This is a genomic window from Pseudomonas sp. GW456-L12 (assembly GCF_059424045.1).
Genome location: NZ_JBWKZA010000017.1, coordinates 1 through 114,992 on the forward strand (window position 1 = coordinate 1; position 114,992 = coordinate 114,992).

The window sequence follows — 114,992 nt, forward strand, 5'->3', positions numbered from 1 at the left end:
GTGAAGGGCCATGCGCAGAGATAGGATTATGAATGGAACCCAAGCTTCTGATTTTCTGGGAAACGGGGGTTTGCGGGGATTTGACCGGAGGTATGTGGGATTGGACACATGAACATATCTGACATAACACATAATTTAACATAATATACATTATACGAATCATCATATACAGAGCTGGGGCTAGGGTTGGCCAAATTTTCAGCCTGGCAAAGCCTCCATTCTCGTAATCATGCACGGTGTGGCGTCGGTTACCGCTGCACACTTGAATGCCGTCCCCAGAAACAACGCCGTTGGCATCCCTCCGCCTCAAACCATGACGACAGCAATTGGCGCCACACCGATAGAAATCGCTAACTCTTGGGCAGCTCTCCCCCCAGAAAAATCCAGGCTTTACCAGCTTGTCAATAGTGTCGTTGAGCGACTGTGCGGGAAGCAGCGCGATGGTAGGCTTTCATGGCGCCACACTACGCGAGTGCCCGATCTGTTCAGATTATTGATAAAGGCAGGTCAGGCCGATGTATAAGCCGCATGTCAGATAACTGAAAGGATTCGAATCAGTTAAAAGTCCATAACTGCTCTGGCCGTATCCGCGACGCTCGCTTTCACCGCAACTGTCGCGAACGCTTCCGTGCATCCGACCACCATCAAGGCTCCCCAGACCGTCAATCAGGTGACAGCTTCTATTGACACTCCTTTCGGAACCCAGCAAAAAGCTGGCGAAATCCAGATGGCCAGCCTGGCCAGAAGTTGCTCTGATGAACGATATTCCTGATGGGAATACAGCGGTTGGGAAATCGTCGGCTGTCTCATAAGCGGCCAGCGGTAATTATTGACGGGCCTGGTGCGTGACTTGCGTGGTGAGCGCGCACCATAGCCTGTTGTAGGCTCTCCAAGATCAGTCAAAATTGAGTGGCCATCACAGTTGAATCTGGCCCAAAAGCTCCACACTCTTATCACTCTCTAGAGAGCCCTAGAATGACTCCTCAAACCCACTCCAGACTCCACCTCCACAAGCGGTCAAAATCAGCACAAGAGTGTCTGTAATTGCAGCCTTATCACCCGCACAAATATAGGAGGTGTAGCATTCGAAGAGTTGATTCAACAGACTGACGCATCGTTGATCCTGGTTGATGCCAACAACCATATGTTTACTATTACTGACCCACCCCTGAGCAACCAAGTTGAGGAGCGAAGACACATCGCCTACCATTGAGCACAAGATGATATGGGCCTTTAGTGACTCCGGTTCCTGGTGAAAGTCGATTAGTTTTGTAGTCAACGAAAACCTCAATTTTCGACTCAGCCGCTCCACACCCGGGGCACCACCAATATGATCTTCGAGAATACTATTGACGCGATGCCTGATAGAAAGCGACAGCTCCTCCCCCTTCAAAATCATGGTCTCAGAGAGAGCCCTTAAAATAGCTGCATATCGAGTTGTCTGGGCATTTTTCATGATCTGATCAAGAAAGGAAATCGATAGTACATTCAGCTCGACAGGTACCCCTTGGATCACTTCGAACTGGCGTCGCCAACGAATATGCTCATTGACGACAAAAGCATATACATCGACATCAGAATAATTGCGCGCACGATGATTGGCGTATGATCCACCTAAAAGAACTGACACGAAGCGCTCGTCATCAGTGACAAAAGAGAGCACATCCTTAATGGTTTCAAGCCGCAATATACCCCGAACCGCCTGGGGCCCAATACCAGCCATGGTTCGATCCAGAAAATCTTCGAAAGATAAACAGTTCATCAAAAAACCTCAATCAGGAACACTAAAGCAGCACCGCCATACTCAATGCGTCCACATACTCTCCATCTCGATAGGCGAATTTTTTGTGTATGCCTTCCTGCGTAAAACCATATTTTTTATAGAGTTCTATAGCAGGTTCGTTATCGATGAAAACGGTCAGCTCCAGTCGCGTTATGTTCATCCACTTTGAAGCAGTCGTAGTTAGCTCTTTTAATATTGCGCCCCCAATACTCTGACGATGATGGCTGTCGGCGACCCCCATCCAGAAATCAGCCACATGCTGCCTACGCCCTTGGAAGCGATAGAGCATCGCGCACCCTACGACCACACCATCCTGTTCAGCGACCAAGGACAACCCGGAAGAGGCTCGGTTCTCAACAACCCTCTTGACATCATTTGCTGATTGATATGGCATCCGAAGTGTCCAATAACGAAACAACGGTTGCTCGAATATCTCAGCCAAAGCGGGCCAATCGCTGTCAGCCATCGCTCGAACAATAAAACTCATGCTATAAGCTCCTCTTTCAGACCTAATCGACTGCTCCACAGTCGCGCGTATTCTCCCGCCTGGGCGAGTAACTCAATGTGAGTACCAACTTCGACCACTTGCCCACCAGACATGACAATTATCTGCTCTGCATCCACGACGGCCTCCAGCTTATGCGTAATTACGACTCTTGTAAGAGCGGCGAAATCGATCTTCAAGCGTGAGAAAAAAAGCCTCTCATTCACCGTATCCAGTGCAGATGTCGCCTCATCAAAGACCATAATTCTGGAGCTTCTAAGGTAGGCCCTGGCGATTGCAATTCGCTGCCTCTCTCCACCAGACAATTGGTGACCTCGTCCTCCGACATTCGACTCATCGCCTTGAGGAGGTCTCATCAGGAGCGCGGAGACATAAGCCGCCTCCATTGCTGAACGAACCTCTGACGCGGGTCTGTCAATATTACCCACCGACACATTGAAAAAAACACTTTCATCAAACAAGATAGTATTTTGAGGTACCCAAGTGATCACCCTCCTCAAAGACTCAGCTGAAAAATCCGAAATATTCAAACCGTTCATCAGAACTTTACCGCAGGAAGGTTCATAAAAACGCATCAATAGTCGTGAGATAGTTGTTTTTCCAGAGCCGCTCGCCCCCACGATTGCAGTGAGTGATCCCCCCCGAATTGTAAAGCTGACATCACTCAGAACTGGTTGATGGTTTGAGTGTGTAAAGGATACATTGCAGAACTCCAGAGAGGGTGGAGATAAATCCCGGAGCTCTATATCCGGCAAAGGCTGCGGTTCCCCTAGAGGCTTCAGGTACTTCAATACTCTTGAAAAAAGCACCTCACCTTGTTTTATCTCTTTATATGCAAGATTCAAGCTTTCCATGGGTTGAACAATCGAAGCCAAATAAAAGATCAATAAAACCAAATCTCCCGCTGTCACATCGCCGGTCTTCACTTGGGTAAAGGCAATGCCCAGCACGACCGATAGTGCTACTACAATCACAGAAACCTGAATCGCATTATAAAACAGACGTTCCCTTGAAAACACCGCCCATAACTTTTCCGCACCCGCCATTTGCTCATCAACACCTTTGATGACATCATTTTCTATACTGAAGGCTTTGACTGTTTCTATATTTAACAATGCATCAGTCATTTTGGATCCAGCACTGGTACGGTATTTCAATGCATCTCCCTGCAGAGCCTGCAATTTCTTTGTCGATCGAAAAAATAATATGGCGTATACCGTAAACGCTAAAAGCATAATTAAAAAATAAGCGAATCCATAAATCAGAAGAAATACGCTGAGCATCACCAAAAACTGAAATGCCACGGGTATAAGAATCATAGTATAGTTGCTAAGCATCATTCGAAAGCCGATCAACCCATTGGATAACTCTTCGTGAACCGGTCCCGCCTTGACCGAAGAGTAAGTATCCAACTTCGATCTCATAATAGCCCTCAGTACGTTATTAATGAGTGCTCGCTGAATGCCCTGCTCCACTCGAACATAGAGTGCGGCCTTGTACTCTTTGAGGATTTTCTCAATCCAAAGTACGCCAATGTAGGCACTTACTAGCACTGCGGCCGCCTGGTGGCTGCCATCACTTGTCGTATCACTCAAGTGATCAACTGAAAACTTGAGCAACAAAGGTCCGCACACTCCTAAGAGAGCCCCTATGGCTACCAACATCAGCAGGCAAAAAAAACCAGACTTCACAGTAGGTATAAGAAGCCTTTTAAGAATACCAAACACATGAGTGAACTCACGAACTATTGAGTTTTCGACGATACTCACCCTGGCACCTCAGCTCATCTGATCGAAAACAGACTGTCATAGTGAAGTTGACGAGCAACTTTATTACCATCTGCAGCAGCACCAATAGCCTGAAACAACTGACCCGTAGCGTCACCACAAACATATAAGCCTGGGCATGAAGTTCGGCCAAACCGATCCAGTTGAATATAGCCAGCCGGGTCCAACTCGCAGCCCAAGTCGCTCGCCAAGCTCAAGCGGGGAATAATCCCAGACCTTAGAAACATCACATCGACATGGCGCGCCTCACCCGCCACCAAAAAAACCGTAACCCCTCCTTGTGGCGCCGCAATCAACTGGGAGACACTCGAGGTTTCGATAACGACACCGGCCAGTTCCAAATGCGCCAGTTGTTGAACAGTGAGCACACTTTCCGCTGATTGATAGAGAATGACGTTCTTTGACCAAGACGTAGCTTTGATGGCGTCTTCATAACCCGCCTGCCCGCTTCCATAAACGGCGAGTATGCGCCCTTGATACTCATAGGCACCACAATATAAACAGTTAAATACGGAGCGCCCCCATAACTCCTCAAGGCCTGGTAATGCAGGCAACACATCTCGAACACCGGTAGCCAGAATCAAGTAACGGCTCTTTATTTGCATCCCTTCAGCAGTTACTAGAGAAAATAAATCTTCTTGAAGGACGACACTACTGATGGAGTTTCTCAAGATCGGTACATGGTATGAGTCCAACTCCCGTTCAAAATCACAAGCAGCCGCATGTGCACTTTTCCCATCTATCCCCAGATAGGAATACACGCCGTTCGAAAGTCTATTTCTTTGGTATCCAGCGTCCACCACCTTGACGGCCATCGCGCTTCTGCTCAGAGATAGCGCGGCAGAACAGCCCGCGAAGCCCCCCCCCACAACCACAACATCGAACATCTCACTCATTACCCACGCTCTCTGCACATTGGCCAATAGCCACAGCAATCGGATTACATTCCGCCATTTTACTTTCCACATACTGGGACGTTAAAACAACGCCGCGCCTCAAATGAGAAAGCAACTGATGATCTGTTAGTAGTAAATACAGGGTATTACTCAAGCAGGAGACGGAATCTATGACTAGACAATTTTCGTTATTTATCAAGGTATCCCTATAGTAGGGAAGGCTTAAAAAGTCCTTCGAGACAATAGGGATGACGGAGAAGCACATCATTTCTCGCGGTCGACGGGACAAGTGACTGTCTACTTGAAAAGATTCTTCAATGCAAATACCTACATCACATACATCCAGGACTTCATGTAAAAGTGCGACTGACAGTGGGGGAAGAAAAAAAATACGCGTCGCCGCACTCCGCAGTGTTCGAGTTAAGGTATAGATCCCCTTAAGCTCCTCAAGCTCCCCAGCTAATATCATGATCACGGAAAAATTAACTTCAGATGAAACCTTGTCAACCTCTTCAATGACCTCTTTAATTCTTTTAGACTGCGAAGCTTTCCCATACAAACAAACTACTTGCTTGTCGATAGACAAATCCAGTGCAGCTGGTGAATTGATTAAATCCCAATTAAACCACGGTGCCTCCTCGCTCACCAAGCTACGCAGTGAAATGACGAGCTGATCTAACGTCCTTCCGGGCACTGCATGATGTTTTAAAAATTGAGCCCCTCCCCCATAGTGCTTTATATTTTCGTGGTTCGTCCCAAAACTCATCAATCTTTCAGTAACTGCGCTATTGTTTGGCGCAATAATCGCGCTGGCGTTTTGCAGATCTCGGGCTACCATATGTTTCAGGCTCGAATGATTAGCCAGGCGATTTATATCGGATCCAGCATGCAATAAAACATAAGGTATGCCACTTACTGTAGAGATATAAGATGCCACAGCCCCATAAGGAAACAAATACCATCCTACGATCAGCGAATAGTCCCGATCCTGCAACAGCACCAGGGACTTACCTGCTAATCGCTCGAAAAACAAAGGAGAGTATGGAACATGAAAAAAACCCGTGAGAGGCTCAATATCGATAAAATTCAAGCCGGCGCGACCTTGGTCGTTTACCCCCACTTGCCGGTATCCAGCTGCCACCTCTTGCCTATTGGAGAGTAAGTCCACTTGATAACCGGCTGTTACCAACTCCAACGCGACTTCGTAAGTATTGATACTGACGCCACCTTGCACAGGAGGTGCCTTACCTATTACGAGTATCCTTTTCTGTGGCATATGCTTTCCTTCAAGAGCAACGTCGGCAGTCTGTATACCTGACGAGCTTGTGAATAATGCTCTCCTTCCAGACGCCACACTTGAACCGCTCGAAGTTATATTTTTCCGGAGCAACCTGAGCTAAAAACTCGATACAGATCGTCGACATCAAGGACGCCATCAAGACTGCTCCTGGGCCAAATGCTGCCCGAGGTGGAATCTCAGTTTCCAGGGTGGCAGTTACAAAGCCTTCATAGTCAGGTATATGAGCCCTGTTGAATCTGGCCTGACAGATATAGCAAGGTGACTTATAGGGAACGCTGATAGGCCCTACCCAATTCCCACCCATCGCTATATAAGGCACATCATTCACCAGCGATGCTTCCCCCACCCAGGTATGAAGTTGCAAACGAGGCTGGTCCCCACACAACACCACAAGATCGAAATCTTTCAGCTGCTCCAAGGCGCAATGAAGACTGTCAATATGAGACTCGATCACCGTGACATCTACCGATGGCTCATAGTCTTCCAGCGTTCTCTTCATGACGACTACTTTCGGCTTCCCTTGGTCAGAGTCCTTGTAGAGAATTTGCCTGGGCAGATTGTCTGCAGCCACGCAATCACCATCGATCAAGGTAAAGTTCAATACGCCTGATGATGCAAGGAGCTGTGTCAACATAGAGCCCAGGCCGCCCATCCCGATAACACAGACACGCGCCTGGCGCAGCCTCAGAAATATATCCACCCGGCTGCTATCGGCTTGTTCCAAAGAACAAAAATGCTCCAGCAACCATTTGTATCTGACCCTATCCCGCTCCGACAAAATCGACACATCGGTAGAATGAGTTACTTTAATGATTTTTTTTGTACAGAGTTTTTTCAACGCCTCGTGAAACGCACTCAACGCCTGCGCATTATTGTTAAACCCAGCTTCAGCATCGTGTAACTTGATGCCCCCTGCCATCACCCAAACAAGAATCTGATACTCCGCTTGGCCCGCCTCATCATCTATGACTTCATAGCTCCCGCCCGATGAGTGGTAGCAAAAAATCCTCCGGAGTGATGATTTTAAAATCCATCGGTCATTCTTTGAAATATTGAACAACCCCGTTTCGTCTTGATCATCATCTAAGCGGATATTCATGCTCTGGACTCCTTGTTCCGATTGGGAATATCCCTGTACCACCGTAGTATTGTCGCATGGCCCAAAACCCGGCCGACCTCCTCCATGCTTTGCCTCAACAACCCGAGGTTCCCCTTCATCTCCAACTTTAACTCTCTAGGTGTTTTGTTCCTTGTGGCCCGCTGCACGTTGACACCGGGCAAATGGCAAACAACACCACCGAGATACTTTTTACAGAAAAAAAGATAGTCACTGGTAAATAGCAAAAAACAGTGCCAATAACTGTCGATCAGACGCTGCTCTTCGAAGAGATATACCGTACTGGAATGTTCATCTAATCTGGAGCAAAGCCACAACCATTTTTTCAGGTCGACGAACAATTCTGCTGACTCAATGGCCGACAGCGATTCGACGGTCGCAAAATAATGGACAAGGCTAGGGTTTTCATATTCAAGCGCGGATTCCAGCGTATATACAATGCTCGTCATTTTCATGACACCCTCAGTGTCGGTCGCATTGACTTTAAGTTAGGCCACTGTGTCCAGCGGCCTGACTTTGTTAACTATTTACGTTTCGGTCTTCGCTGCAGCAACAAGCCGAAAGAGACAGATCAGATTCCCAACGTTCCTCTGTGGCCTTTAACAATCGTTCAATCAGCTCCTTCTGCATATCCTCCGCGTTAGGCATAGGGCTCACTTCTCGCTTCGAAAGCGAATACAATTGCGCAGCAGTGCTCATAAGAACTCCTCATAGATCATAAAGTTTATCGCCATCTGAATTTCAGATACGCGCTTTCCTTCAGCGAACAAGCAGACATAAGTGAAGACAACACCCCTATAAACGTCCTTATTTAACTCATCCCCTGTTAGAGCAATGACGTGCTGCTTAATCCTGACCAACCACTCAGGATCAAAATTGATCATCTAGTGACTTTGCAACGCTTTAATGACGCTTCAGAGAAGAGAAAATGACATGATTAATGCTGGCACAGTGGAATCTCTACGTATGCGTCCGGCCAAGTCATCTCCCCAAGGCCGCAAAGCCAAGACATGGTGTGCATGTGCACTTAAATTTAGGTGGACACCATTTCTAGCCTTTTAAGCGGGTCTTTCATGCAGCCACAACGCCGTTCCTACTCCAAATCCTTCAAAGCAGGAGTCATTCACAAGAGTGCTCCGAACCTGGCGCCTCGATTGCCTGCGTCGCGCTGAGCCACAATCTCAACGCGAATTGGCACTACACCGATAGAAATCGCTAACTCTTGGGCAGCTCTCCTCACAGAAAACCCAAGCATTTACCAGCTTGTCAATAGTGTCGTTGAGCGACTGTGCGGGAGGCAGCGCGATGGTAGGCTTTCATGGCGCCACACTACGCGAGTGCCCGATCTGTTCAGATTATTGATAAAGGCAGGTCAGGCCGATGTATAAGCCGCATGTCAGATAACTGAAAGGATTCGAACATGAAAAAGCCCATAACTTCTCTGGCCGTATCCGCGACGCTCGCTTTCACCGCAACTGTCGCGAACGCTTCCGTGCATCCGACCACCATCAAGCCCCCCCAGACCGTCAATCAGGTGACAGCTTCTATTGACACTCCTTTCGGAACCCATCAAAAAGCTGGCGAAATCCAGATGGCCAGCCTGGCCAGAAGTTGCTCCGATGAACGATATTCCTGGTGGGAATACAGCGGTTGGGAAATCGTCGGCTGTCTCATAAGCGGCCAGTGGTAATTATTGACGGGCCTGGTGCGTGACTGGCGTGGTGAGCGTGCACCAGAGCCTGTTGTAGGCTCCTCGATTTGCCGCGTAACTTGCTGACAACGGGCCTCAACAAAAGATGCGAAAGTCTGCATTTTCAACCTTGCTGTCCCAGCGATCATTGCCTTCTAAGTCCAGATGAATTCCTCTGGCGGTGGTTTATCGCCACAACACACATCAATAGAGTATCCAGACCGGGCATGCTTCCGACTCCGTCCTGGTTGATGGCGCGCCACATCCTGGCGCTGGCCCCCCTCCCCGATCCCGGATGTTGCCGGGTGTTTGGAGCTCTGCAATGAAAACTCGTACTTTCCTTGTCACCGGTGCCAGCAAAGGCAAACGTTGGCCTGGTCTGCTGGCAGTGATCAGCTCTGTAAATGACATCGCACGCGCTGCTGCTCATTCTCCAGCAAGGCCTGGGGCTTTTCGCAGCCAGCGGTGCACAGGCCGCAACGTTCGCGGAAGAAGCAGCCACTCGGTAGCCGACGGTTCCCTGGCAATTCGGTAGGCGCCGCAACGTGTTCGGCATGCAGCGGCACGCCTAGTCGTGGTACCGCCTCGAGCAACAAGCGGGTATAGGGATGGCGTGGCTGATCGAGAACCTGGGCTGCGCTGCCAAGTTCAACGATTTGCCCCAGGTACATCACCGCTACCCGGTTTGCCATATGACGGACTACTGAGACGTTGTGGGAAATCAGGATATAAGTCAGGTTGCGAGCGCTTTGTAACTCCACCAGAAGGTTAAGGATCTGTGCCTGAACCGAAATATCCAGCGCCGATGTCGGCTCGTCCAGGACAATAATATCCGGGTCTGATGAGAGGGCTCGGGCAATGGCAATCCGCTGTCGCTGACCACCGGAAAACTGGTGGGGAAAGCGGTCCAGGTATTCCGGGCGGATACCGACTTGGGCCGCGACCCGGGCCGCCACATCGCGCATCTGCGCACGGGAGGCGTGACCTCGGGCGTATAACGGCTCGGTGATGATTTTCCAGACAGGCAAGCGTGGATCAAGCGAAGACTGTGGGTCCTGGAAAACAATTTGAACGTTGCTGCTGCCCTCCCCGCCGCTGCGACTGGCCCAGTTCAGCTTGCCGCTGCTGGGCGGCACCAAGCCCATCAATAGCTGCGCCAATGTGCTTTTGCCACAGCCTGACTCGCCCACTATTCCGAGGGTTTCTCCCGCCCGTACCTGAAGGTCAATGCCGTTCAGAGCGTGGGCATATCCCCGCGGTCGACCGAGCCAATCATTACTGATGGGGAAACGGACGCGAACATCGTCAAGTTGGAGAATCGTGGGTGCCATTTGGGTGGTGGTATGAATAACGGCATTGTTCATCACGAAAGCTCCTTAACCGGTAACCAGCACGCACTTTTACGTTGGTCATTACCATTCATGCTGTTGAGGTTCGGGCGTTTGCTACAAACCGGCATGACGTAGGGGCAACGCTCCTGAAAGGTGCAGCCCACAGGCAAAGACGCCAGGTTTGGCACTTGACCGGGGATAGTCAGCAGCGGCTGGCCCGGCTCGACCATTTCCGGAAGGCCACTGAGCAACCCTTGCGTATAGGGATGTTGCGGGTTGCCCATCACTTCGACGGTACCGCCCTCTTCAACCACCGCGCCGGTATACATCACATACACCCGGTCGCAGAACTGCGAAACCAAGGCCATGTCATGGGTAATGAGCAGAATGGCGGTGCCCCGTTGCCGGGCTTTTTCCCTCAGCAGCAACAGCACCTGGCGTTGCACGGTAACGTCGAGGGCGGTGGTCGGCTCGTCGGCGATCAGCAGTTGCGGCTCACAGGAGAACGCCAGCGCGATCATCACCCGTTGCCGCATGCCTCCGGACAGCTCGAAAGGGTAACTCTCCAATACTTGCTCCGGGCTGGCGATGTGCATGTCACGCAACAATGCAATTGCCTTGAGACGGGCTTGGGCCGCGCTGATCTTTTGGTGGTGGATGATCACGTCGAGCATTTGCCGACCGATGCGCCGGGTCGGGTTCAGGGCCGTCATCGGCTCCTGGAAAATCATCGCGGCATCGCGCCCTCGCATCTGTAGCAGCTCCTTTTCAGGAGCCGCCAGCATGTCGCGACCGAGCATGCTCAAGCTGCCGGCGGTGATCCGATAACTGCGCTCTGGCAGCAATCGCATACTGAGCATCGCCGTGACCGACTTGCCCGACCCCGACTCGCCTACCACGCCGACGATTTCGCCGGGATTGACGTGCAACGACACGCCGTTCAGGGCCTTGACGTTATTTTTGTAAGCCGGGAATTCCAGGCTCAGGTTATCGATGGCCAGTACTGGACTCGAAGTGTGCATGGTCATTTCCCCTGTTGCCGTGGATCGAGCAGATCGCGCACGCCATCGCCCAGCAGGTTGAAGCCGGTGGCTGTGATCAGAATCGCCAGGCCCGGAAAGGTCGAGTACCACCAGTTATCCAGGATGTAGTTACGCCCGGTAGCGACCATCGCGCCCCACTCGGCCGTGGGCTGTTGTGCCCCCAGGCCGATAAAGCCCAAGGCCGAGGCCATGAGGATCGCACTGCCGATATCCAGGCTCAGTTGCACCAGCAATGGAGGCATCGCGTTGCGTGCGACGTGCCAGTGCACCACGTGCCAGTGTCCAGCCCCGAAGGTCTGGGCGGCCTTGACGTACCCCATCTGCCGGATGCTCAAGGCTTGGCCACGGGCCAGCCGCACGTAGGACGGAATTCGCACGAGGGTAATCGCCAGCATGGCGTTGAACAGGCTCGCGCCCAACGCCGCCGCCAGGGCCATAATCAGTACCAGCGACGGCACCGACAGCATGATGTCCATCAGGCGCATGATTAACGCGTCGAAACGACCACCGACCACTCCCGAAAAACATCCCAGCAACCCGCCAATGAAACAGGAGGCAAAAGCCACGAACAGGCCGACGCCCACCGACTGCTGGCTACCGAACAGCACGCGGCTGAACAGGTCGCGGCCGACTTCGTCGGTGCCGAACCAGTGGTCGCTGGACGGTGGCGCCAGGCGTTCGGCGAGGTTCAGTGCGTTGGGATCGTGGCTGGCGAGCCAAGGGGCGAAGATCATGCACAGCAACACGATAGAAGTGATCGTCAGGCCCGCCATGGTCAGCGGGCTTCGGCGGATCTGGTAGGCCAGGTAGGCGGTTTTTTCGCTCCAGCGCGGGCGGCGCGCTGCCGTCAGGGTTACAGACATTTCAGTTCACCTCGCCGATGCGTGGATCGATCACGCGGTACAAAAGATCGATGGCCATGTTCAACAGCACGTAGATGAACGAAACCAGAATGGCGAAGCCCATCACCGCGGGGAAGTCCAGCGATTGGATCGACTTGACGACATAGGCGCCCATGCCAGGCCAGGCAAATACTGTTTCGGTCAGCACTGCGCCATACAGCAAATCACCCAGGGTCAACCCGAGGACGGTCACCGAAGGAATCAGGGCGTTGGGCAGTGCGTGGCGCAGGATCACGGTCCATCGGGACAGGCCATAGGCGCGTGCGGTGCGGATATAGTCCTCACCCAGTTGATCAAGCATGGCTGAACGAATCTGTCGTGCGACGACACCCAAGGTCACGAACCCCAGCGTTGCAGCGGGAAGAATCAGGTGCTCCACAGCATCGAGAAACAGTCGGCCATCACCGGCGAGCAGCGAGTCGATCAGATAAAAACCGGTGATTGTCGGTGGCGGCGCCAGCCCTTCGGACAACCGGCCACCACCCGGTAGCCAGCCAAGGTGACCGTAGAACAGAACGATTGCACCAAGACCGAGCCAAAAGGCCGGCGTGGAAATTCCAGTGACCGCAAGGGTACGGGCGATCTGGTCAATGACCCGGTTGTGATAAACCGCTGACAGCACGCCAAGCGGGATGCCGACCAGAACCGCCAGTACCAGCGCTACCAGCGCCAGTTCCAGGGTTGCCGGGAAGAACGCTTGCAAGTCTTCCAGAACGGGACGACTGGTGCGTATCGAGGTGCCCAGGTCTCCGTGCAGCAGGTCCATCAGATAACGACCGTATTGTTGATACAGCGGCAGATCCAATCCCAGCTGATGACGGATGCCGGCCACCAAGGCATCGCTGGCACGGTCGCCAGCGATCAGTCGGGCAGGATCGCCCGGAATCAAGTGCGAAATTGCAAAGGTAATCAGCGAAACACCGAACACGACCAACAACAGGCCGAGCAGACGCTTGCGCAACAAAGTCAGGAAGGCCATTTGGCACCTCAGTAACACGAGCGACGAGAGTCAGAAGCCGCGCCAGCCGCGAACAGCTGGCGCGAGGAAGCGGGTTTACTTGCTCATACTGCCCAGGTTGAACACCTGTTCGAGCATGGGGTTGAACAAGTAGCCCTTGACCGAGTCACGCATCGGCAGCGTGTAGCTCTTCTGATAGAGGTAGGCGTAAACGCTGTCCTTGAGCACCACCTTCTGCGCGCTCTGGTACAGCTCGACGCGCTTGGCGGTATCGCTGGTAGCGGCTGCTTCGCGGATCAGTTTGTCGACTTCCGGGTTGCTGTAGAACGAGCGGTTGCCTTGCAGGCCTTGCATCTTGGAGTCGAACCAAAAGTTCATGAACATGTACGGGTCCGCGAAGTCCGGGCTCCAGGCCCCGGCAGCGATGTCGTAGTCCGCCTGGCCGACGCGCTCACGCAATGTCGCGTTGGCGAGTTTTTCCAGCTTGAGGTTGATGCCCAGTGGCGCCAATGCGGCTTGCAGAGTCAGGCCGATCGGTTCCCAGTTGGGATCCTTGTCCGAATACATGTAGCTGAGGTGGGTGATTTTCTGCGGTGCCTTGGCGAGGCTGTCCTTGGCGGCTGCCATGTCCTGCCTCATCGGCGACAGCGAGCTGTCATAAGCCCACATGCCGTCCGGGATCGGCCCGTTCATCAGCTTGGCTTTGTCCTTGAGGATGCCTTTGACTATGCCGTTGTAATCCACGGCTTCGGTTATCGCACGACGGGCATCGACGCTGGTCAGCGGACCCTTTTTGTTGTTCAGGTACAGGTAGGTCACCCGCAACGACGGGAAATCCTTGACCACGACGCCCGGCTTGCTGGCGAGAGCGCCAAGCTGGTCTTCGGGCATGTCTTCGATGATGTCCAGGTCACCGCGCTCCAACTGCAGGCGGCGCACGGAGGGCTCACCGATGATCTTGATGACCACGGTTTTCAGCGCTGGTTTGGGGCCGGCGAAATAGGTGTTTGGCTCCATGGTCAACGACTGGCCTTTTTGCCAGTTGCTCAGGCGGAAAGGACCGGAGCCCGCGGTGTGGCTCGACAGCCAGGCGTTTACGTCCGGACTCTTGTTGACCACATCGGGGTTGATGATCGAAGCACCGTTGTGGGCCAGGGTAAACAGGAACGGCGCGAAAGGTTTTTTCAGGGTGAAGCGGATGGTCTGCGGATCGACGACCGCCACCACCATGTCCTCCGGAAATGCGCCGGAAGGCCCTTGCTTGAGGGTCATCAAGCGATCAAAGGAAAACTTTACCGCTGTGGCATCTACCGGGGCACCGTCATCGAATTTATTGCCCGGTTTGATTTTGAACTCCCAGACCAGGCTGTCAGGGGAAACGGTCCAGCTCTCGGCCAGGTCGCCCTGCACTTCAGTGCTGCTTTTGTCGCCCTCGACCTTGTAGCCGACCAAGCGTTGATACGACGGATAGGTGATGGTCCAGTCGTTGTTATCAAAAGTCACGGCCGGGTCGAGGGTCTGCGGATCGGCGGGTTTGCCGATGACCAGCGTGTCTTGGGGTACAGCCGCCGCAGCAGCCTGCCAGGCACCGAGGCTCAATGCACTGCACAAAACGCTCAGCAGCAGATTGCCGGCGCCGGGAAAGGTTTTGCTGGTCACGGTGTTCATTGGGTTCATGCCGGTTTCCTTGATCATTCGATAGGGAAGTAGGTCAGGTTTTTTATAAAAGCTATAACCGGGCAGTTGCAGGTGAAACGTCAGTGATGCTGGTTTGTTGTTATCAGCCGCATTGAAAGTGGGCTGTGCAGTGTGCTTTTCGAAAACTCTGTGGTTTTTTCGGGGGGCGGTGTTGCGGTTCGATTGGCTTGTAAAACCCGTGGCTTACTCGTCCTCCAGCAATGGGTAATCGTCGGCGTTCGGTAGTTCGTAATGCCACCACTCGGTGGGAATTGCCTGGAAACCAGCATCCAGCATGATCCCCAGCAGCAGCAGACGATTGCGTTGCACGTCTGCTGGCAAGTCGGGGTAGAACTGATGGGACTTTTCTTCCATCGCGTCGAATGCGGTGCCCATGTCCAGTGGTTCACCATCGGCGCCCACCAAGGTCAGATCCACCGCCACCCCACGGCTATGATGGGAGCCCAAGTGCGGGTCACGCACGTAGTCGTTGTCTGGTAGCGCTTCCCACAACAGGTACTGGGCATAGGGTGGCCGGTAGGCGTCGTAAATGCGCAGGACAAACCCGGCCTGGCGCGCGAGCCGGCTAGCTTTTTCCAGGCAAGTCGCAGCCTGACGGTGCAACCTGCAACGAGCATTCGGATAGATCACTTTTCCAGCCAGATTTTCTGCGCCGGCGTAGATCAGGTCGATTTGCACCTGATAACGCTGGGCATCGATCTCTACAAGTGGGCTGTTGTTCACGCAAACACTCCAGTTGGGATTCGGTGGGGCGATGGGATCAGCTTTCGAACTGACCGAAAGCTTTTTGCAATTGACGGTTCTTGGCCAAGCGCTCATCGAGGCGATCGCCGTATTTCTCCGCGACGGCCGACACGATGAGATTTAACAGGCAGGCCAAGGGTGCAAGGGAGTCCCAGAACTGCCCGACATCGGTTTTCAGTTGCAAGAGGTCAAGCGGGTAATCCCTGGCCCAAGGGCACTGCAGGTCTGTGATCAGGGCCAGTGACAGGTCGTTGTCTACCGCCGCGTCGCAGAAGGTCTGGGTCACGCTGGAATAAGCACGGAAGTCCGAAATGATTGCGTAGGGATTGGCGAAGCCGGAGTTCAGGGTTTCTGCGTAGATTCCTGACAGGCCATCGACGTAGTAGACCTTGGGCCGAATGTATTCAAGGTGGCTATGAAACGCTGTGAGAATCCCGCGAGTGGACTGGATTCCGAGGATGAATACGGCATCAGCTTCGTAGATGCGCTGCACGATATCGGCAAAGGCACTGCTGCGCGCTAGACCGTACACGTGCCGGATGGCCTCGATTTCGCGACTCATGGAACGATCGAGAGCGTCTTCCTGATTGCTTTCGGCACGAAAGGCACCGATGCGGTCGGTAATCAGCCACGAGGTGGGCGTTTCACCGCGCAGGCTCTGTTTGACTTCATCAATGTTCTGGTAGCCAAGGGAGCGAAAAAAGCGCCCCACGGAAATCCCTGTGGTGGAGGTCCGCTGCGCGATGCTATCGGCCGACTCGAACGGAAGCTGTTCCGGGTTACCCAACAGATAGCTGGCGATGCGCTTGCCGGTAGGGGTCAGGCTGGAGAACTCTTGCTCCAGCAACTGTAGGAAGCTGTTCTTTTCCGTAGGCATGTCAGAGCCCCTGAGCACAGATTGTTATTAATTTGTCATTAATTTAGGTGATGTTAAAAACATAACATGCGTTTTCGAGACAACACAATGCCTTTTTTCAGCAGGCACCCTAGGGCGCTATCAGGCAAGTGGATCTGCGCCGTTTCGGCTCACGTCAAAGGGTGAGTCGGCGACCCGGAGCCAGATCGGGGGGGCTTCTTGCGATTAGTGGGCGTTCAGCCGGACAGCTGCCTTGCATGAGTCCAGAAACGCTGGTGCTCCTCTGGAAGCACGAGCGAGACGCCCGTGTCGGCGTTCGTGACCTCGAGGTCTTCAAGGTCTTCGAGGCAGGTTTGAATGGAGGGAGTCCACCGCCATCAGCAGCTTGTTGAGCTAAGGCGATGCCGTTGAAGCTACTGCGCTGTACGCCTAGTACGCGGCACCGCTGGTTACGCGGAACTGATCCAAGTGCGCTTGCATGAATGCGGACTTCGCCCTCACCCCTTGGCAAAAGTACGCGGCGGCCTTTTTTAGGCTGCTGGCCGAGGCCCACCTGCACATCAAGGCACTGAAGGTGGGCTTTGGGTAACTGCAGGCCAAGCGTGAGGCGGTCGCCAGGATGGTCAAGTAGTCTACCGACAGAGCTCTTTGTATTGATTCACGTTGGAAACTGCAGAGTTTAGTGCTGTTGTTTTGTATTGATAGTAGCGGATTGCATCTGCCTGAGCGGGTCCAACATTACCGAAATATTCTTCCCAAGCGTTACTCTTAGTTAGCAAGTCAGAGAGCATGGTGCTTAGGTCATTTGCCGTCCAAACTGTCTTGTAGCCTTTAATCTCGCCAGGGGCTGGATTGATATGCTTGACATACTTATCCACCGAGTACCCATACTCGTCGCCCTTTTTATGCTCGTAGGCCATAAAGACCGTATACACTGTCCCGACTGACTGCTTGTACCAAGGGATAACGACAAAGTGATGAACCGCTGATCCCGTAATAAGAAAGTGCCAAACAGCTGTCTGTGAGTGATCGCCACGAAATAAAAGTGCCTGTTCGATTTGGTACTTCATGCTCGCATTGTTTTCGATGACATCATTTCCAACATCATCTTGCACCTTCCCGTAAACAGCACAGCTCATTTGAGCTGGCACACCAGGACAATTCTTCAGTTCCATGAGTGTTGTGTTGTTGTTTATAGCCCTAATCAGATCTTCCCCTGTCATGTCTCTTGGCTCCTGCCCAGATATTTAACACGTATTTGGAAATAATTAAGCTCACTGTCCTTGGTGAGGATAGCTTCGATCCACCCTTTATCAAATTCATCCAGTGGGTGAACAAAGATGTCAATGGTGATCGGTGCCATGTCATTTTTCTAAAACTAAACGTTCTTAAGAGCCACAATAAAAAAGGTGTCGACCTGCAGTTGATGCGCACCTTGGCAGGCGGAGACTGGCAACCCAAGGCGGTGCTGCACCCCCTCCCCTTGGCGCTGAGTCAGCCTATCGGCAGGCGCTTATTACGCCGACCTTCGCCGCGACCCACACTGGGCTGCTATCTGCGGCATCGGTGCTGGCGTTGCCCTATGGCCGGGTCATGATCGAAACCTCGAGAGGACGGCGGTGGCGTCCTCTCTTCTAGCGGGTTCGCCTGCTACATCAGTTCCGCTGTTTCAGCTTGCCTCTGCTTGACAGGAGTGATCTTGAACCAGATGGAGTACATCGCCGGCAGGAACACCAGCGTCATGATGGTGCCGACAAATGTACCGCCGATCAGTGTGTAGGCCAGGGTCCCCCAGAAGACGGAGTGCGTCAGGGGGATGAACGCCAGGATGGCTGCCAACGCTGTCAGCAATACCGGGCGGGCACGCTGTACCGTGGCTTCGATCACTGCGTGGAGCGGATCCAGTCCTTCTTGTGCGTTGTGATGGATTTGCCCGATCAGAATCAGCGTATTACGCATTAGGATGCCCGAAAGTGCGATCAGGCCGACCAGGGCGTTGATTCCGAATGGTTGCTGGAAGATCAGCAACGTCGGCACCACGCCAATCAATCCCAGCGGCGCGGTGAGAAACACCATGATCATCGCCGAGACCGAGCGTACCTGCAGGATGATGATCAGCAGCGTGACGGCAATCATGATCGGGAGCAGCGGCAAGATCGCCTGGCCGGCCTTGCCCGACTCCTCGATGGCCCCCGCCTGCTCGATACGATACCCGGCAGGCAAGGTGTCGATGACCGGCTGCAGCTCCTTCATGATCGCGCTCGAGACGTCCGGTGGCTGCAAGCCTTCGGCAATGTCGCCGCGCACGGTAATAGTCGGGGTGCGGTCACGACGCCGAAGGATCGGATCCTCCATGCGCACATCCACCTCTCCAACCTGGGACAGGGGGATACGCTGGCCCGCCGCTCCCACCAATGTGAAGCCTTCAATCCGGGCGGGGTCGAGCCGGATGTCACCCGCGGCGCGCCCCATCACCTGCACTGAACGAATATCTTCACGAACCGCCGTGATCGGTACCCCGGCCAGCAGGAACTGCAACTGCTGGGCGACTGCGTTGGATGTCAGGCCAACCGCCTGCAAACGACCCTGATCCAGGCTGAAATGCAGCGTTGGCGTCAGTGGTCCCCAGTCGCGGTTGACCGTCCTCATCATCGGGCTCGCTTGCATGACCTCTTGTACCCGGCCGGCAATCTCGCGCAGCGTCATCGGGTCAAGCCCCATTACCCTGTAGGCGACGGGGAATGGCGAATAGGGACCAAACACCAGTTGCGTAACCCTGACCCGCGCTTGCGGGGCAAGCCCTTCGGCAATGGCCTCGCGCAGACGGAACTTGAGGGCCTCGCGCGCCTCCTGGCTGTCCGTCAATACCACGATCTTGGCGAACGAGGGATCGGGGAGCTCCGGCGCCATCGCCAGGTAGAAGCGCGGCGCGCCTTGCCCGATATAGGCCGTGACAATTTTTGCTTCATCCTGTTTGTGCAGCCAGGCCTCGACCTTTGCGGCAGTGGCACTGGTCTGCTCGATGGAGGTTCCATAGGGCATTTGCACTTCGACCAGCACCTCGGGACGGTCCGAGGTGGGGAAGAATTGCTTCTTGACCAGGCTCATGCCGAGAATCGCCACGACAAACGCCGCGATAACCGTGCCGGCCACTAGCCATTTGTGGGCGATGACCCGCGTCAGAATCCGGCGAAAGCGATTGTAATTAGGGGTGTCGTAGATGGCCGCATGACCACCTTCGACCGGCTTGATGTCCGGCAACATTTTCACCCCCAGATAGGGGGTAAAGGCCACCGCGACCACCCAGGAGGCGATCAGGGCAATGCCCACGATCCAGAACATGTTGCTGGTGTACTCGCCGGCGGTGGATTGGGCGAAGCCGTTGGGCAAAAAGCCGATGGCGGTCACCAGCGTACCGGAGAGCATTGGCGCGGCCGTATGACTCCAGGCGTACGCGGAGGCTTTGATACGATCATAGCCCTCCTCCATTTTCACCACCATCATCTCGATGGCAATGATGGCGTCGTCCACCAGCAGGCCAAGCGCCAGAATCAGCGACCCGAGGGTAATACGGTCAAAGTTCTTGCCCGTGGCCGCCATCACCACAAACACCACGGCCAGCGTCAGCGGCACAGCCGCCGCCACCACAATTCCTACATGCCAGCCCATGCTGAGAAAGCAGACAAGCATCACAACCAACAGGGCGACGAAGAACTTGACCATGAACTCGTCGACGGCCGAACTGATGTTCACAGACTGATCGGTGACCTTGCTCAGCGTCATGCCCAGCGGCATGCCTTCATTGATTTTGCTCGTCTCGGAGTCCAGCGCCTTGCCCAGGTCCAGGCCGTTCCAGCCGTCTCGCATCACGATTCCCAACAACAGAGCCTCTTCCCCGTTATTGCGCACAAGGAAGGTTGCTGGATCTTCATAGCCCCGTTCGACAGTTGCCACGTCAGAGAGCTTGAGCGTGCGCCCCTGGACCACAATCGGAGTGTCACGAATCTTCTGCACCTTATCGAAGGCACCGTCGAGACGAAGGAAGACTTGCGGCCCGTCGGTTTCAATCGAGCCGGCAGGCGTGAGCGCGTTCTGATTGTTCAGCGCGGCAAAAATATCCTGGGCAGAGACGCCCAGCGTGGCCAGCCGATCATGGGAGAAGGAGACAAAGATGCGTTCGGCCTGCTCGCCGATGATGTTGACCTTCTTCACGCCTGGCACGTGCAGCAGGCGCTGGCGTAACGACTCCGCATCACGCACCAACAGCCGCTGCGGCTCGCCTTTGGCTTTCAAGGCGAAAAGCGCAAATGTCACATCTGAGAACTCGTCGTTGACCATCGGGCCAATGACCCCCGCCGGTAGCTTGATGGCCTCGTCGTCGAGCTTTTTACGCGCCTGATAGAACTCTTCCTGCACTTGCGAGGGCGGCGTGCTGTCAAGCAACGACACCATCGTGAACGCGAGACCTGGACGCGTGTAGGTTTCCGTGCGGTCGTACCATTTCAGTTCCTGCAGGCGTTTTTCCAGGGGCTCTGCAACCTGGTCCTGCATCTCCTGCGCCGTGGCGCCCGGCCATGCGGTAATGACCGTCAGCTGCTTCACCGTAAACGGCGGATCTTCCGCCCGCCCCAGCTTGAAGAACGCCAGGGTGCCAGCAACGGCGATCAGGAAGATCAGGAATACCGTGATCGAACGTTCGCGAACGGCGATCGCCGAGAGATTGAAGCGCCCCTGGCTCATGGATGGCTCCCGGCAACGTTGACGTCACCCTGTTGAGCCAGTCTCACCTCCTCCCCCTCGCGCAGTAGATGCGCGCCCAAGGCCACAATCCGCTCGCCGGCCTTGAGATCGCCGGCAACTTGCGCTGCGTCGTCGCTCAAGCCCAGGACCCGGACAGGTCGCCAGGCCACCTTCGCCGGTGTGCCAGCAATGACCCACACGCCAGTGCCTTGGCCCGGGTCATGAATGGCAGCGATCGGCACTTGCAGCACCTGTCCATTGGCGCTGCCCTCGGCGATCCGCAGGGTAACGGTCGAACCTAACGGCGCATTGGCCAGCGCGCCCTCAAGCACATACCGCGCCTCGAAGGTACGAGTCATCCGGTCGGCCGAGTCAGAAAGCAACCTCAGCTTCGCCGTAACAGCCTCCGTGGTGTTGCCATACAGCGTCGCCTGCGCGGTGGATCCCGCTGCCGGACGTAGCGTCTCGGGCAGGTGCACGATGGCTTCGCGCTGCCCTGCCCGCGCCAGTCGAACCACGGGCTGCCCCGGGCTGACGACTTGCCCGGGCTCGGCCAGCGTCTCCACCACCACGCCATCGGAATCGGCAAACAGCACCGCATAACCAGAAGCATTGCGGGCTACGTCAGCCTGCGCTTCGGCGGCGCTGAGCTGCGCCTTTGCGGTATCGGCTGCGGCTTTGACCTGGTCATAGGCCGATGCAGAAATAGCCCCCGCGGCGACCAGGTCGCGATAGCGCGCCTCGTCATCGGCGGTCTGCTTGGCTCGGGCCCGAGCGGCGATGACCGCCTCTTGCTGCGCTCGCGCCTGCAGTCCCAGGTCGATTGGGTCGAGACGCATGAGCGGCTGACCCCGCTTGACGGTCTGGCCCGTGTCGACCAAGCGCTCAAGTATCTTGCCCGAGACCCGAAAACCCAGGTCGCCCTGGACGCGGGCCGCCACGACGCCAGTGAAAGAGCGTGAAGCACCGGACGCCCCCTGCACCGCAGAGGACCTCACCAGAGGGGCCTGCGTGCGTGGATCTTCAACGGTGGATGAGTCGCCACACGCCGTCAGGACTAGAGGCAACAGGCAAGCGGCAATGGGGACAGATCGGAGCCGGCGCATAGGTTCCCTTACTTGAACAATAGGACATGCAACACATTCTCAGTATAGTGACCATATCTGTCAACGGTCACAATCTGTGACGTATCAAGATTCTCCAGGCTCATGGGAAATGCGCTGTATTCATTGAGCAAACTTTATAAGCTGGTCAAATTGCGCTGATTGACAGGCCGTGACCATAACGTAACATGGTCACAAACATCCTCGATTTAAGGAGCCTCAATGCCTCCCCTCCGCCCCACTGCTCTTTGGGTGAGCGCCAGCTTGATGGCAGGCTGCGCGGTCGGTCCGGACTATCAACGTTCGCACGCCCCGCTGCTGGATCGTTACCTGGGTCAATCTGCCGTCGAGCAGAGGCCTGTGGCGAGGCCGGCCAGTCTTGTGGCCTGGTGGGAAGGTTTTGGTGATCCCGTGCTGACCGACTTCGTCTCCAAGGCGCTTGAACAGAACCTGGATCTGGCGCAGGCATCGGCGCGAGTCACGCAGGCTCGGGCAGGATTGGGTGCCGCAAATGCCGCCTTGCTGCCCTCGGGGAACATCAGTGGCCAGGCCGCGCGTTCCTACCAATCGATCGAGACCCCGCTCGGCCAGGTGTTGAACTCAACGCCTGGTTATGATCGGTATGGAAACTCCTACGAGGTTAACCTCGGTGCGGGCTGGGAGGTCGATGTCTTTGGCGGCCTGCGACGCGGACGCGAAGCCGCACTCGCCGAGTACCAGGCGTCCGAGGCGGGCGCCGCCGCCACACGACTGGCCGTCGCCGCGCAGACCGCCGATATCTACATCACCCTCCGCGGATTGCAGGCCCGGCTGGACATTGCCAACCGCCAAGTCAAAACGCAGCAGGAGCTGCTAGAGAAAGTGCGCTTGCTTTACGGCAAGGGCCTCGCTGCCAACTATCAGGTTCAGCAGACCGAGGGTGCGCTATCGCAGGTCCAGGCGACAGTGCCGGTCCTGCAGACCGGCCTGGATGCTGCCATGAATGCACTGGATGTCATGCTCGGTACACCGCCCGGCACTCATCGCGCGCAACTGGCCAATGCAGGGAGCATTCCTCTTGCACCGCAGATAAAGGCCATGGGAACGCCGGCCGATCTGCTACGCCGCAGGCCCGATCTCATCGTCGCCGAGCGCCAGCTTGCGGCTTCCAACGCGCGCATCGGGGTGGCGATTGCCGAGTACTACCCGAAATTCTCCCTCAGCGCATTGCTGGGTAGTGCCACGGTGGTATCCGGCGGCAATCTTTTCACCGGCGGCGCCAATCAGTCGGCGGGCGTGTTGGGGCTGCGCTGGAGACTGTTCGACTTTGGCCGCATAAACGCTCAAATCGAGCAAGCCAAGGGGCAGGAAGCCGAAGCACTGGCCGCTTACCGTCAGTCCGTACTGCGCGCCACCGAAGATGTCGAGAATGCCTTTTCCGCCCTGGTGAATCGGGAAGTCCAGGCAACCACCCTGAGCGAAGGCGAAACCTCCCTGACGCAGGCTCGCCAATCGTCGTTCATGGCCTACCAGAAAGGTACGGCCAGCCTGATCGATGTCCTGCACGCCGACGAAACGATGCTGCAGGCTTCCGATGCCCGAGCGCAGGCGCGAACGGAATCGGCACGGGCGGCGGTTGCGGCATTCAAGGCCCTCGGTGGTGGCTGGCAACCTCCTGACACCCGGTCCGTGGCGACTCGATGACTTGACCAGGCGACGCGGCGCTTTATGGCACACGCGACTACCCGTTCGAGAGGGGGGCTATGAAAGCGAGCGAGAATTCCTGGGTGCTCATCACCGGAACCTCAAGCGGATTTGGCGAGGAGTTTGCCCCACGCCACGCCGATTTCATCAGGAGCTCATGTCGCGCGTCATGGGCGTGTGAGTGGCGACGAAGCAGCTTCCCCGAGGGAAATATGCTTTAGCCGGGAGGTAACCTGCACTCCCGGCCGGCCCCTTATCGTAGAGCGACGCCCTATCTTAGAAACGATAGCTAACGGAAGTGCCGAGCCCGCTCGCGCTGTTCTTGTACTTGGCACTGTATGCGCCCCGGGTCGCGGAGGTACCGTTGACCTGCACGCTCTCCTCCCACAGATAGGAATAAGCGACATCGATCGTGACATTGTCCGCCGGAGTCCAGCCAGCCCCGAAGCTGATAACCGTCCGGTCGCCCGTTGGAATACGGGGCCCGCGATGGGTGTTGTTGGCGGGCGACTGGTCGATTGACAAGCCGGCACGAAGTACCCAGTGATCATTCAGTTTGTACGCCGTACCGATAGCGTGGGCCCACGTATCGTGCCAGTCCTGTTCTTCGGTAACCGTGCCCAGCGATCCGCTCAATAAAGGAGGCAAGCCCGTGTTCTCGATGGTTAACTCCTTGAAACGACTCCAGCGGGTCCAGGTGCTCCCCAGGTAGAGCGTCCAGTCATTACTGAGCTGATGAGTTACCGAGAAGTCCACCGACTCCGGCGTATCCACATCCAGCGAAGCGTCATAGCTGCGGCCGCTAACCCCCAACACGCTAAAGATGCCGTCGGTGACCTTGGTCTTGGCATCCAGGTGGTAACTGACCTTGGAATGGTAGGTCAATCCGAGGCGAGTTCGATCGGTAGCCTGTACCAGAATGCCGGCGTTGAAACCCAGGGCCGTATCGTCGCCGGTGCTTTTGAGTTTCCCGTCGTTGCGACCAGGGCTGAGCGGATTGGGCACCATCCCGGACAACTCACCGCTGATACGGTTGATGGTGGGACCGAAGCCGATCGAAACCTTGTCGTTAAAGGCATAGCTGATGGTGGGCTGGAAGGTAAATGTCGTGACCTCGCTTTTGTTAGCGTAGTAACGCCCCGCAAAGCCGCTGCCATAATCGGTTATCAGGCCGAAAGGCACATAAAACCCGACACCGAATGCCCAGTGCTCATCAATGGGTTTGACGTAGTAGCCCATAGGTACCGTAGTCGTGGGCACCATGTCGCCATCTTCCTGGCCTGCGAATGTACTGCGGGTCTGGCTGATGTCGGACTTCGCGAAAAGCGTCGCCGCCCCTACGCTGACTTGTTCTCTTTTCAAGCGTGACATGCCCGCCGGATTACCGAAGACCGTGCTCGCATCTTCAGCGGAGGAGGAACGACCGGCAAATCCAGAGCCCATCCCGCTGATGCTCTGTTCATTGAGAGCGAAGCCGCTCGCAGACACGTAAGAAGACGCAAGCGCAACAGCGAGCCCAAGCGGGCTCATGAGCAATATTTTTTTCATTATTAGAACTCTAGGGTTATCACCGAGATAAAACAGCAGAAGCAACGGACGCATACTTATCCATGTGACTATTTCAGTCAATAGTCACATTACAGCTAAATAAATGCCCTTCGACGGTTGGAGGAAGGGCAAAGTGAAAAGCCGATTGAGCGATACCTCGCCCAGAGCAGCAGGCGTTCGAGCGTTAGCCGAAGATCAAGGCATGAGGCTGCGCAAGATGAGATTGGAGGTGAGCGTGGGCGCCTCTTCGACAAAATCGAGGTTGTACTGCAGCAGCAGAGGATTGACGAATGGCCGCAGAGCAAGATGTATCGCGTCTACTGTCTCGTCCAGGGGAGTCTTGCGTTCAAACTCACCGACCTCTCGCCCTTCACGCACAATCTGCAAGATGAATTGCTTGATCTGTGCGTCATAGACTTGCGAACTGGACCAGCGCTCCGACACAGAAAACGCTGCGATGTCATAGAGTTTCCGATCGTTGAAGAACAGGTTCACACCTGTGGCGATCACCGTTTTGACCAGGCGTCGAAAGCGCTCCGTTGCCGAAAGGGTCTCTCCATTGATGGCCTGTTCAACAGCCGCAACGATTTCTGCCAGGCAATTTGTGCAGATGGCTTCACCGATCGCCTGCTTGGAATCAAAAAACTTGTAGATATAGGCTTTGGAAAAACCAATGGCTTTAGCCAGGTCGGAGACCGTGGTTTTGCCATAGCCGTACTGACTGAAGTGCTCGTTGGCCGCCGCGACAATCTGGTTTCGAATGTCGTGATCGGCTGGGCCACGGGCGCTGGGCGGAGATATCGATGGCTGATTCATGGGAACAGCTTACTCACCCTGTAGTGGACTGACAACTCGTGACCGATAAGATATCCAGTCACAAAACGATCGTTCCGAACGCCTTTCCAGGGCAACTGGAAAAACTCCGGCCGAACCTGCTCTCAATACCGTCCTCATAAAGCGAAGCCGGTATTCACCGGCCTCGTCGTCAGTCATGTTTGACCAGATTGAGCGCCGGTAAAGGCCCTCCGGGAAATTGCGCGAGCTGCCCTTGTTGCAAGTCGCCCAAGTCGATGCCATGGAACCCCAGTTGCTGGATCAGCTCGCTGACCTGCTGCTTGGCGTGCGCCTGCTCTCCAGAGACAAACAACACTCGCTTGCCCCCTTCGGCGTTCGGGTTGGCCAGCAGATTCGACGATAGATGGTTGAAGGCCTTGACCACGCGGGCGCCGGGCAGCATTTGCGCCACGACCTGGGTGGAAGGTTGGCCTCCCAGGTCAAAGGGCTTGAACAGCGGCGCTTCAATCGGGTTGTTGGTATCCACCACAATCCTTCCTTCCCAGGGGCCCAGCCCGGCCAGTGCCGATGGAATCTTCGACCAGTTCACCGCCAGGAACACCAGGTCTGCGGTAGCCGCTTGCTCGGCGGTAACGGCTTGAGCCTTGGGCCCCAGTTCGGCGATCAGCGACGTGAGGCTGTCAGGGCCACGGCTGTTGGCGATGCTCACGTCCAGGCCGGCCTTCGTCAGTAACCTGGCGATCGCACTGCCTAGGGCGCCTGCTCCAATGATGCTGATACTCATGCTCATGTCTGGCTCCTCAGGCGGTGAAGCCGCCGTCGATCATCAATTCGGCACCGGTGACGAAACTGGCTTCGGGGCTGGCCAGATAGGCCACTGCGCTGGCGATGTCCTGGCCTTCCCCGTAGCGTCCCACAGCGATATTGGGACGCACGAAGTCCGCCACCGGACCCTCGGCGGGGTTCATGTCGCTGTCGGTCGGCCCGGGGTGGACGGTATTCACGGTGATGCCGCGGGGTCCCAGGTCTCGCACCAGGCCTCGGCTGAAGCCCGCCACGGCGCCCTTGGTCAGGGTGTAGGCGGAGGCGGTGGCGAAAGCCGCGTATTGCACCATGGAGCTGCCGATATGAATGATTCGCCCCCCCTGCCCCATGTGCTTGAGCACCTCCTGGGTGGCCACGAAAACACCGGTGACATTCACCGCGAGGATGCGCTGGAAGTCCTCGAAAGCGATGTCTTGCGGAGCACCGAGCACACTGATGCCGGCGTTGTTGACCAGGATATCGACCTTGCCGAATAACATGGCGACTTGCTGGACCGCGGCGCGGACAGCCTCGGGATCTCCAGCGTCGGCGGCCAGCGAAATAGCTCGACCGCCGGCAGCGGTGATCGCCTCGACCAGGGCCGCGGCACGATCAGGCGAGGCGTTGTAGGTAATGGCGACAGCAGCGCCGTCCGCGGCCAGGCGTTGGGCAATGGCCGCTCCGATACTGCGCGAGCCGCCGGTGACGATGGCGATCTTGCCAAAGAGAGGAAGCGTGACAGCGTTCATGGTGTGAGCCTCTAGTGGTGGTTGGTGAGGCTATGAAACGCTTTTCTTTTTCCATCAAGTAGTAGGGAGTGACTAGAATCACTTTCAACGTTTGCTTGAAGGTATCGATCATGGAAACCCTGGCCAATCTGCAATCTTTCGTTCGCAGCGCGGAGGCAGGCAGTTTCTCTGCCGCCGCGCGGCGCCTGGGTATCACGCCGGCCGCGGTGAGCAGGAATGTCGCCCAACTGGAAGCCAACCTGGGGGTACGCCTGTTTCAACGCAGTACTCGCCGACTGGCCTTGACCGAGGCTGGGGAGCGTTTTCTGGCTAACGTCAAGGGTGGGCTGGAGACTGTCCAGGCGGCGATTGCCGACGTAACCAGCAATGCCGGAGAGCCGGCTGGAGTGCTGCGTATTTCCGCGGCGCCCGCTTTTGGCCGCGACTACCTGCTGCCGTTGATGCCGCAGTTCATGAAGCGATATCCAGCGGTGGTTCCCGAGTGGCATTTCGACAATCGCCAGGTGGAGCTGATCGCCGATGGATTTGACGTCGCCATCGGCGGCGGCATCGAGCTTTCGCCCGGGGTGATCGCCCGGGATCTGTCACCGGCGCATTTGGTGCTCGTGGCATCGCCGGACTGTCTGTCCAGGCACCCTCTTGTACGTCGTCCCGAACAGTTGAATGACCTTGAGCACCTGGCCATGCGCTCGCTACAAAGCGGCAAGGTCCGCGGCTGGACACTGCAAGGCCCCAAGGAACAGCGTGCAGCACTGGAGTTGCGCCCGCGGTTGCTGGTCAACGACCCACAAGCACTTTGCCAGAGCGCGCTCATGGGACTGGGCGTGGCGCTATTGACGATTCCCGACGTGCTTGACCATCTGCAAAGTGGCGCCCTTGAACGGGTACTGCCGGACTGGTATGTCGACGCGGGCCCCATCTCGCTGTACTTCGCCGGGCAGAAACTGCTGCCGGCCAAGACGCGGGTCTTCGTGGACCTGCTGGTGAGTCATGCCCGCGAGCAGCAATGGGCGAAACGCTTTGATGCGCGAGGCTAAAGTTGCCCCACAGGTTGGCTAAAAGCAGCCATGCCCTCCTCCCCTTCACCAGCAGCGCGGATTTGTGGGGGTCACGACGAGGTTTCCCGGGGCGAGGAATGGCTGGCCGGCCGCGCGGCCGGTGTCCGGGACAGCAAGACAATGCCTACGGCGATCATCACGCCACCCAGCATTTCGTGGGTGGAAAGCATGTCGCCGCTGATGGCGAAGGTGATCAGCGCGGCAAAGAAAGGGCACAGAAACAGGAAGCCGCTGGTGCGCACGGCGCCGCCCGTATGCAGGGCCGCGAACCACAATCCCATGGCCCCCGTCGAAGCGGGAATGGCCAGCCACAGGAACGCCCCCATCGTTTGGGCCGGCAGGCTGAACGATTCGCCACGCCAGGCGGCCAGCAACGCGAGCGCGACCGCCCCAATGAGCATCTGCCAGAACGCCAGCGTCCAGGTATCGACGGCCAAGCGAAAGCGCTTGCTGGCCAGCGTGGCGAGAGCCCAGCAGGTCGAGCCCGCCATGACCAGCGCTTCCGCGGGGCCGATCGCGCCGGTCATCACCGACTGCACACCGATGCAGACCACCACCCCGGCAAAGGCCAGCAGCAAGCCCAGCCAGGCCAGGGGGCGTACCCGCTCCTTGAGCAGGATGCCGGCCAGCAGCGCCACCACCAGCGGATTGCTGGCCATCAGGATTGCCGCCTTGGATGCGCTGGTCTGCGTCAGGCCCATGGTCAGGAACGCCATGACACCGGTCGTCTGCAACAGGCCGATGATGGTCAGTCGCAGCCAGGGCATGGCCTTGACCGGAACCGCTGTGCCGGCAGCGACCCGAGCACGGTGGCGCAGCCACAACCAGGGCAGCAGCGAGAGAGCCGCCACGAAAAACCGCAGCGCCGCCAGCCACAGCGGCGGCAATTCACTCAGGACAATCTTGCTGGCGACGAAGGACGAGCCTTGCAGAAAGGTGGAGCTGAGGATCAGCAGGAGAAAGCGCCGTTGTGCTGCATGCGAGTCCATGGAAACCCTATCAATCGTGGCGGCGGACAGTCGGCCGCCGAATCACTTGATAGTGTGTTGCCCCTCCTCTCGTCACGCTTCGCGCAGAAAGACAACCTCTACGTCAAACAGGACAAGCGCACGCCCGATCAACTACGCAAAGTAGCGGCTGGGCGATGCTCCAAGCAGCCGCTTGAACATGGCCGAGAACGCGCCCGGCGTGTCGTAGCCCATTTCCAGCGCCACAGTCGTCACAGGCTCGCCCGCGGCCAAGCGCGGCAACGCCGCCATCACGCGGGCCTGCTGTCGCCACACTTGAAACGGCACCCCGAGTTCGGCAGTGAACAGCCGCGACAGCGTGCGCGCTGTCGCGCCATGCTGGCCGGCCCAGTCGTTCAGCGTGCGATTATCCTGTGGGTTGGCCAGGATCGCTTCGCAGGTGGCCACCAAGCGCTTGTCGCGGCCCGTGGGCAAATGCAGCCCTTGTTCCGGCGACCAGGCAATCTCTTCGAGGATCAGGCTCAGGATGCGGCCATCCCGGCTGTCCTCTGGATAATCAAGGGCAATCGTCGCCGCACGCAGGATGAGTTCGCGCAGCAGGTTCGAAACCCGTACCGCGCCGGGGTGCAGGGGGGCATCAGTGGGATAGCGATCCTGGCGAACATAGGCTGTGCGCAATGCCACCGGGCTGCCTCGGGTCTGCATGGCATGGGAGATTCCCGCGGGCATCCACAAGGCGCGTTGCGGCGGCACCAGCCACAGGCCCGTGCCCGTCCGGATCTCCATGACGCCGGAAACCGCGTAGATGAGCTGCCCGCAGGAATGGGCATGCGGCGCCACGGCATATGCGGCCGGATAGTCCTTCGCCATGACCACGATGGGGCGGTCTACATTTTCATAGTCGCGCCTATCTACACTTCTAGCCAAAACAGAAACTCGCAGGTTGCAATCGTTCAAGGCTACAGGCTAACCCCTTAAAGCGTCTTCATTCGGCTTGCTTCTCAGCCAAACATTCGCGTTCGGTGACCCGATATCTCGATGACGGCGCTGTGCCCTTCGATAAACCTCAATATTGATAGCAGGTTCAAGGGCTCTGGCCGCTCGTAGCCAATAGCCAACGCCTTACATCTCACACAGCCAAATGCGGACATACTTTTCACTGCTGCCTGATAGCTTAAGGCCATCCAGCGGCATGCCCTATAGGCACAGCTGCTGCAGACAAGACACGGAGGTCTGGCGGTCATCATTCATCGAAGGCTGTTTCCATCAGGGACAAGGATCTGAAGCCGGCGACTACCTCATCCTCCATGACCAGCGGTTCGCGCCCGCCACTTGATGGCTTGCAGTGCGCGACTTGTGCAGTACGTGCCGGTGTTCTCCCCAATACCCTGTTTCACGATGAGCAGGCGTTTGGGAAACCCACTCGGCACAATGGATTCCGGAAACCATTCAATAAACGGGGCGGACTCCGAAAAGCCAGACGAGTAGGAACTTATATATGGAGATATATCGTATGTCGGCTCAAGAGAACTTTGTTGGCGGATGGACTCCTTACCACGAACTGACTCCAAAGGATCGGGAAGTATTCAAAGAGGCCCTGGCCGGGTTCGTGGGTGTGCACTACACCCCTGAAAAAGTTTCGACCCAAGTCGTCAACGGCACGAACTATCGCTATCTGTCGAAAGCAACGGTGCCTGGCTCGTCGGACAGCTGGCAGGCCGTAGTGGAAATCTACGCGCCTATTAAAGGCAAGCCGCACATCACCCAGATCCACCGGATCTAAGCAGGGATCAAACCCGTCGGGTCGCGCACAGGTTGCGCGGCCCGATGGTTCATCGCGACGCTCTCCTTCCAAGCCCTCCCCCGAGCCGTAGCCAGCCCATAAACCCCGCCTTGTCTGTCACTCGTTGCAGTTGCTCGACGCCTCCCAGCCCGCGTTATTGCGCATTCCTCTGGAATACTTGCCTGATCCTCTGAGCTTGCCGGGTATCGGATAGGAAACCCTTGGCCCCTGGGCTAGAGTCCGATCACTAGGAGCCAGCCGCCATGACCCAAGCCCGCGCCGGCCAGGCATCGCCCCTGGCACATACCCTCGACACCTCCTCGCATTTTTTCTCGCTGGACCTTCCGGCCCACTCCGACGTGCTCGCGGCCAGCCCGGCGCACGGGGCAGCGGATTGGCGTATCCGCCCCTTTACCCGCGTTTCTTGAGCAAGGACACGCCTCGTGGCGCCTCCTGAAGAAAAAACAACGACACACCAACCGATGATCAGCAGGTGAGCCATGGAACTACGAATCAACCAGAAGACCTATCAGGTCGATGCCGACGCCGACACGCCGTTGCTGTGGGTGATCCGCGATGACCTGGGCCTGACCGGCACCAAGTACGGCTGCGGCCTGGCCCAGTGCGGCGCTTGTTCGGTGCTGGTGGACGGCAATGTGGTGCGCGCCTGCGTCACCCCGGTGGCGGGTGTGGTCGGCCGCGAGGTCACCACCATCGAGGCGATCGAGGCGGACGCAGTCGGCAAGCGCGTGGTCGCCGCCTGGGTCGAGCACCAGGTGGCCCAGTGCGGTTACTGCCAGTCCGGGCAGGTCATGGCGGCCACCGCGCTGCTCAAGCACAGCCCCGCGCCCAGCGATGAGCAGATCGAGGCGGCGATGGTCAACCTGTGCCGCTGCGGCACCTACAACGCCATCCATGCCGCCGTGCATGACCTGGCCGCCCAGCCTGCCAAGAAGGAAAGCGCCTGATGAACAAGCCCATCGATTTTGCTGAAGACCTCCTGGATCTGCCGCTGGACGAACCGGTCAACCTGTCCCGCCGGCGCTTTCTGACCGGCACCGCCGTGGGCGCGCTGGTGCTCGGTTTCGGCCTGCCGCTGGGTTCGGCCCGGGTCCTGGCCGCCACGGCGAACACCGCGGAACGCGGGACCCAGGTGCCGGCGTTCCTGGAGATTCGCCCGGATGGCAGCGTGCGCTTGCTCAGCCCCTTCATGGAAGGCGGACAAGGCACCCACACCGCCATGGCGCAGATCGTCGGTGAAGAGCTGGACGCCGACCCCGCCACCTTCGTGGTCGAGGCCGCACCGCCCGGCGAAGCCTACGTGGTGATGGAAAACGGCATGCGCATCACCGGCGGCAGCATGTCGGTGCGCATGAGCTACCCGACCATGCGCCGCCTGGGCGCCCTGGCGCGGGCCATGCTGCTGCAGGCCGGTGCCGAGCAACTGGGCGTACCGCTGGCCGAGCTGTCCACCGAGCCTGGCCGGGTGCTGCATGCCGCTTCCGGCCGCTCCCTGGGTTACGGTGAATTGGCCGGTCGCGCCCTGGACATGCCGGTGCCCGATCCGGCCAGCATCACCCTGCGCGACCCGAGCCAGTTCCGTTGGATCGGCAAGCCGGTGCGGCGCGTCGATGCCTACGAGAAATCCACCGGCAAGGCGCTGTACAGCATCGACCTGAAGGTCGACGGCATGCTCCACGCCGCCGTGCAGCATGCGCCGCGCCTGGGCATGACGGTGGGCAGCCTGCGCAACGAGGCCCAGGTCAAGGCCATGAAAGGCGTGCACTCCGTTCACCAGTTGCCCGGCGCGGTGGCGGTGGTCGCCGAACGCTGGTGGCACGCCAAGCGCGCGGCGGAAGCCATCCAGGTCGACTGGCAGGAAGCGTCCGCCGATTCGAAGGTACGGCCAATGCCCGCTGACTTTTCCAGCGATGCGTTCCGCGATTTTCTCGCCGCCCAGCAAGGCCCGGCCCGCGACGACGAAAACGAAGGCGACGTGGCCGCCGCCCTGGCCAGTGCCAAGACCCGGGTCGAGGCCACCTACCACAACCAGTACCTCAACCACGCCCAGCTGGAGCCCCCTTCGGCCCTGGCGCGCTTCAATCCCGACGGTTCGCTGGAGGTCTGGCTGCCCAACCAGGCGCCGGACATGTTCCGCGCCGACATCGCCAAGCGCACCGGTCTCGACCCCTCGCGGATCACCCTGCACTCGCCGTTGCTGGGTGGCTTTTTCGGCCGGCATTTCCTCTATGACTCGGCCTGTCCCTACCCGCAGGCCATCGCCCTGGCCAAGGCCGTCGGCCGCCCGGTCAAGCTGATCTGGAGCCGCGAGGAAGAGTTCCTGCGTGACGTGCTGCGTCCGGTCGCCGTGGTCAAGTTCCAGGCCGCGCTGGATGCCCAAGGGCTGCCGGTGGCGATCGAAGCGGTGAGCGCCACCGAAGGCCCCACCGAGGCCATCGCCGGCAAACAGGGCGAGAAACTCGACCCTTCGGCCCTTGAAGGTCTGTCGGGCAAGCCCTACACCATTGCCAACAAGCGCATCGCGCAGATCTACGTCAAGGGGCCGGCCATGCTCGGCTACTGGCGCTCGGTGGGCAATTCGCTCAACGACTTCTTCTACGAGGCCTTCCTCGACGAACTGGCGGACAAAGGCGGCCGCGACCCGTACGAGCTACGCCAGCACCTGCTGCGCGACAACCCGCGCCTGACCACCTTGCTGCAGGCGGTGGGCGAACTGTCCGGCGGCTGGAAGCGCGGCCCGTTCACCGCCGAGGACGGCACTCGCCGCGCCCGCGGCGTGGCCATGGCCTCGCCGTTCGGCTCGCACACGGCGGCGATCGCCGAGGTGTCGATCGAAAATGGCCAGGTCAAGGTCCACGACATCTGGCAGGCCATCGACCCGGGCAGCATCGTCAACCCGGCGATCGTCGAGGCCCAGGTCAATGGTGCCGTGGCCCTGGGGTTGTCCCAGACGTTGGTGGAAGAAGCGGTCTACGTGGACGGCAAGCCCCGGGCGCGCAACTACGACCTGTACCCGATCCTGCCGCCTTCACGCATGGCGCGGGTGCATGTACGGATTGTCGAGAGTGGCGAAAAGATGGGCGGCGTCGGCGAGCCACCGCTGCCCGCGGTGGCGCCGGCGGTGGCCAACGCGGTGGCGCGGCTGACCGGCCAGCGCATCCGTAGCCTGCCATTGAGCCGATACACCTTCAGCTGACCGACAAGGACTGCCCATGAATAACCGCCGATTCGCAAGAACCGCAGGCTGGCTGGCCTTGCCGTGCCTGGTCGCGGCAGGCCTGCTGGCCTGGTATGTCACCCGCGAGCCCGCCTCGCCCTTCGAGCAGGAACAGGCCGCGGCGACCCGCTTCGACCCCGCCTTGGTGAGCCGCGGCGAGTACGTCGCCCGGGTCAGCGATTGCGTGGCCTGCCACAGCCTGCCGGGCAAGGCGCCCTTCGCCGGCGGCCTGGAAATGGCCACGCCGCTGGGCGCCATTCACGCCACCAACGTCACCCCCGACCGGGACACCGGCATCGGTGCCTACAGCCTGGCCGACTTCGACCGCGCCGTGCGCCATGGCGTCGCCCCGGGCGGCCGGCGGCTCTACCCGGCGATGCCCTACCCGTCCTACGTCAAGCTCAGCGACGATGACATGCGCGCGCTGTACGCGTTCTTCATGAAAGGCGTGCAACCGGTCAGCCAGCCCAACGTCCCCAGCGCTATCCCCTGGCCGCTGAACATGCGCTGGCCCATCGCGCTGTGGAACGGCCTGTTCGCCCCGAGCACGCCCTACGCCGCCAAGCCTGCGCAGGATGCGTTGTGGAACCGCGGCGCCTACATCGTCCAGGGGCCGGGCCACTGCGGCAGCTGCCACACCCCGCGCGGCCTGGCGTTCAACGAGCAGGCCCTGGACGAGTCCGGCGCACCGTTCCTCGCTGGCGCCCTGCTCGACGGCTGGTACGCGCCGAGCCTGCGCCAGGACTCCAACACCGGCCTGGGCCGCTGGAGCGAGCCGCAGATCGTGCAGTTCCTCAAGACCGGGCGTAACCAGCACGCGGTGGTCTACGGCTCGATGACCGAGGCGTTCAACAACTCCACCCAGTTCATGGCCGACGAGGACCTGGCCGCGATCGCCCGCTACCTAAAGTCGCTGCCCGGCGATCCGCAGCGCGACGGCGCGCCCTGGCAGTACCAGGCCGTGTCCGCCGCCGCCCGCCTGGACAGCCCCGGAGCCCATACCTACGTGACCCGCTGCGCCTCCTGCCACGGCCTGGACGGCCAGGGCCAGGCCGAGTGGATGCCGCCTTTGGCGGGCGCCACTTCGGCACTGGCCAAGGAAAACGCGTCGGCGATCAACATCACCCTCAACGGCTCGCAGCGCGTGGTCGCCGCCGGCGTGCCGGATGCCTACCGCATGCCGGCCTTTCGCGAGCAATTGTCGGACCGGGAAATCGCCGAGGTCCTGAGCTTCGTGCGCGGCACCTGGGGCAATTCGGGTGGCGCAGTCGACGCGCAAGCGGTCGGCAAGCTGCGCGGGCATACCGACCCGGCCAGCAGCAGCCCGATCATCCTGCACATGCGCTGAAAGCAAGGAGCGAGGTGCTGGCGATCCCCCTGGCCAGGAGCGGATCCGCCAGCAGCCCCCTCCCATGAACAACCGAGGTCCCCATGGAAAGCATCGATCTACTGGTCCTGAGCACCGCCCATGACTGGCTCCAGGCCGGTCACCGCGTGCTGCTCGCCACCGTGGCCCGCACCTGGGGCTCCTCGCCCCGCCCCGTGGGCTCGATGATGGCCCTGCGCGGCGATGGTCGGGTGGTCGGCAGCGTGTCGGGAGGTTGCATCGAGGACGACCTGATCCACCGCTACACCAGCGCCTACGATGGCAGCGGCTTGCCGGACGGGCCGCCGCAGGTGGTGCGCTACGGCATCAGCGCCGACGAAGCGCACCGCTTTGGCCTGCCCTGTGGCGGCACCCTGGAACTGATCCTCGAATTCACCCCATCGAGGGATGCCCTCGAACAGCTGCTGGCCCAACTCAACACCGGCAAGCTGGTGCGCCGCAGCCTGGACCTGGGCAGCGGCCAGGTGTCCCTGACCATCAGCGCTACCCCGGAGCAGTTCATCTTCGATGGCCGGCAGATGGTCAACACCCTGGGCCCCGGCTACCGCCTGCTGCTGATCGGGGCCGGCGCGCTGGCCGAATACCTGGCGACCATGGCGCTGTTCAACGGCTTCCGAGTCGCGGTCTGCGACCCCCGCCCCGAATACATCGGCGGCTGGAGCGTGGCGGGCGTGGAACAATTGGTTGGCATGCCGGACGACATCGTCCGCGAATTCGCCCCGGACCTGCGCACCTGCATCGTCGCCGTCAGCCACGACCCCAAGCTCGACGACCTGGCCCTGCTCGAGGCCCTGCACAGCCCGGCCTTCTACATCGGCGCCATCGGTTCGCGGCGCAACAGCCAGCTACGCCGCGAACGCCTGATCGAACACTTCGGCGAAACCGAAGCCTCGCTCCAGCGCCTGCACGGCCCCATTGGTATCTACATCGGCAGCAAGACCCCCGCCGAGATCGCCGTGAGCGTCATGGCCGAGATCCTCGCCGCCAAGAACGGCGTCGCCCTGCCCCTCACCCTTGACGTTTCGAACGCCAAGCAAGCCCGCGAGCAAGAGGCGCCCGTGGCCTGATCGAGACCATCGTTCTCGAAATCCCAGGCGGACTGCCTAGGGTCCAGGTGTTCTGCTGGGGGTATCCAGATGGTCATTTCCCGGCCCCGGAGCTGGCTTGACCAGCATCAGGCTGCAGGGGGCACGGCGCAGCAGGCGCTCGGCGGTACTGCCGACGAACATCTCGACGCCGTGGCGGCAGGCCGTGCCCAGCACAACCATGTCGAAGGCGTTCCTGCGGGCGAAATGCTCGATCGCCAGATGGGGAATGCCGGCCAGCAAATGTCGGCGGCTCTCCTCGACTCCATAACGCTCGGCGAGCAGATCGAAGGCCTCTTGCTGGGCGTCGTTGACCGCATCCCGCAAGCTGGCATCCAGGCTCGAGGTCGGCACACTTGTCAGCGCGTCGCCCACCACCGACCAGTTGCTGACATTGAGCAGGTGCAAGGTCGCGCCGCAGGACGTTGCCAGCGTCGAGGCCAGGTCGAGAATCCGTTCGTTGAGCCCATGGGTCAGGGCCTCCAGGTGGGACAGGTCGACGGCGGCGAGGATCTTCAGCGGCTTGGGGTTTTCCGCGCGGCAGACCAGGTGCAAGGGGGCGGGACAGTCGCGCAGCAGCAGCCAGTCCAGAGGCCGATGGAAGACCCGGTCGAGTGCCGGCACCCGTTGCACATCCTTGATCACCAGGTCCGGGTGGAAGTCGCTCACGTACTCAAGCACGTGGGCCGGGCTCAACCTGGCCCAGACCACTTCAGTGGTCACCCGCAAGCCCTCGCTGCGTTGAAAGCGCGCCTGCTGTTCAAGCCAGTGGCGGTGCACCTGCAGGTAACCTTCCCGGGCCTGGCTCATGGCGTCGTGGTCGAACAGGCCGGCCACCGCCAGCGCGTTGACATGATCGAAAGCGACAATGTGCAACATCGCACCGGTTGCGCTGGCCAGCGCCTGCGCCCGGTCGAACGCGGGGGTGCGGGTCATCTCGATTGGGGCAATGAGCAATAAACGCTGGATTCTCAACATCGCACACCTCGTCCTGGTAACGCTTCACCTGCCTTACCGCAAGCCCGGCTTCCTGCCGGAGCCTTGGTACCCTTGCCGATGGGTCATCGGCGATGCGCGGCGCCCGATCTCGGCCAGGGCCGCGCCCTTCTGCCCCTGCTCTGCCCGCAGCCCGCTCCGGTGCCCTCCCCTAGACCGCCAGAACGCTGCAAGGCGCCTGATACAGAATATGTTCGATCGTGCTGCCCACCAGCTTGGCCAGCCCGCGGGACTGGTTCCTGCCCATCACGATCACATCCACATCCTGCGCGTGGGCAAACTCGCTCAGCACCGAGACGGGTGGGCCCTTGATGAAGTGTCGACAGTCGGCAGGCACGCCGAAGCGCTCGGCAAGTCCAAGGAAGGATTGTTCCAGATCCTCGCGCAGCTTGCGGGTAAGGTCCGCCAGGGTCAGGCCGACGCCGCTCATATTTTCCAGAAAGGCCGCGGAGATATCACAGGCGGACAGCAGGTGCAGCTCGGCATCGCACTGCAAGGCGAGACTGGAAGCCTCATGGATGATCCGCTCATTGAGTTCGTTGTCCGCAGGCTTGGTGTCCGACACTTCGACCGCGGCCACGACTTTGCGCGGCAAGAGGCTGCCATTCCCGCCAGTCAGGTACACCGGTTTCGGGCAATGGCGCAGCAAGTGCCAGTCCAGGGGGGTGAAGAGCGCGCGCCTGAGCCGCGGCTCATGCTCTATCTGCTTGATCAACAGGTCGGGCTGCATTTCCACGACATGGTCGAGGATGCCTTGCTGCATGTCATCGACCCATGCCACCTCCATCGTCACGGCCAGCACCTGGCCGTGCAGGTCTTCTACCTGGGCCTTGAGCCAGTCGCGATGGTCCTGCAAGTAGCTTTCCCGGGCCTGTTGGCGATCGCCCTCTTCGAGCAACCACAGAATATCCAGCGACCTCATCAAGGCCGCGATATGCAGGCTCGCGCCGCTGGCCCGGGCCAGGGCCGCGGCGTGATCTATGGCATGGGAATGGCGTTGAGCCGGGTTGATGATCAGCAACAACCGTTGGTACTGGCTCATGATCGACCTCCAGACAGGTGGGCTTCGATGCCAGGTGCCCGTTGATGAAGGCAGCCGTTGCGCCCTCGCGGGATCGGCATCAGTGTCGACCCAGACTCCTCCCTGCGCGCCTCCAGGGTTCTGATCTATGTCAGATCCCCGCGCGAGGCGCCGAAAAGTCGCCCCTGCGCAGATAAACCTGAGGACCCGCCCTGGCGCGTCCTGCCTGAGCTCGATGAGGGGGCAGGTGTTTTTCCCATTCGTCGCCTGCTTTTCGCCAGCAGCCGAGCGGCCCGCCCTGGCAAGGCACAGGAACTATGCTTCACCCACTAAATAGAGGGCTTACTGGCATGCCCGATACCCGAGTGTCGCCAAACCACTATCTCAAGGCTGCATGCGCCAACTGCAGTGTCCTGGAGTTGTGCCTGCCGCTTGGCCTGAGCGGGCCGGAGATCGAGCGTCTGGACACTCTGATCGTGCAACGCTTCAAGGTAAAAAAAGGCGCGGCCCTCTACCGTACAGGCGATCCTTTGCGCTCGCTGTATGCGGTTCGCATAGGCTCGTTCAAGACCAGCATGGTTTCAATCGACGGTCGAGAACAGGTCACCGGCTTTCAGATATCGGGTGAGATGCTTGGTCTGGATGCCATCAGTGCCGACGAACACGCCTGCAGCGCGTTCGCCCTCGAGGACAGCGAAGTCTGTCCCATCCACTTCGCTCAACTGGAGAAACTCGCCCAGGACTTGCCATCCTTGCAACACAGCCTGAACAAACTCCTGAGCCGAGAAATCGTCCGCGATCACAGCATGTTGATGCTGATGGGCAATATGAACTCCGACGAACGCCTGGCGGCCTTCCTGCTGAACCTGTCGCAACGCCTGAGCCTGCGAGGCTACTCGTCCAGGGACTTCATCCTGAAGATGCGCCGCGAGGAGATCGGCTCCTACCTGGGGCTGAGGCTGGAAACCATTTGCCGGGGCATCGCGCACCTGCGGGACCAGGGGCTGGTGGAAATTTCCGGGCGGGAAGTCAAGGTCCTGAACCTGGAGGGGCTCAAGCAATTGGTCGCAGGTTGCCACCGCTCGGCCCTGCGCTGACCCTGCACGCCCGGAGAATCGTCATGCGCGCCATGGTCCTGCATACCCCCGGCGAACCGCTGCGACAGGAACAACGTCCGGTCCCGACACCCGGCCCCCGGCAACTGCTGATCAAAGTCCTGGCCTGCGGCGTCTGCCGCACCGACCTGCATCTGGTCGATGGCGAGTTGCCCCAGGCGCTGCTGCCACGGGTGCCCGGCCACGAAATCGTTGGCCAGGTGACCGCGGTGGGCGCCGACGTCGCGCCCGACTGGATCGGCCAGCGAGTGGGCGTCCCGTGGCTCGGCTGGACATGCGGCGAATGCGCGTTCTGCCGCACCGGCCGGGAAAACCTGTGCGACCAGGCGCAATTTACCGGCTGTCACCTGGACGGCGGCTACGCCGACTACACGGTCGCCGACGCCCGTTTCTGCCTGCCGATTCCCGAAGCGCTCTCGGCCACCCAGGCCGCGCCGTTGCTGTGTGCCGGGCTGATCGGTTTTCGGGCGCTGCGGATGGCCGGGAATGTGCGCCACCTGGGCCTCTACGGTTTCGGAGCGGCAGCGCACCTGGCCATCCAGGTGGCGCTGGGCCGGGGGCAGCAGGTGTATGCCTTCACCCGGCCCGGTGACCGCGCGGGCCAGGACTATGCCCGGTCGCTGGGGGCCAGTTGGGCCGGTCCCTCGGATCAAGCGCCGCCGCACCCGCTCGATGCCAGCCTGATCTTCGCCCCCGTCGGCCCGCTGGTGCCGGCGGCGCTGGCCGTCACGGTCAAGGGCGGCTGCGTGATTTGCGCCGGCATCCACATGAGCGACATCCCGGCATTCCCTTACCGACTGCTCTGGGGCGAACGCAGCGTGCGCTCGGTGGCCAACCTGACCCGTGAAGACGGCAGCGCGTTTTTCGCAGAATTGCAGCACACCCCTGTCCACTGCGACGTCACCTGCTTCGCCCTGGAGGATGCCAATCAGGCCCTGGAGCGCCTGCGGGCCGGTCAGTTCAACGGGGCGATCGTACTCACTCCGTGACGCCCGGGCCGTTCACCTGACCGCCAGAATACTGCCCGGCACCGAGTACAGCGCCCGTTCGGTCGTGCTGCCGATCAAGCGGTCGATTCCCACCCGATGCACAGTCCCCATCACCACCACATCGGCCAGGTACTGCTCGACGAAGTCGCCGATCGCGGGCACCGGCGGGCCCGGGACAAAGTGCCGGCGTTCCGGCGCGATGGCATAACGCTCCGCCAGGGTGACGAACGCCAGATGCAAGGACTCACGCAGCTCCTCGACAACGTCCATGCCCCAGCCACCGCTGACCAGCGGTGCATCGCCATTGAAGGCCGGCGACAGGTCATAGGCGTACAGCAGGTGCAGTGGCGCATCGCATTGCAGGGCCAGGACGTTGGCCGTCTGGATGATGGTGTCGTTCAGGCCGCTGATCTGGGTCGGTGGATCGAATGGGTCCACCGCCGCCACGACCCGGTGCGGCAAGCCGTAACGGGCCTGATTGACCAGATGCACGGGGATCGGGCACTCACGCAGCAGATGGCAATCCAGGGGCGTGATGAACACCCGCTTGAGCAGCGGCTCCAGGCTGACGTCCTTGATCAGCAGGTCCGGACCGAGCTCCTCGACCGTCTTCAGGATGTCCAGCAGCGGATGGGTGGTGAACAACACGTCGACCGTCGCCTCCAGCCCCAGGTCGCCGAGCCGCTGGGTCTCTTCGGCCACCCACCGGCGATGGCGACGCAGATAACGCTGATAGCCCGCCTCGTCGACTCTCTCTTCCCACAGATGCACCACCGGCGCCGGCTCGGCGAAGCCGCGTACATGCAGCGCCGCCCCGCTGGCCTTGGCCAGCGCGACAGCCCGCAGCGAGGCTGGCGACTGATGCAGGGTTGGATCGGCGATCAGCAGCAAACGTTGGTAATGCCCCATCACACACCTCGCTCAGGCACCGGTCGAACAGGCCGGCATATGCCAAGAGTGCGCCTTGTCCGCCGGCAAGCGCCTTGATGTACATCAGATCCCACTCGATGAGCGACGCCTGTCGCCGGTGTCTGATCCAGATCAGATCCGACTGTCATCAGCGGGGTAAAACGAAGCGAACCGCGTGTGCCCTGCCGCGCGGCCCCTTTCGGCCGTATGGAGAACCCCATCATGCTCACTGTCAAAAACCACAACGAACGGGCCGCCGCCGTCTACGCCGCGGTCCCCGGAGAACACTGGATCGAAACGCTGAAGGACGGCCATCATGTGCTGATCCGGCCACTGGCGGAAAAGGACCGCGAGCGGGAGTACGCCTTTATCAGGCGCCTGTCTCCCGAATCCAGGCACATGCGTTTCCTCGCCCAGATCAATGACCCCAGTGGCGCCCTGCTCGATCAGTTGATGCATACCGATGGCAAGCAGCACATAGCCTACGTCGCACTGGCTCACGAGAATGGACAACTGATCGAGATCGGTATCAGCCGCTACGCCGCCACGGGCGAGCACGAATGCGAATGCGCGGTAACCGTCGCCGACGAATGGACGCACCTGGGCCTGGGAACCTTATTGATGGAGCATCTGATCGAGGCTGCCCGCAAGAACGGCTTTCGCCAGATGTATTCGATCGACGCCGCCAGCAATGCGCCCATGCGCGACCTGGCCAAGGCCCTGGGTTTCGAACGGAGTCACGATCCCGACGACAGCCGCCAGGTCATCCATCGCCTCCACCTGTAAACCAGCGCCCCGTGGCGTACCGGCCAGCGGGCCGCCACGGGCGATTCAATCCTCAATCAAAGCGTCTTGTCCGGTTTTATCGCCAGTACGCTGCACGGAGCCCGGTGCAAAAGCTGCTCGGCGGTGCTGCCCAAGAGTTTTTTCAGTCCCTTGTGCTGCACGGTTCCCATGACAATGACGTCAGTCCGGTGGGCAGTCGCAAAGTCACAGATACACGACAGCGGCGTACCCTCGATGAAATGGCGACGCTCTGGAGGCACGCCATGGCGTTCGGCCAGCGCCGCGAATGCCTCGAATTGCGCCTCGCCCAACACTTCGTAGATCCCGACATTCAGCGGCAGCACGCCAACCCCCATGTCCTGGGCATATACCGTGGCCCAGTCATACACATGCACCAGCTCGAGTGCCGCGGCACACTGCCCGGCCAGCTTTACCGCGGCGTCGATAATCTGGTCGTTGAACACCCTGTCCTGCTCATCGCTGCGTAGCACATCGACGATGGCCAGCACGTTGCGTGGCCGTGGGTTGAGGGCATTGGTCACCAGGTGCACCGGTACCGGACAGTCCCGTAGCAACTGCCAATCCAGGGGAGTGAAGAACACGCGCTTCAAGGCAGGCTCTTCTTCGGCATCCTTGACGATCAGGGCCAGGGGCATCTCATTGACGAAGTGCAGGATTTCTTCGAACGGATGCTGCACCCAGAGCACTTCGCGGGTGACCTCGACCCCCTGTTCGCTCATCGAGCGAGCCTGCTCGTCAAGCCATTGCCGATGGCTTTGCAGATACCCGTCCCGGGCCTGGACGATCTGTTCGGGCGCGAACAGGCCGGCCACCGCCAGCGCCTGCAAATAATCGAACGCCACGATATGCAAGGGTAACTGCATCGCCCGGGCCAGCGCCGCAGCGCGGTCGAATGCCGGTGTGCGGTTCATGGCGGGAGGGGCAATGAGCAGTAAACGCTGGGTCTGCGACATAAGGCACCTCGGCACGCGGCCATCTCAGGACACGGAATGGAATTGCAGATTGAGCGTTCCCGGGCCGGGTGACTTGATCTTTGTCAGCTACCCGAAGCGACAGGTTTCAGTACAGCCAGATGCCGGCCCACATCGCCAGCGTCAGCAACACCTGGCCGGGAATGACATAGGCGGCGAAGCGGCGCCCGCCACTGACCCAGGCCACCAGGCATTTGCTCAGGGAATTGCTGCTGACCGCAATCAGCACGGGCGCGGCGATGGCCTGGAAGGGCAACTGGCCGGATTTGGCCAGGGAGGCTATCGACGCCGTCGAGGAATGGGCGTCGGCGAAGCCGCTAAGGGTTGCGGTCACCATCACCCCGACTTCACCAAAGTGACTCAACATCACCGACGACAGGAAGGTGATACCCGTCATGGCCAGCGTGACGAGCAAGGCCAGCTTGAGGTTGAACGCGCCGCCGACCTTGATCGGCTGGTGGGCGCCCTGGGCCGGCGTGGGGAACATCAGGCACAGGCCATACAATGCCGTGGCGGCAGCGCCGGCGAACAGCGGCCCCCACATAGGGTGCAGCAGACCGGTATCGACCGCGCCCAGGATCAGGCCCACCTGGGTCAGCGTGGCCAGGTTGGAGAACAATGCCGCCGCGCCCAGGGCCTTGATGTTGTCCGGCTCTCTGGCAGCGATATGCCCCATGGCGGCGATGGTCACCGTGCTGGAGGCGAACCCCGAAGCGATGGCACTGATCGCATAACCGTAACGAGTGCCCAGCGTGCGAACGGCGATATGCCCTACCGCACCCACGGCCATCAGCAACACGGTCAGGGTGCAGATGGTGCGCAAATTGATGGAGGCATAAGGCCCGATGTAACGATCCGGCGCCAGCGGCAGCACGACCAGTGCCGCGATCAGCAGTACCAGCCCGTCGCGCATTTCCGCTTCGCTCAATTGACTGCGGGCGAAGTGATGCAACTTTTGTCGATACGTCAGCAGCCCCGCCATGACCACGCCAATGGCAATCGCCAATTCCGGCGCCGTACCGCACATAGCCCCCAGCGCCAGCACCGTAAGCAACGCCACTTCGCTGGTCACGCCCGGGTCGCTGCCCAGGCTTCGCCAATACGCCACGGTAATCAGCAAGGCCAGGCAGATAGCCATGATCCCCAGCAACAGGGCACCACCGACCTGCATCGCCACATACCCCAGCAGCGCGGTAATGGCGAACGTGCGCAACCCCGCACAGGCACGGCTGTCTCCTCGCCCCTTGTGCCGCTCACGCTCCAGACCGATGAGCAAGCCGATTCCCAGCGCAGCTGCCGCGCCTTCCAGGCCAAGGGTCGCGCTCACAGAGCCTCCCTGCGGACGAACCTTGCCGCCCTGGCCACGAGGGTCACTTCAGCAGGCCAGGGCAAGCCCCCTTCCTGGTAGCCGGAGCGGATCGGTCGCCGGCTGTCCGAGGGGCGGCCTCCGTCTGGCCAGGGCTGGTCGGCCAGGGGTGCGGCGCATCGATGCGCGCCCGGAGTTGACCGACGAAAGCCGTCGCGGCTTCCAGGCTGCTGAAGCCCACTGTCAGGGCATCCATGTGCACGAGCCAGCCGTGGCCTGTCGGTTTCGCTGTGATGTCGATGATCATCGATCGCCTCCGCTCAAGCACCCGCGTCGCCCGGCCGGGCATCACGGGGTAATCGCCACCTTCATGACCCCGTCCCGCTGGTGAGCGAACAACTCATAGGCGGCTTCGATATCGTCGAGTTTGAAACGGTGGGTCACCAGGGGCGACAGATCGACCCCGCCGCTTTGCACCACCGCCATCAAGCGGCGCATGCGTTCTTTGCCGCCGGGGCACAGGGTGCTGACGATGCTGTAGTCGCCCAGCCCGGCGGCGAAGGCGTCGAGGGGAATGTGCAGGTCGCTGGAATAGACACCGAGGCTGGACAACCGCCCGCCTGGCCGCAAGACGCGCAAGGCGGACTCGAAGGTGCCCTGGGTGCCCAGCGCTTCGATGGCCACGTCGACGCCACGGCCATCGGTCAGCGCCATGATCTGCTCGACCACGTTACCGTCCTTGAAGTTGACCACATGGGTGGCTCCCAGGCGTTTGGCGACCGTCATGCGCTCGGCCACGGCATCCACTCCGATGATCTGGCTGGCCCCCTTGAGCCGCGCACCGGCTACCGCGCAGAGGCCGATCGGCCCCAGGGCGAATACCGCGACGGTATCGCCGATACTGACCTCGCCACGCTCTGCCCCGGAAAACCCGGTGGACATGATATCGGGGCACATCAGCACCTGTTCGTCGCTGAGGCCGTCGGGGATCGGGCACAGATTGGCCAGGGCATCCGGCACCAGTACGTACTCGGCCTGGCAACCATCGATGCTGTTGCCGAACTTCCAGCCGCCGATGGCGCGAAAGCCATGGCGGGTGTCCGGGCCGTCCTGGGAAGCGCAACCGCACAAGCAGGCATAACTTTGCCCGCTGGGCGTGATGGCCCCGGCAATCACCCGCTGCCCCTCGACAAAACCGCGCACCTGCGAACCCAGCCGCTCGATGATTCCCACCGGTTCATGACCGATGGTCAGGCCCTTGGCCACCGGGTACTCGCCCCGCAGGATGTGCACATCGGTGCCGCAGATCGTCGTCGTGGTGATACGCACCAGGGCATCCAGTGGCCCCACTTCGGGGATCGGCTTTTCATCGAGCACGATCCGGTTCTTTTCCACGAAAATTGCCGCTTTCATGGTGGCCATGACGATCCTCCAACCTTGAGCCCGAGCTTGAGTCCAGCAAGACTTTCAGGCTGCGCCGGGAGCGAGGGCCTGGGCTTGATCATGATCAATAATTCATCAATGGGCCCCTCGCGACTGACCACACGTCAGCTGGCCCGCTCCACTGCCGGACGGGTTGATACAGATCAAGCGCGCACCGCCGGCCGCAGGCAGGATCGCAGAGGGTTTCACGGCCAAAGACGCGTTGCCGTCAATTACCCCTGGGAGAGTCGTCATGTCCGAGCAATCACGTTTCATGCTGGTCGCCTCGCCGCTGATGGAGAACAGCCCCGCCTTCGATCGGGCCGCCGCCCTGGCCAGGGCCGAAGACGCAGCCCTGCACATCGTCGCCTTCGACTACCTGGAAGGCCTGGCCACGGCCAGCCTGGTCAACGAACAGGCCCTGGAGCAAATGCGCCTGGGTTATGTCGAACGCCATCGCCAGTGGCTCGAAGAACAGGCCCGCCCGCTGCGCAAACTGGGAGTCACCGTTACCACTGAAGTGATATGGGTCGAAAGCCCGCTGCAGGAAATCCTGACGCACCTCAAAGAACAGCCCATGGCCCTGCTGATCAAGGTCCTGGAGCATCAATCGCGGCTGTCGAGGGTGTTCTTCACGCCCCTGGATATCCACTTGCTGCGCGAGTGCCCGGTGCCCCTGCATTTCGTCAGCCACCTACAGCATGCATTGCCGCGCAAGATCGTCGCGGCGGTCGACCCGTTCCATCGCGATGACCAGTACCAGGACTTCAACGACCGGATACTGCATGAGGCGAGCAAACTGGCCAGCGCCTGCAACGCCGAGCTCGACGTGGTCTATGCCCATGACCTGTCCTCTATCGGCGCGGACGAATTCAACTTCGACCAGAGTTCGACGTTTTTCTCGACAAGCAAGGCCAAGACCCTGTTCGACGCACAGGCCGCGGCCTTCGGCGAACTGGCCGAACGCAATGGCATTGCGCCGGAACGCCAGCACATGATCATGGGCAGCCCGGCCAAGGTCCTTGCCAGTTACGTCGCAGCCTATGACATCGACGTGATTGTCATGGGCAGGGTTGGCCATCGCGGCGGCTTGGGGCGCCTGATCGGCAGCACGGCAGAGCAGTTGCTGTACCAGCTGCCTTGCAGCGCATGGGTGGTTTCACCCCAGGTGCTGATGGCTGAATAACGCCCTTTTTCAGGAGGCTTGCCCGCGCGCCAGGCCGGCCACCTCGCGGCTTTACCGGTCAGCCAGCGGGGCGCGCCAGTTGCGTGAGGTAGGCGCAGAACATGTCTGCCATCGCGTCAGCGTAGGTCTTGATCTCTGCGGCGGTGCGCGGGCTTTCTGAAAAGTCCTTGCCCACGCTACTGAGGGTGGTGGTGATCAAGTCGGCGGCCAGGGCGCGGGTGGCCTGCGGCGCCTCGGGCAGCGCCTCCTCCATGAAAGCCTGGAAGATCCGCTCTCCTTGCGCCTTCACGGCCTGCGCTTCGGGGGCGTCGCGGTACAGCGGCGCTGCGTCGTTGAGCGCCACACGCATCCTGGCTTCCTCGCATTCGGACTGGATAAACACCCGGACCAGCACCCGCAGCCGCTCCAGCGGGGCTTTGCCACCCTCTTCGAGGATGCCGCGCAGCATCTGCGTGGTCTGTTGCCACTCATCGCTTTGCAGGCGGAACAGGATCGCCGCCTTGTTCGGGAAATATTGATACAGCGAACCGATGCTGACGCCGGCCTTCTCGGCCACCCGCGCGGTGGTGAAACGCTGCGCGCCCTCCTTGGCCAAAACCTGAGTAGCGGCTTCCAGGATCGCCGCCACCAGCTCCGTCGAGCGTGCCTGTTTAGGCGCTTTGCGCGAGGAAACCTGCGGGGTCCGGCGGTTGCTCATGATGGCCCGACAGGGCCGCAGCCAATGCGAATAGCGCAGGGGGTCACTTGCTCATATCCTCTGAATGCGACGAATTGATCGCATTTTAGCCACGCGCCGCAAGGCGTCAACTTCGGACGGGATGCCCCCATGACCAGCACATTGACCACCTCCCCACTCGCGCCCCTGCTCGATCGCCTGTTCGAGCAGGCCAATACGGCGACCAACCCGGCCGTCGCCGGCATCTCCCGCGAGGAACGCGAACGCCTGATGCACAGCAAGACCGAATACCTGGATTTCTATGGCCGCCTGAAAGACCTCTGGCTGCCCGTTTCCCGCGAGACCGGCGGGCTGCTGTACATGCTGGCGCGCAGCACCCGGGCCCGGCACATCGTCGAGTTCGGCACCTCGTTCGGCATCTCGACCCTGCACCTGGCGGCGGCCATCCGCGACAACGGCGGCGGCCGCCTGATCGGCAGCGAGTTCGAGGCGTCCAAGGTGCAACGGGCGCGCCAGCACCTGCTCGAAGGCGGCCTGGCCGACCTGGTGGAAATCCGCGAGGGCGACGCGCTAAAGACCCTGGCGGTCGACCTCCCCGAGTCCATCGACCTGCTACTGCTCGACGGCGCCAAGGCGTTGTATGCCGATATCCTGGCCCTGGTCGAAAGCCGCCTGCGGCCGGGCGCGCTGATCGTCGCCGACAACACGGACTACTGCCCGGACTACCTGGCCCGGGTCCGTTCGCCCGCCAGTGGCTACCTGTCCGTGCCCTTCGGCGGCGACGTGGAACTGTCGATGCGGTTCGCCTGAGTCCTCCCTGGAAGACAAGGCCCCGGTCAAGATCGGGACCTGATCACCCGCGACTTTGCCACTGAGTCGCGCCACTGCCGCTTAGCGATCCTCGCGCCCTTCCCCCTCCAGCGGATGCTGCGCGAGGTAGCTGTCGACGGCATCGCCGATGGTCGGGAAGAACGCCGCTTCGCCGAAGCGTGCGAACAGCCCGAACCGCTTCAGCTTGTCCTTGACCGGGTCTTTCATCTGGGCCACGCACAGCTTGATGCCGGCCTGGTGCAGGGTGTCGTCCAGTTCCGCCAGCATGTCGGCGGACGTCACGTCGACGCTGGTGACCGGTTCCGCTGCCACTACCAGCCAGCGCACCGGCGTTGGCGAGGCCGCCACGGCGTCCAGCACTCGGTCATGGAACAGCTCGGCATTGGCGAAGAACAACGGGGCGTCCCAGCGAAACAGCACCACGCCGGGGATCAGGCGCGCGTCGGGATAACGCGTGATGTCGTGATAACCCTTGACCCCTTCCGCCCGCCCCAGGACCGCCGAGTAAGGGCGCCAGCCATCCCACAGGAACTCGATGACGGCGATCACGATGGCCAGGCCGATGCCCTCGATCGCGCCCAGCACCGCCACGCCGACGGTGCAGACGATGGACAGCCAGCACTCCCATTGCTGGATACGATAAATCCGCCGCAGGTCGCTGACTTCGATCAGGCCGATGGCCGATGCGATCACCACCGCGGCCAGGGCGCTGGTGGGCAGACTCTCCAGCAGGTTCGGGGCCAGCACCAGCAGCAAGGCCACGGCCAGGGCGCCTATGACTCCGCTCAGCTGGGTCCTGGCGCCGGCGGCCTCGGCCACGGGGGTGCGCGACGAGCTGCTGCTGATGGCAAAACCCTGGAAAAATCCGGCCGCCAGGTTGGCCACGCCAAGCCCGACCATCTCCTGGTTCGGGTCGACGTAGGTGCGGGTCCGCGCTGCGTAGACACGGGACAGCACGCTGGTATCGGCGAACGAAACCAGGGCCACCGCACAGCCGCCGATCAGCACCGGGCCGATATCGGCGCGGCTGATCCAGGGGATGGCGAACGCCGGCAGGCCTTGTGGCAGAGAACCCAGGACCGACACGCCGGCTGTTGCCGCAAGGTCCAGCACAGCGACAGCGACGGTCGCCGCGGTGACGGCGATCAGAATGCCCGGCACCCGCTGGCTGTTCTTGAACAGCAGGATCACCGCCAGGGTCGCCGCGCCGACCATGAAGGCGATCCAGTTGGTCTTGCCCTCCAGCACCGCTGTGGCAATGGCCCACAGGTTGCTCAGCGGCCCGTTGGCCTCGACCGAGAAACCGAAGAGCTTCGGCAGCTGGCTGATCAAGACCGTCAGCGCGATGCCGTTCATGTAGCCGTAGCGAATCGGCTTGGAAAGCAGCTCGGTGACAAACCCCAGGCGCGCGATGCCGGCCAGGATGCACACCACCCCGGCCACGATCGCCATCATCCCCGCCAGGGCGACCGCGCGCTGCGGGTCACCGCCGGACAGTGGCAGGACCACGGCGAGGATCACCGCGGCCAGCGAGGAATCCGGCCCCAGTACCAGGATCCGGCTGGGGCCGAACAGCGCATAGGCGAGCAACGGCACGATGGTCGCGTAGAGGCCATAGATGCCGGGCAGCCCCGACGCCACCGCGTAGGCGATGCCGACAGGCACCAGCACCGTGGTCAGCACCAGCCCGGCCACGAAATCGTGACGCAACCAGGCCACGCGGTATTCGCGCAGCATGCGCAGCCCCGGCAGCCAGCGGCTCCAGCGATGCTGTTCGTCGCCGGCGTCCCGGCGGGCAATCCGGCCAGGTTCCGGGACGGGCGGAGAAGACCCCGAATGGTTCATCGGACACTGGCCTTGGCGGGTAGATGGGCTTATGCCTGGTGCTCAGAACTTCTGCGGAACCCGTCGCAACGGATGGTCCGATTCCCGATAGCCGCCCGGCTTCTGGCGTTTGGGCAACACCACTTTCTCCCGTGGTACTTCCTTGTAGGGAATGCGGCTGAGCAGGTCGCTGATGATATTGAGACGCGCGCGGCGCTTGTCGTTGGAGTCGGCCACCAGCCAGGGCCCATGTTCGGTGTCGGTGGCCTTGAACATCGCGTCGCGGGCACGGGAATAGTCATACCAGCGGCTGTATGACTTGACGTCCATCGGCGTCAGCTTCCAGATTTTGCGCCCGTCCTTGATCCGTGCTTCGAGGCGGCGGGTCTGTTCTTCCTGGCTGACTTCCAGCCAGTACTTGAGCAGGATCACGCCCGAATCGACGATCGCCCGCTCCACCAGCGGCACCGCCTTGAGGAAGCCGTCCGCCTGCTCTTCGCTGCAAAAGCCCATCACCCGCTCGACACCCGCGCGGTTGTACCAACTGCGGTCGAAGATCACCACTTCGCCCGCCGCCGGCAGGTGCGGCAGGTAGCGCTGCAGGTACATCTGGCTTTTCTCGCGATCGGTCGGTGCCGGTAGCGCCACCACCCGGAACACCCGCGGGCTCAGGCGCTCGGTCAGGGCCTTGATGGTCCCGCCCTTGCCGGCGCCGTCGCGCCCCTCGAAGACGATGCAGATCTTGATGCCTTTTTCGCGCACCCACTCCTGCAGCTTGACCAGCTCCACATGCAAGCGGCGCAACTGGTCCTCGTAGTCTTTTTTGCTCAGTTTTGCGGGTTCAGCGGGAGCGCCCTTGGCGGCGCCCTTTTTGTTTTTTGCCATGACCGGAACCTCATGCTCGCTTTCATCGATCGCGTGAGTCTAGTCGAGGATCCGGCCTCCACAGGGCGGCCCGGGCCGGCCGGGAACGCGGCGAGGACAAGCGCCCGCGCCCCTTGGCTCAAAACACCGCGATATGAGCATCCGTGCGCGGTTCGGTGCCGCCGCACAGCACGCCGGTTTGCGGGTCGCGCAGGATGATCTGCCCGCGCCCGTAGCTGGTCAGGTCGCAGGCCACCTGTACCTCGTGCCCGCGACGCGCCAGGGCGGCGGTCATGTCCCGCGAGGCGTTCTGTTCGATCCCCACTTGCAGCCCGCCCAGCCATTGCCAGCGCGGCGCATCCAGGGCCGCCTGCGGGTTGAGGCCGAAATCCACCAGGTTCATGACCATCTGCACATGCCCCTGGGGCTGCATGTAACCACCCATCACGCCAAACGGCCCCATGGGCACGCCGCCCTTGCTGAGGAAACCCGGGATGATGGTGTGGAAGGTCTTCTTGCCGGGCGCCAGGCAGTTGGCATGGACGGGGTCGAGGCTGAATTCTTCGCCACGGTTCTGCAGGGCGATGCCGCTGTCGGGCAGCACCACGCCCGAGCCAAAGCCGTGGTAGTTGCTCTGGATGAACGACACCATGTTGCCCTCGGCATCGGCGGTGGCCAGGTAGACCGTGCCGCTGGCGTGCGGGTCGCCCGGCTGCGGGGCCTGCGCCTGTTCGCCGATCTGCGCCCGGCGCTGGGCCGCATAACGGTCGCTGAGCAGGTCCTCCACCGCGACCCGCATATGCGCGGGGTCGGTGATGTAGTGCAGGCCGTCGCTGTAGGCCAGCTTCATCGCCTCGAGCTGGCGGTGCCAGGTCTGCTGGCTGTCGCGATGATCGAAGTCGAAGCCTTCGAGAATCTTCAGGGTCATCAATACCACCAGCCCCTGGCCGCTCGGCGGAATCTCCCAGACGTCCACGCCGCGATAGTTGACCTTGATCGGCTCGACCCACTGGGCGCGGTAGTCCTTGAGGTCGCTGGCACGCAGATAACCGCCGGTAGCCCGCGAATGCTGGTCCAGGCGTTGCGCCAGGGCCCCCCGATAGAAGCTCTCGCAGCCGGTGGCGGCCAGTTCCGCCAGGGTCCGGGCTTGCGCCGGGTTGCGAAACATTTCCCCGGCCCGCGGTGCCCGGCCATCGATCAGATAGGTGTCGAACCAACTGTCGAGCACGGCGTTGCGGCTCGGGGTGAAGTTTTCCAGCGCGCTTTGCCATTGCAGGGCAACCACCGGCGACACCGGGAAACCGTCGCGCGCCAGGCTGATGGCGGGTTGCAACAGGTCGGCGAATGGCAGGCGGCCGAAACGCCTGGAAAGCTCGGCCCAGGCCGAGGGGCAACCGGGCACCGTCACGGGCGTCCAGCCGTGCAAGGGCATCTGTTCATGGCCAGCGGCTTTCACCGCCTCGATGCTCAGGGCCTGGGGCGCCACACCGTTGGCGTTCAGGCCGTGCAGTTTGTCCTGGGTCCAGACCAGGGCAAAGGCGTCGCCACCGATGCCGCATCCCGTGGGCTCGACCACGGTCAAGGCCGCCGCCGTGGCGATCGCGGCGTCGATGGCGTTGCCTCCGCGACGCATGATTTCAATGCCGGCCTCGGCGGCCAAGGGCTGGGACGCGGCGACCATGCCGCGCTTGGCGAACACGCTTTGCCGCTGGGAGGCGTAGGGATACTCGTGGGCAGAAAATTCGAACATGGCAGGTCTCACACACATATTGAGGGTTCGGGCTCACAACACCCGGCTGAGAAAGGCCCGGGTCCGGGCGTGGCGTGGCTGGCTGAAAATCTGCTCGGGCGGCCCCTGTTCGATCAGCTCACCTTGATCGAGCACCACCACCCGGTCGGCGACCTCGCGGGCAAAGCCCATTTCGTGGGTGACCACCACCATGGTCATGCCCTCCTCCGCCAGCTCCTTCATCACTTGCAGCACTTCGCCCACCGTCTCCGGGTCGAGGGCGCTGGTCGGTTCGTCGAACAGCATCGCCTGGGGCTTCATCGCCAGCGCCCGGGCGATGGCCACCCGCTGTTGCTGGCCGCCGGACAACATTGAAGGATAGTGCCCCGCCTTCTCCGACAGCCCCACGCGCTTGAGCAGCGCCCGCGCCTGCTCCTCGGCCGCGGCGCGCGACACGCCCAGGACGTGGATTGGCGCTTCGATGATGTTTTCCAGGGCGGTCATGTGCGGGAACAGGTTGAAGCGCTGGAACACCATGCCGATGTCCCGGCGCTGGCGGGCGATGTTGCGTTCCGAATCGCGCACCAGGCTGCCGTCGGCCCGCGTGCGGTAGCCCATGGGCTGCCCGGCGACGCGGATCTGCCCGGCCTGGATGTCCTCCAGCAGATTGATGCAGCGGATAAAGGTGGTCTTGCCCGAGCCGGAGGCGCCGATCAGCACCACCACTTCGCCGCGCCGGACCTGCAGGGAGATGCCCTTGAGGATCTCCAGGTCGCCGAAGGACTTGTGAATATCCAGGGCTTCGATGACCAGTTCTTCATTCATGTGCGGCATGTTCAGCGCCCCCTCAGCAGTTTCAGGGTGTGACGCCCGAACAGGCGGCTGGCCGCCGGCGCCGGGCGGTCGGACTGGCCGAAGCGGTTCTCCAGCCAACGCTGGAAAAAGCCCCAGAGCGTGGTCAACGCCAGGAAGTAGATGGCGACCACCAGGTACAGCTCGAACACCCGGAAGGTCGCCGAAGTGACCATCTGTGTGCTGAGCAGCAACTCCTGCACGCCGATGACGCTGACCAGCGTGGTGTTCTTCAGCATCACGTTGAACTCGTTGCCCAGCGGCGGGACGATCACCCGGAACGCCTGGGGCAGCACGATGCGCCGCATCAGTTTGGGGAAGGTCATGCCCAGGGAGCGACCGGCTTCGTACTGTCCTTTATCGACCGCACCGATGCCGGCGCGGATGATCTCGGCCATGTACGCGCCTTCGTTGAGGCCCAGGGCGATGATCGCCGCCTGGATATTGCCCGGCACCACCAACCAGCCCAGGTCCAGGTCCTCGAAGCGGAAAATCCCCCCGGCCGCCAGCGCGGTATACAGGAACACGATCTGCACCAGCAGCGGCGTGCCGCGCATCAGCCACACATAGAAGCGCACCGGGTACTGCAACAGCGGGTTGCGCGACAGCTTCATCAGCGCCGCCAGCAACCCCAGTACACAGCCCAGGAGCATGGCCGATACGCTGATCAGACAGGTCAGCCCGAGCCCCGTCAGGTAGACATCGCTGGGCAGCAACAGGTACTGCCAGAACACGTCCCAATTGAAGTTCATCGAGCTCGCCCTCAGTCCAGTTTGTCGCTGCCGACGTGCCATTTATCCAGCAGCGCGGCGTAGCTGCCGTCGGTGCGCATGTCCTGCAAAACCTGGCTCAGCGCCGCGCTCAGTTGCGGGTCCTGCTTGCGCACGCCGAAGCCGGTGAGGATCCGGTTGAACGCCGGCACCGCCGACTGGAACAGGTCCGGGGCCAGCTGCTGATAGTGCCCGGCGGACTCCACCGTGGTACCGAAGGCGTCCACCTGGTTGATGCGCAGCGCCTGGAAGGCATCGGCGTCGACGTTGTACACCACCAGTTTCATCGGCGGCTTGCCGGCCGCCACCAGCTTGTCGTTCTCGGCGCCGAGCAGGAGGCGGATGGTCGAACCGTTACTGACCGCCACCTTGAGCCCGGACAGGTCCTCGAGGCTGTTCACCGCTTTCGGGTTGCCCTTGGGCACCACGATGGACTGGCTGGAGTACATGAAATTGACGATGTCGATCACTTCCCGGCGCTCGGGTTTGTCGAACAGCTGGTCGACGATCATGTCGCATTGCTGCGCCAGCAGCGCCGGGATCAGCCCGGCGAAAGGCGAGATGCGCCACTCAACTTGTTTGCCGCCCAGGCGCTGGGCAATCGCCTCGCCCATGTCCACCTGCAACCCCACCGGTTTCTGCTGCGTGTCGAACGACACCAGCGGCGGCGAATCCATGCCCGAGCAGTAGACGATCTTCTCGCTCTTGCTCAAGCGCTCCGGCAACTCGGGGGCGGCTTGCGCCCATAGGGAACAACATAGACTCAAGGTAAAAACGGCAGCTGACGCGCAAGGCTTGTGCATGGCATTACTCCAGTCATGTCGGGTAGCAAGGGCGGCTGACGCTCACGACAAGCGTGAAGCGCCTGGCGAAACGTGCGTGGTTACTGATGGGCCTCCAGGAACTGGATCAGCCGCGGGATGGTGCCTTCGATGTGCTCGCACACCACCTGCGCCGCCTTGTCCGGGTCACCGGAGCGCAGCGCGGCAATGATCGAGGCGTGTTCGTCACGGGCGCTGCGGGGCTTGTCGGCGTGTTGCAGCCACAGGCGCATATGCGGCTCGATCACCGAATACAGCGCCGAGATCTGCCGCATCAGCCGCGGGCGTTCGCTCAGGCTGCACAGGTATTCATGGAAGGCGCGATGGCGGCTGACCCACTCGGCGCCGTCTTCGCGGTAGTCGTCCATCTCATCGAGCAAGCGCTCCAGATGGCTGAAGTGCCGCTCGGTGATCTTGCCCGCCGCCACCCGGATCGCCAGGCCTTCGAGGGCACTGCGCATTTCGAAGACCTCGCGCATTTCGTCGATGTTCAGGCCACGCACGATGGCCCCGCGATTCGGTCGCAGGGTCACCAGGCCATCGGCGTCCAGGCGCCGGAAGGCTTCGCGTACCGGCATGCGGCTCATGTTGATTTCGCTGGCGATGTCCTCGGCGATCAACCGCTCCCCGGTACGAAAGCGCCCTTTGCAGATCGCTTCCAACAGAAAGTTGTAGGCCTCCTCCTCCGCGGTCACGGGCTGGCGCTCGGTATAGGCTGGGGCAAATTTCATCGGGGCACCTTTTGTATTTTTGTATCCAATTATCCATATAGCCAAAACAGCACATTGCGTGCCAAGGCTCCGCTGCGTCTTACAGGTGCTTGATTCAGTTGGATTTTGCTTATTCAGAATGGCTGGCGAAGACTATTACTGATCAGCATAGCGAGTGAAAATGCCCCAGGACGGGGCTCATGGCGCGCAAAAAATGCGCTCTCGGTAACAGTTGCTCGGGGCTCGTCACTTTCCTCAGACCCCATAAAAGACGGGCGCCTGTCAGGGCGCCCGGGTTATTGGCCTATGGCCGCCCTGCTCTCGCCGCCGCTCAGCCAGACGCCTTGCTCGCCGCCAGATAGGGCGCCAGGCGGCGCGCCATTTCTTCGCCGAGGGCCTGCAGGCCGCTCATGGGACGGACCATCACCTCGAACTCGACGATCTTGCCGGCTTCGTCGAAGCGGATCAGGTCGATGCCCTTGATCTGCCGCTCGCCAACCCGCGCGCTGAACTCCAGCACCACGCTCAGGCCATCGGCGGTGACCAGTTGACGGTGATAGGCGAAGTCGCTGAACACCTTGAACACGGTATTGAGGATGGTCGAGACCACCGGCGCACCCGGATAAGGCGTATGGGCCATGGGCGAACGGAATACCACATTCGAATCCAGCAGGTCAGGCAAGGCGCCCAGGTCACCCTGGGCCAGCATGGCGTGCCAGCGTTGCAGGGAGGCGGCAGCCTGGGGATGCAGTTTCAGATCGGACATGGTGTTCTCCTGTCGCTTGCAAGGGGTGGACCGAGGAGCTGTCGTTCGACGGCGATTGACCGAGCCACCATAAGCGCCGGGCGCCGCGCGCAACAATGATCGCAAGTGACACTTGACTGATCGCAATGAGCAATCGGCGTGACGGTTTTCTTCAGGGCTGGCAGAGCCGTTCGAACAATTTGGCGTGCCGCGGGAAGCGTTCGCTGAGCTGGCGCTTGCAACCCAGCTGCATGTCCGCGTAGTCGAACCCTGGGCACACCGCCTCGCTGATCAGGCCGTAGCCCGCCGCGCCGGGCAGCAGCCGCGAGGCCTTCCATACACCGCCGGGAACGTGAAGCTGCAAGCACTGGCCGGCCAGCACATCGCTGCCCATCACTCGGGTTTCCAGGCGGCCATCCGGGAACACCAGGCAGTATTCGAGGGCATCGCCGAGGTGGAAGTAATGCAGGATGTCGGACTGGTTAAGATGAAAGTGACCGATGGGCGAATCCCCGGTCAGCAGGTAATAGATGGAGGTCATCAAGTACCGCTGCCCGCCCGCGCTGGCGAGCATCGGCCGCTGGTCCGTCTGGAAGGTCCGGCGGTAGTAACCGCCTTCCGTGTGCGGTTCCAGGTTGAGGGCGGTCAGCAGTTGTCGGGCGCTGCAAGCAGGCGTGGGCGGGAGCGGGTCAGTCATGTCGGGGTCACAGGTCAGGGAGTTGCTCCCAGCGTAGCAGCGCCTCGCCCTGGCGCTGGCCCGACCTGGCGCATGAATGGCAGGTCGGGCCCTGGTCACTTACGCTCGCCGTGAGCCGGCTACCTTGCCGAGCGGCGCAGGCTTGCGCGACACGTCCTTGCTCCGGCGCAGGTAGCGCACGACCCAGACCAGCAGCATGCCAAGGCTCAACAGCAGCGGAACCGCGGCGATATTGAGCATCTTCAAGGTCCTTCCAAGCTCATCGATATCGGCGTTCAGCTGGTATTGCACCTCGCGCAGTTCCTTGCGAATGCGGGTTTTCTCCTGCATGAACTGGCGCACCGTTGCCTGCTGCTCGGCGCTGAGGGTCTCGCCCTTGTCCGGCGAGCCCTGCAACTGCTGCAGCTTGCCTTCGGTTTCCTCGAGACTTTCCTCGAGGGCGAAGCGTTTGGCGCGGAAGCTGGCTTCGGCCTGGCGGCGCAATTGCTCCACCACCACGAACGGACGACTGTAGGGGCCGCGCGAGCGCAGGCTGTTCAGGGCGTCCGAACCGGCGAGGTTGTCCAGGGTATTGAGCACGAAGGAGGCGTTGTCGGCCCATGGCCGTGCTGCCGGGCGCCCGTTGACGTCCTGCATTTCCAGCCACATGCGGTCGCTCAACAGGTCCGTATCGGCCACCACCACCAGGTTGACCTGCTGCGCCTCCTTGAGGCCGTCCTTGCGACCCTCGATGCCGTCGGCAAAGGCCGTGCGTACCGGGCCTTGCACCCGGGCGGCGATCACGTAACGCTGGCTGGGCTGTTCCTGGTCGCGCAACATCTGTTTGCGGTCGGCAGGCTTGTCAAAACGGTCCGCCTCGAAGGCCTTGGCCGAGTCGGAGCTGTACATCAGCGGTGTGAAGTGCGTGCTGGCTCCGGCCACCGGTTCGAGGATGCCGGCGGTGGTCAGGGCAATGAACTCCAGCCCGGCGGTACTCGGGTCCTGCTGGCTCAAGGCAGCTTGCGGCACACCCAGGGTGAACGGCCGCGGCAGCGGACGCCCGTCCTCCTCGGAACTCTCCAGCAAGGCATAGAGGTTGTCCCCCACGACCTTGCCCGACTGCATATGGATGCCCCAGGCCTTGAACAGCGGCTCGAGATTGGAGGACTTGTCCTTGCTCTGGATGCCAAAGTACTCCTCACCGGAGTCCTGCTCGCTGTAGGGGTCGACGAAGGCCAGCAGCTTGCCGCCGCGCAACACGAACTGGTCGATGGCGTACAGGGTCGGCTGCGAGAGTTTTTTCGGGTGCAGCAACATCAAGATGTCGACGTCTTTCGGGATGTCCTGGGTATCGGGCTTGAGCTGTTGCAGATCGAACTCCCGACGCAGCTCCTGGAGCAGCATCCACGGCTCGGTCTTGCTCTGCGTGCGGATATCGAAGCCACCGTTGGCCGGCAGGCTGCTCAAAAGGCCCAGGGTCGGGCGCTTGGGGTTGGCCAGGGTCTGCAGCAAGCGGCTGATGTCGTACTCGAGAAACTCTTCCTGGTCCGGCGCGAAAAACTCGATCGCCTGGGCGTTGTTTTGCTCATCGGTACCGGCCAGGCCGAAGTACACGGGCGCCCCGCCCTGCCCCAACGGCACGGCCTGCAGGCCGAACTCGCTGGCCTTGTCCTCTTCCGCGGAAAACGGCAGCGGATCGATGACGTGCAGGCGGATCTTGCCGTCGGCCTCGCGCTCGTAGACTTTGAGCAGTTCCTGGACGCGCTGGGCATAGCCGCGCATCGGCACCAGTTCCTTCGAGCCGCTGTCGGAAAAGTAGAAATACAGGTCGAGCGGTTGTTTCAGCTCCGCGAGAATCTGCCGGGTGCCGGCGCTGATGGAGTAGAGCTTGTTCTGGGTCAGGTCGAGCCGGACACCGGTGAGCAGCAGCCCGGTCGCCAGGTTGAAGGCCAGGAACAGCAAGGCAATCAGCAACAGGCCGGAAGTGGAATACAGCATGCGTTTCATCGAATCGTCCTCACTCGGCTTTCTTCAGGTTGACCGTCACCACCGTGGCCATCAGCCAGGCGACGATCACGCTGAGGAAATACAGCGGATCGCGCAGGTCGATCAGCCCTTTGCTGATCGCGCCGAAATGCGTCAGCAGGCTCAGCGAGGCCAGCAAGTCCAACAGCCATTGCGGCGCCCACGGGTTGAGTGCATCCAGCACCAGGGAGAAGCCGCAGGCAACGAACAGGAAACACACCATGAAGGCGAGGATCAGGGCGATCACCTGGCTCTTGGCCATGGCCGACATGCAGGAGCCGATCGCCAGGTAGGTGCCGGCGAGCAGCCAACTGCCCAGATAGCCGGTCAGTATCACGCCGTTGTCCGGGTTCCCCAGGTAATTCACGGTGAGCACCATGGGCAGGGTCAGCAACAGGGTGATGCCGGCGACGGCCCAGGCGGCGAGGAATTTGCCGACCACCGCTTCGAAACAGCTCACCGGCAGGGTCATCAGCAATTCGATGCTGCCGGACTTGCGCTCCTCCGACCACAGGCGCATGGCCAGGGCTGGCAGCAGGAACAGATAGAGCCAGGGATGGACGTCGAAGAACGGCGCCAGATCCGCCTGGTTGCGCTCGTAGAAACTGCCCAGGTAGAAGGTGAAGACGCCCGAGAGCACCAGGAAGATCTCGATGAACACGAAGGCCAGCGGCGTGGCGAAATAACTGCCCAGCTCACGTTTGAAAATCACCGGTAACTGTCTCATGCCGACTCTCCCCGGGTCAGGGTCTGGAAGACCTCGTCAAGACGGCCCTGCTCCAGTTCCAGGCGCTTCATCTTCCAGCCACGCGCGGTCACCAGCGCGTTGACCTGAGGGAAAATCACCTCGCCGGGCCGCGCCAACAGCGTCAGGCTGCCTTCGGCCGGGTTCTCCTCGACGCCCGCCACGCCCGGCAATACCACCAGGGCCAGCAGGTCCAGCGGCTCGTCGGCCTGCAAGGTCACCGCCTGGCGATAGCGCGAACTGCGCTCCAGCTCATACGGAGTGCTGTCGGCCAGCAAGCGGCCATTACTGATGATCAGGGCACGGTTACAGACGGCCGAGACTTCTTCGAGGATGTGGGTCGAGATGATCACGATCTTGTCCTGGCCCAAGTCCTGGATCAGTTGGCGAACCAGTTGCTTCTGGTTCGGGTCGAGGCCGTCGGTGGGTTCGTCGAGGATCAGCACCCGCGGATCGTGGAGGATCGCCTGGCCCAGGCCGACCCGGCGGGTGAAGCCCTTGGACAGGGTCTCGATGGTCTGCCGGCGGACGTCGCCGAGCTCCAGCAGGTCGATCACCCGGTCCACCCGCTCACGCTTCTGCGCACCGCGATAGCCGCGAACACTGGCAATGAACTCAAGAAAGCCCTGTACCGCCATGTCGCTGTAGCTGGGCGCGCCTTCCGGCAGGTAGCCCATCTGCTGCTGGGCATGACGGGTCTGGGTGCGGATGTCGAACCCCAGGATGCTCGCGGTGCCAGAGGTCGGCGCCAGAAAGCCGGTGAGCATTTTCATCGTGGTGGATTTGCCTGCACCGTTTGGCCCAAGAATCCCCAGAACTTCTCCCGGGCCGATATGACAGGACAGATCGTCGACCGCGACCTGCCCGGAAAAAGACTTGGTTAGTTTGGATATTTCGATCATGGCTTCCAGGTTCAGCAAGAAAAGTCTGAGGTGAACAGCTAAAAGCCATTCATATTCAGCAGGGGGTTGAGATTGGATAGTTGCAACAGGATCAACAGCTGTGTTGTGCCGGAATGGGCGCAATACAATACACGCTGGTATTTTTAATGAGGGTATAAATCCATGTGAATAAGACCATTCAATAGAATTATAAGATTTATCCTATGCAATCGGAGTATTGCTCTTAACGCCAGCCGACATTATTTCCTAGTATCCTAGCGCTCATGTTTTTTACTTGAGTTTACTGGGTGACATATGCTCTTACGCACTATCTTCATTGAAAACAAAGAGCAGCAAATGCTGACAGCGGCTTTGCTCTGCAGTTTTTCTGTTCCAGAAGCAGGTCGAAACTTTCTCGCCTATAGCCTGAACGAAAGCCTTGATGACGATAATCTGCGCGTCTATATCGCCTTGTTATTCAACGAAGGGGGCAATTACTGCCTGGGCGCCCTGGACTCGGACGAGGACGGGCAGCTGGCGATTCGCGTGTTCAGCCAGATCCTGCGCGAGGCAGCCACCGGCGAACACCGTGAAAGCGATGTGCCCTACCATCTGCTGGACCTGAACAAACAACAGTTACCCCCCGCCGCCGCGGCGGACCATCGCCTGTTGAGCACCAAGAAAGAGTGGATCGCCAAGCTGCTGAGCTTTCAGAATTCGGCTCAATTCGGCCCGGCGGCCGAGCATTTGCCCACAGCCATCGATGACCAGCAACTCGACGCCGCCCTGGCGCAGCTCGACGAACAGGCAAACGACAGCGCCGAGCAAGAACACCACGAATCCACCGCGGCTGCGGGCAGCTGCGCAACGCAAAGCCCCCAGCCAGATGCGCCCGAAGCCGAAATTCGCTACTCCGATGCCGGCCCCCTGCCAATACCGGACGAACAGCAACCCCCAGCCGAACCCCAGGATGAAGCCTGGCCTTTCCCGGGCGCCGACCCCGAGCACTTCCTGCAGGATGTCGAGGCGAGCCTGATGGAGTTTTCCAGCATCGCCAATCGGCTCAAGCAACAGAAACTGCAAAGCCAGGCGCAACAGCAGACCCTGGACTCCAGAGAGTCCCAACTGCAGGAGAAAGAGCGCGCGTTCGAACAGAAGGAAGAGCAGTTACAGCAACTGCAACGGCAACTTGATGAAGATCGGCAATCCGACAGCACGGTGCGGGCGCAACAAGAAGCGCGTCAGTGCGAACTGGATAAACGCGAAGAAGCATTGCAGCAAAAAACCAGGGAGCTGGCGGAGCAATTCAAGAAGCTCAACCATGCCAAGGACAACTTCAACAACACCCTTAGAAGCCTCAACGAGGTCATTCGGCTCAACGAGGATGCACTATCCGAATAAGCTTTTCTTGCTCGCCGGACAGACTCTAATTACTACCAGGCTCGGTAAACCTGAAGCGGCTAATTATAAATTGCCAGACTCTGCCAAAGGGGCGTTATTCAGATAGCGGTCTTTGACTTTCTCGATATAACCATCACGGCGCATGGTCTCTATGGCTTTCGCAACATGAGTCACGACCTCGGCGTCGCACACTTTGGAACAGGCGAGGTAAAGCTCATGACTCACCATGGGGGGGCTCATCAACAGCGGCCGGCTGGAGACGTGCTTCCAGATATACCGACTTTCCTGAACCCCGTTGAACCAGGCATCCACCCTGCCCTTCAACAACAATTGCGCGGGGTTCTCGCCGATCTTGATCGCATAGATCTGCTCCGGGGCGAAGCCTTTGCTGCGCAGGATTTCTTCCTGGGCACTGCCCAGCCCCACGGCGATGGCCTTGAAACGCTGCCGGGCCTCTTCGAAGCTCGTCACTTTATGCTCGAGGCTGAAAAACGCCCGATCCATCGGCATGATCGGGGCAATCCAGGTGTAGCGATCTTCCCGATCGGGTGTGCGGCTGAGCGGCGCGATCAGGACGTTGTCCTTTTCAAGGGCGTATTTCTGCGCCCGCGCCCACGGCAGGGTTCTGGGTTCGCTGGCATATCCACTGTTGTTCAGCGCCCGCAGAACAATGTCGCCGACGATGCCGTGACGATCGCCCTGATTGACCATGGTCAGGGGCGGCGCGTCCGGGATCAGAAACTCGAGGGCTTCGTGCGCCTCGAGCACAGGAACCGTTCCCAGGAATAGCGGCAGTAACAACAGGCTGAAAAGAAAAACGCCTTTGGCGGGTGTTCTGTCAATCACACAACGAGCCTCTTGTTGGCTTCTATTCGTTATTGAATGGCCGGTGGTTATTCAGCGGTGAATGAGAGCAGTGTTATTGCCAGCGCCTTCCCTCTCCCGGATTCCGCCGACAATAGCGCCGGTTTTTTCCACATTGTTTGACTTCAGGCAAACGATCGAGCGCCGCTACAAACCCGACGGAGTATACGACGGGAACGCCATGGCCCTATCAAAGGTCGTATCGGTCGCCGATGGTCGAGCGCCCCGAAGGTGTCAAGGCAGCAAGATAGAGCGTCCACGGATCGGTGGCGTGCAAACGGAAGCTCCTTGGTTCAGGTGGTGCTTGAAAAACAGTGGTATCTGCAAAGGCAAAAAACCTCTCTCGGTCAAGCGACTTTTATCCATGTTATCCGCGAAAAAGAACACCTTGGGGATGCTGTAACAGGGGGTTTCCCGATCAACTAGTGGCGAAGTCTGAACACTGGCTGTCTAGGTGAAAGATAAACGCTCCGTTGGCCTTTTTTTCATGTTCGTTTCACATTTTTCCGCTTAACCTGAATCCATTCATAGACGCAGGGAATCAGTCAGGTCATCTAATTGAAACAAAAGCTAACACACTGATCTGGCTTTACTTTTACCCTGCATGGTCTTTACTGCAATCAAGCATGGACGACCACACCGACCTCACTTATGGACGCGCTTCAATGACCGAACCAAAAACGCCTTTTTTGAATAATCCCAGATGTGGCACAGGCGCTTTTTCTCCTTTCGATTGCTGAAATCCTTTTCCCCCGAGGTCTCAATGAACCAGGCATTCCTTCCTTTCTCGCGCCCGAGTATTGGCGATGAAGAGATCGCTGCGGTCGAGCAGGTTTTACGCTCTGGCTGGATCACCACCGGACCGAAAAACCAGGAGCTCGAGCAGCAATTCGCCGCGCGGGTCGGCTGCAAGCACGCGGTGGCGCTGTCATCGGCCACCGGCGGCATGCACATTACCCTGCTGGCGCTGGGCATCGGCCCGGGCGACGAGGTGGTCACCCCCTCGCAGACCTGGGTTTCCACGGCCAACATGATCTGCCTGCTGGGGGCGACGCCGGTCTTCGTCGATGTCGATCCGCACACCCTGATGACCGATGCCGCCACGATTGAAGCGGCGATCACACCGCGAACCAAAGCAATCATCCCGGTGCATTACGCCGGTGCCGCCTTCGACCTCGACCCGCTGTACGCCCTGGCCGACAAACACGGCATCGCGGTGATCGAAGACGCCGCCCACGCCGCCGGCACCACCTATCGCGATCGGCCCGTCGGCGCCCGGGGCACGGCGATCTTTTCCTTCCATGCGATCAAGAACATGACCTGCGCCGAAGGCGCGATGTTCGTCAGCGACGACGAGGCCCTGGCCAACCGGGTGCGCATGCTCAAGTTCCACGGCCTGGGCGTCGACGCCTATGACCGCCTGACCCACGGGCGCAAGCCCCAGGCCGAGGTGATCGAGCCCGGCTTCAAATACAACCTGGCGGATATCAATGCCGCCATCGCCCTGGTGCAGTTGCAACGCCTGGACGCGATCAATCGTCAGCGCGAGGTCCTGGCCAAGGCCTACCTGGAGCAACTGCGCGACCTGCCGGTGCAACCGCTGCACCTGCCGCAGTATCCGCAGCAACATGCCTGGCACCTGTTCATCCTGCGCATCGACGCCGAGCGTTGCGGCATCGATCGCGACGGCTTCATGAAGGCCCTGCAGGAGCAAAATATCGGCAGCGGCATCCACTTCGTCGCCACTCACCTGCACAGCTATTACCGCCAGCGCTTCCCGGATGTGCATTTGCCCAACACCGAATGGAACTCGGCACGCCTGTGCTCGATTCCGCTGTTCCCCGACATGACCCTCGACGATGTCGAGCGGGTCGTCGGCGCCATCAAAACCTGTCTGGACTGAAACCTTGAAACCTTATCCAATCCAGTTCGTGTCGATCGTCATTCCGGTCTACAACGAAGAAGAAAGCCTGCCCGAACTGCTGCGGCGCACTGAAGCGGCCTGCCGCCAGCTCAAGCACGATTTCGAGATCGTCCTGGTGGACGATGGCAGCCGCGACGAATCGGCACAGATCCTCGAGGAAGCGGCCGGCCGCGAAGGCAGCCCGGTGGTGGCGGTGATCCTCAACCGCAACTACGGCCAGCACGCGGCGATCATGGCCGGTTTCGAGCAGTGCCGTGGCGACGTGGTCATCACCCTAGACGCCGACCTGCAGAACCCACCGGAAGAAATCCCGCGCCTGGTGGCCCAGGCCGAGCTGGGCTACGACGTGGTCGGCACGGTGCGCAACAACCGCCAGGACTCCGCCTGGCGCCGCTGGCCATCGAAGCTGATCAACCTCGCCGTGCAACGCTCCACTGGCGTGGCCATGAACGACTACGGCTGCATGCTGCGCGCCTACCGCCGCAGCGTGGTCGACGCCATGCTCGCCTGCCGCGAACGCAGCACCTTCATCCCGATCCTGGCCAACAGCTTCGCCCGCCACACCACCGAAGTGCTGGTGAACCACGCCGAGCGTGAACACGGCGACTCCAAGTACAGCCCGATGCGCCTGATCAACCTGATGTTCGACCTGATCACCTGCATGACCACCACGCCGCTGCGCCTGTTGAGCATCATCGGTTTCAGCATGGCCGGCCTCGGCGTGCTGTTCGCCCTGCTGCTGATCTTCCTGCGCCTGGTGTTCGGTTCCGAATGGGCCGGCGACGGTATGTTCGTGCTGTTCGCCATCCTGTTCGTGTTCACCGGTGGCCAGTTCATCGGCATGGGCCTGTTGGGCGAATACCTGGGCCGCATGTACAGCGATGTGCGTGCCCGTCCACGCTTCTTCATTGAAAAAGTTCTGCGCAGCCAGCCTGCCGCCCCTGCTCCCGCTGTCACGGTCGACGGTCTAACTTCCACTCTCTCCGATCAGGTTTCGCCATGAGTCATAAAGCTGTTGTCTTCGCCTACCACGATATCGGCTGCGCGGGCATCGAAGCCCTGCTCAACGCGGGTTATGAAATCGGCGCGGTCTTCACCCATGCCGACGATCCGAAGGAAAACACCTTCTACGGCTCCGTGGCCCAACTGTGCTCGCTCAAGGGCATCCCGGTGCATGCCCCGGACGACGCCAACCACCCGCTGTGGGTCGAGCGCATCGCCAAACTCAACCCCGACTACATCTTCTCCTTCTACTATCGCAACCTGTTGAGCGAAGCGCTGTTGGCCACCGCCAGCAAGGGCGCCTTCAACCTGCACGGTTCGCTGCTGCCGAGCTACCGTGGCCGCGCGCCGGCCAACTGGGTGCTGGTCAACGGCGAAAGCGAAACCGGCGTAACCCTGCACCGCATGGTCAAGCGTCCAGATGCCGGGGCGATCGTTGCCCAGCAGCGGGTGGCCATCGAGCGCAGCGATACCGCGCTGAGCCTGCACGGCAAGCTGCGCGATGCCGCCGCCAGCCTGCTGCGCGACACCCTGCCCGCCCTGGCGCAAGGCAAGGTCAGCGAAACCGCCCAGGACGAATCCAAGGCCAGCTACTTCGGTCGCCGTACCGCGGCTGATGGCAAGCTGCTGTGGAGCCAGCCGGCCGAGCAACTGTTCAACCTGGTGCGGGCCGTGACCAAGCCTTACCCGGGCGCGTTCTGCGCCGTGGGCGAGCACAAGCTGATCGTCTGGAGCGCCGAGGTCATCAAGGGCAACGAAGGCCAGGCCCCGGGGCGGGTGATCAGCGTCGACCCGCTGCGCATCGCCTGCGGCCAGGACTCGCTGCTGATCAACGCCGGCCAGCGCAACGACAACGGCCTGTACCTCAGCGGCCCGCAACTGGCCAACGAGCTGGGCCTAGTGGATGGCTCGCTGCTGCGCGGCGCCGAATCCGGTCGTGCCCCGCGGCGCACCCGGGTGCTGATCCTCGGCGTCAACGGTTTCATCGGCAATCACCTGTCCGAGCGCCTGCTGCGTGACGACAAGTACGAGGTCTACGGCCTGGATATCGGCTGCGACGCCATCGAGCGCCTGCGCAACCATCCGCATTTCCACTTCGTCGAAGGCGACATCAGCATTCACTCCGAGTGGATCGAGTACCACATCAAGAAGTGCGACGTGGTCCTGCCGCTGGTAGCAATCGCCACCCCGATCGAATACACCCGCAACCCGCTGCGTGTGTTCGAACTGGACTTCGAAGAGAACCTCAAGCTGGTCCGCTACTGCGTCAAATACAACAAGCGCGTGATCTTCCCGTCGACCTCCGAGGTCTACGGCATGTGCCAGGACCGGAACTTCGACGAAGACACTTCCAATCTGATCGTCGGCCCGATCAACAAGCAGCGCTGGATCTACTCGGTGTCCAAGCAACTGCTGGACCGGGTGATCTGGGCCTACGGCAGCAAAGGCCTGAACTTCACCCTGTTCCGTCCGTTCAACTGGATGGGCCCGCGCCTGGATCGCCTGGATTCGGCGCGCATCGGCAGCTCCCGGGCCATCACCCAGCTGATCCTCAATCTGGTGGAAGGCACGCCGATCCGCCTGTTCGACGGTGGCGAGCAGAAGCGTTGCTTCACCGACATCGCCGACGGCATCGAAGCCCTGGCGCGCATCGTCGACAACGAGAATGACGCGTGCAACGGTCAGATCATCAACATCGGCAACCCGGACAACGAAGCCAGCATCCGCCAGTTGGGCGAAGAGCTGCTGCGTCAGTTCGAGGCCCATCCGCTGCGTGGCAACTTCCCGCCGTTCGCCGGTTTCCGCGAGGTCGAGAGCAAGTCCTTCTACGGTGCCGGTTACCAGGACGTGGAACACCGCAAGCCGAGCATCGCCAACGCCAAGCGCCTGCTGAACTGGGAGCCGACCGTCGAGATGAAGGAAACCATCGGCAACACGCTGGACTTCTTCCTGCGCGAAGCCATGCTCGAAATCGCGGAGCACTCTAAAGAAGAAGCATGTTGATGCAGGCAGGTCTGCGAATCGATGTCGACACCTATCGCGGCACCCGTGAGGGGGTGCCGCGGTTGCTGGAACTGCTCGACGAGGCCGGGATCAAGGCCACCTTCTTCTTCAGCGTCGGCCCGGACAACATGGGGCGCCACCTGTGGCGCCTGATCCGTCCGCAATTTTTGTGGAAGATGCTGCGCTCCAACGCCGCCGGTCTGTATGGCTGGGACATCCTGCTGGCCGGCACCGCCTGGCCGGGCAAGCCCATTGGCCGCGACCTTGGGCACCTGATGCGCCAGGCCCGGGACGCCGGCCATGAAGTCGGCCTGCACGCCTGGGATCACCACGGCTGGCAGGCCAATGCCGGGCGCTGGGACCCGGCGCAGTTGATCGAGCAGATCCGCCAGGGCGTCGACACCCTCAATGACATTCTCGGCCAGCGCGTCGACTGCTCGGCCGCCGCCGGCTGGCGCGCCGACGAGCGTGTGATCGAGGCCAAACAGGGCTTCGGCTTTCGCTACAACAGCGATTGCCGCGGCACGTCGATCTTCCAGCCCCGGCTGGCGGATGGCGGCGTGGGCGCCCCGCAGATTCCGGTCGATCTGCCGACCTTCGACGAAGTGGTCGGGCCCGCCGTCGCGGCCCACGACTTCAACACATTCATCCTGGACCGGTTCAGCCCTGACAGGCTCAACGTCTACACCATTCACGCCGAGGTCGAAGGGATTCTGATGGCCAACGATTTTCGTCAACTGCTGGCGCAAGCCCGCCAGCGCGACATTCATTTCACTACCCTGGGCAACCTGCTGCCCGCCTCCTTGCAGAGCCTGCCCCAGGGGCAGGTCATTCGTGGCGCCCTCGAGGGTCGCGAAGGCTGGCTGGGGGTGCAAGGCGCATGACCAGACGCTGGGCCCTGCCTCTTCTATTGATTGCCTTCGGCCTGTTCTACCTGCTGCCGATGGCCACCCACGGTTTGTGGATTCCCGATGAAACCCGCTATGCGCAGATCAGCCAGGAAATGCTCCTGACCGGCCACTGGGCATCGCCGCATTTCATGGGCATCCGTTATTTCGAGAAACCGGCCGCCGGCTACTGGATGATCGCCCTCAGCCAGGCGCTGTTCGGCCAGAACCTGTTCGGCGTGCGGGTCGCTTCGGCCCTGAGCATGGGCCTGAGCGTGCTGCTGGCCTATTTGATGGCCAGGCGGCTGTGGAACGACCCGCGCAAGAGCCTGGTCTGCGCCCTGCTGTACATGAGTTTCTGCGTGGTGGTCGGCGCCGGCGGTTATGCCAACCTCGACCCGCAGTTCACCTTCTGGGTCAACCTGAGCCTGGTGGCCCTGTGGTTCGCCCTGGACAACCAGACGCTACGCAACCGCCTGCTGGCCTGGGCCGGCCTGGGCTTCGCCTGTGGCATGGGCTTCATGACCAAGGGTTTCCTCGCCTGGCTGCTGCCGGTGCTGATCGCCCTGCCCTACATGTTCTGGCAAAAACGCCTGCGCGAACTGTTCACCTACGGCGGCGTCGCGGTGCTGGTGGCAATTGTCGTGAGCCTGCCGTGGGCCCTGGCGGTACATGCCCAGGAAGCGGATTACTGGCGGTTCTTCTTCTGGCATGAACACATCCGCCGCTTTGCCGGTGACGATGCCCAGCACGCCTCGCCATGGTGGTACTACCTGCCGTTGCTGGTGGCGTTCAGCATGCCCTGGGTCCTGGTGCTGCCCGGTGCCTTGAAGCAGGCCTGGCAGACACGGCGCCAGGCGAGCATCGGTTTCCTGCTGCTGTGGCTGATCCTGCCGCTGGCGTTCTTCAGCCTGAGCAAGGGCAAGTTGCCGGCCTATATCCTGCCGTGCCTGCTGCCGCTGGCCTTGCTGATGGGCAACAGCCTGAGCGACCGGCTGCACGCCGGGCAAACCCGGATCATCCGCCTCAACGCTGTGCTCAACCTGGTGCTGGGCCTGTTACTGCTGTTGGCGCTGGTGTACTTCCAGCTGAAGAAGCCGCTGTATAGCAACGAGCCCGGGCATCTGGTGCTGGTGTTCCTGGCCCTGCTTGGCTGGAACATGAGCAACCTGCTGCCGGCCTTCCGTCCGTTGCAACTGTGGGCCGCGCCGGCGCTCGGCAGCTGGCTGTTCATCGCCCTGCTGCCGGCCGGCCTGCCGAACTCGGTGGTCTACAACAAGATGCCGGATCAATTCATCATCGATCACGCCGAGGAACTCGCGAAGAGCCACACCCTGGTGAGCAACGACCTGGGCGCCGCCTCGGCCCTGGCCTGGCGCCTCAAGCGCCCGGATATCGCCTTGTACAACACGACAGGCGAAGTGAAATATGGCCTGGCCTATCCTGACACTCAGCATCGTTATATCGACCTGCGCAAGGTCGGCGAATGGATGCCCGAGGCCCGCAAGCAAGGCCAGGTGGGCGTGGTGATGCGGGTCAATGGCGACGAGCACTACGAAATCGATCTGTTGCCGCAGGATTTCAAACGTTATGACCAGGGCAATCTCGTGATCCTGATCTTCCCTCAGAGCCAGCCATGAGCCTGTTGCTGCTGCTCGCCGCCTGCCTGCTGACCTGCCTGGGCCAGATCGCGCAGAAGTTCGCCGTGGAAAGCTGGCGTGGCCAGCCTTCGGGCGCGCTCGCCAAACTGCGCTCGCCCTGGCTGTGGCTGGCCCTGGCCAGCCTCGGCCTGGGCCTGCTGGTATGGCTGCTGGTGCTGCAGCGGGTCGAGGTTGGCATCGCCTACCCGATGCTCAGCCTGAACTTCGTGCTGATCACCCTGATCGCCCGCTTCGTCTTCCATGAAGCCATCGACCGCCGCCACTGGCTGGGCGTGGCGCTGGTGCTGGCTGGCGTGTTGCTGTTGAGTCGCCACGCATGAACCGGGCTCTGGGCTTCACCTTCGCCATGGGCAGCGTGCTGCTGGTCAGCGCCGCGCAACTGGGCATGCGCTGGAGCATGACCCGCCTGCCGGTACCCGCGGACTGGCTGGCGGCACTGTCCGGCGGCCAGGTCGACCTGCTGGCGCTGGGCGTGGTGCTGGCGGCGATCCTCGCCTATGTCCTGTCGATGCTCTGCTGGCTGCTGGCCCTGCGCGACCTGCCGTTGGGCCGGGCCTATTCCCTGCTCAGCGTCAGCTATGCCCTGGTCTACCTGCTGGCCGCCAGCCTGCCACTGTTCAACGAACCGTTCAGTCTCTCGAAAACCCTGGGGGTGGCGCTGGTCATCCTCGGCGTCATTACCATCAACTCACGACCTGCTCCCGCGACAAGTCCCAGGAATACCCCATGAAAATCAGCGTATTTGGAAGTGGTTACGTCGGCCTCGTGCAGGCCGCCGTGCTGGCCGAAGTCGGCCACGATGTCATCTGCATGGACATTGACGAACACAAGGTCCAGCAGCTGCAACAGGGGCACGTCAGTATCTTCGAACCCGGGCTGTCGAGCCTGGTGCGCGACAATCTGGAAAGCCGGCGCCTGAGTTTCACCAGCGACGAAAAGCTCGCGGTGCAACATGGCCAGGTGCTGTTTATCGCGGTCGGCACGCCGTCCAGCGAGGACGGCTCGGCCGACCTGCGCTACGTACTGTCGGTGGGCGACGCCGTGGCCCGGCACCGCGAGCAGCCGGTGATCCTGGTGGAGAAATCCACGGTGCCGGTAGGCACCGGCGACACCTTGAAAGCGCACATCGAAAAGGCCCTGGACGGGCGCGCCCTGCAGTTCGATATCGTCTCCAACCCGGAATTCCTCAAGGAAGGCTCGGCGGTGTCCGACTGCCGCCGGCCGGACCGGATCATCGTCGGTTGCGAGCGCGAAGAAGTCCGCGATGTGATGCGCGACCTGTACGCACCGTTCAACCGCAACCATGACCGCATCATGTTCATGGACCTGCGCAGCGCCGAGCTGACCAAGTACGCCGCCAACTGCATGCTGGCGACCAAGATCAGCTTCATCAACCAGATCGCCGAGCTGGCCGAACACCTGGGAGCCGACATCGAGTCGGTGCGCCTGGGGATCGGCGCCGACTCGCGCATCGGCTATCACTTCATCTACCCGGGCTGCGGTTATGGCGGCTCGTGTTTCCCCAAGGACATGCGCGCGCTGATCCACAGCGCCGAGCAGGCCCATTGCTCCAGCGACCTTTTGCAAGCGGTGGAAGCCATCAACGAACGGCAGAAACACAAGCTGTTCGAGCGCATCAACGCCTTCTACAAGGGCGACCTGAAAGGCAAGACCTTCGCCCTCTGGGGCCTGGCCTTCAAGCCCAACACCGACGACATGCGCGATGCCCCCAGCCGGGTGCTGCTCGAATCATTGTGGGCCGCCGGCGCCAACGTGCGCGCCTTCGACCCGGAAGCCATGCAGGAAACCCAGCGCCTGTACCCCGACGAACCGAAGCTGATGCTGATGGGCACCCCGGAATCGGTGCTCAACGACGCCGACGCGCTGATCATCTGCACCGAGTGGCAGCAGTTCAAGGCGCCGGATTTCCAGCTGCTGCAACAGCGCCTCAAGGCCCCGGTGATCTTCGACGGGCGCAATCTGTACGACGCCGAGCGCCTGGCCCGCAACGGCTTCACCTACTTCCCGATCGGCCGCGGCGAGTCGCGCCAGCTGCCGATTCCTCATCGGCAATGGGCCGGCATACCGGTTGAAGCCTGAGTGATCCCGCGCGCCGTCCCCGCCCAGACACTGCACAGGCAAGCGTTGGGGCTGGGGCTGCTGGCCCTGCTGCTGTTCTGTGCCGGGGTCTACCAGCAGGCGGTGACCGGTTTCGACTCCAGGTTCGTCCTGTTCGCCAAGGAAATGCTGCGCCATGGGCCGGGGTTCTTCCCCACCACCTATGGCCAGCCCTATGCCGACTACAGCAGCGCCTCGACGCTGCTGATCTATCTGTTCTCGCTGCCGTTCGGCCGGGTCGTCAGCCTGAGCGCCTGGCTGCCCACGGCCCTGGCTTCGGCGACCATAGTCAGCCTGATCTATCGACTGCTGGCGCCCTACTCACGAACCTGGGCCCTGCTCAGTGTCGCCCTGCTCCTGCTCAGCAATACCTTTATCTGCGAAACCCGCGCCGTGTCCCTGGACCAGATACTCGCCGCCCTGGCGTTGGCGGTGTTCTACCTGGGGTATGCCCACGATCACTTCGCCGCGCCGCGCCGCCTGTGGCTGATCCTCGCATTGCTGGTCGCAGGGTTCGCCATTCGCGGACCGATCGGCCTGGTGATTCCCTGCGGCATGCTGTGCAGCTATTACCTGCTCGAAGGCCAGTGGCGACGCATGCTGGTGTTCGGTGGCAGCGCCCTGCTGCTGTTGCTGGCATGCGTGGTGCTATTGCTGTGGCTGGCCCGACTGAGCGGCGGCCCGGCCTTCATGCAGGAGGTGATCCGCATGCAGTTCACCGGGCGCCTGGACGGCAGCGAAGGCAGCAGCGGCCCGCTCTATTACTTCAGCAGTTCCCTGGGCAACTACGCCCTGGCCTACCCGCTGGCAATCCTGACCTGGATCGGCGTGCTCCTGGCGCCGCGTGGCGAGCCGGATCCGGCGCTGAAACTGCTGCGCCTGTGCACCGCCGCGGGGCTGCTGGTGATGATCGGCCTGTCGATTCCCCAGGCCAAGAAAGCCCGTTACCTGCTGCCGATGCTGCCCATGGCGGCGATTGTCGCGGCCTACCCGTTCCAGGCGCGCCAGGGGCGCTTCCTGGCCTGGCTGCAAACCGCGATCCAGGGGCTATGGCTGTTGCTGCCGGGGCTGTTGATCGTCGGGTTGCTGGTGCTGCAACGCAAGTTTCCCGAGCAACTGACGGATCTGACCGCAATGCTAGCGCTCCTCGGGCTGCTGCAAGGGGCCGCGCTGCTGATGCTGGCCCAGCCGCGCTGGCGGGCCGTCGGCCTGGCCTATACCGCGGTGCTGGCGGTGTGGACCACCTATATCGGGGTGTTCGAGCCGGTCGAACGCCAGCTGTACGACACCCGCGACTTCAGCCTCGCGGCGCAACGGTTGATCCAGAGCGACCCGGCACCGCTGGTGTTGCATGCCATGGGCAAGGACGCCAAGGCGATCAAGTTCATGGTCCACCTCGACCAGGACCTGCAGCCGCTGTTCACCGAGCGCCCCGAGGCCCTTGCCGCCATCCCGGGCCCGGCCTGGGTGCTGATGGATCGAGGCGAGCTGGCGACGCTGAAAGCCACGCCGTTGGCGCGACTGACCCCGGTGCTCGGCGGGCGTTTCGACAACAACGACTACGTTATGCTGCACCTGCCCGCCACCACCCAACCCTGAACGGTTGCCTGGCCGCGCCCTGGCTCCTTACACTCGCGCCCCATGACTCTGCAAATCCGCCTGGCCACAGAGGCCGATGCCACCCTGCTCCCCGCCATCGAACGCAGCGCCGCCGCGCTGTTTCGCCGCGACCCCGAACTGGCCTGGCTGGCCGACGCCGAGGTGCCCGACGCCGCTCAGCACCGCACGCATATCCGCCAGCAGCGGGTGTGGGTGGCGGTGCTCGAGCAAGAGGTCTGCGCCTTCCTCGACGCCGAAGCCTGCGCCGACGCGCTGCATATCTGGGAGATCTCGGTCGCCAGCGCCGCCCAAGGACGCGGCATCGGCCGCCGCCTGCTGCAGACGGTGGGCGAACAGGCCCGTCAGCAGGGGTTTACCGCCCTGACCCTGAGCACCTTCCGCCAGTTGCCATGGAACGAACCCTTCTACCAGCGCTGTGGCTTCGTCACCCTGGAAGCCGAGCAATTGGGGCCGCGCCTGCGGCAGGTGCTGGTCGAGGAAGCTCGCCATGGCCTGCCGGCGGCCCGGCGCTGCGCCATGCGCCTGACACTGCCTGCCCACCCCATGCAACTGTAGGAGCGAAGCTTGCTCGCGATGACGGCCTGCCAGGCAAAATCGATGGTGCATGTGCCGGCCTTATCGCGAGCAAGCTTCGCTCCTACCGGGGGTGTTCGGAGGGTGTCAGGCATCTAAGGCGCGCCGCGACGGTTATTTAAAATGACGCGTGGGTGGGCCGCAAACGGCATGTTTTGTACTCACCGGTTACTTCGTACGGATAACCCTGCGGGAATCCAAAGAACTGTAACCATGGGATGAAAGTGCCATGACGCCGGCTATACCCGCCATGTCTGCGGCGTGCTCCGCCTTATGGAATAGCGCACTTTGAACCGCACTTTTCATTTGCACTTTTGAGCCGCACTTTTACCCCGTACTTTTCACCAGCAGCCAGGCACAGACAACGAGTACAGGCAGAACCTGGAACGTCACCCGGGCCAGGCTCAGCCATTGCTCTTGAGGTCCACCCCCAGCGCCTGGGCGAAGGCCTTGACCAAAGGACTGCGCACCGTGTTGTGACGCAGGATCAGGCTGAAGGGCGTGCTGTAGTGCACCAGCTCCGGAAGCAGTGCGCGCATTTCGCCGCGTTCCACCAGCGCCGCGGCATAGTGCCGGGGCAGGAAACCGAGGAAACGCCCGGTCTTGATCAGTATCGCCACCGCTTCGACCTGGGACGCCGCCGCCGAAAAGCTGTCGTACAGGGCAAACTGCCCCTTGGCCTGATGGATCGCATAGCGATGGTTGATGAACTCGTACTGCTTGAGGGTCTCGGCGTCGATCGCGTTGTCCGCCACGTCAAACAACGGGTGTCCCACGGCGCAATAAGCCGCGGACTCTTCGTCATATAACTTGAAGTAGTCGAACTCTTCGCGCTTTTGATAGACCGGCACAATTCCAGCAACTAAGCGCCCCTCCACCACACCCCGTTCAACTTCATCCAGTTGTGATGCGTAGAGCCTGAACCTTACTTTCGGCGACTCCATATTCATTCGTCGCAGGGCAGCAACTAACGGCGAACTAATATCGGTGATCGTATTATCAATGACCCCCACACCCAAATCGCCGATTATTTCATTCTGCGCGCAACTAAGCCGGTCGCGAAAGTTGTCCACCGAGGCAAACAGGTCAATCGACGCCTGATACACCAGGCTGCCTTCCTCGGTCAGGCAAAACCCCTCCCGGCCCCGGGTGCACAGGCGCATGCCGATGCGGATCTCCAGGTCGGAGATCTGCTTGCTGATGGCCGCCAGGCCCACGTTCAGCTCGTTTTGCGCGGCGCTGAAGCCTCCCGCCTCGACCACCGCCTTGAATACCTTGAGCAGTTTGAAGTCCAGTCCGCTGAGTGCCAGCGGTGCTCTGTGGGCGGTTTTAATCGCTGGGTTTCCAGAATTGGAAAGTGGGGTTTCCATAATGCTTATTGACCTCGGACGGCATATTCAACAGGCTTTGCTGCACAACAAAAACACAGCCGACAAATAATAATGAACACAGAAAACAAGGCTTGGCAACCACCAAAAGTTTCCCTGGATCAGCCACAACTCGCTGATTCAACACCCCTAAAAACTGACACTTCGATCAGTTCTCTCCACTTGCTACTGCCCTCTTGAAACCTGCCTGACCCGAAGATTCTTCGACGCCCTTTCAGTGGCTGTTGGAGAAGTCCGTGGTCGGCCGTACCGAATTCAATTCGCGTTATCGACGAGGAAAAAAACAATGAACCAGCCTACCGATCGCCTCTGGGGCGCCCGTTTCAAAAGCGGCCCGTCCGCGGCCCTGGCCGCCCTGTCGCGCTGCCCCGAGCGTTACTTTCGCCTGACCCCTTACGACCTCGCCGGCTCCAAGGCCCATGCCCGGGAACTGCAACGCGCCGGCCTGCTGGACGAGCCGGAAACCCGCACCATGCTCGAGGCCCTGGAGCGCATCGGCGAAGACTTCCGCGCCGGCCGGGTGAGCCCGACCCTGGACGACGAAGACGTGCACACTTTCATCGAACGCCTGCTCACCGAGCGTCTCGGCGCCCTCGGCGGCAAGCTGCGCGCCGGCCGTTCGCGCAACGACCAGACCGCCAACGACCTGCGCCTGTTCCTGCGCGACCATGTCCGCAGCCTGGCGGTGCAGGTGCTGGACCTGCAGCAAGCGCTGGTGGAACAGGCCGAACAGCATGTGGACAGCATCTGCCCGGGCTTCACCCACCTGCAGCAGGCCCAGCCGATCGTCTTCGCCCACCACCTGCTGGCCCACGCCCAATCGATGCTGCGTGACGTGCAACGGCTGGTGGACTGGGATGCCCGCACCGCCCTGTCGCCACTGGGCGCGGCGGCCATGGCCGGCTCGGCCATCGCCCGCCAGCCGCAGCAGTCGGCCAGGGAAATGGGCTACGCCGGCGTCTGCGAGAACTCCATCGACGCGGTGGCCAGCCGTGACCACGTGGCCGAGTTCCTGTTCGTCGCCAGCATGCTCGGGATCAACATCTCGCGCCTGGCCGAAGAGTTCTGCCTGTGGTCGTCGCGGCAGTTCCGCTGGGTGGCCCTGGACGATGCCTACGCCACCGGCAGCTCGATCATGCCGCAGAAGAAAAACCCCGATATCGCCGAACTGGCGCGGGGCAAGGCCGGTCGGCTGATCGGCAACCTCACCGGGCTGCTGTCGACCCTCAAGTCGTTGCCGCTGTCCTACAACCGCGACCTGAGCGAAGACAAGAACGGCGTGCTCGACAGCGTCGACACCCTGCTGCTGGTGCTGCCGGCCATGGCCGGGATGGTCGCGACCATGACCGTCAACGTCGAGGAACTGCGGCGCCAGGCGCCACTGGGTTTCACCCTGGCCACCGAGGTCGCCGACTGGCTGGCGGTGCGCGGGGTGCCGTTCAAGGAAGCCCACGAAATCACCGGCGCGCTGGTCCAGGCCTGCGAGAAACACGACCTCGAACTCTGGGAAGCCTCCCCGGCGCTGCTGGCCGAGATCGATGCGCGCCTGACCCCGGAGGTGCGCGACAGCCTGACCCTGGAAGCCGCCATCGCCGCCCGCAGCGGTTGGGGCGGCACCGCGCCGGAGCAGGTGCGCGCACAGATCGCCCGGCTGAAAACCGCCCTGGCGGCGCAGCGGCAATGGGCCGCGCAGTACGACGGTTTCCGTCTCTGAAACCTTGAACGCAGTCCCACGGGGGCGAGCCGGCATCGATGCCGCCCGCCAGATCGCCCCGCGGGGATGACGACCGACAGACCGCAGGCACCGTCCGCCTGCGTTGGGAGAAACAGCATGAGCCAGACCCAGGCAGAGCGCCTCCTCGCCGAGCGCAAACAAGCCGAAAACCAGTTCGACATCACCCAGTACGAGCATGTGCCGCGGCGCTACTACGGGCGGATCTTCTTCGCCACGGTGATTGTCATCGCCCTTGTCGGCCTGGCGCGGGCCTTCGCCGAAGGCAAGATCGAATGGTCGTACATTGGCCAGTTCCTCACGTCCCAGGCGATCCTGTTCGGCCTGCTCAACACCCTGGTCATGGCGATCCTGGCCATGGCCCTGGGCATCGTGTTCGGGGTCATCACCGCGATCATGCGCATGTCGGCCAACCCGATCCTGCGCTATGTGGCCGTGACCTACACCTGGCTGTTCCGCGGTACGCCGCTGATCCTGCAGCTGCTGTTGTGGTTCAACCTGGCGCTGATCTTCCCCACCATCGGCATTCCCGGGCTGTTCGAGCTGGACACCGTGAGCCTGATGACGCCGTTCGTGGCCGCCCTGCTCGGCCTGAGCATCAACCAGGGCGCTTACACCGCCGAAGTGGTGCGCGCCGGCCTGCTGTCGGTGGACACCGGCCAGTACGAAGCAGCCAAGTCGATCGGCATGCCGCGCCTGCAGGCCCTGCGCCGGATCATCCTGCCCCAGGCCATGCGCATCATCATCCCGCCGGTGGGCAACGAGTTCATCGGCATGGTCAAGATGACCTCCCTGGCCAGCGTGATCCAGTACTCGGAACTGCTCTACAACGCCCAGAACATCTACTACGCCAACGCCCGGGTGATGGAGCTGCTGATCGTCGCCGGCATCTGGTACCTGGCCGCCGTCACCGTCCTGTCCTTCGGCCAAAGCCGCCTGGAACGCCGTTTCGCCCGTGGCGCCGGCAAGCGCTCGTAAGCAGCCCTGGAGAATCCGATCATGAGAAACATCGTCAAGGCTGTGGGCCTGAACAAGTACTACGACAACTACCACGCCCTCAAGGACGTCAACATCGAGGTCGAGCAAGGCGAAGTGCTGTGCATCATCGGCCCGTCCGGCTCGGGCAAGAGCACCCTGCTGCGCTGCGTCAACCAGCTGGAGAAGATCGACAAGGGCGGCCTGTGGGTCGACGGCGAGCTAGTGGGCTACCGCATCGTCGGCAACAAGCTGCACGAGCTCAACGAATCGCAGATCGCCCGCCAGCGCCTGGCCACCGGCATGGTGTTCCAGCGCTTCAACCTGTTCCCGCACATGACCGTGCTGCAAAACATCGTCGAAGGCCCGTGCCAGGTGCTCAAGCGCTCGCCCAAGGAATCCCACGAGGAAGCCCTGGAACTGCTGGCCCGGGTGGGCCTGGCCGACAAGCGCAACAGCTACCCGATCGAGCTGTCCGGCGGCCAGCAGCAGCGGGTGGCGATCGCCCGCGCCCTGGCCATGCGGCCCAAGCTGATGCTGTTCGATGAACCCACTTCGGCACTCGACCCGGAACTGGTCGGTGAGGTGCTGTCGGTGATGCGCGACCTGGCGCAGACCGGCATGACCATGATCGTCGTCACCCATGAACTGGGCTTCGCCCGGGAGGTTTCCAACCGCATGGTGTTCATGGACGGCGGACAGATCGTGGAGGCTGGAAGCCCCGAAGAAATACTAATAAGCCCACAAAACCCGCGCACCCAAAGCTTCATTTCTGCCGTTCGAACCTAGGCCTGAGCTCGCAAGCCAAGCACAGCCTCACAACATTCATAAGAGAACGACCATGAAGAACTTCGTCATTCCAGCAGTACTCGCAAGCCTGATGGCCAGCAGCTTCACCTTCGCCGCCGAGCTGCCCGCCAGCATCAAGGCCAAGGGCGAGATCGTCGTCGCGATCATGCCCAACTACCCGCCGATGGACTTCAAGGACCCGGCCACCAACCAGCTCACCGGCCTGGACTACGACCTGGGCAACGCCCTGGCCGAGCGCCTGGGGGTGAAGATCGCCTGGCAGGAAACCGGCTTCGAGCAAATGATCAACGCCCTGACCACCGACCGCGTGGATGCGGTGCTGTCGGGCATGACCGACACCGCCGAACGGCAGAAGAGCGTGACCTTCGTCGACTACTTCACCAGCGGGCCGCAGTTCTACACCCTGCAGAAAAACACCGCGATCAACGAACCCACCGACCTGTGCGGGAAGAAGGTCGGCACCAGCCGTCGCACCACCTTCCCGGCGGAAATCGCTGCCTGGAGCAAGGCCAACTGCGAAGCCCACGGCAAGCCGGCGGTGGTGGTGATCGGCACCGAAGGCTCGGCCGACGCCCGCGCGCAACTGCGCCAGAGCCGCATCGACGCGGCCATGCAAGGCAGCGAGACCCTGCCGTACCTCAAGACTCAGGAAAAGGACACCTACAAGACCCTGGGCCTGCCGATCTCCGAGCAGTTCACCGGGCTGGGCGTGAGCAACAAGAAGCCCGAGCTGGCCGAAGCCCTGAAGAGCGCGCTGCAAAGCATGGTCGACGACGGCAGTTACCAGGCCATCTTGAAGAAATGGGACCTGGAGCTGGGCGCGATCAAGACCGTGACCCTCAACGCCGGCAAATAACCACCCAAGCAATCCCCCCGCGGGCACGAGCACATTCGTGTCCGCGGGAGGTGGCTGTCGCTCACCGGATGACGGGCAAACCGGCCCGCCCCAATGACTGGAGCGCTATCGATGTCCTCCTCACCCCAACCCAGCTGGCCGGACGGGCACCAGGCGTGCCTGGCCCTGGCCTTCGACCTCGACGGGCCGACCGGCGACGCCATGCTCGACGGCTCGATCTGGCGCAAGCCGGAGTACTTCGGCTTCGGCGGCTACGGCCCCTATCGGGCCCTGCCGCGCCTGCTCGACCTGCTCGATGCCTTCCGGATCCCGACCACCTTCTTCGTTCCCGCCTGGGTGGTGGAGAACTGGCCCAGGCAATGCCAGGCGATCGTCGAGCGCGGGCACGAGGTGGCCTACCACGGTTACCAGCATGAGTCCTTCTATGCCCTGCCCCTGGAGCAGCAGAAGGCGGTCATGGCCAGATCCCGCGAGGTGTTCTGGAACCACCTGCATATCCGCGCCGAAGGTTTCCGTACCCCGTCGGGCGACTGGCGCGCCGAAACCCCGGCGATGCTGGTGGAAGCCGGCGTCGCTTATTCCAGCAGCATGCGCGGCGACGACCGTCCGTACCTGGTCCAGGTACCGGGCCATGCCACGCCGCTGGTGGAGATCCCCGGACGCTGGGAGATGGACGACTACGCCTCCCTCGCCTACACCCGCGCCCCCGATTTCCCCTCGGGTCTGGACCGCACCGCCAGCTACGAACTGACCCTGGACAACTGGTGCCGCGAATACGACGGGGCCATGGACGAAGGGCTGTGCCTGACCACCCTGTTCCACCCCAAGATCACCGGCAAACCCGGGCGCATCCTGCTGCTGGAGCGCCTGTTCGAACATATGCGCCAGCGCGAGGACGTATGGTTCGCCACCTGCCGCGACGTCGCCCGCTGGTGGCTCAAGGAGCATCACCATGGCTGAGCCTCAGGTCTGGCCCCAGGGCTACCGCTGCGCCGTGGCGGTGACCGTCGACTACAACGACATCCACGGCATCCTCACCCAGGCCCCGCAAGTGGCCGGGCGCGACAAGACCCTGTCGGTCTGGCGCTACGGCAGCCAGCGCGGCGTCGAACGCCTGCTGGCATTGCTCGACGAACTGCAGCTGCCCGCCACCTGGTTCGTCCCGGGGATCGTGGCCGAGGAAAACCCCGGGCATGTGCGGGCGATCCAGGCCGCCGGGCATGAAATCGCCTGCGCCGGTTATCGCCACGCCAATTACGACCGCTTGAGCCTGGCCGAACAGCAGCTGGAACTGCAACGCGGGTGCCAGGCCCTGGCCGACCTCACCGGCCGGCGCCCCAGCGGCTTTCGCATCCCGGCCGGCAACTGGGCACCGGGTTTCGTCGAGGCGCTGCACGGGCAAGGCATTCGCTGGTCGTCGTCCTGGCGCGGCGATGACCTGCCCTTCCCCCACCCGACCCGGCCGGAAGTGATCGAGCTACCGCTGCACTACGAGCTGGAAGACGAACCCTACTTCGCCTTCAACCTCAGCCCGGCGGTGCCGCCGGGGCAATCGCGGATCGCCTCCTACAGTCACACCCTGGGCAACCTGCAGCTGGACTTCGCCGGCTTCCACCGTTTCGGCCTGCTCTACGTGCTGCGCCTGCACCCGGAGATTATCGCCACCCCGGGGCGCATCGGCCTGCTGCGCGAGCTGTTGCAGGGCATCCAGCGGCACGAGGATGCTTGGATCGCCCGCGCCGGCGAGATCGCCCAATGGTGGGCGCAACGCGCGCAACCGCTGGCGGAGGATCACCCCGCGGCGATTTATGAACGTCACTATCGGGCCTACCTGCCATGACCGATCGCTTGCAACGCCTGGCGCAATTCTGCGTCGACAGCCGTTTCGAAGACCTGCCCCCGGCCCTGGTGGCCCAGGCCATCCGGCATATCCTCGACACCTTCGGCGCCGCGCTGGCCGGGGCGCACAGCGAAGTTGCCGCGGCGGCGCGCCAGGCCCTCGGCGACGAAGGTGGCCGCAGCCGGGTGTGGGGCACCGCGCTGAGCAGCAGTGCCACCCAGGCCGCCTTGCTCAACGGCATCGCCGCCCATGCCCTGGAGCTGGACGACACCGGCGGCTGCGACCATTCCGGGGCCGTGGTGCTGCCGGCGGTGATAGCCGCCGCCAGCCTGCGGGACACGCCACTCAGCGGCCGTGAGCTGATCACCGCGGTGGTCATGGGTTATGAAGTCGGTCGCCGGGTGCTGGAAGCCTGCGGCGGTTATTCGGCCCACAACGGCGCCGGCTGGCATTCCACCGCCACCTGCGGGGTGTTCGGCGCGGCTGCCGCCTGCGGTCGGGTGCTCGGCCTGGATGCGCGGCAGATGGCTTCGGCCCTGGGCCTGGCCGGCAGCTTCAGCGGCGGGCTCTGGGCCTTTATTCACGACGGCTCGCACAGCAAGAAACTGCACAGCGGCCGGGCCGCCGAAGGCGGTCTGCTGGCCGCGCGCCTTGCCCGGCAAGGCGTGACCGGGCCGGGCCAGCTGTTCGAGGAGGTCTGGGGCGGTTTCCTCAAGACCCTGGCCGGCAGCGACGCGATCCCCCAGGCCCTCGACGAACAGCTGGGCCAGGTGTGGAAGCTCGTGCGCTGCTCGATCAAACCCTATGCCTCCTGCCGTGGCACCCACTCGGCCATCGATGCCCTGGGCCTGTTGCTCGAACAGTTGCAGGTGACGGCGGATCAGGTGGAGGACATTCAGGTGTCCCTCTGCGCCTTCCTCGACGACATGTGCGGCAGCCGCGATATCGACTCCCTGGCCGCCGCGCAGATGAGCCTGCCCTACGCACTCGCGGCGCGCCTGGTGCATGGCCATGCACGGCTGGATGCCTATGACCGCGAGTACCGCGAAACAGCACGGATCGCCAGTGCCATGGCACGGATCCGCCTTGAAGTGGACCCGCAACTGTCAGAGGATGGCGAGCCCGTGGTGACCCTGCGCACCCGCGACGGGCGCCAGGCCAGCCGGTGCGTCGAGGTGCCGCTGGGCGCGCCGGGCAACCCGCTCGACGATCAGGCGCTGCAAGAAAAGTTTCTCAGCCTGGCGACCCGGGTGCTGCCAGCCGAACGGGCCGGCGAATTGCTGCAACAGTTGTGGCGGCTGGCGGATATGGAATCCGTCGCCGTGCTGGACCGCTGGCTCCAACCATAGGCCCTCTGTAATCCACTCAGACAACAAGGACTCGTGCACCACCGTGGCCACTTACTCGCTGGTTATCCGCCGCCTGATGATCTGCTCGCTGACCATTGTCGTCAGTCGCGCCATCACCAGCCCCCTGCTCACCCTGTTCCTCAGCGAAAAACTCGGCCTCGACCAGCAGGACGTCGGCCTGCTGCTGGGGGTCGCGGTGTTCATCGCCACGCTGCTCGCGCTGTATGGCGGCTACATCCTCGATCGCCTGGACAAGCGCCGGCTGCTGATCCTGAGCATGCTCTCCAGCGGCATCGGCTTTGTGCTGCTGACCTTCGCCCACAACCTCTACCTGACCACCGCGATCCTGGTGATCACCGAAACCGCCTCGGCGCTGTTCCTGATCGGCTCCAAGGCGATCATCAGTGAAAACCTGCCGGTGAGTCAGCGGGCCAGGGTGTTCTCCCTGCGCTACACCCTGACCAATATCGGCTACGCCACCGGCCCCATGCTCGGCGTGGTGATCGCCGGGCACCTGCCGCTGGCACCGTTCCTGATCGCCGGTGCCATTGCCTTTCTCAGCACCCTGCTGATGCGCGGCATTCCAGCCACGCCGGGCCTGCCCTCGCTGAGCAAGCCGCAGAGTTTCCTCGACACCCTGGTGACCCTGAAAAACGACCGCACGCTGATCATGTTCACCTGCGGCTGCCTGCTCAGCACCATCGTCCATGGGCGCTTCACCCTGTACCTGTCGCAGTACCTGCTGGTCACCGAAGACGCGAAAAGCGCCCTCGACACCATGGCCGCCCTGCTGGCCTGCAACGCCATCAGCGTGATCCTGCTGCAGTACCAGATCGGCCGTTTCCTCAAGCGCGAACAGCTGCGCTACTGGATCGCCGTCGGCACCAGCCTGTTCATCCTCGGCCTGATCGGCTTCAGCCTGGCCGACAGCCTGCTGGGCTGGTGCCTGGCGATGTTCGTCTTCACCCTTGGCGAGATGATCATCTACCCGGCGGAATTCCTGTTCATCGACACCCTGGCCCCCGAGGCCCTGCGCGGCAGCTATTACGGCGCGCAGAACCTCGCGGCCCTGGGCGGCGCCTTGAGCCCGGTGATCTGTGGCTACCTGCTGGTGCATACCCCGGCGCCGACCATGTTCTATGCCCTGAGCAGCTTGACCGCCTTGGGCGGCCTGCTGTGTTTCATGAGCGGACGGCGGGTGGCCCAGGCCGCCACAGTACAAAAATAATGCACTTAAACAGCATTATTATGAATTTGTAGGCGCTTGGTTTGATCGGCACACTGTGCCGGTTCCTCCCCCCAAATGTTGGAACGTTTCAGGGCTTTCTGGTGCTCCAGACAAGCCCTTCTTTTTGCCCGCAGAACCGGAATTGGATCGCTTCGTCATGCTCGCTCGCTGGAAACCCGCCGCCATCAATACCCGCCCCTCGGAATGGAGCCGCGCCGCGATCGGCATGGCCTTGGGCACGCTGTTCAGTGTCTGGTTGTGCGGCCGGGTGTTCGGCATGGAGGTGGCGCTGCACCTGATCGGGCCGCTGGGGGCTTCGGCGGTGCTGCTGTTCGCGGTGTCGTCGGGGGCGCTGGCGCAACCCTGGTCGATCCTCGGCGGCTACCTGTGCGCCGCCGTCCTGGCGTTGCTGGTGGCCCATGTGCTCGGGCGCACCCTGGGCAGCGCCTGCCTGGCCGCCGGCATGTCCCTGGTGCTGATGTGCTGGCTGCGCTGCCTGCATCCGCCGGCCGGCGCCGTGGCCCTGACGATGGTGCTGGCCGACCCGGCCACCATCGCCCTCGACTGGCAGGCCCTCGGCCCGGTGATGCTGGCGGCCCTGTGCCTGTTGCTCAGCGCCCTGGCCTACAACAACCTGACCCGCATCCGCTACCCCAAGGGCCAGAGCGAACCCGCGACCCAATTGCCCGCCGACCATCCGCCGAGCGATACCCAGGCCATCACCGCCGCCGACCTGAAGCTGGCGCTGGATGAAATGCAGGAATTCTTCGATGTCACCCCGCAAGATCTGGAACAACTGATCCACGCCAGTGAGGCCCATGCGCGCCGGCGCAGTATTGGCGAGGTGTTGGCGCCGCGGGTGTGATCGGGTTATCCGGACAGATCGCGAACCCAGGTTTTGCGGCAACTGCGTTGCCGATCGCAGCCTCGCGGGCTCGGCAGCGGCTACAGGGCTACAGCGGCGCTGTGATTCCTGTAGCCGCTGCCGCAGGCTGCGCTCGAGCGCGAAGCGGTCGTAAATCCAGGCGCCGCGTTTTACGACTCAGATCATCGGATCCCAGCGCTGCGACCAGTCAGTGTCGCTGGCGATGACTTCGCGCAGCACCTCGAAGGCCTGCTGCAGCTGCGCCGAATCCCGTTCGCGGGCGTACAGCAGGTAGGTCGGGAAGTTGAATTCCGGGGCCTTTTCCACCCGTTCCAGCACGCCGCTGTCTAGGTAGCTTTGCACCACCCGGGTGCGGAAGTAGCCGCTGCCACCGCCTTCGAGAATGAACTGCAAGGCCAGCGGCCCGAGGTTGAAACCCACCGCGGCCTTGGCCTGGTCCGGCAGCGCCGCGTCGTGCTGGCGGCGGAAATCCTCGCCCCAGTCGATGTACACATAAGGCTCGGGTTTGCCGGCCAGGCGCACCAGGATCAGCTTTTCCTCCAGCAACTGCTCGACCTGCAACCCCGGCCCGTACACCGGCTGGAACACCAGCGCGGCGTCCAGCACGCCAAGTTCCAGCTGGCGTTGCAGGCTCGCGCCCTCGGCGATCTGGCTGCGCACCGCGTGGCTGGGAATCGCCTGGCGCAAGCGCCTTACCCAGTTGAGCATCAGCGGGTTGCACAGGCTGACTTCACCGCCGATGTGCAGCACGTTGCGATAACCGGCCAGCAGCGGCAGGTCGCGCTGGGCGGCTTCCCAGGTCTGCACCAGCTGGTTGGCGTAGACGATGAACGCCTCGCCGTCGGCGGTCAGCCGGGCTCCGGCGCGGTTGCGCACGAACAGCTTGCAGTTGAGCTGGCCTTCGAGGTTCTGCACCCGGGCGCTGATCGCGGTCTGGGTCAGGTGCAGGCGTTCGGCCGCGGCGATCAGGCTGCCGCTGCGGACGATTTGCAAAAAGGTGCGGGCCAGGTCGATGTCCATGTTGCCTCTGGGTCACGAAAGTCGAGCGCCATTGTAGCGAGCCTCGGCCATCGAACCAGGTTTTCAACTCTTGCCCGGGACTGACCATGACAAGCTGACAGCTGGATAACAGCCACGACATGTTGCAGTAAGCTTAGTTGTTTCCAACTCCGGCAACACCGCGACTTTACTGACGCCGTACAAATAATGTCTTATTTGTCAGGTTACTTCGTGAAATATCTTCCCCGACCCGACAAACAATATTTTCACAAAAACCCCACTTAACCTCGACACAACTCCTCGAAGAATTAACGGGCTCGCCATTCTGGGAATTGTCGATGTCGCAATCATTAAAAACCTCCTTCAATCATTATCTGCAGCAACTTTCCCGATATGCCCTGGTCGGCGTTCTCGCCACCTTGAGTCACTACGCGTTGTTCCTGGCCCTGCTCGCGTGCATGCCGGCGCTGCTGGCGAGCCTGCTGGGGGCCGGCCTGGGCACCTGGGTCAGCTACCAGGGCAACCGGCGCTGGACCTTCTCCCGGGCGGACCGCCAGGCCAGGGCGGATCAGGCCCTGCGGTTCTGCCTGACGGCCGCTGGTTACAACCTCGGCAATGCCTTGCTGATGCTGTTTTTGCTGCGCTTCGAACCTGACTCGCCATTGCTGATGCAAGTGCTCAGCACCCTCTGCCTGACCCTGGTCAGTTACTGGATAAACCGAACCTGGACTTTTAAAAATGAAGTTGCCTAGTTGCGTTCAACCAGACACGCACGACATGCTCAGCGTTATTATCTGCTGTTATAACGAAGCTCATGTCCTGCCCGAGTTTCATCGCCGCCTGATGTTGGTGATGCAGACACTTCCGGTAACTTACGAAGTATTGTATGTGAATGACGGGAGCCAGGATGGCAGTTGCGACTTATTGGAAGCGTTCTGCCACATGCCCGCTGTACGTTGCCTCAACTTGAGTCGCAACTTCGGCAAGGAGTCGGCGATGTCCGCCGGGCTCGATCATGCCACCGGCGATGCGCTGCTGTTTATCGATGCCGACTTGCAGGACCCGCCGGAACTGATTCCGCTGATGGTCCGCCAATGGCTGGCCGGCAACGACATCGTCAACATGCAGCGCAGCGACCGGCGCAGCGACACCGCGGGCAAGCGCCTGAGCGCCCGGCTCTACTACAAGCTGATGAACCTGCTGGTGGACAAGTACCCGGTGCCACCGGACGTCAGCGACTTTCGCCTGATCGGCGCCGCGCCCCTGCACGCGCTGCGCGCCATGCCCGAGCGCGCCACCCTGATGAAAGGCCTGGTCAACTGGCTGGGCTTCAAGAGCGTGGAAATCCCCTACGAACGGGCGCGCCGCGGCGCCGGTGAGTCCAAATGGAGCCCCATGGCACTGGTGGACCTGGCCATGGAAGGCGTGCTGGCGTTCTCCCGCAAACCCCTGCGCTGGTTCAGCGTGCTCAGCCTGGCGGCCCTGCTGCTGACCGGCGGCTACCTGCTGCGCCAGTGGCTGATCGAGGCCTTCGACGTGCATCACCTGATCCTCGGCGCATTGGCCCTGGCCCTGGTGGGAATCGCCATGGTCGGCGAGTACATCGGCGCCACGCTGGTCGAGGTCAAGCGCCGCCCCCTGTATTTCCTGCGCAGCACCTTTGGCGGTTTTCCCCGGCGGCTGGAAGCACCGCCCAGCGTGCAGTCCAACGAACAAGACGAGATCCGATGAACAACCTTTCAACCCGCCACCTGTGGTGGCTGCTGCTCGGCATCCTGGGCCTGCGCCTGATGACCCTCGGCCTTTACCCCCTGATGGATACCTCGGAAGCGCGCTACGCCGAAATGGCGCGCAAGATGCTCGAACTCGACGACTGGGTAACCCCAATGTTCGACTACGGCGTGCCTTTCTGGGGCAAGCCGCCGCTGGCCTTCTGGACCCAGGCCCTGGGCATGCAGTTACTGGGCATCAACGAGTTCGCCGCGCGCTTGCCCGCCTGGCTGCTGCATGTCGGCAGTTGCCTGATCGTCATCCGCTTCGCCCGCGAGGAATACGACGAACGCACAGGGTTGGTGGCGGCCATCCTGTTTTCCAGCTCCAGCCTGGGCCTGGTCTCGGCGGGTGTGGTGCTGACCGATCCGGCCCTGGGCTTCGCCGTGTTGCTGGCCGGTTATGGCTTCTGGCGCGGCACCGTGCATGGCGACCGGGCCTGGGCCCTGGCCGGCTACTTCGGCCTCGGCCTGGGGCTGCTGGCCAAGGGACCGCTGGCGCTGGTGCTGATGGGCGTCCAGGCGGGGCTCTGGACCTTGCTGAACAAACAATGGCGCGCCCTCCGGGCCCTGCCCTGGTTCAGCGGCCTGGCGCTGATGCTGCTGGTGGCGCTGCCCTGGTATGTATGGACCGAACTGCGCAGCCCCGGGTTTCTCGATTACTTCCTGGTGGGCGAACACTGGAAACGCTATGTGATCAGCGACTGGGCCGGCGACCTGTATGGCAGCGCCCATGCCCGCCCGACCGGCAGCATCTGGCTGGACCTGCTGCTGGCGCTGTTCCCCTGGAGCCTGTTCCTGCCCCTGCTGTACGGGGTCTATCGGCAGCAGGCGGGCATGCGTCCCAGCCTGAGCTTCATCAGCCTGTGGGCGCTCACCACCCCGCTGTTCTTCACCTTCTCCGGCAACATCCTCTGGACCTATGTGCTGCCCGCCCTGCCCGCCTGGTGCCTGCTGCTGGCGCTGGCCCTGCGCACGCGCTTGAACGCCCCCGGCAAACTGGTGGCCGGCCTGGCGCTGGCCCTGCCCCTGGGGATGACGGTCGCGGTGGTCGAGGGCGGAACCTTCCAGCGCCCACAGAACCAGCAAGCCCTGGCCCGGGCCTGGAGCGACCTGCAAGCGACCGAGGCCGCGCCGCTGTACTACTGGGGGCGGCGCTCCTATTCAGGGGAGTTCTACAGCGCGGGGCAGGCGCGGCGGGTCAAGGACCTCGCGGAGTTGCCCGCCAGCGGCGCCTTCTACCTGGCGCGCCGGGCCAAGGACTTGGACCGGGACCGCGCGCAGCTGCAACCCCTGGGCTGCGAGGAGCGGCTGCGGGCCAGCCAGAGCGTGCTGTTCAAGTGTTCCGGGCGTTGAAGGCAGGCCATGGGCGGCGCTGTCGCGAGTCCCGCGCGCCCATGCAAAAATGCACAGCCAACCTGCAGTTATCCCGGTTGTACATGGCAAATTTGCACTGTTACGATCCCTCATCGTTCGCGCGCGAACACACCTATAAAGAACAATAAAAGCAGGGAGTTAGTGATGACTGCTCAGGCTCCATCCCAGGCCACGCGAGACACCGGCGCCACGTCGGTCGAGGCCTCGCCACAGGACGTGCTGGCCGAAGTCCGCAACCATATCGGTCACCTGACCCTCAACCGCCCCGCCGGCCTCAATGCCATCACCCTCGGCATGGTGCGCACCCTGCAACGCCAGCTCGATGCCTGGGCCCAGGACCCGCAGGTGCACGCGGTGGTCCTGCGCGGCGCCGGCGAAAAAGCCTTCTGCGCCGGCGGCGATATCCGTACCCTGTACGACAGCTACCAGAACGGCCAGACCCTGCACGAGGAATTCTTCGTCGAGGAATACGCGCTGGACCTGGCGATCCACCGTTACCGCAAGCCGGTGCTGGCGCTGATGGACGGTTTTGTCCTCGGCGGCGGCATGGGCCTGGTCCAGGGCGCCGACCTGCGGCTGGTCACCGAGCGCAGCCGCCTGGCGATGCCGGAAGTCGGCATCGGTTATTTCCCGGATGTCGGCGGCAGTTATTTCCTGTCGCGCATTCCCGGCGAGCTGGGCATCTACCTGGGGGTCAGCGGCGTGCAGATCCGCGCCGCCGACGCCCTGTACTGCGGGCTGGCGGACTGGTACCTGGAGAGCGACCAACTGAGCCTGCTGGACCAGCGCCTCGACAGCCTGCAATGGCACGACACCCCGCTCAAGGATCTGCAAGGCCTGTTGGCCAAGCTCGGAGTGCAGCAACTGCCGGACGCGCCACTGGCGGCGCTGCGCCCGGCCATCGACCACTTCTTTGCCCAGGCCGATGTACCGAGCATCGTGCAGCAACTGCGCGAAGTGACCCTGGGCGATACTCATGAATGGGCCACCAGCACTGCCGACCTGCTGTCGACCCGCTCGCCCCTGGCCATGGCCGTGACCCTGGAAATGCTCCGACGCGGCCGCCAGTTGAGCCTGGAACAGTGTTTCGCCCTGGAGCTGCACCTGGACCGCCAGTGGTTCGAGCGCGGCGACCTGATCGAGGGCGTGCGCGCCCTGCTGATCGACAAAGACAAGAACCCACGCTGGAACCCACCGACCCTGCAGGCGCTGGACGCCGCGCATGTGGCGAGTTTCTTCAGCGCTTTCGACCCCAGCCGGAGCTGAGCCATGCACGACATTGAATTGAGCGAAGAGCAGGTGATGATCCGCGACATGGCCCGGGACTTCGCCCGCGGTGAAATCGCCCCCCATGCCCAGGCCTGGGAAAAGGCCGGCTGGATCGACGACACCCTGGTGGCGAAGATGGGCGAACTGGGCCTGCTGGGCATGGTGGTGCCCGAGGAATGGGGCGGCACCTACGTCGACTACGTGGCCTACGCCCTGGCGGTGGAAGAGATCTCCGCCGGCGACGGCGCCACCGGTGCGCTGATGAGCATCCACAACTCGGTGGGCTGCGGGCCGATCCTCAACTACGGCAGCACGGAACAGAAACAGACCTGGCTGGCGGACCTGGCCAGCGGCCAGGCGATCGGCTGCTTCTGCCTGACCGAACCCCAGGCCGGCTCCGAAGCCCACAACCTGCGCACCCGCGCCGAACTCAAGGACGGCCAGTGGGTGATCAACGGCGCCAAGCAGTTCGTCAGCAACGGCCGGCGCGCCAAGCTGGCCATCGTCTTCGCGGTGACCGATCCCGAGCTGGGCAAGAAAGGCCTGTCGGCGTTCCTGGTGCCCACCGACACCCCGGGATTCGTGGTTGACCGCAGCGAACACAAGATGGGCATCCGCGCCTCGGACACCTGCGCGGTGACCTTCAACCAGTGCACCGTCCCCGAAGCCAACCTGCTGGGCGAGCGCGGCAAGGGCCTGGCCATCGCCTTGTCCAACCTCGAAGGCGGCCGCATCGGCATCGCCGCCCAGGCCCTGGGCATCGCCCGTGCCGCGTTCGAAGCGGCGCTGGCCTACGCCCGCGAGCGGGTGCAGTTCGACAAGCCGATCATCGAGCACCAGAGCATCGCCAACCTGCTGGCCGACATGCACACCCGCCTCAACGCCGCGCGCCTGCTGATCCTGCATGCCGCGCGCCTGCGCAGCGCCGGCCAGCCGTGCCTGTCGGAAGCCTCCCAGGCCAAGCTGTTCGCCTCGGAAATGGCCGAGAAGGTCTGCTCCTCGGCGATCCAGATCCACGGCGGCTACGGCTACCTCGAGGACTACCCGGTGGAGCGCTACTACCGGGACGCGCGGATCACCCAGATCTACGAAGGCTCCAGCGAGATCCAGCGCATGCTGATCGCCCGGGAGTTGAAGCATTATCTGGTGTGACCCCAAAAGCTTCGCGGGCAAGCCTCGCTCCTACAGGCGCGCGTGTTGATCGCTATGACGCAAACAACACAACCCCGTAGGAGCGAGGCTTGCCCGCGAAAGCATTTCAACCCCCGCCAACCGATGTAGCCGCTGGCGCAGCCTGCGATCGACCGGGACGGTCGCAAGGCGGGCAACGCGGTTCGGTAGATGAACCGCGTCAAGGCCGACAGCGAGTCCTTCGGCCTCGATCGCAGGCTGCGCCAGCGGCTACAGGCACACGCGCTACCCGCGATAGCTTCCGTACAAACACCACACAAAAAAATCGCAGCCAAGGCTGCGATTTTTTATGACGAGCAACAGCCCGGACTATTTGTCCTTGAACTGCGCCTCGCGCTTGGCGATAAACGCCGCCATGCCTTCCTTCTGATCCTCGGTGGCGAAGGCCGCATGGAACACCCGGCGCTCGAAACGCACGCCTTCCGAGAGGCTGACTTCGAAGGCGCGGTTCACGCTTTCCTTGATCATCATGCTCACCGGCACCGATTTGCCGGCGATCAGTGCCGCGACTTTCAACGCCTCGTCCAACAGCTCATCGGCCGGCACGATGCGTGCGACGATGCCGCAACGCTCGGCTTCCACCGCATCGATAAAACGCCCGGTCAGGCACATTTCCATGGCCTTGGCCTTGCCCACGGCGCGGGTCAGGCGCTGGGTGCCGCCCATGCCCGGCAGCACGCCAAGGTTGATTTCCGGCTGGCCGAACTTGGCGTTGTCGCCGGCCAGGATAAAGTCGCACATCAACGCCAGTTCACAGCCACCGCCCAGGGCAAAACCGTTGACCGCGGCGATGATCGGCTTGCGCCGGTTGGCCACCCGGTCGCTGTCGCTGAACAGGTCGTCCATGTAGATCTGCGGGTAAGTCAGCTCGGCCATTTCCTTGATGTCGGCGCCGGCGGCGAAGGCCTTCTTCGAGCCGGTGAGGACGATGCAGCCGATCTGAGGATTGGCTTCCAGGCTGTCCAGGGCCTGGTTCACTTCACTGACGATCTGCGCGTTGAGGGCGTTCAGCGCCTGCGGGCGATTGAGGGTGATCAGGCCGACGCGGTCCTTGATCTCCAACAGAATGGTTTCGTAACTCATGGATCAGCTCCTGCTAAAAGTCAGAGGTTGCGCGAAATGACCATGCGCTGAATGTCGCTGGTGCCTTCGTAGATCTGGCAGACCCGCACGTCGCGGTAGATGCGCTCCAGCGGAAAGTCGTTCAAGTAGCCATAGCCGCCCAGGGTTTGCAAGGCGGCGGAACAGACCTTCTCGGCCATTTCCGAGGCGAACAGCTTGGCCATCGACGCCTCCACCAGCGCCGGTTTGCCGCTGTCGCGCAGGGCCGCGGCGTAGTGCACCATCTGCCGCGCCACGGCGATCTGGGTGGCCATGTCCGCCAGGCGGAAAGCCACCGCCTGATGCTCGATGATCGGCTTGCCGAAGCTCTGCCGCTCGCGGGCGTAGTCACGGGCGGCTTCGAAGGCCGCGCGGGCCATGCCCACCGATTGCGAGGCGATGCCCACGCGACCGCCTTCGAGGTTGGCCAGGGCGATCTTGTAGCCCTCGCCCTCCTCGCCCAGGCGGTTGGCCAGCGGCACCTTCACGTCCTCGAAGAGAATCTGGCAGGTGTCTGAGGCGTGCTGGCCGAGCTTGTCTTCCACCCGCGCGACGCTGTAGCCCGGCGAGTCGGTGGGCACGATAAAGGCGCTGATGCCGCGCTTGCCGGCCGCCGGGTCGGTCACCGCGAACACGATCACCACCCCGGCGTTCTGCCCGGAGGTGATGAACTGCTTGCAGCCGTTGAGCACGTAATGCTCGCCCTCCCGCCGCGCGCGGGTTTTCAGGCTGCTGGCGTCGGAGCCGGCCTGGGGTTCGGTCAGGGCGAAGGCGCCGAGCATGGCGCCGCTGGCCAGGGGCTTGAGGAAACGCTCCTTCTGCTCGTCGTTGCCGAACTTGAGGATCGGCACGCACCCCACCGAGTTGTGCACGCTCATGATGGTCGAGCAGGCGCCGTCGCCGGCGGCGATCTCTTCCAGGGCCATGGCATAGGCCAGGTAACCGGTGTCGCAACCGCCCCACTGCTCCGGTACCAGCATGCCGAAGAAGCCCAGCCCGGCCATCTCGCCGATGGCCTCGCGGGGGAAGCGATGCTCGCGGTCCCATTCGGCGGCGAACGGCTTCAGGCGTTCCTGGGCGAACTGCCGGGCCGCGTCGCTGATCTGCTGTTGTTCGTCATTAGGCAGCATGGTGATTCCTTAATACAGGCATTCGACGGCCATGGCCGTGGCTTCGCCGCCGCCGATGCAGATGGCCGCGACGCCGCGCTTCAGGCCTTGCTGGCGCAGGGCCGAGAGCAGGGTCACCAGGATCCGCGCGCCGGACGCGCCGATCGGGTGGCCCAGGGCACAGGCGCCGCCGTGGACGTTGACCTTGTCGTGGGGGATTTCCAGCTTCTGCATGGTGACCAGGCTGACCACGGCAAAGGCTTCGTTGATTTCGAACAGCTCGACCTGGTCGATGGACCAGCCGGTTTTCTTCAGCAGCGTCTTGATCGCGCCGACTGGGGCTACAGGGAACAGCCCCGGGGTATCGGCGAACGCCGCGTGACCGTGGATCACCGCCAGCGGTTTGAGGCCACGTTTTTCCGCCTCGGAACGGCGCATCAGCACCAGGGCCGCGGCGCCGTCGGAGATCGAGCTGGAGTTGGCCGCGGTGACGGTGCCGCCGTCGCGGAACGCCGGTTTCAGCGCGGCGATCTTGTCCAGCCTGGCCTTGGGCGGCTGTTCGTCGTCGCTGATGGTCTGCTGTTCCTTGCCGACGGTGACCTGCAGCGGCACGATTTCCGCCTTGAAGCTGCCGTCCTTGATCGCCTGCTGGGCGCGGGTCAGCGAGGCCACGGCGAAGGCATCCTGGGCTTCGCGGCTGAAGCCGTTGGTCTCGGCGCAGTCTTCGGCGAAGGTGCCCATCAGGCGGCCCTTGTCGTAGGCGTCTTCGAGGCCGTCGAGGAACATGTGGTCGAGCACCCGCCCGTGGCCCATGCGGTAGCCGCTGCGGGCACGGTCCAGCAGGTAAGGCGCGTTGGACATGCTTTCCATGCCGCCGGCGATCACCACCTCGGCGCTGCCGGCCAGCAGCATGTCGTGGGCGGCGATGGTCGCGGCCATGCCGGAGCCGCACATCTTGTTCAGGGTGGTGCAGCGGGTGGCCTTGTCCAGCCCGGCGCCCAGCGCCGCCTGACGGGCCGGCGCCTGGCCGAGACCGGCCGGCAGCACACAGCCGAACAGCACTTCATCGACGCTGTCGCTGGCCACCCCGGCGCGCTCCACCGCGGCCTTGATAGCGGCGGCGCCGAGCTGCGGCGCGGTCAGGCTTTTCAGTTCGCCCTGGAAGCCGCCCATGGGGGTGCGGACGGCGCTGACGATAACGATCGGATCCTGGTTCATGATCAATCCTCTTTACTTGGCTGCCATGCGCAAGGCGCCGTCGAGACGGATCACCTCGCCATTGAGCATGCTGTTGTTAATGATATGCCCGACCAGCGCGGCGTACTCGTCCGGCTTGCCCAGGCGTGGCGGGAACGGCACTCCGGCGGCCAGGGAAGCGCGGACTTCGTCGCTCATGCCGGCCATCATCGGGGTTTCGAAAATGCCCGGGGCGATGGTCATCACCCGGATGCCGAAGCGCGCCAGCTCGCGGGCGGCCGGCAGGGTCAGGCTGGCGATGGCACCCTTGGACGCGGCATAGGCGGCCTGGCCGATCTGTCCGTCGAAGGCCGCCGCCGAGGCGGTGTTGATGATCACCCCGCGCTCGCCGTCGGCGTTCGGCTCGCCTTCGGCAATCGCCGCCGCGGCCAGGCGCATCAGGTTGAAGCTGCCGATCAGGTTGACGTTGATCACCTGGCTGAAGCTGGCCAGGGCATGGGGGCCGTGCTTGCCGAGGATCTTCTCTCCGCGCACGATGCCGGCGCAGTTGACCAGCCCGTGCAAGCCGCCGAACGCCTTGAGAGTGGCCTGCACCGCCGCTTCGGCGGCCGCTTCGTCAGTAATATCGGCGACCGTGCTCTGGCAACCGAGCTGGCGCGCCTGGGCCGCGACAGCTTCGGCGTTGAGATCCACCAGCATCACCTGGGCGCCGGCCTTGACCAGCATCTGCGCGGTGGCCGCACCGAGACCGGAAGCGCCGCCGCTGATGAGAAAAACCTTGTTTTCGATGTGCATCATGAGTTCCTGGGTAATTCAGGCCGAAGCCTTGTGCGCCGCGGCCTCTTGAGCCTTGGCGATTTCCTGGTTGCGCAGGATGAAGCGCTGCAACTTGCCGCTTGGGGTTTTCGGCAATTCGCTGACAAATTCGATTTCACGGGGGTACGAGTGCGCGGCCAGGCGCTTGCGCACATGCTGGCGCAGCTCTTCGGCCAGCTCCGGCGCGGCGCGGTACTGCGGGCTGAGCACGACGAAGGCCTTGACCAGCTCAGTGCGCTCCGGATCGGGCTTGCCGATCACCGCCGCCTCGACCACCGCCGGGTGCTCGATCAGCGCGCTTTCGACATCGAACGGGCCGACCCGGTAACCGGAGGTGGTGATCACGTCGTCGCTGCGCCCGACGAAGCTGATGCTGCCGTCCGGGTTCAACTCCACGGTGTCGCCGCTGAGGTAGTAGTTGCCGACGAAGGCCTTGGTCACCACGCCGTGGTAACCGTTGAACCAGCACATCGGCGACTGGCTGCGGTCGATGGCGAGGATCCCCGGCTGGCCGACCGAGAGTTCCTGGTGCTGCTCGTCAAGCACCACGATGCGGTGGCCCGGCGAGGCGAAACCGGCCGCGCCGACATGCACCGGGTGCTCCAGGCCGTGGTGGTTGCACAGGACCATGCCCAGCTCGGTCTGGCCGTAATGGTCGTGGATCACCACGCCGAGGTTGTCGGCGAACCAGCGGATCACCTCCGGGTTCAGCGGCTCGCCAGCGCTGCTGACGATGCGCAGCTTGCCCTTGATCGAGCGGGCGAACTCGTCGCCGCCGGCGATCAGCAGGCGATACGCGGTCGGCGAACCGGTGAGGTTGCTGATCCCGTACTTATTGATCACCCGGCAGGTGCTTTCCAGGGTGAAGGGCCCATCGTAGAAGGTGATCGGGTGGCCCAGGCCCAGCGGGCCGGTGACGCCGAAGTAGATGCCATAGGCCCAGCCCGGGTCGGCGACGTTCCAGAACGCGTCTTCGGGGCGCAGGTCGACGGCGTCGCGGGTGTAGCTCTGGAACGCGACGATGGCCTTGAGCGGCACGTACAGGGCTTTGGACGGGCCGGTGGTGCCGGAGGTGAACATCAGCAGGAACGGGTCTTCGCCGGTCAGCAGCACGGGCTCGCACTGCGCCGGGTAATTGCCCAGCTCGGCCCAGAAACTGAAGTCGCCGCGGACGATGCCCTGGCCCTTGGCGCCCGCGACCGTGACGATGGTCGGGCAGTCCGCCACTTCAGCGAGCTTTGGCCGGTTGACCGCGTCGGTCACCACCACCTTGGCCCCGGAACTGCCCAGGCGGTGTTCGATGGCCTTGGGGCCGAAGGCGGTGAACAGCGGCTGGTAGACCGCGCCGATGCGCCAGGTGGCGAGTACCGCAATCAACAGTTCGACGTTGCGCGGCAGCAGGCCGGCGACCTTGTCGCCCTGGCCCACGCCCTGGGCCAGCAGGAAGTTGGCGAAACGCGCGGCCTGGTCCTGCAACTCGCTGAAGGTGTAGGTCGCGCTACTACCGTCGCGGCCCTCCCAGAACAGCGCGATGCGCCCCGGCAAGGCGTGCCGGTCACAGCATTCGACGCAGGCATTGAGGGCCGACAAGGAGCCGTGCAGGGCCGCGTCGACGGTGTGCTGATAATTGAAGTGTGCCGTGGCAGACAGGTAATCGCGCATTGCCAGAATCCCTCGCTGTTCTTATTAGGATGGGAACCAATGGGAACCACAAAGACATCGGGCAAATACTGGCGCCGCGGCCCGGGCGGGACAATGGTCAAAGCTTTCAAGTTGCGTGACTGGTTTGGCCAAGAATCCCATGGCGATCAAGCCCCTGTAGCCGCTGCCGAGCCTGCGAGGCTGCGAGGCTGCGTTCGACCGCGCAGCGGTCGCAAGCCGGGCGACGCGTTCTGCCTGACGCACCGCAAGCTCAGGTTTGCGGCAACTGCGTTGCCGATTGCAGCCTCGCGCTGCTCGGCAGCGGCTACCCAGGTTTCCCGTAGCCGCTGCCGCAGGCTGCGATCGAGGCCGCAGGACTCGCTATCAGCCTTGACGCGGTGCATCAGAGACACCGCTCTGCACGCCTTTGCGACCGTTCCGGTTGATCGCAGCCTGACAGCGGCCGCAGGGAGGCGCTCAGGTCGGGTCGTTGAGGATCAGGCTGCGATAGTGCCCGGGGTTGGAACCGGACCATTTGCGAAAGGCCTTGTAGAACGAGCTGGCGTCGGCGAAGCCCAGGCGGCTGGCGATTTCCGTGAAGCTGATCTGCGGCTCGGCCAGCCAGGCGATCGCCAGCTCCTTGCGCACCCCGTCCTTGAGGCCCTGGTAGGTCTGCCCTTCTTCCGCCAGGCGGCGGCGCAGGGTCGAGGCCGACATGCACAGGCTGTGGGCCAGGCTCTCGGTCTCCGGCCACTGGGCCGCGGGCAGCTGGCGCAGGTCATGCTTGATGCGGCTGGCCAGGCTCTGCGGGTCGCGGTATTTGACCAGGATGTTGGCCGGCGCCTGGGCCAGGAAGCGCTTGAGCTCCTCGTCACTGCGCTTGATCGGCAAATCCAGGCAGTCGGCGGCAATGATCATCCGCGTGCGGGGTCGGTCGAAACGCAGGTTCTGCGAGAACATCACCTGGTAGTCGTCGCAGAAATCCGGCTCCGGGCAGCGCAGCTCGATGGCCAGGATCGGGATGCGCCGCCCGGCCAGCCAACAGGCCACACCGTGGACGATCATCCAGTAGGTGAAATAGGTGAAGGCGCGGCGCGGCGCCTGCTCATCCTCCAGCAGGACGATCTCCGCCAGGCTCTGCTGGCGCACCAGTTGGGCCGGCAGTTGTTCGAGCATCAGCGACAGGAACGCCAGCCCGGATTCCAGTCCCGCGGCCAGATTCTGCCGGGCCATGGCGGTGCGACAGAGAAACGCCAGGCTGCCGGATTTGAGCTTGCGCGGGTCCATGCCGAAAAACTCGTCGTCCGTGCGCCGGGCCAGCAGGCGCCACAGCCGGGCATAGGCCAGCGCGGGCACGCGGGCGGCGCTGACATCCAGCCGGGCCGGGTCGATACCGGCCTTGAGCAGCACTTCATCGCTGGCGGCACCCGGGGCGCAGCTTTGCAGCAGCGCTTCGCGCACCAGTTGCATGGAGATGGTGTCTTTTTCCGACATCGCGCTGAACGGCTTCCTGCATAAAGAGATGGCCGGTCATCTTAGGCAGTGACCGGTAAAAAGCCAGAGCGCTTTTATCTAAAGTGCAGCATACGTCCGATACCCAGTAGTGACTTTTACTGGGCTCCCTCTAGAAACGTCCTAAATTTCGCGAGATAGCCGCAATAGCCCCCTCGCAGCCGTTCTTAGCAATCAATCTCAAATAGGATTCACTCTCACCAAAAAGAGAGCGTTTCTTATGCAAACGAAAGCCCCATCTGCCTTGCCACAACATCGCCTGCTGGCCTCTACCCTGGGCCTTGCCCTGGCCTCCTGCGCCGGCGCGGCCGAAGCCGGCGAACGGCAGAAATCCCTGCAACTGGACAACATCAAGGTCGAGGCCGAGCAACCCGGTTCCCGCACCGAACGCTCGGCCTCCGCCAAGTACGTGGCGCCGCTGCTGGACACCCCGCAGACCATCACCGTGGTGCCACCCAAGCTGATCCAGGAACAACAGGCGCTGAGCCTGCGCCAGGTGCTGTCGAACGTGTCCGGCATCACCTTCAATGCCGGCGAAGGCGGTGGCGGCTCGGGGGACAGCATCAACATCCGCGGCTTCTCGGCCAACAGCAACATGCAGATCGACGGCCTGCGCGACAGCGCGCAGACCAACCGTTCCGACACCTTCAACGTCGAGCAGGTGGAGGTCATCAAGGGCCCCAACTCGGTGTTCGGCGGCGGCGGCACCACCGGCGGCAGCATCAACGTGGTCAGCAAGCAGCCCAAGAACCAGGCCTTCACCCGCCTCGGCGGCAGCCTCGGCAGCGATAACTACTACCGCCTGACGCTGGACAGCAACCAGCCGCTGGAAGGTGTCGGCCAGGACAGCGCGGTGCGGATCAACCTGATGGGCCATCAGAACGATGTGCCCGGCCGCGAGAAAATCGACCGCGAGCGCTGGGGCATCGCGCCCTCGTTGCGCCTGGGCTTCAGCGACGCCACCCGGCTGACCCTCAGCGCCTTCCACCAGAGCGACGACAACCTGCCGGACTATGGCGTGCCGGCGCTCGACGGCAAGAAGCTGGCCGGGGTCAAGCGCGATGCCTATTTCGGCTGGAAGAACCTCGACAAGGAAGAGATCGAACAGAACGCCTTCACCGCCGACTTCGAGCATGACTTCAACGACCACCTGCGCCTGCAGAACCTCACGCGCTACAGCCGCACCGCGCGCGACACCGTCGTCTCGGCGTCCCATGTCAACACCAGTGGCCTGCCGGCGGGCCGCTACCGCCCGGCCGGGCCCCAGGCCTACGGGCGCGATGCCACCACCGAGATGTGGATCAACCAGAGCAACCTGATCGGCGACTTCGAGTTCGCCGGCATGCGCCACGACCTGGTGGCGGGCCTGGAACTGTCGCGGGAAACCCTCGACCTGAAGACCTACAACCATGGCCTGAGCACGGCCCTGTATCCGCGCAACGGCTATGCCCTGGGCAGCCCGCCCGGGCGCTGGAACGGCCCGGTCAACAAGGCCACCAGCGGCTATACCGAAACCACCCTCAAGGGCCAGGCGTACTACCTGTTCGATAACATCGCCCTGAGCGAGCGCTGGGACCTCAACCTCGGCCTGCGCTACGACAAGATCAAGGGCGATGTCGACAAGTATTCGGCCAGCCATGTGAAAAACGACAGCCTGGCCTCGGACACGAACAAGGCCAGTGCGCGCACCGGGCTGGTGTTCAAGCCGACCGAGAACGGGCGCATCTATGCCGCCTGGGGCAATTCCTTCAACCCTTCCGCCGAGAACCTGGCCTCCACCGGCGGCGGCTTGAGCAAGGGCAACCAGGACCTGGCGCCGGAGAAGAACGAGACCTGGGAACTGGGCACCAAGTGGGAGCTGCTGGACAAGCGCCTGGAACTGGACGGAGCGCTGTTTCGCGTAGAGAAGAGCAACGCCCGGGAAACCATGGCCGACGGCTCGACCCAACTGGCCGGCAAGCAGCGGGTGCAAGGTGTGGAAGTCGGCGTCACCGGGCATGTCAGCGAGCAGTGGGATGTGTTCGCCAACTACACCTTCCTCGACAGCGAAATCCTCAACGCGGCGAATACCGCCTCGGGCATCGCGCGCAAGGGCCAGGCCCTGGGCAACACGCCGCCGCGCTCGCTCAACCTGTGGACCACCTATGAACTACCGGCCGGCTGGACCCTGGGTTACGGCACTCGTTATGTCAGCGAGCGCAACGTCAGCTCCAGCACCCGCGCCAAGCTGGACGCCTACTGGGTGCACAACGCCATGCTCGGCTACAAGGTCAACCACAACCTCGACCTGCAGCTGAACGTCAATAACCTGTTCGACAAGGACTACGTGGAACGGGTACGTCAGCAGAGCGGCTCGACGACACGCTCCTCGGCCATCGAATACGGCGACGCGCGCGCGGCGATCATGTCGGCCACCTATAGCTTCTGACCCCTCCCCTCAGTGCGAAGCCCCGGTCGACCGGGGCTTCGCCGCTCTCATCGGCACCTTCTCGCCGTTCTCCGGTCCAGGCCACCGCGGCAAAAAAAACCAATACGCAATCTCCCCTGCTTTACCCGGCCCGAACGGGCGAATCCTTGGCCCATGGCGGCTTGCGCCGGGCGGAGGATTTCATCGCAGTGCAAAAAAGTATCGATTCAAGTGTCAGGGATGATTTGTCAGCGCGGTCGTTGAGGGCTGTAATCAGCCCACATTCTTCCCTGCATCCGGAAGACACAACAACAATAACCGTCCTTCTGCCGCCCACCGGGCCCGGAAGAGGAGTGCACGATGAAACCCTGCATCAAAGCCCTGCTCGTCACCACCTGCATGACCTTAAGCGGCGTCAGCCTCGGCGCCCAGACCGTGACCATCGCCACCGTCAACAACAGCGACATGATCCGCATGCAGAAACTCTCGAAGGCCTTCGAGAGCGAGCATCCGGACATCAAGCTGAACTGGGTGGTGCTCGAAGAAAACGTGCTGCGCCAGCGCCTGACCACCGACATCGCCACCCAGGGCGGGCAATTCGACGTGCTGACCATCGGCATGTACGAAGCCGCACTCTGGGGCGCCAAGGGCTGGCTGCAACCGATGCAGGACCTGCCCGCCGCCTATGACCTGCAGGACATCTTCCCCTCGGTACGCGAAGGCCTGTCGGCCAAGGGCACGCTGTACGCCCTGCCGTTCTACGCCGAAAGCTCGATGACCTACTACCGCACCGACCTGTTCAAGGACGCCGGCCTGGTCATGCCCGAACACCCGACCTGGGAACAGATCGGCGAGTTCGCCGGCAAACTCAACAAACCCGAGCAGGAACAGTACGGCATCTGCCTGCGCGGCAAGGCCGGCTGGGGCGAGAACATGGCCCTGATCACCACCCTGGCCAACGGTTTCGGCGCGCGCTGGTTCAATGAGCAGTGGCAGCCGGAGTTCAACGGGCCGGAATGGAAAAACGCCCTGGCCTTCTACGTCGACACCATGAAAAAGGCCGGCCCGCCCGGCGCCTCCAGCAATGGTTTCAACGAGAACCTGGCGCTGTTCAACAGCGGCAAGTGCGCGATCTGGGTCGACGCCAGCGTCGCCGGCTCCTTCGTCACCGACAAGGCGCAGAGCAAGGTCAGCGAACACGTCGGCTTTACCTACGCGCCGCAGCAGGTGACTGACAAGGGCAGCGCCTGGATGTACTCCTGGGCGCTGGCGATCCCCACCAGTTCCAAGGCCAAGGACGCCGCGCAAACCTTCGCCACCTGGGCCACGTCCAAGGAATACGGGGCCCTGGTCGCCGAGAAAGACGGCATTGCCAACGTACCGCCGGGCACCCGCGCCTCCACCTACAGCGAGGCCTATATGCAGGCCGCGCCGTTCGCCAGGGTGACCCTGGAATCGCTGAAAGTCGCCGACCCGACCAGGCCGACCCTCAAGCCGGTGCCCTACATCGGTATCCAACTGGTGACCATCCCCGAGTTCCAGGCCATCGGCACCCAGGTCGGCAAGCTGTTCTCCGCCGCGCTGATCGGCCAGACCACGGTCGATCAGGCCCTGGCCGCCGCGCAGCAGACCACCGAACGCGAAATGAAACGCGCCGGCTACCCCAAGTAAATCGCCCATCCCTGTACCTGTAGGAGCGAGCTTGCTCGCGATGCTTTCCACGCCTTCGGCGTGATCGCGAGCAAGCTCGCTCCTACGGGAGGGAACGCATCTGTACCTGAACGGTTGTGATCGCCATGAATACCTCGACTGCCAACGCTCATCTGCAAATACCCCAGGCCGCGCGCAAGCGCCGCCTGCTCAACCCCGGCTGGTTCCTGGTCAGCCCCTCGGTGGCGCTGTTGCTGCTGTGGATGATCGTGCCGCTGGGCATGACCCTGTACTTCTCGCTGATCCGCTACAACCTGCTGTACCCCGGCGAGAACCAGTTCGTCGGCCTGGAGAACTTCAGCTACTTCCTCACCGACTCGGGCTTCCTGCCCGGGGCCGCCAACACCCTGTTGCTGGTCGGCAGCGTGCTGCTGATCAGCGTGGTGTTCGGGGTGCTGATCAGCGCCCTGCTGGAGGCCAGCGAGTTCCTCGGCCGCGGCATTGTCCGGGTGCTGCTGATCTCGCCGTTCTTCATCATGCCCACGGTGGGCGCGCTGATCTGGAAGAACCTGATCTTCCACCCGGTGTCGGGGATTCTCGCCGCGCTGTGGAAGCTGTTCGGCGCCCAGCCGGTGGACTGGCTGGCCCACTACCCGCTGCTGTCGATCATCATCATTGTCTCGTGGCAGTGGCTGCCGTTCGCGATCCTGATCCTGATGACCGCCATGCAGTCGCTGGACCAGGAACAGAAGGAAGCCGCGCGCCTGGATGGCGCCGGGGCCATCGCGATCTTCTGGCACCTGACCCTGCCGCACCTGGCGCGGCCGATCGCGGTGGTGGTGATGATCGAGACCATCTTCCTGCTCTCGGTGTTCGCCGAAATCTTCACCACCACCAACGGTGGCCCGGGCTACGCCTCGACCAACCTCGCCTACCTGATCTACAACCAGGCGCTGGTGCAGTTCGACGTGGGCATGGCCTCGGCCGGCGGCCTGATCGCCGTGGTCATCGCCAATATCGCCGCGATCATCCTGGTACGGATGCTCGGCAAAAACCTGACTGACAAGCCCTGAGGTGCGCGCCATGACCCTGCAACAATCCCGCCGCCTGCAAAGCCTGCTGCTCGGCACCCTGGCCTGGGCCATCGCGATCCTGATCTTCTTCCCGATCTTCTGGATGCTGCTGACCAGCTTCAAGAGTGAAATCGACGCCTTTGCCACGCCGCCGCAGTTCATCTTCACGCCGACGCTGGAGAACTACCTGCACATCAACGAGCGCAGCAACTACTTCGCCTTCGCCTGGAACTCGGTGGTGATCTCCTTCAGCGCCACCGCCCTGTGCCTGCTGATCGCGGTACCGGCGGCCTACTCCATGGCCTTCTACGAAACCCGCAACACCAAGCGCACCCTGCTGTGGATGCTGTCGACCAAGATGCTGCCGCCGGTGGGCGTGCTGATGCCGATCTACCTGCTGGCCAAGAGCTTTGGCCTGCTGGACACGCGCATCGCGCTGATCGCGATCTACACCCTGATCAACCTGCCGATCGTGGTCTGGATGATTTACACCTACTTCAAGGACATCCCCCGGGACATCCTCGAGGCCGCGCGCCTGGACGGCGCGACCCTGGGCCAGGAAATGCTCCGGGTGCTGCTGCCGATCGCCAAGGGCGGGCTGGCCTCCACCATGCTGCTGTCGCTGATCCTGTGCTGGAACGAGGCGTTCTGGTCGCTGAACCTGACCTCGTCCAACGCCGCGCCGCTGACCGCGCTGATCGCCTCCTACTCCAGCCCCGAAGGGCTGTTCTGGGCCAAGCTCTCGGCGGTCTCGACCCTGGCCTGCGCGCCGATCCTGATCTTCGGCTGGATCAGCCAGAAACAACTGGTGCGTGGCCTGTCCTTCGGCGCCGTGAAATAAACCGAACTCCCCCCTTGATCAACGCTGCTCCAAACCTTGATCAAAACCCTGTAGCCGCTGCCGCAGGCTGCGATCGGCCCCGAAGGGGTCGTGCTTTTCAAGACCGCGGGAAGGCTCTTCGAGCCTTATCGCAGCCTGCGGCAGCGGCTACACCGACATTCAGAAACATGGAGGCTCGTCATGGCCAACCTGAAAATCAACAATCTGCAAAAAGGCTTCGAAGGTTTTTCCATCATCAAGGGCATCGACCTGGAGGTGCGCGACAAGGAGTTCGTGGTCTTCGTCGGCCCCTCGGGCTGCGGCAAATCCACCCTGCTGCGGCTGATCGCCGGCCTGGAGGAAGTCAGCGGCGGCACCATCGAGCTCGATGGCCGCGACATCACCGAGGTCAGCCCGGCCAAGCGCGACCTGGCCATGGTGTTCCAGACCTACGCCCTGTACCCGCACATGAGCGTGCGCAAGAACATGTCCTTCGCCCTGGACCTGGCCGGCGTGCCGAAAGCCGAGGTGCAACAGAAGGTCGACGAAGCGGCGCGCATCCTCGAACTGGGGCCGATGCTCGAGCGCAAGCCCAAGCAGCTGTCCGGCGGCCAGCGCCAGCGCGTAGCGATTGGCCGGGCCATCGTGCGCAACCCGAAGATCTTCCTGTTCGACGAGCCGCTGTCCAACCTCGACGCGGCGCTGCGGGTGCAGATGCGCCTGGAGCTGGCGCGCCTGCATAAAGAGCTGCAGGCGACCATGATCTACGTGACCCACGACCAGGTCGAAGCCATGACCCTGGCCGACAAGGTGGTGGTGCTCAATGGCGGGCGCGTGGAACAGGTGGGCTCGCCGCTGGAGCTGTACCACAGCCCGGCCAACCTGTTTGTCGCCGGTTTCCTCGGCACGCCGAAGATGGGCTTTCTCAAGGGCCGGCTGAGCCGGGTCGATGGCCAGGGCTGCGAGGTGCTGCTGGAGGCCGGCACCCGCGTCCAGCTGCCGCAGAGCGGCGCCCACTTGAGCGTCGGCAGCCCGGTGACCCTGGGCATTCGTCCCGAGCACCTGGAGCTGGCCCGGCCGGGCGACTGCACCCTGCAGGTCACCGCCGACGTTAGCGAACGCCTGGGCAGCGACACCTTCTGCCACGTCGTCACCGCTTCCGGCGAGGCCCTGACCATGCGCATCCGCGGCGACCTGGCCAGCGCCTATGGCCAGCAGCTGAGCCTGAACCTGGACGCCGAGCACTGCCACCTCTTCGATGCCGACGGCGTGGCCGTGGCCAGGCCGCTGCGCGCCGCCGCCTGAACGAGAACCGAACGATGAAACTGAACCGACACAACCTCCACCACCTGGCCCCTGAAGTCCGCCTGCCCGCCTACGACCTGGTCGAGACCCGACAAGGCATGGTGCATATCGGCGTGGGTGGTTTCCACCGGGCGCACCAGGCCTATTACACCGATGCCCTGATGAACACCGGCGAAGGCCTGGACTGGAGCATCTGCGGAATCGGCCTGCGCGCCGAGGACCGCCGCGCCCGCGACGACCTGGCCGGCCAGGACTACCTGTTCACCCTGTTCGAGCTGGGCGACAGCGATGCCGCCGAAGTGCGGGTGATCGGCGCCATTAGCGAGATGCTGCTGGCCGAAGACGGCGCCCAGGCGCTGATCGACAAACTGGCCAGCCCGCAGATCCGCATCGTCTCGCTGACCATTACCGAGGGTGGCTACTGCATCGACGACAGCAGCGGCGAGTTCATGGCCCACCTGCCGCAGATCCAGCACGACCTGGCCCACCCGCAGCAGCCGCAGACCGTGTTCGGTTTTCTCTGCGCGGCCCTGGCCCAGCGCCGGGCGGCCGGGGTCCCGGCCTTTACCCTGATGTCCTGCGATAACCTGCCGCACAACGGCGCGGTGACCCGCAAGGCGCTGCTGGCCTTCGCCGGGCAGCGCGACGCCGACCTGCGCGACTGGATCGCCACCCACGTCAGCTTCCCCAATGCCATGGTCGACCGCATCACGCCGATGACCAGCACCGCCCACCGCCTGCAGTTGCACGACCAGCACGGCATCGACGACGCCTGGCCGGTGGTCTGCGAGCCCTTTGCGCAATGGGTGCTGGAAGACAAGTTCGTCAGCGGCCGGCCGGCCTGGGAAAAGGTCGGCGTGCAATTCACCGACGACGTCACGCCCTATGAGGAGATGAAGATCAAGCTGCTCAACGGCAGCCACCTGGCCCTGACCTACCTGGGGTTCCTCAAGGGTTATCGCTTTGTCCACGAGACCATGGCCGACCCGCTGTTCGTGGCGTACATGCGCGCCTACATGGACCTGGATGTGACCCCGCAACTGGCGCCGGTGCCGGGCATCGACCTCTGCGCCTACAAGGACACCCTGGTGGCGCGTTTCTCCAACCGGGCGATTGCCGACCAATTGGAGCGGGTCTGCTCCGACGGCTCGTCGAAGCTGCCCAAGTTCAGCGTGCCGACCCTCAACCGCCTGATCGCCGATGGCCGCGACACCGAGCGCGCCGCCCTGGTGGTCGCCGCCTGGGCCCGGTACCTCAAGGGCGTGGACGAAAACGGCGACACCTACCGCATTCCCGACCCGCGCGCCGCGTTCTGCCAGGCGCTGGTGGCGGACGACGCACTGATCAGCCAGCGATTGCTGGCGGTCGAAGAGATCTTCGGCAGCGCCATCCCCAACTCGCCGGCCTTTGTCGAAGCCTTCGAACGCTGCTACAGCAGCCTGCGCGACAACGGCGTGACCCGCACCCTGGAGCGGGTGTTGGACAAACCGACAGCGTGACCCGGGAGATTTTTCGCGAGCAAGCTCGCTCCTACAGATGAGCATGATCCCCTGTAGGAGCGAGCTTGCTCGCGATAGAGCGCAACGCGCTCACAACCTATCGACGAGCATCTCGAATGAACCACAGACAGCTTTTCCTAGGCATCGACTGCGGCACCCAGGGCACCAAGGCCATCGTCCTCGACGCCGCCAGCGGTGAAGTACTGGGCCTGGGCGCGGCGCCCCACAGCCTGATCAGCGGCGCCAACGGCCGCCGTGAACAGGACGTCGAGCAATGGCGCGAGGCGTTCACCCTGGCCACCCGCCGTGCGTTATTGGCGGCGGGGGTCGGCGGCCTGGACATCCTCGGCATCGGCGTCTCCGGCCAGCAGCACGGCCTGGTCCTGCTCGACCAGCAGGGCCAGGTGCTGCGCCCGGCCAAGCTCTGGTGCGACACCGAATCCACCCCGCAGAACCAGCGCCTGCTGGATTACCTGGGCGGCGAACAGGGCTCCCTGGAACGCCTCGGTGTGGCGATTGCTCCCGGCTACACCGTGTCGAAACTGCTGTGGACCCGGGAACAGCATCCGCAGATTTTCCAGCGCATCGCCCATGTGCTGCTGCCCCACGACTACCTGAATTACTGGCTGACCGGCCGCTGCTGCAGCGAATACGGCGATGCCTCGGGCACCGGCTATTTCAACGTGCGCAGCCGTCAGTGGGACCTGGAACTGCTCCGGCACATCGACCCCGACGGCCGCCTGGAAGCCGCCTTGCCGGAACTGCTCGAAGCCGACCAGCCGGTGGGCACGCTGCTGCCGGAGCTCGCCCGGCACCTGGGCCTCAACCCGCGGGCGCTGGTGTCCAGCGGTGGCGGCGACAACATGCTCGGGGCCATCGGCACCGGCAATATCCAGCCCGGGGCGATCACCATGAGCCTGGGTTCCTCCGGCACCCTGTACGCCTATGCCGAGCAACCCCGGGTCAGCGCGGACGCCACGGTGGCGACCTTCTGCTCCTCCAGCGGCGGCTGGCTGCCGCTGATCTGCACCATGAACCTGACCAATGCCACCGGCGCGGTGCGCGAACTGTTCGAGCTGGATATCGACGCCTTCAACCAGCTGGTGGCGCAGGCGCCGATCGGTGCCGAGGGCGTGTGCATGCTGCCGTTCCTCAATGGCGAGCGGGTCCCCGCCCTGCCCCATGCCAGCGGCAGCCTGCTGGGGCTGACCGCCGACAACCTGACCCGGGCCAACCTGTGCCGCGCGGTGGTCGAGGGCACCACCTTCGGCCTGCGCTACGGCCTCGACCTGCTGCGCCACAACGGCCTGCAAAGCCAGGGCATCCGCCTGATCGGCGGCGGTTCGAAAAGCCCGCTGTGGCGGCAGATGGTCGCCGATATCATGCACACCCCGGTGGTCTGCACCGAGCAGAGCGAGGCCGCGGCCCTGGGCGCGGCGATCCAGGCGGCCTGGTGCTATTCCCGCAGCAGCGGCCAGCCGCAGAGCCTGGCGCAATTGTGCCAGCGCTGCGTGAGGCTCGATGCAAGCAGCGAAACCTTGCCGATAGCGGCCAATGTCGCGGCCTATCAGCAGGCCTATGAACGTTACCAACAGCATGTGGCAACCCTTTTGAAGAGCGAATGACTATGTATCTGGTCTGTGGTGAAGCACTGTTCGATTTTTTCAGCGAAGACGATGCCAGCGGTCGGGCATCGCGGGTCAACTTCCAGGCCATCGCCGGCGGTTCGCCCTTTAACGTCGCGGTCGGTCTGCGCCGCCTGGGCGTGGACGCGGCGCTGTTCGCCGGGCTGTCCACCGACTACCTCGGCCGGCGCCTGTTGCAGGTGCTGCGCGACGAAGGCGTGGCCGAGGACCACCTGCTGCACGTCGAGGCGCCGACCACCCTGGCGATGGTCGCGGTGGGCGCCGACGGCTCGCCGCAATACAGCTTCCGTGGCGAAGGCTGCGCCGACCGCCAGTTGCAGCTCAGCGACCTGCCGCCGCTCGACAGGCGGGTGCGCGGCCTGCACATCGGTTCGTTTTCCCTGGTGGTGCAGCCGATCGGCGACACCCTGCTGGCGCTGGTGCGTCGCGAGCGCGGCCAGCGCCTGATCAGCCTCGACCCCAACGTGCGCCTCAACCCGGCCCCGGACATCCAGCTGTGGCGCCAACGCATCGACACCCTGGTCCGGCTGGCCGACCTGATCAAGGTCAGCGACGAAGACTTGCACCTGCTCTACCCCGGCCAGGATCCGCAGCACGTGATCGAAGGCTGGCTGCAGCATCACTGCCAGCTGGTGTTCCTGACCCGCGGCGCAGAGGGCGCGACGGTGTTCAGCCGGGTGCATGGCCGCTGGTCGGCACCGGCCATGCCGATTAAGATGGCCGACACCGTGGGCGCCGGCGACACCTTCCAGGCCGCCTTGATTGCCTGGCTGACCGAACGGCAGCTGGATTCGTTGGAGGGTGTGGCGGGCTTGAGCCGGGACCAGATCGACCAGATGCTCAGGTTCGCCATCCGCGCCGCGGCGCTGACCTGTGGCAAGACCGGACCGGACCTGCCCTATCGCCACCAACTGAACTGATCGCAGGGGCGCCGCATTCGTACCACATTGGCGCCCCCATCGACCCGAATAGAGCCTTGCCTTTGACCCGCTTTGCCTGTGCCGCCGTAGTCTTCCCCCTCATCCTGACCGGCTGCGCGACCTCGCCGCCGGCCAACCCCAACGACATCTGCGAGATCTTTCGCGAGAAAAGCGACTGGTACAAAGCCGCCAAGGCCACCGAAGAGAAATGGGGGGTGCCGATCCAGGTACCGCTGTCGATCATCTACCAGGAATCGAGCTTCAAGCAGGACGCCTTGCCGCCACGCAAATACCTGTTGTGGGTGATTCCCTGGGGCCGGGTGAGCACGGCGGCCGGCTACCCGCAGGCCAAGGACGAAGTCTGGGGCGACTACCAGCGCAAGGGCGACAACTACTGGGCCAGCCGCACCAACTTCGCCGACGCCACCGACTTTATCGGCTGGTACATGGACCAGACCACACGGGTCAACGGCGTGACCAAGCAGGACGCCTACCGCCAGTACCTGAACTATCACGAAGGCTGGGGCGGCTACCGCCGGCAGACCTATACGGCCAAGCCCTGGCTGCAAACCGTGGCAATGAAGGTGCAAAGCCGTTCCAGCCTGTACGGCCAGCAATACGCCAGCTGCCGGGAAGAGTTGAACCGCGGCTTCTGGAGCCGCTTCTGGCATTGGCTGTAACGGCCCGAACTGTGCTTGTGCACATCTCCCCGGCCTGCGCACTCCCTGTAGCCGCTGCCGAGCTCCGCGAGGCTGCGACCGGCTGCAAGGCAGCCGCAAAAGCCAGCAACGCGATCTATCTGAAGTGGCCGCGTGCAGATCGCGACTACTGCGTAGTCGATCGCAGCCTCGCAGGCTCGGCAGCGGCTACACAGACACCGCGAACCCCGTAGCCGCTGGCGCAGCCTGCGATCGGGCGCGCAGCGGCCGCAAAACCTGCCAACGCGTTTATCCAGACAGATCGCGGATTCAGCTTCCGGCAGCGCCGTCAGAGAATCGAGAAGTTGTAGCTGACGATCAGCCGCGTCTCGTCCACGTCCCGCGCGTATTTTTCGTAGTTGCTGCGGTAGGTGGCGTTACGCAGGCGCAGGCTGACGTCCTTGAAGGTGCCGCTCTGCACCACGTACTTGAGTTCGCTGTCGCGTTCCCACTCGCGGCCTTCCTGGTCGCTGCCCGGGACCTTGATATGGTCGCCGCTGACATAGCGGGTCAGGAAGCTCAGGCCGTTGATGCCGATGGCCTTGAAGTCATAGTCGTAGCGCAACTGCCAGGAACGCTCCTGGGCGGCGGCGAAGTCGTTGACCTGCACATAGTTGACCAGGTACGGGTTGCTGCCATCGAGGTACGGCATCGAATTGTCGCCGTTCATGCGCTGCCAGCCGGCGCTGAAGGTGTGGCCGTCGATGGCGTAGCCGAGCATGCCGCTCAGGGCGCGGTTGTCGATGGAACCGGCGCGCTCGGCGCCGCTGTCGGCGCTCTTGAGCAGGCGCAGGTCAGCCTTGAGCACGCCCTGGCCCAGCGGCTGGTTGGCCAGCAGGCCGATAAAGTGCTGGCGATAGATGTCCTCCAGCTCCGCGTAGTGATACTGGCCGGTCAGGCGGTCGTTGAACTTGTAGTCGATGCCGTACATGTCGAAATGGTCGGCGGTGATGTTGCAGGCATACCGCTTGTTCTTGCAGTGCACGCGGATGTCCTGGGCGTCCGTGGAGTCCCGGGCGGTGTACTTGTCCAGCCGCGCGGCCGTGAACGTCAGGTCCTTGATCTCTTTGGACGTGAGCATGGCGCCGTTGAACATGGTCGGCAGCAGGCGCCCGTCGTTGTACTTGAGCAGCGGCAGGTCCGGCAGCAGCGCGCCGTACTTGAGCACGCTCTGCGACAGGCGCACCTTGGCCGTCAGGCCGAGCTTGGCGTACTGGTCCTTGGAACCCCGCGGGTCCTGGCCGCTGGACGGCAGCAGGCCGCTGTTGCTGCGGTCGGGGCTGGAATCGAGCTTGAAACCGAGCATGCCCAGCGCGTCGATACCAAAGCCGACGGTGCCTTCGGTGTAGCCCGATTGCAGGTTGAGAATGAACCCTTGCGCCGACTCTTCGCGCTTGGAGGCACCCTGATCGTTGCCGGTATGGCCGTCGCGGAAGTCACGGTTGAAGTAGAT

The 114,992-nt window shown here is 62.3% G+C and carries 102 protein-coding genes (1 of these 102 running past the window's edge); 48 read left to right on the forward strand and 54 right to left on the reverse strand.

Annotated features, from left to right (window positions below; genetic code table 11):
• Window positions 1-970 precede the first annotated feature (970 nt).
• Genes AC07Y9_RS20285 through AC07Y9_RS20315 form a run of 7 tightly spaced genes read right to left on the reverse strand, consistent with a single transcriptional unit; the run spans window position 971 to window position 7,843 of the window.
• Complete coding sequence (locus AC07Y9_RS20285) at window positions 971-1,762, reverse strand: nucleotidyltransferase domain-containing protein (protein ID WP_146021778.1); 792 nt, start codon at window positions 1,760-1,762, stop codon at window positions 971-973.
• 22 nt (window positions 1,763-1,784) lie between these two features.
• Window positions 1,785-2,270 carry a GNAT family N-acetyltransferase gene (locus AC07Y9_RS20290; protein ID WP_102680266.1) on the reverse strand — a complete coding sequence of 162 codons (486 nt, stop codon included), beginning with the start codon at window positions 2,268-2,270 and terminating at the stop codon, window positions 1,785-1,787.
• Window positions 2,267-4,057 carry an ATP-binding cassette domain-containing protein gene (locus AC07Y9_RS20295; RefSeq protein WP_102690481.1) on the reverse strand — a complete coding sequence of 597 codons (1,791 nt, stop codon included), beginning with the start codon at window positions 4,055-4,057 and terminating at the stop codon, window positions 2,267-2,269. The genes AC07Y9_RS20290 and AC07Y9_RS20295 overlap by 4 nt, the downstream gene beginning before the upstream one ends.
• Before the next feature lie 14 nt (window positions 4,058-4,071).
• A complete protein-coding gene (locus AC07Y9_RS20300) occupies window positions 4,072-4,971 on the reverse strand; it encodes an NAD(P)/FAD-dependent oxidoreductase (protein WP_158245991.1) in 900 nt (299 codons plus the stop codon).
• Window positions 4,964-6,247: a glycosyltransferase family protein gene (locus AC07Y9_RS20305; RefSeq protein ID WP_102680269.1), complete on the reverse strand. Its 1,284-nt coding sequence runs from the start codon at window positions 6,245-6,247 to the stop codon at window positions 4,964-4,966. Before AC07Y9_RS20305 ends, AC07Y9_RS20300 begins: the two co-directional genes overlap by 8 nt.
• Before the next feature lie 10 nt (window positions 6,248-6,257).
• A complete protein-coding gene (locus tag AC07Y9_RS20310; protein ID WP_102680270.1) occupies window positions 6,258-7,370 on the reverse strand; it encodes a HesA/MoeB/ThiF family protein in 1,113 nt (370 codons plus the stop codon).
• Entirely contained in the window at window positions 7,367-7,843 is a 477-nt protein-coding gene (locus AC07Y9_RS20315; protein ID WP_102680271.1) for a UCP032817 domain-containing protein, read from the reverse strand. The genes AC07Y9_RS20310 and AC07Y9_RS20315 overlap by 4 nt, the downstream gene beginning before the upstream one ends.
• 965 nt (window positions 7,844-8,808) lie before the next feature.
• On the opposite strand from AC07Y9_RS20315, the gene AC07Y9_RS20320 reads away from it, so the two are divergent.
• A complete protein-coding gene (locus tag AC07Y9_RS20320; RefSeq protein ID WP_102680273.1) occupies window positions 8,809-9,078 on the forward strand; it encodes a hypothetical protein in 270 nt (89 codons plus the stop codon).
• Between the two features lie 392 nt (window positions 9,079-9,470).
• On the opposite strand, the gene AC07Y9_RS20325 is transcribed toward AC07Y9_RS20320, so the two are convergent.
• The 11 genes from AC07Y9_RS20325 to AC07Y9_RS20375 all read right to left on the reverse strand — a co-directional run bounded on the left by AC07Y9_RS20325 (window position 9,471) and on the right by AC07Y9_RS20375 (window position 22,456).
• Window positions 9,471-10,442, reverse strand: coding sequence for an oligopeptide/dipeptide ABC transporter ATP-binding protein (locus AC07Y9_RS20325; protein ID WP_102680274.1), 972 nt, complete (start codon window positions 10,440-10,442; stop codon window positions 9,471-9,473).
• On the reverse strand, window positions 10,442-11,431 hold the full coding sequence (locus AC07Y9_RS20330) for an ABC transporter ATP-binding protein (RefSeq protein WP_097139543.1): 990 nt from the start codon (window positions 11,429-11,431) through the stop codon (window positions 10,442-10,444). Before AC07Y9_RS20330 ends, AC07Y9_RS20325 begins: the two co-directional genes overlap by 1 nt.
• A 2-nt stretch (window positions 11,432-11,433) precedes the next feature.
• A complete protein-coding gene (gene ddpC, locus AC07Y9_RS20335; RefSeq protein ID WP_102680275.1) occupies window positions 11,434-12,315 on the reverse strand; it encodes a D,D-dipeptide ABC transporter permease in 882 nt (293 codons plus the stop codon).
• A 1-nt stretch (window position 12,316) separates the two neighbouring features.
• A complete protein-coding gene (locus AC07Y9_RS20340; protein WP_097139546.1) occupies window positions 12,317-13,333 on the reverse strand; it encodes an ABC transporter permease in 1,017 nt (338 codons plus the stop codon).
• Between the two features lie 75 nt (window positions 13,334-13,408).
• Window positions 13,409-14,989, reverse strand: coding sequence for an ABC transporter substrate-binding protein (locus tag AC07Y9_RS20345; protein ID WP_102680276.1), 1,581 nt, complete (start codon window positions 14,987-14,989; stop codon window positions 13,409-13,411).
• Window positions 14,990-15,193: 204 nt separating this feature from the next.
• Window positions 15,194-15,733, reverse strand: coding sequence for a D-alanyl-D-alanine dipeptidase (gene ddpX / locus AC07Y9_RS20350; RefSeq protein ID WP_102680277.1), 540 nt, complete (start codon window positions 15,731-15,733; stop codon window positions 15,194-15,196).
• Between the two features lie 37 nt (window positions 15,734-15,770).
• Window positions 15,771-16,631: a MurR/RpiR family transcriptional regulator gene (locus tag AC07Y9_RS20355; RefSeq protein ID WP_102680278.1), complete on the reverse strand. Its 861-nt coding sequence runs from the start codon at window positions 16,629-16,631 to the stop codon at window positions 15,771-15,773.
• A 611-nt stretch (window positions 16,632-17,242) separates the two neighbouring features.
• Window positions 17,243-17,833: a hypothetical protein gene (locus tag AC07Y9_RS20360; protein ID WP_102680279.1), complete on the reverse strand. Its 591-nt coding sequence runs from the start codon at window positions 17,831-17,833 to the stop codon at window positions 17,243-17,245.
• A complete protein-coding gene (locus tag AC07Y9_RS20365) occupies window positions 17,830-17,973 on the reverse strand; it encodes a hypothetical protein (protein WP_158245992.1) in 144 nt (47 codons plus the stop codon). Before AC07Y9_RS20365 ends, AC07Y9_RS20360 begins: the two co-directional genes overlap by 4 nt.
• Before the next feature lie 287 nt (window positions 17,974-18,260).
• Entirely contained in the window at window positions 18,261-21,350 is a 3,090-nt protein-coding gene (locus tag AC07Y9_RS20370; protein ID WP_102680280.1) for an efflux RND transporter permease subunit, read from the reverse strand.
• Window positions 21,347-22,456 carry an efflux RND transporter periplasmic adaptor subunit gene (locus tag AC07Y9_RS20375; RefSeq protein WP_102680281.1) on the reverse strand — a complete coding sequence of 370 codons (1,110 nt, stop codon included), beginning with the start codon at window positions 22,454-22,456 and terminating at the stop codon, window positions 21,347-21,349. The genes AC07Y9_RS20370 and AC07Y9_RS20375 overlap by 4 nt, the downstream gene beginning before the upstream one ends.
• A gap of 219 nt (window positions 22,457-22,675) precedes the next feature.
• Here AC07Y9_RS20375 and AC07Y9_RS20380 point away from each other — a divergent pair, with 219 nt between their 5' ends.
• On the forward strand, window positions 22,676-24,136 hold the full coding sequence (locus AC07Y9_RS20380; protein ID WP_102680282.1) for an efflux transporter outer membrane subunit: 1,461 nt from the start codon (window positions 22,676-22,678) through the stop codon (window positions 24,134-24,136).
• Window positions 24,137-24,412: 276 nt separating this feature from the next.
• Here the strand turns inward: AC07Y9_RS20380 and AC07Y9_RS20385 are convergent, their stop codons facing one another.
• From AC07Y9_RS20385 to AC07Y9_RS20400, 4 genes are all read right to left on the reverse strand, one after another.
• Window positions 24,413-25,684, reverse strand: coding sequence for an OmpP1/FadL family transporter (locus AC07Y9_RS20385; protein ID WP_102680283.1), 1,272 nt, complete (start codon window positions 25,682-25,684; stop codon window positions 24,413-24,415).
• Between the two features lie 195 nt (window positions 25,685-25,879).
• Window positions 25,880-26,500 (reverse strand): TetR/AcrR family transcriptional regulator, encoded by a 621-nt coding sequence (locus AC07Y9_RS20390; protein ID WP_102680284.1) that lies wholly within the window; start codon window positions 26,498-26,500, stop codon window positions 25,880-25,882.
• A 169-nt stretch (window positions 26,501-26,669) separates the two neighbouring features.
• Window positions 26,670-27,263, reverse strand: coding sequence for an NADPH-dependent F420 reductase (locus AC07Y9_RS20395; protein WP_256580966.1), 594 nt, complete (start codon window positions 27,261-27,263; stop codon window positions 26,670-26,672).
• Between the two features lie 16 nt (window positions 27,264-27,279).
• A complete protein-coding gene (locus AC07Y9_RS20400; RefSeq protein ID WP_102680286.1) occupies window positions 27,280-28,032 on the reverse strand; it encodes a 3-oxoacyl-ACP reductase family protein in 753 nt (250 codons plus the stop codon).
• A 110-nt stretch (window positions 28,033-28,142) separates the two neighbouring features.
• On the opposite strand from AC07Y9_RS20400, the gene AC07Y9_RS20405 reads away from it, so the two are divergent.
• Window positions 28,143-29,069: a LysR family transcriptional regulator gene (locus AC07Y9_RS20405; protein WP_102680287.1), complete on the forward strand. Its 927-nt coding sequence runs from the start codon at window positions 28,143-28,145 to the stop codon at window positions 29,067-29,069.
• A gap of 71 nt (window positions 29,070-29,140) precedes the next feature.
• Here AC07Y9_RS20405 and AC07Y9_RS20410 read toward each other — a convergent pair whose 3' ends face one another.
• On the reverse strand, window positions 29,141-30,079 hold the full coding sequence (locus AC07Y9_RS20410; protein ID WP_102680288.1) for a DMT family transporter: 939 nt from the start codon (window positions 30,077-30,079) through the stop codon (window positions 29,141-29,143).
• Window positions 30,080-30,211: 132 nt separating this feature from the next.
• A complete protein-coding gene (locus tag AC07Y9_RS20415; RefSeq protein ID WP_081002284.1) occupies window positions 30,212-30,928 on the reverse strand; it encodes an AraC family transcriptional regulator in 717 nt (238 codons plus the stop codon).
• 643 nt (window positions 30,929-31,571) lie between these two features.
• Between AC07Y9_RS20415 and AC07Y9_RS20420 the strand changes: the two genes are divergently transcribed.
• From AC07Y9_RS20420 to AC07Y9_RS20445, 6 genes are all read left to right on the forward strand, one after another.
• On the forward strand, window positions 31,572-31,841 hold the full coding sequence (locus AC07Y9_RS20420; protein WP_007925627.1) for a hypothetical protein: 270 nt from the start codon (window positions 31,572-31,574) through the stop codon (window positions 31,839-31,841).
• Between the two features lie 263 nt (window positions 31,842-32,104).
• Window positions 32,105-32,269: a hypothetical protein gene (locus AC07Y9_RS20425; RefSeq protein WP_158245993.1), complete on the forward strand. Its 165-nt coding sequence runs from the start codon at window positions 32,105-32,107 to the stop codon at window positions 32,267-32,269.
• Window positions 32,270-32,341: 72 nt separating this feature from the next.
• Entirely contained in the window at window positions 32,342-32,809 is a 468-nt protein-coding gene (locus AC07Y9_RS20430; protein WP_007925635.1) for a (2Fe-2S)-binding protein, read from the forward strand.
• Window positions 32,809-35,058 (forward strand): xanthine dehydrogenase family protein molybdopterin-binding subunit, encoded by a 2,250-nt coding sequence (locus AC07Y9_RS20435; RefSeq protein WP_102680289.1) that lies wholly within the window; start codon window positions 32,809-32,811, stop codon window positions 35,056-35,058. The genes AC07Y9_RS20430 and AC07Y9_RS20435 overlap by 1 nt, the downstream gene beginning before the upstream one ends.
• A gap of 16 nt (window positions 35,059-35,074) precedes the next feature.
• Complete coding sequence (locus tag AC07Y9_RS20440; RefSeq protein ID WP_102680290.1) at window positions 35,075-36,427, forward strand: c-type cytochrome; 1,353 nt, start codon at window positions 35,075-35,077, stop codon at window positions 36,425-36,427.
• 83 nt (window positions 36,428-36,510) lie between these two features.
• Complete coding sequence (locus AC07Y9_RS20445; RefSeq protein ID WP_102680291.1) at window positions 36,511-37,533, forward strand: XdhC family protein; 1,023 nt, start codon at window positions 36,511-36,513, stop codon at window positions 37,531-37,533.
• Window positions 37,534-37,569: 36 nt separating this feature from the next.
• Here AC07Y9_RS20445 and AC07Y9_RS20450 read toward each other — a convergent pair whose 3' ends face one another.
• Complete coding sequence (locus AC07Y9_RS20450) at window positions 37,570-38,529, reverse strand: universal stress protein (RefSeq protein WP_102680292.1); 960 nt, start codon at window positions 38,527-38,529, stop codon at window positions 37,570-37,572.
• Between the two features lie 169 nt (window positions 38,530-38,698).
• Complete coding sequence (locus AC07Y9_RS20455; RefSeq protein ID WP_102680293.1) at window positions 38,699-39,589, reverse strand: universal stress protein; 891 nt, start codon at window positions 39,587-39,589, stop codon at window positions 38,699-38,701.
• Between the two features lie 329 nt (window positions 39,590-39,918).
• On the opposite strand from AC07Y9_RS20455, the gene fnr reads away from it, so the two are divergent.
• Both fnr and AC07Y9_RS20465 read left to right on the forward strand, forming a co-directional pair.
• Window positions 39,919-40,665 carry a fumarate/nitrate reduction transcriptional regulator Fnr gene (gene fnr, locus AC07Y9_RS20460; RefSeq protein ID WP_053261125.1) on the forward strand — a complete coding sequence of 249 codons (747 nt, stop codon included), beginning with the start codon at window positions 39,919-39,921 and terminating at the stop codon, window positions 40,663-40,665.
• A 23-nt stretch (window positions 40,666-40,688) separates the two neighbouring features.
• Entirely contained in the window at window positions 40,689-41,672 is a 984-nt protein-coding gene (locus tag AC07Y9_RS20465; protein ID WP_102680294.1) for a zinc-dependent alcohol dehydrogenase family protein, read from the forward strand.
• A gap of 12 nt (window positions 41,673-41,684) precedes the next feature.
• On the opposite strand, the gene AC07Y9_RS20470 is transcribed toward AC07Y9_RS20465, so the two are convergent.
• Window positions 41,685-42,581: a universal stress protein gene (locus AC07Y9_RS20470; RefSeq protein WP_102680295.1), complete on the reverse strand. Its 897-nt coding sequence runs from the start codon at window positions 42,579-42,581 to the stop codon at window positions 41,685-41,687.
• A gap of 222 nt (window positions 42,582-42,803) precedes the next feature.
• Here AC07Y9_RS20470 and AC07Y9_RS20475 point away from each other — a divergent pair, with 222 nt between their 5' ends.
• Window positions 42,804-43,367, forward strand: a complete 564-nt coding sequence (locus tag AC07Y9_RS20475; protein ID WP_102680296.1) for a GNAT family N-acetyltransferase — start codon at window positions 42,804-42,806, stop codon at window positions 43,365-43,367.
• Window positions 43,368-43,423: 56 nt separating this feature from the next.
• On the opposite strand, the gene AC07Y9_RS20480 is transcribed toward AC07Y9_RS20475, so the two are convergent.
• The 4 genes from AC07Y9_RS20480 to AC07Y9_RS20495 form a co-directional block, all read right to left on the reverse strand.
• The gene (locus tag AC07Y9_RS20480; RefSeq protein WP_102680297.1) at window positions 43,424-44,341 is read right to left on the reverse strand and encodes a universal stress protein; all 918 of its coding nucleotides are present in this window, start codon (window positions 44,339-44,341) and stop codon (window positions 43,424-43,426) included.
• A 106-nt stretch (window positions 44,342-44,447) separates the two neighbouring features.
• Window positions 44,448-45,686, reverse strand: a complete 1,239-nt coding sequence (locus tag AC07Y9_RS20485; protein WP_102680298.1) for an MgtC/SapB family protein — start codon at window positions 45,684-45,686, stop codon at window positions 44,448-44,450.
• Between the two features lie 43 nt (window positions 45,687-45,729).
• Window positions 45,730-45,972: a hypothetical protein gene (locus AC07Y9_RS20490; protein ID WP_173679792.1), complete on the reverse strand. Its 243-nt coding sequence runs from the start codon at window positions 45,970-45,972 to the stop codon at window positions 45,730-45,732.
• Between the two features lie 41 nt (window positions 45,973-46,013).
• Window positions 46,014-47,087 (reverse strand): NAD(P)-dependent alcohol dehydrogenase, encoded by a 1,074-nt coding sequence (locus AC07Y9_RS20495; protein ID WP_009043853.1) that lies wholly within the window; start codon window positions 47,085-47,087, stop codon window positions 46,014-46,016.
• Between the two features lie 253 nt (window positions 47,088-47,340).
• Between AC07Y9_RS20495 and AC07Y9_RS20500 the strand changes: the two genes are divergently transcribed.
• Window positions 47,341-48,273 carry a universal stress protein gene (locus tag AC07Y9_RS20500; protein WP_102680300.1) on the forward strand — a complete coding sequence of 311 codons (933 nt, stop codon included), beginning with the start codon at window positions 47,341-47,343 and terminating at the stop codon, window positions 48,271-48,273.
• Between the two features lie 58 nt (window positions 48,274-48,331).
• Here the strand turns inward: AC07Y9_RS20500 and AC07Y9_RS20505 are convergent, their stop codons facing one another.
• Complete coding sequence (locus tag AC07Y9_RS20505; protein ID WP_102680301.1) at window positions 48,332-48,970, reverse strand: TetR/AcrR family transcriptional regulator; 639 nt, start codon at window positions 48,968-48,970, stop codon at window positions 48,332-48,334.
• A 129-nt stretch (window positions 48,971-49,099) separates the two neighbouring features.
• Between AC07Y9_RS20505 and AC07Y9_RS20510 the strand changes: the two genes are divergently transcribed.
• The gene (locus AC07Y9_RS20510) at window positions 49,100-49,759 is read left to right on the forward strand and encodes an O-methyltransferase (protein WP_087090983.1); all 660 of its coding nucleotides are present in this window, start codon (window positions 49,100-49,102) and stop codon (window positions 49,757-49,759) included.
• 81 nt (window positions 49,760-49,840) lie between these two features.
• On the opposite strand, the gene AC07Y9_RS20515 is transcribed toward AC07Y9_RS20510, so the two are convergent.
• From AC07Y9_RS20515 to AC07Y9_RS20570, 12 genes are all read right to left on the reverse strand, one after another.
• Window positions 49,841-51,625, reverse strand: coding sequence for a SulP family inorganic anion transporter (locus tag AC07Y9_RS20515; protein ID WP_087090984.1), 1,785 nt, complete (start codon window positions 51,623-51,625; stop codon window positions 49,841-49,843).
• A 42-nt stretch (window positions 51,626-51,667) separates the two neighbouring features.
• Window positions 51,668-52,489 carry a polyphosphate kinase 2 gene (gene ppk2, locus AC07Y9_RS20520; RefSeq protein ID WP_102680302.1) on the reverse strand — a complete coding sequence of 274 codons (822 nt, stop codon included), beginning with the start codon at window positions 52,487-52,489 and terminating at the stop codon, window positions 51,668-51,670.
• Window positions 52,490-52,607: 118 nt separating this feature from the next.
• Window positions 52,608-54,218: a gamma-glutamyltransferase family protein gene (locus tag AC07Y9_RS20525; RefSeq protein WP_102680303.1), complete on the reverse strand. Its 1,611-nt coding sequence runs from the start codon at window positions 54,216-54,218 to the stop codon at window positions 52,608-52,610.
• A 33-nt stretch (window positions 54,219-54,251) separates the two neighbouring features.
• Entirely contained in the window at window positions 54,252-55,031 is a 780-nt protein-coding gene (locus AC07Y9_RS20530; RefSeq protein WP_102680304.1) for an amino acid ABC transporter ATP-binding protein, read from the reverse strand.
• 2 nt (window positions 55,032-55,033) lie between these two features.
• Window positions 55,034-55,801, reverse strand: a complete 768-nt coding sequence (locus tag AC07Y9_RS20535) for an amino acid ABC transporter permease (protein WP_085530872.1) — start codon at window positions 55,799-55,801, stop codon at window positions 55,034-55,036.
• An 11-nt stretch (window positions 55,802-55,812) separates the two neighbouring features.
• Window positions 55,813-56,622, reverse strand: a complete 810-nt coding sequence (locus tag AC07Y9_RS20540) for an ABC transporter substrate-binding protein (protein ID WP_102680305.1) — start codon at window positions 56,620-56,622, stop codon at window positions 55,813-55,815.
• A gap of 80 nt (window positions 56,623-56,702) precedes the next feature.
• On the reverse strand, window positions 56,703-57,371 hold the full coding sequence (locus tag AC07Y9_RS20545) for a GntR family transcriptional regulator (protein WP_085530874.1): 669 nt from the start codon (window positions 57,369-57,371) through the stop codon (window positions 56,703-56,705).
• Window positions 57,372-57,681: 310 nt separating this feature from the next.
• Window positions 57,682-58,116, reverse strand: a complete 435-nt coding sequence (locus tag AC07Y9_RS20550; protein WP_102680306.1) for a nuclear transport factor 2 family protein — start codon at window positions 58,114-58,116, stop codon at window positions 57,682-57,684.
• A gap of 151 nt (window positions 58,117-58,267) precedes the next feature.
• The gene (locus AC07Y9_RS20555; protein WP_102680307.1) at window positions 58,268-58,792 is read right to left on the reverse strand and encodes a cupin domain-containing protein; all 525 of its coding nucleotides are present in this window, start codon (window positions 58,790-58,792) and stop codon (window positions 58,268-58,270) included.
• 99 nt (window positions 58,793-58,891) lie between these two features.
• Entirely contained in the window at window positions 58,892-60,778 is a 1,887-nt protein-coding gene (locus tag AC07Y9_RS20560) for a GldG family protein (protein ID WP_102680308.1), read from the reverse strand.
• Window positions 60,779-60,788: 10 nt separating this feature from the next.
• Complete coding sequence (locus AC07Y9_RS20565) at window positions 60,789-61,523, reverse strand: ABC transporter permease subunit (RefSeq protein WP_087090988.1); 735 nt, start codon at window positions 61,521-61,523, stop codon at window positions 60,789-60,791.
• Window positions 61,520-62,443, reverse strand: a complete 924-nt coding sequence (locus AC07Y9_RS20570) for an ABC transporter ATP-binding protein (RefSeq protein ID WP_007925682.1) — start codon at window positions 62,441-62,443, stop codon at window positions 61,520-61,522. The genes AC07Y9_RS20565 and AC07Y9_RS20570 overlap by 4 nt, the downstream gene beginning before the upstream one ends.
• Before the next feature lie 336 nt (window positions 62,444-62,779).
• On the opposite strand from AC07Y9_RS20570, the gene AC07Y9_RS20575 reads away from it, so the two are divergent.
• Window positions 62,780-63,823, forward strand: a complete 1,044-nt coding sequence (locus tag AC07Y9_RS20575; protein WP_256580965.1) for a hypothetical protein — start codon at window positions 62,780-62,782, stop codon at window positions 63,821-63,823.
• Between the two features lie 63 nt (window positions 63,824-63,886).
• Here the strand turns inward: AC07Y9_RS20575 and AC07Y9_RS20580 are convergent, their stop codons facing one another.
• A complete protein-coding gene (locus AC07Y9_RS20580) occupies window positions 63,887-64,669 on the reverse strand; it encodes a substrate-binding periplasmic protein (RefSeq protein WP_102680310.1) in 783 nt (260 codons plus the stop codon).
• A gap of 781 nt (window positions 64,670-65,450) precedes the next feature.
• On the opposite strand from AC07Y9_RS20580, the gene arnB reads away from it, so the two are divergent.
• The 10 genes from arnB to AC07Y9_RS20630 are packed head-to-tail and all read left to right on the forward strand — an operon-like array spanning window position 65,451 to window position 76,458.
• Entirely contained in the window at window positions 65,451-66,590 is a 1,140-nt protein-coding gene (gene arnB, locus AC07Y9_RS20585; protein ID WP_102680311.1) for a UDP-4-amino-4-deoxy-L-arabinose aminotransferase, read from the forward strand.
• A 4-nt stretch (window positions 66,591-66,594) separates the two neighbouring features.
• A complete protein-coding gene (arnC, locus tag AC07Y9_RS20590; protein ID WP_102680312.1) occupies window positions 66,595-67,614 on the forward strand; it encodes an undecaprenyl-phosphate 4-deoxy-4-formamido-L-arabinose transferase in 1,020 nt (339 codons plus the stop codon).
• Complete coding sequence (arnA, locus tag AC07Y9_RS20595; protein ID WP_102680313.1) at window positions 67,611-69,617, forward strand: bifunctional UDP-4-amino-4-deoxy-L-arabinose formyltransferase/UDP-glucuronic acid oxidase ArnA; 2,007 nt, start codon at window positions 67,611-67,613, stop codon at window positions 69,615-69,617. The genes arnC and arnA overlap by 4 nt, the downstream gene beginning before the upstream one ends.
• Window positions 69,617-70,501 carry a 4-deoxy-4-formamido-L-arabinose-phosphoundecaprenol deformylase gene (gene arnD / locus AC07Y9_RS20600; RefSeq protein WP_102680329.1) on the forward strand — a complete coding sequence of 295 codons (885 nt, stop codon included), beginning with the start codon at window positions 69,617-69,619 and terminating at the stop codon, window positions 70,499-70,501. Before arnA ends, arnD begins: the two co-directional genes overlap by 1 nt.
• Window positions 70,498-72,144, forward strand: a complete 1,647-nt coding sequence (gene arnT / locus AC07Y9_RS20605) for a lipid IV(A) 4-amino-4-deoxy-L-arabinosyltransferase (protein ID WP_102680314.1) — start codon at window positions 70,498-70,500, stop codon at window positions 72,142-72,144. Before arnD ends, arnT begins: the two co-directional genes overlap by 4 nt.
• On the forward strand, window positions 72,141-72,485 hold the full coding sequence (gene arnE / locus AC07Y9_RS20610; protein ID WP_009043831.1) for a 4-amino-4-deoxy-L-arabinose-phosphoundecaprenol flippase subunit ArnE: 345 nt from the start codon (window positions 72,141-72,143) through the stop codon (window positions 72,483-72,485). Before arnT ends, arnE begins: the two co-directional genes overlap by 4 nt.
• Window positions 72,482-72,895, forward strand: coding sequence for a 4-amino-4-deoxy-L-arabinose-phosphoundecaprenol flippase subunit ArnF (gene arnF / locus AC07Y9_RS20615; protein WP_053261107.1), 414 nt, complete (start codon window positions 72,482-72,484; stop codon window positions 72,893-72,895). Before arnE ends, arnF begins: the two co-directional genes overlap by 4 nt.
• Window positions 72,892-74,265: a UDP-glucose dehydrogenase family protein gene (locus tag AC07Y9_RS20620; RefSeq protein WP_007925702.1), complete on the forward strand. Its 1,374-nt coding sequence runs from the start codon at window positions 72,892-72,894 to the stop codon at window positions 74,263-74,265. The genes arnF and AC07Y9_RS20620 overlap by 4 nt, the downstream gene beginning before the upstream one ends.
• On the forward strand, window positions 74,266-75,882 hold the full coding sequence (locus AC07Y9_RS20625; protein WP_371858227.1) for an ArnT family glycosyltransferase: 1,617 nt from the start codon (window positions 74,266-74,268) through the stop codon (window positions 75,880-75,882).
• Window positions 75,883-75,924: 42 nt separating this feature from the next.
• Window positions 75,925-76,458 carry a GNAT family N-acetyltransferase gene (locus AC07Y9_RS20630; protein ID WP_102680315.1) on the forward strand — a complete coding sequence of 178 codons (534 nt, stop codon included), beginning with the start codon at window positions 75,925-75,927 and terminating at the stop codon, window positions 76,456-76,458.
• A 422-nt stretch (window positions 76,459-76,880) separates the two neighbouring features.
• Here the strand turns inward: AC07Y9_RS20630 and AC07Y9_RS20635 are convergent, their stop codons facing one another.
• Window positions 76,881-77,846 (reverse strand): LysR family transcriptional regulator, encoded by a 966-nt coding sequence (locus tag AC07Y9_RS20635; protein ID WP_102680316.1) that lies wholly within the window; start codon window positions 77,844-77,846, stop codon window positions 76,881-76,883.
• Window positions 77,847-78,150: 304 nt separating this feature from the next.
• Here AC07Y9_RS20635 and argH point away from each other — a divergent pair, with 304 nt between their 5' ends.
• The 9 genes from argH to AC07Y9_RS20680 all read left to right on the forward strand — a co-directional run bounded on the left by argH (window position 78,151) and on the right by AC07Y9_RS20680 (window position 87,519).
• Entirely contained in the window at window positions 78,151-79,578 is a 1,428-nt protein-coding gene (gene argH / locus AC07Y9_RS20640) for an argininosuccinate lyase (protein WP_102680317.1), read from the forward strand.
• 117 nt (window positions 79,579-79,695) lie between these two features.
• Window positions 79,696-80,574 carry an amino acid ABC transporter permease gene (locus tag AC07Y9_RS20645; protein ID WP_102680318.1) on the forward strand — a complete coding sequence of 293 codons (879 nt, stop codon included), beginning with the start codon at window positions 79,696-79,698 and terminating at the stop codon, window positions 80,572-80,574.
• 21 nt (window positions 80,575-80,595) lie between these two features.
• Window positions 80,596-81,360: an amino acid ABC transporter ATP-binding protein gene (locus AC07Y9_RS20650; RefSeq protein ID WP_009043823.1), complete on the forward strand. Its 765-nt coding sequence runs from the start codon at window positions 80,596-80,598 to the stop codon at window positions 81,358-81,360.
• Between the two features lie 52 nt (window positions 81,361-81,412).
• Window positions 81,413-82,237, forward strand: a complete 825-nt coding sequence (locus AC07Y9_RS20655; protein ID WP_102680319.1) for an ABC transporter substrate-binding protein — start codon at window positions 81,413-81,415, stop codon at window positions 82,235-82,237.
• 111 nt (window positions 82,238-82,348) lie between these two features.
• Complete coding sequence (locus AC07Y9_RS20660) at window positions 82,349-83,197, forward strand: polysaccharide deacetylase family protein (RefSeq protein ID WP_102680320.1); 849 nt, start codon at window positions 82,349-82,351, stop codon at window positions 83,195-83,197.
• A complete protein-coding gene (locus AC07Y9_RS20665) occupies window positions 83,190-84,077 on the forward strand; it encodes a polysaccharide deacetylase family protein (protein ID WP_102680321.1) in 888 nt (295 codons plus the stop codon). Before AC07Y9_RS20660 ends, AC07Y9_RS20665 begins: the two co-directional genes overlap by 8 nt.
• Entirely contained in the window at window positions 84,074-85,426 is a 1,353-nt protein-coding gene (locus tag AC07Y9_RS20670) for an MmgE/PrpD family protein (RefSeq protein WP_102680322.1), read from the forward strand. The genes AC07Y9_RS20665 and AC07Y9_RS20670 overlap by 4 nt, the downstream gene beginning before the upstream one ends.
• 43 nt (window positions 85,427-85,469) lie before the next feature.
• Window positions 85,470-86,654: an MFS transporter gene (locus AC07Y9_RS20675; protein WP_087090997.1), complete on the forward strand. Its 1,185-nt coding sequence runs from the start codon at window positions 85,470-85,472 to the stop codon at window positions 86,652-86,654.
• Between the two features lie 157 nt (window positions 86,655-86,811).
• Entirely contained in the window at window positions 86,812-87,519 is a 708-nt protein-coding gene (locus AC07Y9_RS20680) for an HPP family protein (RefSeq protein ID WP_007925711.1), read from the forward strand.
• A gap of 177 nt (window positions 87,520-87,696) precedes the next feature.
• On the opposite strand, the gene AC07Y9_RS20685 is transcribed toward AC07Y9_RS20680, so the two are convergent.
• Window positions 87,697-88,560, reverse strand: coding sequence for a LysR family transcriptional regulator (locus AC07Y9_RS20685; protein ID WP_007925718.1), 864 nt, complete (start codon window positions 88,558-88,560; stop codon window positions 87,697-87,699).
• A 317-nt stretch (window positions 88,561-88,877) separates the two neighbouring features.
• Between AC07Y9_RS20685 and AC07Y9_RS20690 the strand changes: the two genes are divergently transcribed.
• From AC07Y9_RS20690 to AC07Y9_RS20710, 5 genes are all read left to right on the forward strand, one after another.
• Window positions 88,878-89,291 carry a GtrA family protein gene (locus tag AC07Y9_RS20690; protein ID WP_007925720.1) on the forward strand — a complete coding sequence of 138 codons (414 nt, stop codon included), beginning with the start codon at window positions 88,878-88,880 and terminating at the stop codon, window positions 89,289-89,291.
• A 25-nt stretch (window positions 89,292-89,316) separates the two neighbouring features.
• Window positions 89,317-90,270 (forward strand): glycosyltransferase family 2 protein, encoded by a 954-nt coding sequence (locus AC07Y9_RS20695; protein WP_052034482.1) that lies wholly within the window; start codon window positions 89,317-89,319, stop codon window positions 90,268-90,270.
• Window positions 90,267-91,664 carry an ArnT family glycosyltransferase gene (locus tag AC07Y9_RS20700; RefSeq protein ID WP_007925722.1) on the forward strand — a complete coding sequence of 466 codons (1,398 nt, stop codon included), beginning with the start codon at window positions 90,267-90,269 and terminating at the stop codon, window positions 91,662-91,664. Before AC07Y9_RS20695 ends, AC07Y9_RS20700 begins: the two co-directional genes overlap by 4 nt.
• 165 nt (window positions 91,665-91,829) lie before the next feature.
• A complete protein-coding gene (locus tag AC07Y9_RS20705; protein ID WP_102680323.1) occupies window positions 91,830-92,951 on the forward strand; it encodes an enoyl-CoA hydratase/isomerase family protein in 1,122 nt (373 codons plus the stop codon).
• Between the two features lie 3 nt (window positions 92,952-92,954).
• Entirely contained in the window at window positions 92,955-94,106 is a 1,152-nt protein-coding gene (locus AC07Y9_RS20710; protein ID WP_102680324.1) for an acyl-CoA dehydrogenase family protein, read from the forward strand.
• A gap of 348 nt (window positions 94,107-94,454) precedes the next feature.
• Here AC07Y9_RS20710 and AC07Y9_RS20715 read toward each other — a convergent pair whose 3' ends face one another.
• The 6 genes from AC07Y9_RS20715 to AC07Y9_RS20740 form a co-directional block, all read right to left on the reverse strand.
• Window positions 94,455-95,228 carry an enoyl-CoA hydratase gene (locus tag AC07Y9_RS20715; protein ID WP_087091006.1) on the reverse strand — a complete coding sequence of 258 codons (774 nt, stop codon included), beginning with the start codon at window positions 95,226-95,228 and terminating at the stop codon, window positions 94,455-94,457.
• A 20-nt stretch (window positions 95,229-95,248) separates the two neighbouring features.
• A complete protein-coding gene (locus AC07Y9_RS20720; RefSeq protein ID WP_007925734.1) occupies window positions 95,249-96,376 on the reverse strand; it encodes an acyl-CoA dehydrogenase in 1,128 nt (375 codons plus the stop codon).
• A 9-nt stretch (window positions 96,377-96,385) separates the two neighbouring features.
• The gene (locus AC07Y9_RS20725; RefSeq protein WP_102680325.1) at window positions 96,386-97,573 is read right to left on the reverse strand and encodes an acetyl-CoA C-acyltransferase; all 1,188 of its coding nucleotides are present in this window, start codon (window positions 97,571-97,573) and stop codon (window positions 96,386-96,388) included.
• 12 nt (window positions 97,574-97,585) lie between these two features.
• The gene (locus tag AC07Y9_RS20730; protein ID WP_102680326.1) at window positions 97,586-98,347 is read right to left on the reverse strand and encodes an SDR family NAD(P)-dependent oxidoreductase; all 762 of its coding nucleotides are present in this window, start codon (window positions 98,345-98,347) and stop codon (window positions 97,586-97,588) included.
• A gap of 18 nt (window positions 98,348-98,365) precedes the next feature.
• A complete protein-coding gene (locus AC07Y9_RS20735; protein WP_053261098.1) occupies window positions 98,366-100,030 on the reverse strand; it encodes an AMP-binding protein in 1,665 nt (554 codons plus the stop codon).
• A 456-nt stretch (window positions 100,031-100,486) separates the two neighbouring features.
• Window positions 100,487-101,503 (reverse strand): AraC family transcriptional regulator, encoded by a 1,017-nt coding sequence (locus AC07Y9_RS20740; protein WP_102680327.1) that lies wholly within the window; start codon window positions 101,501-101,503, stop codon window positions 100,487-100,489.
• A 238-nt stretch (window positions 101,504-101,741) separates the two neighbouring features.
• Between AC07Y9_RS20740 and AC07Y9_RS20745 the strand changes: the two genes are divergently transcribed.
• From AC07Y9_RS20745 to AC07Y9_RS20785, 9 genes are all read left to right on the forward strand, one after another.
• A complete protein-coding gene (locus tag AC07Y9_RS20745) occupies window positions 101,742-103,949 on the forward strand; it encodes a TonB-dependent receptor (RefSeq protein ID WP_102680328.1) in 2,208 nt (735 codons plus the stop codon).
• 339 nt (window positions 103,950-104,288) lie between these two features.
• Window positions 104,289-105,599 (forward strand): ABC transporter substrate-binding protein, encoded by a 1,311-nt coding sequence (locus AC07Y9_RS20750; RefSeq protein WP_102681196.1) that lies wholly within the window; start codon window positions 104,289-104,291, stop codon window positions 105,597-105,599.
• Window positions 105,600-105,724: 125 nt separating this feature from the next.
• Window positions 105,725-106,651, forward strand: coding sequence for a carbohydrate ABC transporter permease (locus AC07Y9_RS20755; protein ID WP_102681197.1), 927 nt, complete (start codon window positions 105,725-105,727; stop codon window positions 106,649-106,651).
• A gap of 10 nt (window positions 106,652-106,661) precedes the next feature.
• The gene (locus AC07Y9_RS20760) at window positions 106,662-107,492 is read left to right on the forward strand and encodes a carbohydrate ABC transporter permease (RefSeq protein ID WP_102681198.1); all 831 of its coding nucleotides are present in this window, start codon (window positions 106,662-106,664) and stop codon (window positions 107,490-107,492) included.
• 180 nt (window positions 107,493-107,672) lie between these two features.
• A complete protein-coding gene (locus AC07Y9_RS20765) occupies window positions 107,673-108,776 on the forward strand; it encodes an ABC transporter ATP-binding protein (protein ID WP_087091015.1) in 1,104 nt (367 codons plus the stop codon).
• Between the two features lie 14 nt (window positions 108,777-108,790).
• Window positions 108,791-110,275, forward strand: coding sequence for a mannitol dehydrogenase family protein (locus AC07Y9_RS20770; protein WP_102681199.1), 1,485 nt, complete (start codon window positions 108,791-108,793; stop codon window positions 110,273-110,275).
• 116 nt (window positions 110,276-110,391) lie between these two features.
• Window positions 110,392-111,900: a xylulokinase gene (xylB, locus tag AC07Y9_RS20775; protein ID WP_087091017.1), complete on the forward strand. Its 1,509-nt coding sequence runs from the start codon at window positions 110,392-110,394 to the stop codon at window positions 111,898-111,900.
• A gap of 2 nt (window positions 111,901-111,902) precedes the next feature.
• A complete protein-coding gene (locus AC07Y9_RS20780) occupies window positions 111,903-112,841 on the forward strand; it encodes a carbohydrate kinase family protein (RefSeq protein ID WP_087091018.1) in 939 nt (312 codons plus the stop codon).
• Window positions 112,842-112,903: 62 nt separating this feature from the next.
• On the forward strand, window positions 112,904-113,521 hold the full coding sequence (locus AC07Y9_RS20785) for a transglycosylase SLT domain-containing protein (protein ID WP_087091019.1): 618 nt from the start codon (window positions 112,904-112,906) through the stop codon (window positions 113,519-113,521).
• 307 nt (window positions 113,522-113,828) lie between these two features.
• Here AC07Y9_RS20785 and AC07Y9_RS20790 read toward each other — a convergent pair whose 3' ends face one another.
• Window positions 113,829-114,992, reverse strand: the 3' portion of a protein-coding gene (locus tag AC07Y9_RS20790; protein ID WP_087091176.1) for an OprD family porin. The gene runs 147 nt beyond the window's last position; only the last 1,164 of its 1,311 coding nucleotides appear in the window; its start codon lies beyond the right edge, outside the window — the gene reads right to left on this strand; its stop codon occupies window positions 113,829-113,831.

Coding starts and splice junctions, on each gene's coding strand:
- AC07Y9_RS20570 (WP_007925682.1), bottom strand. CDS start 62,443: ATGATCGAAATATCCAAACTAACCAAGTCTTTTTCCGGGCAGGTCGCG.
- AC07Y9_RS20500 (WP_102680300.1), top strand. CDS start 47,341: ATGTCCGAGCAATCACGTTTCATGCTGGTCGCCTCGCCGCTGATGGAG.
- AC07Y9_RS20540 (WP_102680305.1), bottom strand. CDS start 56,622: ATGCACAAGCCTTGCGCGTCAGCTGCCGTTTTTACCTTGAGTCTATGT.
- AC07Y9_RS20730 (WP_102680326.1), bottom strand. CDS start 98,347: ATGCACATCGAAAACAAGGTTTTTCTCATCAGCGGCGGCGCTTCCGGT.
- AC07Y9_RS20700 (WP_007925722.1), top strand. CDS start 90,267: ATGAACAACCTTTCAACCCGCCACCTGTGGTGGCTGCTGCTCGGCATC.
- AC07Y9_RS20315 (WP_102680271.1), bottom strand. CDS start 7,843: ATGAAAATGACGAGCATTGTATATACGCTGGAATCCGCGCTTGAATAT.
- AC07Y9_RS20395 (WP_256580966.1), bottom strand. CDS start 27,263: ATGAGTATCAGCATCATTGGAGCAGGCGCCCTAGGCAGTGCGATCGCC.
- AC07Y9_RS20740 (WP_102680327.1), bottom strand. CDS start 101,503: ATGTCGGAAAAAGACACCATCTCCATGCAACTGGTGCGCGAAGCGCTG.
- AC07Y9_RS20290 (WP_102680266.1), bottom strand. CDS start 2,270: ATGAGTTTTATTGTTCGAGCGATGGCTGACAGCGATTGGCCCGCTTTG.
- AC07Y9_RS20435 (WP_102680289.1), top strand. CDS start 32,809: ATGAACAAGCCCATCGATTTTGCTGAAGACCTCCTGGATCTGCCGCTG.
- AC07Y9_RS20655 (WP_102680319.1), top strand. CDS start 81,413: ATGAAGAACTTCGTCATTCCAGCAGTACTCGCAAGCCTGATGGCCAGC.
- AC07Y9_RS20560 (WP_102680308.1), bottom strand. CDS start 60,778: ATGAAACGCATGCTGTATTCCACTTCCGGCCTGTTGCTGATTGCCTTG.
- arnF (WP_053261107.1), top strand. CDS start 72,482: ATGAACCGGGCTCTGGGCTTCACCTTCGCCATGGGCAGCGTGCTGCTG.
- AC07Y9_RS20645 (WP_102680318.1), top strand. CDS start 79,696: ATGAGCCAGACCCAGGCAGAGCGCCTCCTCGCCGAGCGCAAACAAGCC.
- arnD (WP_102680329.1), top strand. CDS start 69,617: ATGCAGGCAGGTCTGCGAATCGATGTCGACACCTATCGCGGCACCCGT.
- AC07Y9_RS20545 (WP_085530874.1), bottom strand. CDS start 57,371: ATGAAATTTGCCCCAGCCTATACCGAGCGCCAGCCCGTGACCGCGGAG.
- AC07Y9_RS20360 (WP_102680279.1), bottom strand. CDS start 17,833: ATGACAGGGGAAGATCTGATTAGGGCTATAAACAACAACACAACACTC.
- AC07Y9_RS20515 (WP_087090984.1), bottom strand. CDS start 51,625: ATGAACCATTCGGGGTCTTCTCCGCCCGTCCCGGAACCTGGCCGGATT.
- AC07Y9_RS20305 (WP_102680269.1), bottom strand. CDS start 6,247: ATGCCACAGAAAAGGATACTCGTAATAGGTAAGGCACCTCCTGTGCAA.
- AC07Y9_RS20530 (WP_102680304.1), bottom strand. CDS start 55,031: ATGCCGCACATGAATGAAGAACTGGTCATCGAAGCCCTGGATATTCAC.
- AC07Y9_RS20370 (WP_102680280.1), bottom strand. CDS start 21,350: ATGAGCCAGGGGCGCTTCAATCTCTCGGCGATCGCCGTTCGCGAACGT.
- AC07Y9_RS20425 (WP_158245993.1), top strand. CDS start 32,105: ATGACCCAAGCCCGCGCCGGCCAGGCATCGCCCCTGGCACATACCCTC.
- AC07Y9_RS20390 (WP_102680284.1), bottom strand. CDS start 26,500: ATGAATCAGCCATCGATATCTCCGCCCAGCGCCCGTGGCCCAGCCGAT.
- AC07Y9_RS20440 (WP_102680290.1), top strand. CDS start 35,075: ATGAATAACCGCCGATTCGCAAGAACCGCAGGCTGGCTGGCCTTGCCG.
- AC07Y9_RS20690 (WP_007925720.1), top strand. CDS start 88,878: ATGTCGCAATCATTAAAAACCTCCTTCAATCATTATCTGCAGCAACTT.
- AC07Y9_RS20355 (WP_102680278.1), bottom strand. CDS start 16,631: ATGCCTACGGAAAAGAACAGCTTCCTACAGTTGCTGGAGCAAGAGTTC.
- AC07Y9_RS20705 (WP_102680323.1), top strand. CDS start 91,830: ATGACTGCTCAGGCTCCATCCCAGGCCACGCGAGACACCGGCGCCACG.
- AC07Y9_RS20780 (WP_087091018.1), top strand. CDS start 111,903: ATGTATCTGGTCTGTGGTGAAGCACTGTTCGATTTTTTCAGCGAAGAC.
- AC07Y9_RS20325 (WP_102680274.1), bottom strand. CDS start 10,442: ATGAACAATGCCGTTATTCATACCACCACCCAAATGGCACCCACGATT.
- AC07Y9_RS20770 (WP_102681199.1), top strand. CDS start 108,791: ATGAAACTGAACCGACACAACCTCCACCACCTGGCCCCTGAAGTCCGC.
- AC07Y9_RS20430 (WP_007925635.1), top strand. CDS start 32,342: ATGGAACTACGAATCAACCAGAAGACCTATCAGGTCGATGCCGACGCC.
- AC07Y9_RS20660 (WP_102680320.1), top strand. CDS start 82,349: ATGTCCTCCTCACCCCAACCCAGCTGGCCGGACGGGCACCAGGCGTGC.
- AC07Y9_RS20420 (WP_007925627.1), top strand. CDS start 31,572: ATGTCGGCTCAAGAGAACTTTGTTGGCGGATGGACTCCTTACCACGAA.
- AC07Y9_RS20695 (WP_052034482.1), top strand. CDS start 89,317: ATGCTCAGCGTTATTATCTGCTGTTATAACGAAGCTCATGTCCTGCCC.
- AC07Y9_RS20320 (WP_102680273.1), top strand. CDS start 8,809: ATGAAAAAGCCCATAACTTCTCTGGCCGTATCCGCGACGCTCGCTTTC.
- AC07Y9_RS20385 (WP_102680283.1), bottom strand. CDS start 25,684: ATGAAAAAAATATTGCTCATGAGCCCGCTTGGGCTCGCTGTTGCGCTT.
- AC07Y9_RS20760 (WP_102681198.1), top strand. CDS start 106,662: ATGACCCTGCAACAATCCCGCCGCCTGCAAAGCCTGCTGCTCGGCACC.
- AC07Y9_RS20465 (WP_102680294.1), top strand. CDS start 40,689: ATGCGCGCCATGGTCCTGCATACCCCCGGCGAACCGCTGCGACAGGAA.
- AC07Y9_RS20635 (WP_102680316.1), bottom strand. CDS start 77,846: ATGGAAACCCCACTTTCCAATTCTGGAAACCCAGCGATTAAAACCGCC.
- AC07Y9_RS20525 (WP_102680303.1), bottom strand. CDS start 54,218: ATGTTCGAATTTTCTGCCCACGAGTATCCCTACGCCTCCCAGCGGCAA.
- AC07Y9_RS20480 (WP_102680297.1), bottom strand. CDS start 44,341: ATGTCGCAGACCCAGCGTTTACTGCTCATTGCCCCTCCCGCCATGAAC.
- AC07Y9_RS20400 (WP_102680286.1), bottom strand. CDS start 28,032: ATGAACGCTGTCACGCTTCCTCTCTTTGGCAAGATCGCCATCGTCACC.
- AC07Y9_RS20550 (WP_102680306.1), bottom strand. CDS start 58,116: ATGTCCGATCTGAAACTGCATCCCCAGGCTGCCGCCTCCCTGCAACGC.
- AC07Y9_RS20685 (WP_007925718.1), bottom strand. CDS start 88,560: ATGGACATCGACCTGGCCCGCACCTTTTTGCAAATCGTCCGCAGCGGC.
- arnB (WP_102680311.1), top strand. CDS start 65,451: ATGAACCAGGCATTCCTTCCTTTCTCGCGCCCGAGTATTGGCGATGAA.
- arnA (WP_102680313.1), top strand. CDS start 67,611: ATGAGTCATAAAGCTGTTGTCTTCGCCTACCACGATATCGGCTGCGCG.
- fnr (WP_053261125.1), top strand. CDS start 39,919: ATGCCCGATACCCGAGTGTCGCCAAACCACTATCTCAAGGCTGCATGC.
- AC07Y9_RS20555 (WP_102680307.1), bottom strand. CDS start 58,792: ATGACTGACCCGCTCCCGCCCACGCCTGCTTGCAGCGCCCGACAACTG.
- AC07Y9_RS20405 (WP_102680287.1), top strand. CDS start 28,143: ATGGAAACCCTGGCCAATCTGCAATCTTTCGTTCGCAGCGCGGAGGCA.
- AC07Y9_RS20450 (WP_102680292.1), bottom strand. CDS start 38,529: ATGTTGAGAATCCAGCGTTTATTGCTCATTGCCCCAATCGAGATGACC.
- AC07Y9_RS20310 (WP_102680270.1), bottom strand. CDS start 7,370: ATGAATATCCGCTTAGATGATGATCAAGACGAAACGGGGTTGTTCAAT.
- AC07Y9_RS20340 (WP_097139546.1), bottom strand. CDS start 13,333: ATGGCCTTCCTGACTTTGTTGCGCAAGCGTCTGCTCGGCCTGTTGTTG.
- AC07Y9_RS20445 (WP_102680291.1), top strand. CDS start 36,511: ATGGAAAGCATCGATCTACTGGTCCTGAGCACCGCCCATGACTGGCTC.
- AC07Y9_RS20375 (WP_102680281.1), bottom strand. CDS start 22,456: ATGCGCCGGCTCCGATCTGTCCCCATTGCCGCTTGCCTGTTGCCTCTA.
- AC07Y9_RS20455 (WP_102680293.1), bottom strand. CDS start 39,589: ATGAGCCAGTACCAACGGTTGTTGCTGATCATCAACCCGGCTCAACGC.
- AC07Y9_RS20330 (WP_097139543.1), bottom strand. CDS start 11,431: ATGCACACTTCGAGTCCAGTACTGGCCATCGATAACCTGAGCCTGGAA.
- AC07Y9_RS20565 (WP_087090988.1), bottom strand. CDS start 61,523: ATGAGACAGTTACCGGTGATTTTCAAACGTGAGCTGGGCAGTTATTTC.
- xylB (WP_087091017.1), top strand. CDS start 110,392: ATGAACCACAGACAGCTTTTCCTAGGCATCGACTGCGGCACCCAGGGC.
- AC07Y9_RS20490 (WP_173679792.1), bottom strand. CDS start 45,972: ATGATCATCGACATCACAGCGAAACCGACAGGCCACGGCTGGCTCGTG.
- AC07Y9_RS20670 (WP_102680322.1), top strand. CDS start 84,074: ATGACCGATCGCTTGCAACGCCTGGCGCAATTCTGCGTCGACAGCCGT.
- AC07Y9_RS20710 (WP_102680324.1), top strand. CDS start 92,955: ATGCACGACATTGAATTGAGCGAAGAGCAGGTGATGATCCGCGACATG.
- argH (WP_102680317.1), top strand. CDS start 78,151: ATGAACCAGCCTACCGATCGCCTCTGGGGCGCCCGTTTCAAAAGCGGC.
- AC07Y9_RS20470 (WP_102680295.1), bottom strand. CDS start 42,581: ATGGGGCATTACCAACGTTTGCTGCTGATCGCCGATCCAACCCTGCAT.
- AC07Y9_RS20505 (WP_102680301.1), bottom strand. CDS start 48,970: ATGAGCAACCGCCGGACCCCGCAGGTTTCCTCGCGCAAAGCGCCTAAA.
- ddpC (WP_102680275.1), bottom strand. CDS start 12,315: ATGTCTGTAACCCTGACGGCAGCGCGCCGCCCGCGCTGGAGCGAAAAA.
- AC07Y9_RS20415 (WP_081002284.1), bottom strand. CDS start 30,928: ATGGCGAAGGACTATCCGGCCGCATATGCCGTGGCGCCGCATGCCCAT.
- AC07Y9_RS20755 (WP_102681197.1), top strand. CDS start 105,725: ATGAATACCTCGACTGCCAACGCTCATCTGCAAATACCCCAGGCCGCG.
- AC07Y9_RS20630 (WP_102680315.1), top strand. CDS start 75,925: ATGACTCTGCAAATCCGCCTGGCCACAGAGGCCGATGCCACCCTGCTC.
- AC07Y9_RS20650 (WP_009043823.1), top strand. CDS start 80,596: ATGAGAAACATCGTCAAGGCTGTGGGCCTGAACAAGTACTACGACAAC.
- AC07Y9_RS20345 (WP_102680276.1), bottom strand. CDS start 14,989: ATGAACCCAATGAACACCGTGACCAGCAAAACCTTTCCCGGCGCCGGC.
- AC07Y9_RS20495 (WP_009043853.1), bottom strand. CDS start 47,087: ATGGCCACCATGAAAGCGGCAATTTTCGTGGAAAAGAACCGGATCGTG.
- AC07Y9_RS20620 (WP_007925702.1), top strand. CDS start 72,892: ATGAAAATCAGCGTATTTGGAAGTGGTTACGTCGGCCTCGTGCAGGCC.
- AC07Y9_RS20365 (WP_158245992.1), bottom strand. CDS start 17,973: ATGGCACCGATCACCATTGACATCTTTGTTCACCCACTGGATGAATTT.
- AC07Y9_RS20745 (WP_102680328.1), top strand. CDS start 101,742: ATGCAAACGAAAGCCCCATCTGCCTTGCCACAACATCGCCTGCTGGCC.
- AC07Y9_RS20750 (WP_102681196.1), top strand. CDS start 104,289: ATGAAACCCTGCATCAAAGCCCTGCTCGTCACCACCTGCATGACCTTA.
- AC07Y9_RS20380 (WP_102680282.1), top strand. CDS start 22,676: ATGCCTCCCCTCCGCCCCACTGCTCTTTGGGTGAGCGCCAGCTTGATG.
- AC07Y9_RS20765 (WP_087091015.1), top strand. CDS start 107,673: ATGGCCAACCTGAAAATCAACAATCTGCAAAAAGGCTTCGAAGGTTTT.
- AC07Y9_RS20300 (WP_158245991.1), bottom strand. CDS start 4,971: ATGAGTGAGATGTTCGATGTTGTGGTTGTGGGGGGGGGCTTCGCGGGC.
- arnT (WP_102680314.1), top strand. CDS start 70,498: ATGACCAGACGCTGGGCCCTGCCTCTTCTATTGATTGCCTTCGGCCTG.
- AC07Y9_RS20720 (WP_007925734.1), bottom strand. CDS start 96,376: ATGCTGCCTAATGACGAACAACAGCAGATCAGCGACGCGGCCCGGCAG.
- ppk2 (WP_102680302.1), bottom strand. CDS start 52,489: ATGGCAAAAAACAAAAAGGGCGCCGCCAAGGGCGCTCCCGCTGAACCC.
- AC07Y9_RS20475 (WP_102680296.1), top strand. CDS start 42,804: ATGCTCACTGTCAAAAACCACAACGAACGGGCCGCCGCCGTCTACGCC.
- AC07Y9_RS20735 (WP_053261098.1), bottom strand. CDS start 100,030: ATGCGCGATTACCTGTCTGCCACGGCACACTTCAATTATCAGCACACC.
- AC07Y9_RS20665 (WP_102680321.1), top strand. CDS start 83,190: ATGGCTGAGCCTCAGGTCTGGCCCCAGGGCTACCGCTGCGCCGTGGCG.
- arnE (WP_009043831.1), top strand. CDS start 72,141: ATGAGCCTGTTGCTGCTGCTCGCCGCCTGCCTGCTGACCTGCCTGGGC.
- AC07Y9_RS20575 (WP_256580965.1), top strand. CDS start 62,780: ATGCTGACAGCGGCTTTGCTCTGCAGTTTTTCTGTTCCAGAAGCAGGT.
- AC07Y9_RS20725 (WP_102680325.1), bottom strand. CDS start 97,573: ATGAACCAGGATCCGATCGTTATCGTCAGCGCCGTCCGCACCCCCATG.
- AC07Y9_RS20680 (WP_007925711.1), top strand. CDS start 86,812: ATGCTCGCTCGCTGGAAACCCGCCGCCATCAATACCCGCCCCTCGGAA.
- AC07Y9_RS20510 (WP_087090983.1), top strand. CDS start 49,100: ATGACCAGCACATTGACCACCTCCCCACTCGCGCCCCTGCTCGATCGC.
- AC07Y9_RS20535 (WP_085530872.1), bottom strand. CDS start 55,801: ATGAACTTCAATTGGGACGTGTTCTGGCAGTACCTGTTGCTGCCCAGC.
- AC07Y9_RS20715 (WP_087091006.1), bottom strand. CDS start 95,228: ATGAGTTACGAAACCATTCTGTTGGAGATCAAGGACCGCGTCGGCCTG.
- AC07Y9_RS20285 (WP_146021778.1), bottom strand. CDS start 1,762: ATGAACTGTTTATCTTTCGAAGATTTTCTGGATCGAACCATGGCTGGT.
- AC07Y9_RS20410 (WP_102680288.1), bottom strand. CDS start 30,079: ATGGACTCGCATGCAGCACAACGGCGCTTTCTCCTGCTGATCCTCAGC.